This window comes from Ruminococcus albus AD2013, from assembly GCF_000526775.1.
Lineage (GTDB): Bacteria > Bacillota > Clostridia > Oscillospirales > Ruminococcaceae > Hominimerdicola > Hominimerdicola alba_A.
This window is the reverse complement of sequence record NZ_JAGS01000001.1, coordinates 346,029-461,371: the sequence shown is the minus strand read 5'-3', so window position 1 is coordinate 461,371 and position 115,343 is coordinate 346,029. Positions and strand designations below refer to the sequence as shown.

At 41.5% G+C, this 115,343-nt stretch carries 92 protein-coding genes, 2 tRNA genes and 1 pseudogene (2 of these 95 cut by a window edge); 38 read left to right on the top strand and 57 right to left on the bottom strand.

Translation table 11 applies throughout. The annotated features are described in order from the left end of the window. Window positions 1-785, top strand: partial view of a LysR family transcriptional regulator gene (locus N773_RS0101975; RefSeq protein ID WP_024856196.1) — the 3' portion only. The gene continues 106 nt to the left of window position 1, outside the view; 785 of the gene's 891 nt are visible here — the last part of the coding sequence; the start codon falls outside the window, past its left edge; the stop codon is at window positions 783-785. A gap of 99 nt (window positions 786-884) precedes the next feature. Here N773_RS0101975 and N773_RS0101970 read toward each other — a convergent pair whose 3' ends face one another. From N773_RS0101970 to N773_RS0101940, 7 genes and pseudogenes are all read right to left on the bottom strand, one after another. Continuing rightward, window positions 885-1,349 (bottom strand): flavodoxin, encoded by a 465-nt coding sequence (locus N773_RS0101970; protein WP_024856195.1) that lies wholly within the window; start codon window positions 1,347-1,349, stop codon window positions 885-887. 13 nt (window positions 1,350-1,362) lie between these two features. Next, on the bottom strand, window positions 1,363-1,896 hold the full coding sequence (locus tag N773_RS0101965) for a flavodoxin family protein (RefSeq protein ID WP_024856194.1): 534 nt from the start codon (window positions 1,894-1,896) through the stop codon (window positions 1,363-1,365). Then, complete coding sequence (locus N773_RS0101960; protein WP_024856193.1) at window positions 1,865-2,557, bottom strand: DUF4405 domain-containing protein; 693 nt, start codon at window positions 2,555-2,557, stop codon at window positions 1,865-1,867. The genes N773_RS0101965 and N773_RS0101960 overlap by 32 nt, the downstream gene beginning before the upstream one ends. 16 nt (window positions 2,558-2,573) lie before the next feature. After that, window positions 2,574-3,257: a flavodoxin gene (locus N773_RS0101955; RefSeq protein WP_024856192.1), complete on the bottom strand. Its 684-nt coding sequence runs from the start codon at window positions 3,255-3,257 to the stop codon at window positions 2,574-2,576. Between the two features lie 12 nt (window positions 3,258-3,269). Then, a pseudogene (locus N773_RS19605) lies at window positions 3,270-4,205 on the bottom strand (aldo/keto reductase). Between the two features lie 13 nt (window positions 4,206-4,218). After that, window positions 4,219-5,256 carry an aldo/keto reductase gene (locus tag N773_RS0101945; protein WP_024856191.1) on the bottom strand — a complete coding sequence of 346 codons (1,038 nt, stop codon included), beginning with the start codon at window positions 5,254-5,256 and terminating at the stop codon, window positions 4,219-4,221. Beyond that, complete coding sequence (locus N773_RS0101940) at window positions 5,253-5,873, bottom strand: TetR family transcriptional regulator (protein ID WP_024856190.1); 621 nt, start codon at window positions 5,871-5,873, stop codon at window positions 5,253-5,255. The genes N773_RS0101945 and N773_RS0101940 overlap by 4 nt, the downstream gene beginning before the upstream one ends. 356 nt (window positions 5,874-6,229) lie before the next feature. On the opposite strand from N773_RS0101940, the gene N773_RS0101935 reads away from it, so the two are divergent. The 8 genes from N773_RS0101935 (at window position 6,230) to N773_RS0101900 (ending at window position 16,498) form a co-directional block, all read left to right on the top strand. Beyond that, complete coding sequence (locus N773_RS0101935; protein ID WP_024856189.1) at window positions 6,230-7,225, top strand: serine hydrolase domain-containing protein; 996 nt, start codon at window positions 6,230-6,232, stop codon at window positions 7,223-7,225. Window positions 7,226-7,629: 404 nt separating this feature from the next. Next, a complete protein-coding gene (locus N773_RS22485; protein WP_196231592.1) occupies window positions 7,630-7,767 on the top strand; it encodes a hypothetical protein in 138 nt (45 codons plus the stop codon). Between the two features lie 346 nt (window positions 7,768-8,113). Beyond that, window positions 8,114-10,729 (top strand): cation-translocating P-type ATPase, encoded by a 2,616-nt coding sequence (locus N773_RS0101925; protein ID WP_024856188.1) that lies wholly within the window; start codon window positions 8,114-8,116, stop codon window positions 10,727-10,729. A gap of 170 nt (window positions 10,730-10,899) precedes the next feature. After that, the gene (locus tag N773_RS0101920; RefSeq protein ID WP_080678375.1) at window positions 10,900-11,433 is read left to right on the top strand and encodes a hypothetical protein; all 534 of its coding nucleotides are present in this window, start codon (window positions 10,900-10,902) and stop codon (window positions 11,431-11,433) included. 435 nt (window positions 11,434-11,868) lie between these two features. Continuing rightward, window positions 11,869-12,054, top strand: coding sequence for a hypothetical protein (locus tag N773_RS0101915; protein ID WP_155250849.1), 186 nt, complete (start codon window positions 11,869-11,871; stop codon window positions 12,052-12,054). Beyond that, window positions 12,044-13,021 carry a helix-turn-helix domain-containing protein gene (locus tag N773_RS0101910; RefSeq protein ID WP_051454245.1) on the top strand — a complete coding sequence of 326 codons (978 nt, stop codon included), beginning with the start codon at window positions 12,044-12,046 and terminating at the stop codon, window positions 13,019-13,021. Before N773_RS0101915 ends, N773_RS0101910 begins: the two co-directional genes overlap by 11 nt. Further along, window positions 13,021-14,772, top strand: a complete 1,752-nt coding sequence (locus N773_RS0101905; protein WP_024856184.1) for an ABC transporter ATP-binding protein — start codon at window positions 13,021-13,023, stop codon at window positions 14,770-14,772. Before N773_RS0101910 ends, N773_RS0101905 begins: the two co-directional genes overlap by 1 nt. Then, on the top strand, window positions 14,765-16,498 hold the full coding sequence (locus N773_RS0101900) for an ABC transporter ATP-binding protein (protein ID WP_024856183.1): 1,734 nt from the start codon (window positions 14,765-14,767) through the stop codon (window positions 16,496-16,498). Before N773_RS0101905 ends, N773_RS0101900 begins: the two co-directional genes overlap by 8 nt. A 374-nt stretch (window positions 16,499-16,872) precedes the next feature. Here N773_RS0101900 and N773_RS0101895 read toward each other — a convergent pair whose 3' ends face one another. From N773_RS0101895 to N773_RS0101885, 3 genes are all read right to left on the bottom strand, one after another. Then, entirely contained in the window at window positions 16,873-17,517 is a 645-nt protein-coding gene (locus N773_RS0101895; protein WP_024856182.1) for a class I SAM-dependent methyltransferase, read from the bottom strand. A 191-nt stretch (window positions 17,518-17,708) separates the two neighbouring features. Next, entirely contained in the window at window positions 17,709-18,305 is a 597-nt protein-coding gene (locus tag N773_RS0101890) for a class I SAM-dependent methyltransferase (RefSeq protein ID WP_024856181.1), read from the bottom strand. Window positions 18,306-18,605: 300 nt separating this feature from the next. Next, the gene (locus N773_RS0101885; RefSeq protein WP_024856180.1) at window positions 18,606-19,403 is read right to left on the bottom strand and encodes a class I SAM-dependent methyltransferase; all 798 of its coding nucleotides are present in this window, start codon (window positions 19,401-19,403) and stop codon (window positions 18,606-18,608) included. A 509-nt stretch (window positions 19,404-19,912) separates the two neighbouring features. Here N773_RS0101885 and N773_RS0101880 point away from each other — a divergent pair. Both N773_RS0101880 and N773_RS0101875 read left to right on the top strand, forming a co-directional pair. Continuing rightward, entirely contained in the window at window positions 19,913-20,974 is a 1,062-nt protein-coding gene (locus N773_RS0101880) for an alpha/beta fold hydrolase (RefSeq protein ID WP_024856179.1), read from the top strand. Window positions 20,975-20,983: 9 nt separating this feature from the next. Beyond that, on the top strand, window positions 20,984-21,424 hold the full coding sequence (locus tag N773_RS0101875) for a helix-turn-helix domain-containing protein (RefSeq protein ID WP_043537732.1): 441 nt from the start codon (window positions 20,984-20,986) through the stop codon (window positions 21,422-21,424). A gap of 199 nt (window positions 21,425-21,623) precedes the next feature. Here the strand turns inward: N773_RS0101875 and N773_RS0101870 are convergent, their stop codons facing one another. The 8 genes from N773_RS0101870 to N773_RS0101825 all read right to left on the bottom strand — a co-directional run bounded on the left by N773_RS0101870 (window position 21,624) and on the right by N773_RS0101825 (window position 34,853). Further along, entirely contained in the window at window positions 21,624-22,442 is an 819-nt protein-coding gene (locus tag N773_RS0101870) for an MBL fold metallo-hydrolase (RefSeq protein ID WP_024856177.1), read from the bottom strand. A gap of 451 nt (window positions 22,443-22,893) precedes the next feature. Then, window positions 22,894-23,079 carry a hypothetical protein gene (locus tag N773_RS0101865; RefSeq protein WP_155250848.1) on the bottom strand — a complete coding sequence of 62 codons (186 nt, stop codon included), beginning with the start codon at window positions 23,077-23,079 and terminating at the stop codon, window positions 22,894-22,896. A 464-nt stretch (window positions 23,080-23,543) separates the two neighbouring features. Further along, window positions 23,544-25,280 carry an ABC transporter ATP-binding protein gene (locus N773_RS0101860; RefSeq protein ID WP_024856175.1) on the bottom strand — a complete coding sequence of 579 codons (1,737 nt, stop codon included), beginning with the start codon at window positions 25,278-25,280 and terminating at the stop codon, window positions 23,544-23,546. Next, on the bottom strand, window positions 25,277-27,019 hold the full coding sequence (locus N773_RS0101855) for an ABC transporter ATP-binding protein (RefSeq protein WP_024856174.1): 1,743 nt from the start codon (window positions 27,017-27,019) through the stop codon (window positions 25,277-25,279). The genes N773_RS0101860 and N773_RS0101855 overlap by 4 nt, the downstream gene beginning before the upstream one ends. Next, window positions 27,012-27,647 carry a TetR/AcrR family transcriptional regulator gene (locus tag N773_RS0101850; RefSeq protein ID WP_024856173.1) on the bottom strand — a complete coding sequence of 212 codons (636 nt, stop codon included), beginning with the start codon at window positions 27,645-27,647 and terminating at the stop codon, window positions 27,012-27,014. The genes N773_RS0101855 and N773_RS0101850 overlap by 8 nt, the downstream gene beginning before the upstream one ends. Before the next feature lie 473 nt (window positions 27,648-28,120). After that, window positions 28,121-30,148 carry a BspA family leucine-rich repeat surface protein gene (locus N773_RS21000; RefSeq protein WP_024856172.1) on the bottom strand — a complete coding sequence of 676 codons (2,028 nt, stop codon included), beginning with the start codon at window positions 30,146-30,148 and terminating at the stop codon, window positions 28,121-28,123. 1,035 nt (window positions 30,149-31,183) lie between these two features. Then, window positions 31,184-33,229 carry a leucine-rich repeat domain-containing protein gene (locus N773_RS20995; RefSeq protein ID WP_024856171.1) on the bottom strand — a complete coding sequence of 682 codons (2,046 nt, stop codon included), beginning with the start codon at window positions 33,227-33,229 and terminating at the stop codon, window positions 31,184-31,186. A 385-nt stretch (window positions 33,230-33,614) separates the two neighbouring features. Next, the gene (locus tag N773_RS0101825; protein WP_024856170.1) at window positions 33,615-34,853 is read right to left on the bottom strand and encodes a DUF3810 family protein; all 1,239 of its coding nucleotides are present in this window, start codon (window positions 34,851-34,853) and stop codon (window positions 33,615-33,617) included. 377 nt (window positions 34,854-35,230) lie between these two features. Here N773_RS0101825 and N773_RS20990 point away from each other — a divergent pair, with 377 nt between their 5' ends. Then, entirely contained in the window at window positions 35,231-37,339 is a 2,109-nt protein-coding gene (locus N773_RS20990) for a BspA family leucine-rich repeat surface protein (RefSeq protein ID WP_051454244.1), read from the top strand. 321 nt (window positions 37,340-37,660) lie between these two features. On the opposite strand, the gene N773_RS0101810 is transcribed toward N773_RS20990, so the two are convergent. From N773_RS0101810 to N773_RS20980, 7 genes are all read right to left on the bottom strand, one after another. Beyond that, window positions 37,661-40,663 carry a glycoside hydrolase family 9 protein gene (locus N773_RS0101810; protein ID WP_024856169.1) on the bottom strand — a complete coding sequence of 1,001 codons (3,003 nt, stop codon included), beginning with the start codon at window positions 40,661-40,663 and terminating at the stop codon, window positions 37,661-37,663. A gap of 231 nt (window positions 40,664-40,894) precedes the next feature. Beyond that, entirely contained in the window at window positions 40,895-41,770 is an 876-nt protein-coding gene (locus tag N773_RS0101805) for an IS1595 family transposase (RefSeq protein ID WP_013483548.1), read from the bottom strand. A gap of 343 nt (window positions 41,771-42,113) precedes the next feature. Continuing rightward, complete coding sequence (locus tag N773_RS0101795; protein WP_024856167.1) at window positions 42,114-43,163, bottom strand: aldo/keto reductase; 1,050 nt, start codon at window positions 43,161-43,163, stop codon at window positions 42,114-42,116. Beyond that, on the bottom strand, window positions 43,160-46,231 hold the full coding sequence (locus N773_RS0101790; RefSeq protein WP_024856166.1) for a leucine-rich repeat domain-containing protein: 3,072 nt from the start codon (window positions 46,229-46,231) through the stop codon (window positions 43,160-43,162). Before N773_RS0101790 ends, N773_RS0101795 begins: the two co-directional genes overlap by 4 nt. A 3-nt stretch (window positions 46,232-46,234) precedes the next feature. Next, window positions 46,235-47,206: a tRNA dihydrouridine synthase gene (locus tag N773_RS0101785; RefSeq protein ID WP_043537729.1), complete on the bottom strand. Its 972-nt coding sequence runs from the start codon at window positions 47,204-47,206 to the stop codon at window positions 46,235-46,237. A gap of 9 nt (window positions 47,207-47,215) precedes the next feature. After that, complete coding sequence (locus N773_RS20985) at window positions 47,216-47,650, bottom strand: DUF1893 domain-containing protein (protein ID WP_024856164.1); 435 nt, start codon at window positions 47,648-47,650, stop codon at window positions 47,216-47,218. Continuing rightward, window positions 47,643-48,227 (bottom strand): ECF transporter S component, encoded by a 585-nt coding sequence (locus N773_RS20980; protein WP_024856163.1) that lies wholly within the window; start codon window positions 48,225-48,227, stop codon window positions 47,643-47,645. Before N773_RS20980 ends, N773_RS20985 begins: the two co-directional genes overlap by 8 nt. 91 nt (window positions 48,228-48,318) lie before the next feature. On the opposite strand from N773_RS20980, the gene N773_RS0101770 reads away from it, so the two are divergent. Both N773_RS0101770 and N773_RS0101765 read left to right on the top strand, forming a co-directional pair. Further along, window positions 48,319-48,642, top strand: coding sequence for an MATE family efflux transporter (locus tag N773_RS0101770; RefSeq protein ID WP_155250847.1), 324 nt, complete (start codon window positions 48,319-48,321; stop codon window positions 48,640-48,642). Further along, window positions 48,636-48,908, top strand: a complete 273-nt coding sequence (locus tag N773_RS0101765) for a hypothetical protein (RefSeq protein WP_024856161.1) — start codon at window positions 48,636-48,638, stop codon at window positions 48,906-48,908. The genes N773_RS0101770 and N773_RS0101765 overlap by 7 nt, the downstream gene beginning before the upstream one ends. 133 nt (window positions 48,909-49,041) lie before the next feature. Here N773_RS0101765 and N773_RS0101760 read toward each other — a convergent pair whose 3' ends face one another. The 9 genes from N773_RS0101760 to N773_RS0101720 form a co-directional block, all read right to left on the bottom strand. Continuing rightward, a complete protein-coding gene (locus tag N773_RS0101760) occupies window positions 49,042-49,953 on the bottom strand; it encodes a hypothetical protein (protein ID WP_024856160.1) in 912 nt (303 codons plus the stop codon). 80 nt (window positions 49,954-50,033) lie between these two features. After that, window positions 50,034-51,464, bottom strand: a complete 1,431-nt coding sequence (locus N773_RS0101755; RefSeq protein WP_024856159.1) for an SMI1/KNR4 family protein — start codon at window positions 51,462-51,464, stop codon at window positions 50,034-50,036. A 91-nt stretch (window positions 51,465-51,555) separates the two neighbouring features. Beyond that, complete coding sequence (locus N773_RS0101750) at window positions 51,556-52,023, bottom strand: hypothetical protein (protein ID WP_024856158.1); 468 nt, start codon at window positions 52,021-52,023, stop codon at window positions 51,556-51,558. A gap of 515 nt (window positions 52,024-52,538) precedes the next feature. Further along, window positions 52,539-53,537, bottom strand: coding sequence for a Gfo/Idh/MocA family protein (locus N773_RS0101745; RefSeq protein ID WP_024856157.1), 999 nt, complete (start codon window positions 53,535-53,537; stop codon window positions 52,539-52,541). A 281-nt stretch (window positions 53,538-53,818) separates the two neighbouring features. After that, a complete protein-coding gene (locus N773_RS19570; protein ID WP_051454243.1) occupies window positions 53,819-54,148 on the bottom strand; it encodes a hypothetical protein in 330 nt (109 codons plus the stop codon). A 153-nt stretch (window positions 54,149-54,301) separates the two neighbouring features. After that, complete coding sequence (locus N773_RS0101735; RefSeq protein ID WP_024856156.1) at window positions 54,302-55,159, bottom strand: alpha/beta fold hydrolase; 858 nt, start codon at window positions 55,157-55,159, stop codon at window positions 54,302-54,304. Window positions 55,160-55,911: 752 nt separating this feature from the next. Next, window positions 55,912-56,841 carry a hypothetical protein gene (locus tag N773_RS0101730; RefSeq protein WP_196231591.1) on the bottom strand — a complete coding sequence of 310 codons (930 nt, stop codon included), beginning with the start codon at window positions 56,839-56,841 and terminating at the stop codon, window positions 55,912-55,914. Window positions 56,842-56,872: 31 nt separating this feature from the next. Beyond that, window positions 56,873-57,310 carry a DUF4869 domain-containing protein gene (locus tag N773_RS0101725; protein ID WP_024856154.1) on the bottom strand — a complete coding sequence of 146 codons (438 nt, stop codon included), beginning with the start codon at window positions 57,308-57,310 and terminating at the stop codon, window positions 56,873-56,875. Window positions 57,311-57,457: 147 nt separating this feature from the next. Beyond that, window positions 57,458-59,041, bottom strand: coding sequence for an AAA family ATPase (locus N773_RS0101720; protein WP_024856153.1), 1,584 nt, complete (start codon window positions 59,039-59,041; stop codon window positions 57,458-57,460). 342 nt (window positions 59,042-59,383) lie between these two features. On the opposite strand from N773_RS0101720, the gene N773_RS0101715 reads away from it, so the two are divergent. Then, a complete protein-coding gene (locus N773_RS0101715) occupies window positions 59,384-61,261 on the top strand; it encodes a hypothetical protein (RefSeq protein WP_024856152.1) in 1,878 nt (625 codons plus the stop codon). Window positions 61,262-61,514: 253 nt separating this feature from the next. Here the strand turns inward: N773_RS0101715 and N773_RS20975 are convergent, their stop codons facing one another. Together N773_RS20975 and N773_RS22125 are read right to left on the bottom strand one after the other, a co-directional pair. After that, on the bottom strand, window positions 61,515-63,437 hold the full coding sequence (locus N773_RS20975) for a BspA family leucine-rich repeat surface protein (protein ID WP_024856151.1): 1,923 nt from the start codon (window positions 63,435-63,437) through the stop codon (window positions 61,515-61,517). A gap of 324 nt (window positions 63,438-63,761) precedes the next feature. Beyond that, window positions 63,762-63,911 carry a hypothetical protein gene (locus N773_RS22125; RefSeq protein ID WP_155250845.1) on the bottom strand — a complete coding sequence of 50 codons (150 nt, stop codon included), beginning with the start codon at window positions 63,909-63,911 and terminating at the stop codon, window positions 63,762-63,764. A gap of 279 nt (window positions 63,912-64,190) precedes the next feature. Here N773_RS22125 and N773_RS0101700 point away from each other — a divergent pair, with 279 nt between their 5' ends. The 3 genes from N773_RS0101700 (at window position 64,191) to N773_RS0101685 (ending at window position 66,368) form a co-directional block, all read left to right on the top strand. Continuing rightward, on the top strand, window positions 64,191-64,394 hold the full coding sequence (locus tag N773_RS0101700) for an excisionase family DNA-binding protein (protein WP_024856150.1): 204 nt from the start codon (window positions 64,191-64,193) through the stop codon (window positions 64,392-64,394). Window positions 64,395-64,461: 67 nt separating this feature from the next. Further along, window positions 64,462-65,646, top strand: a complete 1,185-nt coding sequence (locus N773_RS0101695; protein WP_024856149.1) for a site-specific integrase — start codon at window positions 64,462-64,464, stop codon at window positions 65,644-65,646. A gap of 314 nt (window positions 65,647-65,960) precedes the next feature. Further along, a complete protein-coding gene (locus N773_RS0101685; protein WP_024856148.1) occupies window positions 65,961-66,368 on the top strand; it encodes a hypothetical protein in 408 nt (135 codons plus the stop codon). A gap of 411 nt (window positions 66,369-66,779) precedes the next feature. Here the strand turns inward: N773_RS0101685 and N773_RS0101680 are convergent, their stop codons facing one another. The 4 genes from N773_RS0101680 to N773_RS0101665 form a co-directional block, all read right to left on the bottom strand. Then, on the bottom strand, window positions 66,780-67,091 hold the full coding sequence (locus tag N773_RS0101680) for a type II toxin-antitoxin system RelE/ParE family toxin (RefSeq protein WP_024856147.1): 312 nt from the start codon (window positions 67,089-67,091) through the stop codon (window positions 66,780-66,782). Further along, a complete protein-coding gene (locus N773_RS0101675; RefSeq protein ID WP_024856146.1) occupies window positions 67,088-67,393 on the bottom strand; it encodes a type II toxin-antitoxin system RelB/DinJ family antitoxin in 306 nt (101 codons plus the stop codon). Before N773_RS0101675 ends, N773_RS0101680 begins: the two co-directional genes overlap by 4 nt. 744 nt (window positions 67,394-68,137) lie before the next feature. Beyond that, window positions 68,138-70,393, bottom strand: a complete 2,256-nt coding sequence (locus tag N773_RS0101670) for a class B sortase (RefSeq protein ID WP_024856145.1) — start codon at window positions 70,391-70,393, stop codon at window positions 68,138-68,140. Then, complete coding sequence (locus N773_RS0101665; protein ID WP_024856144.1) at window positions 70,390-70,932, bottom strand: RNA polymerase sigma factor; 543 nt, start codon at window positions 70,930-70,932, stop codon at window positions 70,390-70,392. Before N773_RS0101665 ends, N773_RS0101670 begins: the two co-directional genes overlap by 4 nt. 243 nt (window positions 70,933-71,175) lie before the next feature. Between N773_RS0101665 and N773_RS19560 the strand changes: the two genes are divergently transcribed. Both N773_RS19560 and N773_RS23380 read left to right on the top strand, forming a co-directional pair. Beyond that, entirely contained in the window at window positions 71,176-71,631 is a 456-nt protein-coding gene (locus N773_RS19560; RefSeq protein ID WP_024856143.1) for a GNAT family N-acetyltransferase, read from the top strand. Window positions 71,632-71,687: 56 nt separating this feature from the next. After that, a complete protein-coding gene (locus tag N773_RS23380) occupies window positions 71,688-72,653 on the top strand; it encodes a low molecular weight protein-tyrosine-phosphatase (RefSeq protein ID WP_024856142.1) in 966 nt (321 codons plus the stop codon). A gap of 28 nt (window positions 72,654-72,681) precedes the next feature. Here N773_RS23380 and N773_RS0101650 read toward each other — a convergent pair whose 3' ends face one another. The 3 genes from N773_RS0101650 to N773_RS0101640 form a co-directional block, all read right to left on the bottom strand. Beyond that, window positions 72,682-74,154, bottom strand: coding sequence for a DUF2828 family protein (locus tag N773_RS0101650; protein WP_024856141.1), 1,473 nt, complete (start codon window positions 74,152-74,154; stop codon window positions 72,682-72,684). A gap of 421 nt (window positions 74,155-74,575) precedes the next feature. Then, window positions 74,576-75,043 (bottom strand): hypothetical protein, encoded by a 468-nt coding sequence (locus tag N773_RS0101645; protein WP_024856140.1) that lies wholly within the window; start codon window positions 75,041-75,043, stop codon window positions 74,576-74,578. 15 nt (window positions 75,044-75,058) lie between these two features. Continuing rightward, on the bottom strand, window positions 75,059-76,294 hold the full coding sequence (locus N773_RS0101640) for an RtcB family protein (protein ID WP_024856139.1): 1,236 nt from the start codon (window positions 76,292-76,294) through the stop codon (window positions 75,059-75,061). 182 nt (window positions 76,295-76,476) lie between these two features. Here N773_RS0101640 and N773_RS0101635 point away from each other — a divergent pair, with 182 nt between their 5' ends. Together N773_RS0101635 and N773_RS0101630 are read left to right on the top strand one after the other, a co-directional pair. Continuing rightward, complete coding sequence (locus tag N773_RS0101635; RefSeq protein WP_024856138.1) at window positions 76,477-77,751, top strand: WYL domain-containing protein; 1,275 nt, start codon at window positions 76,477-76,479, stop codon at window positions 77,749-77,751. Further along, window positions 77,735-78,739 (top strand): WYL domain-containing protein, encoded by a 1,005-nt coding sequence (locus N773_RS0101630; RefSeq protein ID WP_024856137.1) that lies wholly within the window; start codon window positions 77,735-77,737, stop codon window positions 78,737-78,739. Before N773_RS0101635 ends, N773_RS0101630 begins: the two co-directional genes overlap by 17 nt. 624 nt (window positions 78,740-79,363) lie before the next feature. Here N773_RS0101630 and N773_RS22480 read toward each other — a convergent pair. The 3 genes from N773_RS22480 to N773_RS21720 form a co-directional block, all read right to left on the bottom strand. Then, window positions 79,364-79,516 carry a hypothetical protein gene (locus N773_RS22480; protein WP_196231590.1) on the bottom strand — a complete coding sequence of 51 codons (153 nt, stop codon included), beginning with the start codon at window positions 79,514-79,516 and terminating at the stop codon, window positions 79,364-79,366. Between the two features lie 167 nt (window positions 79,517-79,683). Next, window positions 79,684-82,920 carry a calcium-binding protein gene (locus N773_RS20970; protein ID WP_024856136.1) on the bottom strand — a complete coding sequence of 1,079 codons (3,237 nt, stop codon included), beginning with the start codon at window positions 82,918-82,920 and terminating at the stop codon, window positions 79,684-79,686. A 259-nt stretch (window positions 82,921-83,179) separates the two neighbouring features. Beyond that, window positions 83,180-83,356 carry a helix-turn-helix domain-containing protein gene (locus tag N773_RS21720; protein WP_242840339.1) on the bottom strand — a complete coding sequence of 59 codons (177 nt, stop codon included), beginning with the start codon at window positions 83,354-83,356 and terminating at the stop codon, window positions 83,180-83,182. A gap of 326 nt (window positions 83,357-83,682) precedes the next feature. Between N773_RS21720 and N773_RS0101615 the strand changes: the two genes are divergently transcribed. The 4 genes from N773_RS0101615 (at window position 83,683) to N773_RS0101600 (ending at window position 87,399) form a co-directional block, all read left to right on the top strand. Beyond that, window positions 83,683-84,207, top strand: coding sequence for an RNA polymerase sigma factor (locus N773_RS0101615; RefSeq protein ID WP_024856134.1), 525 nt, complete (start codon window positions 83,683-83,685; stop codon window positions 84,205-84,207). Continuing rightward, complete coding sequence (locus tag N773_RS0101610; protein ID WP_024856133.1) at window positions 84,207-85,955, top strand: hypothetical protein; 1,749 nt, start codon at window positions 84,207-84,209, stop codon at window positions 85,953-85,955. The genes N773_RS0101615 and N773_RS0101610 overlap by 1 nt, the downstream gene beginning before the upstream one ends. 747 nt (window positions 85,956-86,702) lie before the next feature. After that, window positions 86,703-86,972, top strand: a complete 270-nt coding sequence (locus N773_RS0101605) for a DUF6809 family protein (protein ID WP_024856132.1) — start codon at window positions 86,703-86,705, stop codon at window positions 86,970-86,972. A 10-nt stretch (window positions 86,973-86,982) separates the two neighbouring features. Continuing rightward, window positions 86,983-87,399 (top strand): hypothetical protein, encoded by a 417-nt coding sequence (locus tag N773_RS0101600; protein ID WP_024856131.1) that lies wholly within the window; start codon window positions 86,983-86,985, stop codon window positions 87,397-87,399. Between the two features lie 43 nt (window positions 87,400-87,442). Here the strand turns inward: N773_RS0101600 and N773_RS0101595 are convergent, their stop codons facing one another. The 7 genes from N773_RS0101595 to N773_RS20965 form a co-directional block, all read right to left on the bottom strand. Then, entirely contained in the window at window positions 87,443-90,100 is a 2,658-nt protein-coding gene (locus tag N773_RS0101595) for a TrlF family AAA-like ATPase (RefSeq protein WP_024856130.1), read from the bottom strand. A 17-nt stretch (window positions 90,101-90,117) separates the two neighbouring features. Further along, window positions 90,118-91,353, bottom strand: coding sequence for an McrC family protein (locus N773_RS0101590; protein ID WP_196231589.1), 1,236 nt, complete (start codon window positions 91,351-91,353; stop codon window positions 90,118-90,120). Further along, window positions 91,353-92,612, bottom strand: coding sequence for an McrB family protein (locus N773_RS0101585; protein ID WP_024856128.1), 1,260 nt, complete (start codon window positions 92,610-92,612; stop codon window positions 91,353-91,355). Before N773_RS0101585 ends, N773_RS0101590 begins: the two co-directional genes overlap by 1 nt. Window positions 92,613-92,618: 6 nt before the next feature. Next, entirely contained in the window at window positions 92,619-93,368 is a 750-nt protein-coding gene (locus N773_RS0101580; protein WP_024856127.1) for a hypothetical protein, read from the bottom strand. 62 nt (window positions 93,369-93,430) lie between these two features. Continuing rightward, window positions 93,431-94,495 carry a DNA cytosine methyltransferase gene (locus tag N773_RS0101575; protein WP_024856126.1) on the bottom strand — a complete coding sequence of 355 codons (1,065 nt, stop codon included), beginning with the start codon at window positions 94,493-94,495 and terminating at the stop codon, window positions 93,431-93,433. Next, window positions 94,482-95,222, bottom strand: a complete 741-nt coding sequence (locus N773_RS19540; protein WP_024856125.1) for a DNA-methyltransferase — start codon at window positions 95,220-95,222, stop codon at window positions 94,482-94,484. Before N773_RS19540 ends, N773_RS0101575 begins: the two co-directional genes overlap by 14 nt. 202 nt (window positions 95,223-95,424) lie before the next feature. After that, window positions 95,425-96,132 (bottom strand): helix-turn-helix domain-containing protein, encoded by a 708-nt coding sequence (locus N773_RS20965; protein WP_024856124.1) that lies wholly within the window; start codon window positions 96,130-96,132, stop codon window positions 95,425-95,427. Window positions 96,133-96,325: 193 nt separating this feature from the next. Between N773_RS20965 and N773_RS0101560 the strand changes: the two genes are divergently transcribed. The 5 genes from N773_RS0101560 (at window position 96,326) to N773_RS0101535 (ending at window position 101,907) form a co-directional block, all read left to right on the top strand. Beyond that, window positions 96,326-97,771: a YfjI family protein gene (locus tag N773_RS0101560; protein WP_024856123.1), complete on the top strand. Its 1,446-nt coding sequence runs from the start codon at window positions 96,326-96,328 to the stop codon at window positions 97,769-97,771. Window positions 97,772-98,021: 250 nt separating this feature from the next. After that, entirely contained in the window at window positions 98,022-98,204 is a 183-nt protein-coding gene (locus N773_RS0101555) for a hypothetical protein (RefSeq protein WP_024856122.1), read from the top strand. A 505-nt stretch (window positions 98,205-98,709) separates the two neighbouring features. Then, entirely contained in the window at window positions 98,710-100,149 is a 1,440-nt protein-coding gene (locus N773_RS0101545) for a plasmid recombination protein (protein WP_024856121.1), read from the top strand. Window positions 100,150-100,200: 51 nt separating this feature from the next. After that, complete coding sequence (locus tag N773_RS0101540; RefSeq protein ID WP_024856120.1) at window positions 100,201-100,494, top strand: helix-turn-helix domain-containing protein; 294 nt, start codon at window positions 100,201-100,203, stop codon at window positions 100,492-100,494. A 204-nt stretch (window positions 100,495-100,698) separates the two neighbouring features. Next, complete coding sequence (locus tag N773_RS0101535; protein WP_024856119.1) at window positions 100,699-101,907, top strand: tyrosine-type recombinase/integrase; 1,209 nt, start codon at window positions 100,699-100,701, stop codon at window positions 101,905-101,907. Between the two features lie 84 nt (window positions 101,908-101,991). Here N773_RS0101535 and N773_RS0101530 read toward each other — a convergent pair. Both N773_RS0101530 and N773_RS0101525 read right to left on the bottom strand, forming a co-directional pair. After that, window positions 101,992-102,066, bottom strand: a tRNA-Glu gene (locus tag N773_RS0101530). A gap of 20 nt (window positions 102,067-102,086) precedes the next feature. After that, window positions 102,087-102,163 (bottom strand) — tRNA-Met (locus tag N773_RS0101525). Between the two features lie 652 nt (window positions 102,164-102,815). On the opposite strand from N773_RS0101525, the gene N773_RS0101520 reads away from it, so the two are divergent. The 3 genes from N773_RS0101520 to guaA all read left to right on the top strand — a co-directional run bounded on the left by N773_RS0101520 (window position 102,816) and on the right by guaA (window position 106,414). Continuing rightward, window positions 102,816-103,298 carry an RNA polymerase sigma factor gene (locus N773_RS0101520; RefSeq protein WP_024856118.1) on the top strand — a complete coding sequence of 161 codons (483 nt, stop codon included), beginning with the start codon at window positions 102,816-102,818 and terminating at the stop codon, window positions 103,296-103,298. A gap of 4 nt (window positions 103,299-103,302) precedes the next feature. Next, window positions 103,303-104,745, top strand: a complete 1,443-nt coding sequence (locus N773_RS0101515; protein WP_024856117.1) for a PASTA domain-containing protein — start codon at window positions 103,303-103,305, stop codon at window positions 104,743-104,745. A 127-nt stretch (window positions 104,746-104,872) separates the two neighbouring features. After that, window positions 104,873-106,414 (top strand): glutamine-hydrolyzing GMP synthase, encoded by a 1,542-nt coding sequence (gene guaA / locus N773_RS0101510; RefSeq protein WP_024856116.1) that lies wholly within the window; start codon window positions 104,873-104,875, stop codon window positions 106,412-106,414. 459 nt (window positions 106,415-106,873) lie between these two features. Here guaA and N773_RS0101505 read toward each other — a convergent pair whose 3' ends face one another. Beyond that, window positions 106,874-108,193 (bottom strand): RNA-guided endonuclease TnpB family protein, encoded by a 1,320-nt coding sequence (locus N773_RS0101505; RefSeq protein ID WP_024856115.1) that lies wholly within the window; start codon window positions 108,191-108,193, stop codon window positions 106,874-106,876. 75 nt (window positions 108,194-108,268) lie between these two features. After that, window positions 108,269-110,389, bottom strand: coding sequence for a metallophosphoesterase (locus N773_RS0101500; protein WP_024856114.1), 2,121 nt, complete (start codon window positions 110,387-110,389; stop codon window positions 108,269-108,271). A 536-nt stretch (window positions 110,390-110,925) separates the two neighbouring features. Here N773_RS0101500 and N773_RS0101485 point away from each other — a divergent pair. The 4 genes in view from N773_RS0101485 to N773_RS0101470 are tightly spaced (at most 36 nt apart) and all read left to right on the top strand, a layout consistent with a single transcriptional unit that may run on beyond the window. Beyond that, complete coding sequence (locus N773_RS0101485) at window positions 110,926-113,196, top strand: ABC transporter ATP-binding protein (RefSeq protein ID WP_024856113.1); 2,271 nt, start codon at window positions 110,926-110,928, stop codon at window positions 113,194-113,196. Between the two features lie 11 nt (window positions 113,197-113,207). Then, window positions 113,208-113,738 carry a DUF1854 domain-containing protein gene (locus tag N773_RS0101480; protein WP_024856112.1) on the top strand — a complete coding sequence of 177 codons (531 nt, stop codon included), beginning with the start codon at window positions 113,208-113,210 and terminating at the stop codon, window positions 113,736-113,738. Between the two features lie 17 nt (window positions 113,739-113,755). After that, on the top strand, window positions 113,756-114,163 hold the full coding sequence (locus tag N773_RS0101475) for a hypothetical protein (protein ID WP_024856111.1): 408 nt from the start codon (window positions 113,756-113,758) through the stop codon (window positions 114,161-114,163). A 36-nt stretch (window positions 114,164-114,199) separates the two neighbouring features. Continuing rightward, window positions 114,200-115,343 carry the 5' portion of an ABC transporter ATP-binding protein gene (locus tag N773_RS0101470; RefSeq protein WP_242840338.1) on the top strand. Its footprint extends 1,025 nt past the window's final position, so the window shows 1,144 of its 2,169 coding nt (coding positions 1-1,144); it begins with the start codon at window positions 114,200-114,202; the stop codon falls past the right edge of the window.

The window sequence follows — 115,343 nt, the reverse complement described above, 5'->3', positions numbered from 1 at the left end:
TCAAAAAGCTCGAAGAAGAATTAGGACATGAGCTGTTTATACGCACTAATAAAAATATGCTGCTGAACGACGAGGGTATGCTCCTGCGCAAACGTGCAGAGGATATTATCGCCATGGTCGATAAAACTGCCGAAGAGTTCAGCCAGCTTGACAACATCATCGGCGGAGAGATACGCATAGGCTGTGCCGAGAGCTATCTCATAAAATACCTTGCACGAAGTATCAAAACATTCAAAGAGCAGTACCCTAATTTCATTTATCACATATTCAGCGGAGATACCGAGCCTGTTGCGGAACGTCTTGACAAAGGTATCCTTGATCTGGCAGTTATCGTTGAACCGCCTAACCTGTCAAAGTATAATTATCTTTCTATCCCCGAAAGCGACAAATGGGGACTTGTAATGCTTAGTGACAGTCCCCTTGCCGAAAAGGAATATGTTACCCTCAACGATTTATATGGTTTGCCGCTTTTCTGTTCCGAGCAGTCTATCCGCGTAGATTTCCCACGCTGGTGCGGTGAAAACATGGATAAGCTGAATTTCGCCGGAACTGTCAATCTTGCCTACAACGGCTCTGTATTCGTAAAAGAGGGGCTGGGATATCTTCTTACATTTGAACATCTCATCGACACAAGCGAGAAAAGCGGACTTTGTTTCAGACCGATCAAACCAACGCTTGAAACGAATATGTATATCATCTGGAAAAAGTATCAGGTGTTTTCTCCAATAGCAGAGCTGTTCCTGAAAAGGCTAAAAGAAGATTATCACAACAAAACAAGCTGCTGATAAATTACAATAACCCTACACCAAAATCCGCTGTGGACAAAATAGTGCGGTATGAACGTACTAACGGCTCAACATAAGATATTATATCATCCTGAAATTTTATACCATTGCCGATAGTTTTTCGATATCCTTAGCAGACGGATTGACCCTGCCCTCAATGATCTCGGCATCGGGTGCACTGCTTTTCAGGTTCTGTACTGCTTTTCCAAACCCGCTGCCGCCAGATGTAGCAAACAGTATGATCTTCTTACCCGAAAAATCATAGCTTTCAAGGAAAGAATTTATGATGGTCGGTGCAATATACCACCATACAGGGAATCCCACATAGATCGTGTCATACGCTGCAATATCAGCGCTTTTGTCAGCAAGTTCAGGTCGCGAGCTGTGATCGCTCATTTCAACACTGCTGCGTGACTGCTTGTTCTGCCAGTTGAGATCAGCACTTGTGTATGGAACGGCAGGACGTATCTCATAAAGGTCTGCTTCTGCCGCTTTCGCCAGATCCTTTGCAAGCCTTGCAGTGTTTCCGCTTGCTGAAAAATATGCTACTAATTTTTTACTCATAAGATTACCTCCATTATAATGATCTTCCTAATTTGTATGCTTGTTCAGGATATTTGCTCGACCTTGTCATGGACGGACTGCCGCATCCATAGCCCAGCACCATACCCTTGTCCTCAAAATTGATGTAACGCACCAGCGTTTTATAGTGAGCTGTCAGAGCATCAAATGTCCATCCATCGGCATTCCACGCAACTGTCAGGAGTGCTGATCTCAGATGTCTGCGGTTCAGACTGCTGTTATATGCACAGAAACGGTCAACCACTGTTTTGAGCTGTGCGCTCATTCCGTAGTAATAAAGCGGAGTTGCGAACACCACCATATCACAGCTAAGCAGCGCCTTGCGGATATGCTCGTTGTCGTCATGCTGAACGCATTCCCCCTCGTAACCGCAGGCAACACAGCCAGTGCACGGACGAACATCTGCATGACAGACATCTATCACTTTGACATCGTGACCGCTTTTCTCTGCACCTTTTTTGAAATTCTCGGCAAGAATGCTCGTCGAGCCATTTCGGTTAGGACTTCCCATAAGTATTACTATTTTCATTTTGCACCTCACTTTTCTTCAATCGTGTGATCTCAGACAGCACAAACCCTATAAGTGCAAAGAATATAAGCATTGCAAGATTTTGCATTATTATCAGCCATTTTGCAGTTTGATAATCGAGAAAAGCAAAATGCATTCTGAACGTGATATAGTTCATAATGCCGCTTTTCATAAACAGCCACAATCCCACGACTGAAATTCCTGTCATTACCGCCTTGAATACTATTTTGAGCTTTCCTTGCATTTTTTCGGTCATAGCTTTCATGTGCATACCGACATGGATACCCATAAGGATAAACGACCAATAGCTGAATGCCAGATGCCACTTTCGTGCAGTCATTACGCTGATAAATCCGTACATAAAAGGTACAGCGTGCCCGCTCATGGACATTCCGCTCAGTGCAGTCAAAGCAATAGCTGCCAGCATAAGAGTGTTCACTGCTGTCACAGCTATCCGATAGAACGTAAACTTTCCCTTGAACACAGATTTGTACCATTTGCGGTTCAGGATATGGTGCAGTATCAGCGTTACCGTCATACCGATACCCAGCCATTCATGCAGTATATCACCTGTCACCTGAAAAGCCATAAGAAACAGCAAAAGGACTGTCAGCACCAAATCAACTATCCTTTTGATGATATTTGAAGTCTTAGCCTGCATAACAGTCCCTCCTTGTTTAATTCATGTTATTAATCCAGTCCTTTATCTCGCTTTCGGATATTCCTGCATCAAGTCTGTCACCGTCAAGCCAGTTTCCGCTTCCAGCCTGCGAAGCAAGGTTACTCCCGCTCCTGCCGATACCGCTTCCGCCCGATGTGCAGAACGGGATAACTGTCTTATCGACAAAATCATGAGCCTCAACAAATGTGCTCATGATCCTCGGAGCATCACCCCACCAGATCGGATATCCGATGTATACAGTGGTGTAGCTGTTCAGATCGACGGTATCATTTGCAATAGCAGGACGTACATCAGGATCGTTCATCTCGATAGTGGTACGACTGTTATTATCGTTCCAGTCAAGGTCTGCATCACTGTATGGTTCTTCAGGTATAATTTCGAAAATATCCGCATCCGTTACATTTGCGATACGCTCAGCCACACCCTTTGTGGTGCCTGTAGCTGAGAAATATACAACTATCGTATCAGAAGCACTTTCTGTTTTATCCGTATCATCAGACTTTGCATCAATTTGTTCATTTGTAGACTTATCAGCCGTATCAGACTTTTTCGACTTCTGTGCCGCTTCTGTCTGAGAAGTAGTTCCCTTAGGTGCAGAACTGCTTTTGTCTGCATTACCGCAGGAGGTAAAACCAAACACACAGAACGCCGCTAACATTGATAACATCAATTTTTTCATATGATCACCTGCTTATTTCATTTCTTTTTCCCAGAAACGGATCACATTAAGTCCGAGACCGTCCGCAACGCTCTCAAGCTCTGCAACTTCCTCAGCCGTGAGTGTGATATTTGCCGCCTTTACAGCATCTTCAATGTGGCTGACCTTTGTTACACCGATGATAGGCAGCGTACCCTTTGCTATCGCCTACGCAACAGGTATCTGTGCGATGCCGACACCGTATTTTACGGCGATCCTTCCGAGCGCTTCGTTCATTACCTCCAGCTTATCAAGCACAGGATTATATGCAGCTGCTCTGCCCGAACCTTCCGGCATCGGGTGGGCGGTATCATATTTACCTGACAATGCACCCTGTTCAAGCACCATATAGGAGAAGAATATAAGACCATTTTCCTTGCAATAGTCCAGTATTCCTGAATCCTCTGAGGATCGGTTGATCAGGCTGTAGTGATTCTGAACAGCACTGAGCTTCAGACCGTGGGCTTTCAGTATCTCTGAAGCTTCCTTTATCTCCGCAAGGTTGTGATTTGAAACACCGATCATCGGCACATTTTCCTTGCCTTCAAAATACTCTGCAAGAGCCTTTATCCAGTTAGGTGCGTTCACAACATTGTGTATCCAGTAAATGTCAAAGCGATCAAGTTCCATAAGGGCAAGCTGCATCTCGATCATTTTTTTCATTCCATCGGGAGAATTGCTGCCAACGCACTGAGGAGTGAATTTATCCGATACGAAATAGCTGTCTCTCGGAATCCCTTTGAGAAAACCTGCAAGCACCTTTTCAGAGGTTCCCATTCCGTAGGCATAAGCTGTGTCCCAAAGGTTCAAACCGTTCTCCATAGCCTTGTCAAATATCGGACGAAGTATTTCCGGTGTAAGATCTCCACCGAATGTTCCGTCATTGCCCCATGCCCATGCACCGAAAGCGATCTTTGGTAAGTTTTTCATAAATGACTCCTCCTTAAATTTTCTGTGAGCCTGTAGACCATACATGCTTTTCATTTTTGTTTGCGGGCTTGTTCTGCGCCATTACACCTGCAAGTGCGTGAGGAACATACGGTTCTTCAAGATAAAACATTTCATCATCGGACAAGTCGAGCTCAACTGCTTTTGCTGCACCCTCGATATGGTGAAGTTTTGTTGCTCCCACAATGGGAGATGTTACTTTTGCAAGCAGCCACGCAAGTGATATCTCTGTCATTGAAACGCCGTGTTTTTCAGCAAGTTCAGCCACTCGTCTGATAATGACCTCATCCTGTTCTTTCGTGGCATCATACTTTAATTTTGCATAGGTATCTTCTTCGGCACGCTTTGAAGTCTCGCCGGGAAGTCGGCTGAGTCTGCCGCTTGCCAGGGCACTGTATGGGGTCATAGCGATATTATCCTCATTGCAGAGCATAGCCATTTCTCTCTCTTCCTCACGGAAGATAAGATTGTAATGACCCTGTATGGAAACAAATTTCGCAAAGCCCTCTTTTTCGGCAAGAGCATTCGCCTTCGCAAGCTGCCATGCATAGAAGTTTGAAATGCCGATATACCTCGCCTTGCCTGCCTTGACAACACGGTTCAGACCTTCCAGGATATCATATATCGGCGTATTCCAGTCCCACATATGATAGATGTACAGGTCAACATACTCCATTCCCAGGTTTTCAAGGCTTTTGTTTATCATACGTTCGATATGCTGCTGACCGCTGATACCCGCGTCAATATCCGCAGGTGTTCTCGGCAGGAATTTCGTTGCAACTACTACCTCATCGCGCTTTGCAAAATCTTTGAGCGCTTTTCCAACATATCGTTCGCTCGTTCCCGACTGATATGCGATAGCAGTATCGTAGAAATTCACTCCCAGTTCTAGTCCTCGTTTGATTATCTCACGAGAATGCTCTTCATCTATAGTCCACGAGTGCTGACCGTTCTGCGCATCACCGAAACCCATGCAGCCCATACATATACGTGATACATTAAGATCTGAATTGCCAAGTTTTGTGTATTTCATTTTGTACCTCCCAGAAGCTGCATTACGCAGGAATGTATTATCTCATAAATGCTGTGCATCTTAAAATCCATTTTTGCATCACGCATCGCATCAAGCTGTTTTTTCGTAGCTACTGAATACGGATATACCCCGAAAAGGAACGGGAAGAAAACAAATATAAAACGCTCGCAGTCGATATCCGGAAAGAATTTTCTTATGCATACTCTCACCGCATCAAGTGAATCGCCATATGCGATCTTGAACTCCGTCAGCCGTTCTGGACGCGAGTTTTCTTCCATATCGTAGTGGTTCATCGCCAGCAGTTTCAAAAGCTGTTCGTGACTTTCAAGAGAGTGAGCGATCGCATCAGCAAAACTATCAGCAGTCATGCTTTTGTTTGCGCTCGCAAGTCCGCTCATTTCCTCCGCCCAATGCTCATATTCACGCTGCATAAGTGCGAGAAATATCTCCTCTTTCGTCTGAAAATAGTTATAGATAGAGGTTCTTGTAAACGAGGTCACATTGCCTATGTCCTTTATGGTTATCTCCTTGAAGCTCATGGTCTTATAGAGTTTTTCACAGGCGTTCACGATCTCTTCTTTTCGTGAAGCCGTCAGTTCAGGGGAACCCTTTGGCATTATTCATCCTCCTTTTTGAAAGTGCAGATAGTGTTTATCAACGCAAAAACTTTATATTATTCCGACCGAACATCATTCTGACATCGTGTCACTATAGTTAGTATAAGACTATTCTGACACGATGTCAATATATTTCAAGCAATTATTTTTAATTTGTTGTATTACACAAATACAAAACAGTACAATTATGAAAAACAACCAAGTATCTCTATTTCAATTTACAGCATTGTTTTTTCGTATTGTATCACAGACCCAATTTTGAAATGAGTGTTGACATTAAAAATTTGATTTGATACAATATAGATACTGTATGAAACTTCGATCAAATTTACAGAACTTATTTTCGGAGGTATGTTATGACAAGAAACGAGCTTCATAATTATGTAGATGAAAGTAAAGGCAGCGAGAGCAATATCTGTCAGATATGCGCTGTCAGAAACGGCGAAGTGGTATATAACGACAACTGGAGAGGTTTCAAAACTGACAGTGCAATGAACGTCAATTCTGTAACAAAAGGCGTAATGGCTCTGCTTGCAGGTATTGCCGTAGATAAAGGTTTGATCAAGGGCACAGATCAGAAAGTAATGGATTTCTTTCCCGATTACACCGTTAAGCGTGGAGAAAAAACGATCTATGATGTAACGATCGAGCACCTTCTTACCATGACTGCACCGTATAAGTATCGCTCTGAACCATGGACTAAAGTATGTACTTCACAGGACTGGACGAAGGCGGCACTTGACCTGCTGGGCGGAAAGTCGGGAATAACAGGTGAATTCAAGTATGCAACACTGGGTATACAGATACTTGCGGGTATCATCGAAAACGCATCGGGGATGAAATGCATAGACTTTGCAAACAGGTATCTTTTTGCACCTCTCGACATACCCGAACACAAGATACACGGCGACAGCAGTAAGGAAGATCAGTTTGATTTCCTGATGAATAAGAACCCTCGTGGGAACGAATGGTACTCTGATCCGCAGGATACTGTAACCGCTGGCTTGGGGCTTACACTTGCGGCATATGATATGGCGAAGATCGGAGATATGCTCATAAACAACGGTGTTTACCATGACAAGTATATCATATCCAAAGAATGGATAGGTCAGATGACTTCACCTAAGCTGCAGCTTGATGAGAAATTCGGCAATATGCAGTACGGCTACCTGTGGTACAGACCGCACAAGGATAAGCCTGTATTCGCTGCCATAGGCGACTGCGGCAATATCATATATGCCGACCCCGAAAAAAGAATATCGGTAGGCATTACAGGCACATTCAAACCAAGGATATTTGACCGTGTAGAATTCATAGAAAAGATCGTTATACCGATCATCGACAGGCTATGAACATTCAAAACGATACTTTATTGATCTCACAAGGGGATATTGCACCATGACCCGTCCCCTTTTTTTCATTGTACGTTTTTAGGTTCGGTGTATAAGGGGCTGTTGCAGCCACGTCTATTCCAAAATAATCGATCCTTCAGATCTTTCGGAGGCATATAGATTATCATCATATGCGGAATATAAAGGCTATAAAACTTTTATTGCCCGTGAGATTGGAGATGAGTATGAATTATGGGTTCCGGACTACGCGGTTGCACAGGAACTCGGTTTTGACAGATGTGATAAGTTAGCCTACAACAAGATAGTCAAAAAAAGTGATGTAAAAATTATAACTGAAAAAACTCCGCTTAAGATCTAAGTAAAAAAACAAACAAGCACATAGTCGAACTTGATCTCGGCAGCGTTTGATAAATCAGCTAAAGCGGCTTGAAGAAAATGAACACACCTATAATGCGCTTGCTTTCGGATATGCCAACACCGAGTACGGGCTGCCTGTCAGAGTTCACATTGAAAAAGCAGTTCACAAGGTCACAAACATATAAGATGCAGGATCAAACAAAAAAATCAGCATTGATCTCACAACACACCCTTAAAGCGTTTACAAACGTTTTGAGGGTGTGCTTTTTGTTTTCAGCTCCGCAGCATCTGACTGCTGCGAAAGGAAAAGCTTTATTAAATGGTATGCAAACGCACCTTCTTCAACGATAAAGCCTAATGCCGTGACATCACGGGACTAGCGGATAATATCGACTTTTAGATATACCCCTTTGAGCATTGTACGCTTTGCCATATGCCATTTTTCGGCGTTGACAAAGAATGAACAAAATGTTATAATAGTAATCACGAGTTTTATAATGCATCATCTGATGAAAAGGAGTAAAAACCGCTATGAGTAAATTCACAGGGCTTTCACAGGCTGAAGCCGAAAAACGTCTGCTTGAAAACGGACGAAACTGCCTGAAAGAAGAGAAGCAAAAAACAGTATTGCAGATGTTCCTCGCACAGATACTCAACTTCACCAATGCGATACTGGGTGCGGCTATCATCATATCCATAATACTGCATGACTACGGCGAAGCGATAATCATGCTTGTTATCGTCATTGCCAATGCGGTGATAGGCGTAGTGCAGGAGGGCAAGGCACAGAAGGCACTTGATGCACTGAAGAAAATGTCAGTGCTGAGAGCCACTGTTATACGTGACGGCGAGACTAAGGAAATATCCTCGGAGGAACTTGTTGTAGGCGATATAGTTGTGCTTGAAGCTGGAAAGCAAGTACCTGCCGACCTGAAACTGCTTGAAACTGCACGCCTGATGATGGACGAAAAGGCACTGACAGGTGAATCTGTACCCGTGGAGAAGGACGAGAACTTCACTGCTGATGAAAAGACAGGTATAGGCGACCGTCTTGACCTTGCTTATATGACCACTGTCGTTACCTACGGAAGAGGTATAGGCGAGGTAGTACATACCGGTATGGATACGCAGATAGGCAAGATAGCCGATATGGTGGGACAGGAGAAGGAAAAGCCCTCACCCCTCCAGAAGGGCATGAACGAACTCAGCCGTACCCTCGGCATAGCAGTTATCGTAATATGCGCCATAGTGTTCCTTATAGGCATCATACAGGGCAGAGAGGTGCTTGAACTCCTCATGACAGCCGTTTCACTTGCAGTTGCGGCTATCCCCGAGGGCATACCCACCATCGTTACCATAGTGCTTGCTCTGGGTATGCAGAGAATGGCTAAGATAAACGCCATTGTAAAGAATATGCCCGCCGTTGAGACCCTTGGTGCTGTAAGCTATGTTTGTTCAGATAAGACAGGAACACTTACACAGAACAGGATGACCGTTGTAAAGGCATTCGAGAACGGTGAGTATATCGACCTTGATACCCTTGATAAGGAGAAGCATGATACCCTCATAAAAGGTCTTATGCTTTGCAACGATGCTTCCATCGCTTCCGACGGCACCGAGGTAGGCGACCCAACCGAGACTGCTCTGGTAGCTTTTGCCAAGAGATACGGCATAGATAAGTCAGTTACCGAAAAGACTGTGCCCCGTATCAACGAGAAGGCTTTCGATTCGGAAAGAAAGCTTATGACCACCGTACACACCACCGAGGACGGCAAGATAATATCCTTCACCAAAGGCTCTACCGATGAACTGCTCATGCGCTGTACCCACATCAGGGTAAACGGCACTGTACGTGAGATAACAAATGAGGATATGACACTTATATCAAACGCTATGTCCGAGATGTCCTTTGAAGCCCTGAGAGTGCTTTCACTTGCTGTCCGTGAGGATAACAGGGACGCTGTTGAACAGGGACTCACCTACATCGGCATGATAGGTATGATAGACCCCGAAAGGCCCGAGGTAGTTGAATCTATCAAGACCTTCAAGCGTGCAGGCATAAAGACTGTGATGATAACGGGCGACCACAAGGATACCGCCCTTGCTATCGCCAAAAAGCTGGGCATTGCCGAAAGACCCGATGAATGTGTGATGGGTCACGAGCTTGACGAGATGAGCGATGAAGAACTCCGCAACAGAGTTTCGGGTCTCTCGATATTTGCAAGAGTTTCCCCCGAACATAAGGTAAAGATAGTCAAGGCGATACAGGCTAACAACAATATCGCTTCAATGACAGGTGACGGCGTTAACGATGCACCCTCGCTTAAAGCGGCTGATGTCGGCGTTGCAATGGGTATAACAGGTACCGATGTTGCCAAGGGTGCCGCTGATATCGTGCTTCAGGACGATAAATTCACCACCATAGAAAAGGCTGTCAAGGAAGGCAGAAACATCTATGAGAACGTAAAGAAGTCTATACTCTTTGCCCTTTCATCTAATATCAGCGAGGTAGTTGTGATGTTTGCAGCTATTGCAGCAGGCTTTGCCGCACCGCTGAAAGCTGTACACATACTGTGGGTAAACCTTCTCACCGACTCTCTCCCCTGCTTTGCCCTCGGTGTTGACCCCAACTCGTCATCTGACGTTATGAACAAGAAACCTCGTAAGAACGGCGAATCCATCTTCGCTGACGGCGGATATTTCAAGGTAGGTCTTTACAGCGTCATCATCGCTGTGGTAACTCTCATCGCTTTCCTGTACGCCCCAATCAGGGAACTTTCAGCTTCGGGAACAGCACTCAGTCTTAAAAATATCATTGATAGTTTTTCCGATAAGCAGATACTCATGCAGTCACAGACACTTGCATTCTGCACCCTTGCCGTATCCGAACTTTTCCATGCGATAGGTATGCGTGATACCGAGACTTCACTGTTCAAATTCAATCATCTTGATAACAAGATAATGATACTTGCTTTTGCGGTAGGTCTTCTGGGTCAGCTTGCGGTTACCGAGATACCTTTCTTCAGAAACATATTCAGCACAGTTCAGATGACAACTTCAATGTGGGGACTGGTACTTGTGCTCTCCATAATGCCCCTTGTGGCACACGAGATCGTTGTGCTGGCTAAAAAGGTAAAGAAAGACTGACTGCACCAAATAGTAATGCCCTTTGAAATATAGGTCGGTACTCATATAGAAATATTATGCCATAGTATTTCTGATATCCGGTCAGGAGTACTATGGCGTTTCTATTGACAGACATTCCACACTGTGATATAATCTTTACTATCAAAAATATGGATCCAGAGGAGCATACAATGAAAATAATAGCGATAGGAGCCGTTACAGCAGGCGGAAAAACAACAGTTGTTAATGCAATTAAAGATAGGTTACCAAGGACAACCTCGCTTCATTTTGATGACTACTCATTCGATGGAGAACCCGATGATTTTACCAAATGGGTATCGAAAGCTGAAGAATTCTATAATGTATGGGACTTATCACCATTAAAAGCAGATGTTGAAAGGATTATCAACAGCAAAAAGTATGATTATCTGCTGTTGGATTATCCGTTTGCATATCAGAATAAAATGATGAAAGATTATCTGGACTGCTGTATATTTATTGATACGCCGTTAGATATTGCAATGGCTCGAAGAGTGCTCAGAGATATGAAAGAGGCTTCTGCTGATGATATTCGTAATGAAATGGATACATACTTGAATGCTGCAAGAGTTTGTTATGTCCAGATGCTGACAGATATTTTACCGAATTCTGATTATGTGATTGATGGCGCAAACGATCTTGAGACAATTATCAATGAAACTATGGAGATAATTTTAAGGTGCTGAATTCTGATCTATCTCAGCACCCGAATAAAAACTGCCCCAAATCACGATAAAGTGCTTCGGGGCAAAACTTTTATATGGGTACCCGTTTTATCTCACGGGGCTTTTTCTTTGTCCTGAGCAGAAAATTTCTGAAATCACCATACCCAAATCACGCACAGCAGACAGATATCAAAGAGAGGCGTAAATTAAATAAAATTATTTTCAGGTCCGGCGAATCCGATCGTCATAGGACGGAGCCTATTTCTGAAAACATTACTGGCGTAATATGAATTATAATTATTGATCACTGCTTATAATTAATATCAGTTTGGAGTATCATGATTAAAATGGAGTTGCAGTATCTTTTTGTTTGTGTTATAATAGTCAATGGTCTTGGATCACAAGACCAAATATTTTGAATGCAAGTTAGCATTCGCTAACCTTTTAAAGGCAACTATGAAAGGAAAAATCTCACAAACATTGATAGTTATCGTCATCAAGTTCATTATCGCTATGTTCGGTATGATATGGATCATGAACATCATCATGCGCATTCTTATGTTACTGAAAGGAATGTGCAGGCTGACAGACGGAAAACTGATGAAAAACATTTTGAAAAGGTGGATATCATATGAAGAGTGACATTTTTGATGCACTTGACAAAGCAGGCTTTGGTTCAAATGTTCACGAGATCGCAGCTGATGGGGAATGCCGCGTTCTGCGCATCGACGATGAATCCGGTGAGGGCTTTATGACGTTGTACCGTGTGTTTGACGGTATATATCTGATGTATAACGATTTTCATATGAATCACTGTGTATCGGAATATCATAATGCGGATACTGTGCTTTGCATAGACCACTGCCGTGAGGGACGGATCGAGCATGAAAGTTCCCTAGGAGAGCGCTATTATATGGAGGCGGGCGATCTGCGTATAGATCATCGTTTGCATCATGAGGGTTTAGTTGAACTGCCGCTTTCGCATTATCACGGTATAACGATCGGTTTCCTGCAAGAAATAGCTCAGATTTCGATCAGACGGGAGATGCCGTTTCTTTCAATTGATCTGAATATGCTTGGCGATAAGTTCTGCTCTGAAAAAAAGGAGTATCTGCTTCGTACAAATGAAACTTTGAATACGTTTTTTTCTCAGTTATATCATGTACCTAAGGCTATGCGGATCGATTATTTCAGAGTGAAGATCGCAGAATTGCTTCTCTTGCTTACAGACATAGATACAGCGGCATATTCAGAACAACGGCTGTATTTTCCGGCAAGCCAGATCGCTAAGATAAAAGAAATACATTCACTTATTACAAGCAGACCTGATAAGATCTTCACGGTCAAAGAGCTTTCCGAGATATCGGGTATACCGCCTGCTTCACTGCGAAAGATGTTTAAAGCGGTTTACGGCACACCTGTGTATCAGTACATCAAGAGTTATAAGATGAAGGCAGCGGCGGAAATACTTATTTCTGACCGAAGAATGTATATCGCTGACATAGCACAGCGGCTCGGATATGACAATGCTTCAAAATTCTCGGCAGCGTTCCGTGATGTCATGGGCGTGTCACCGCAGAATTATCGTAACAGACAGGAGGATATTTAATGAAAAAGGATCAAAACGGCTCATTCGTCTGGCTTCTCAGGCAGTCGGGTGAAAGAAAAGGAAAATTTGTCACAAGCGTTATACTTGCGGCGATCAGTATGCTATGCGGGATCGTTCCGTATTATTTTATTGCGCGTATAGTAAAAGATCTGCTTGCAGGCAGAACCGATAAAAGCGCATACATCATCAATTGTGCAGTGATACTCGCGCTGTGGCTGGGCCACTCGCTGTTTCATGCGTTGTCAACTGCAAATTCGCACCTTGCAACATTTCACACACTTGCGGTTATACGCAAAAGGACGCTTGATAAGCTGGCAAAAATGCCACTCGGCAATGTCATAAGTCAGCCGTCAGGCGCTCTGAAAAGTACGATAGTAGAACGCATCGACAGTATTGAAACAACGCTCGCACATATACTTCCTGAGTTCACAACAGGCATCGGTGCTCCGATTATCATACTGATCTACGCCTTTGTTATCAATTGGAAGCTTGGACTTGCAGCTCTGATCACAGTGCCGTTAGGGGTTATCTGCTATATGCTCATGATGCTCGGATATGAGGAAAATTACAGCAGGACTGTACGTGCCACAAAGGCACTGAACGCTGTAACAACGGAATATATAGGCGGTATCGAAGTTATCAAAGTGTTCGGCAAGGCGCAGTCCAGCTATGAGAAATTTGCTGCCGCCGCCAAGGAAAGTGCCGCAAGTTTTGTTGACTGGATGCGCAAATGCAACGTGTATATGACCTTTGCAATGTGTATCATGCCTGCGACAATGCTTTCAGTGCTGCCGATCGGCGGTATCATGGCGATACACGGTACGATCAGTACTGCTGATTTTATCACTATCATTATCCTGACAATCGGTCTCATCGAACCACTGCTTGGTATAATGTCATATTCCGATGATATCGCACAGATGGATACTATCGTTACTGAAGTAAGAAATATCATAGACGCACCCGAAATGGTGCGCCCCGAAAAGCTGACCAAAACTATAATGAACGGCGATATTGTGCTGGATAATATCCACTTCGGCTACAACGATAAGGAGATCATCCACGGCATTTCCATGACAGTACACAAGGGAGAATTTATCGCACTTGTCGGTCCTTCCGGCAGCGGAAAATCTACCGTAGCCAGACTGATCGCAAGCCTGTGGGACGTCAGCGGCGGAAATATATCTTTCGGCGGTGTGGATATCAGGGACATTCCCCTTGATGATTACAATGACAAGATCGCCTATGTTTCGCAGGATAATTATCTTTTCGATCTTTCTGTACGTGAAAATATCCGTCTTGGAAATCAGTCCGCGACAGATCAGGATGTGGAAGACGCAGCAAGAAAATGCGGCTGTCATGACTTCATTATGAGCCTTGAAAATGGTTATGATACGTTAGTTGGTTCTTCGGGCGGACATCTTTCCGGCGGTGAACGTCAGCGTATATCAATTGCAAGAGCCATGCTCAAAAATGCGGAGATCATAATTCTCGATGAAGCGACCGCCTACACCGATTCCGAAAATGAAGCTGTTATCCAGAAAAGTGTAGCGAAACTTGTTGAGGGCAGAACGCTTATTGTTATCGCACACAGGCTCTCGACAGTGAAGAACGCTGACAGGCTATATGTTATCGGGGAAGGAATTATCGAAGAACAAGGCACACACGAAGAACTGCTTGCACATGATGGTCTGTACAGTAAAATGTGGGCGGCACATATTTCAGCAAAGGACGGTGAGGACAATGTTTAAGATACTGAAAAACTTCTTTGATTTCTGCAATACGGAGGACAGAAAACGCTTTTACGTTTCTATAGTCCTGAGCCTGCTTCAGGCAATGTTTGAAGCGCTGAAAATACCTGCTATCGCTTGTATGTTGAAGGCTCTTCTTGATGATAACGTGACTTCAAAAACCTGTATCACTTGTCTTTGCATCATGCTTATCAGCATAATCGGCGCCGGTATTGCAAAAAGCAAAGCGACAATGCTCCAGACCGAGGGCGGTTACAATACCTGTGCAAACAAGCGTATGCAGCTCGCGGAGCATCTGCGTTATCTGCCCATGGGCTATTACAACGAAAACAGTCTCGGACATATCATGTCGGTAACAACAAATACAATGCAGAATCTCGAAAATGTCGCCACAAGAGTGGTCATGCTCGTTTGCTCGGGACTGCTTTCAACTGCGGTAATTACAGTTATGCTGCTTTGCTTCGACTGGCATATCGGGCTTATCCTCTGTGGCGGACTTGCAGTATTCTTTGTGATAAACAGCGGAATGATGAAGGAATCTGCAAATATGGCTAAACAGAAAGTCGAAAAGGATTCAGCGCTCGTTGCTAAGGTCATTGAGTATATTCAAGGTATTTTTGAGGTCAGAACATTCAGGCTGACAGGCAAACGAAACAAAGATCTCAACATTGCAATAGACGAGAACGAAAACGCAAATTCGGCTATGGAGCTGAAGCTTATTCCATATATGACACTGCAGAGCTTCTGGCTGAAAGCACTCGGAACTATCATCGTACTGGCATCGATCATGCTGCATATCGGCGGAAATATGGACTTGTTCACAACAATTATTATGATAATCAGTTCATATCTCATCTATGCACAGCTCGATAATGCCGGCAAGTATTCCGCGCTGTTGCGTACAGTTGACGTTTCTGTCAAGCAGGCGCAGGCGATCCTTGCTACACCGCAGATGGATATTTCGGGTGAAGAGATCCAGCCTGAGCATTTTGATATTTCGGCTGAAAAAATCGGATTTGCTTACGAGAAAAAGAAGATCATCGACGGTGTTACACTTAATATCCCCGAGCATACTACAACAGCGATAGTCGGACCTTCGGGCGGCGGTAAAACAACTCTCACCTCGCTGCTCTCACGTTTCTGGGACGTTGACGAGGGCAAAGTCACTCTTAACGGCAGGGATGTGCGTGAATACAGTATGGATGCTCTGATGAGAAATTACAGTTTTGTGTTCCAGCGAGTGTATCTGTTTGCAGATACCATTGCCAACAATATACGTTTCGGACAACCCGAAGCGCCTATGGAAAAAGTCATAGATGCAGCAAAAAAGGCTTGCTGTCATGATTTTATCATGCAGCTGCCGGACGGATATGATACTGTCATCGGCGAAGGCGGTGCAAGTCTTTCAGGCGGAGAAAAGCAGCGTATTTCAATCGCTCGTGCGATCATGAAAGATTCCCCGATAATAGTTCTCGACGAAGCGACCGCAAATGTTGACCCCGAGAACGAAGCCGATCTGATGAAAGCTATCGACGCACTTACCAAAGAAAAGACCATTATCATGATCGCACACAGGCTTAAAACTGTCAGAAACGCAGATCAGATCATTGTCATAGACGGAGGACATATTGCCCAGCAGGGCACACACAATGAGCTTATGCAAACAGACGGCATATACCGCAGATTCGTTGAAAGCAGGCGCGATGCTGCCTCATGGAGATTGTGACTTTTTACTGCGATATTTATGCTTTACGGTGCGGGATATAACCTTGCCGATCGTAACACTTGATAAGAAACTGTTCGGCGATACTGTTCTCACACCCTGCATAGTGATAACGAAAAGAGTATATCAATACACTAAAGAAAAAGGGGCTTGTTCGTATGAAACGAAACAAACTCCTTTTTCACTATCTGTTAACGGATAAAATGACGAAATAAATGTATCGTTTACAGTAGGGAACGATACGAAAAGTCATATTTTTGATCTATCCCCTTCTGCGAAAACGAACACTGTTACGATACCAAGCAGACTAATTATCTGAAGTATCTGCCGGGCATAGAAATACGCTTCATCATTCAGTTAATATATACTCGATTTAATTACCGCTTTTTTCTTACAACACAATGCAAGCGGCAGAAGCCTCGTTTTTCAAATGATTCCATGTGCAGTCCTGCATTTTTACATAATTTTCTGATTTCCTCTCTGCCGTATATGCGAACATCGCCCTTGCCTGCAAGGTTTACCAGCGGCAATTCGAGGGTATTGAATAACCAGCGTACTGCCGCTGAATCCATCGTCATGTCACGCAGTATCAGCCTGCCGTTCGGGCGAAGCACACGATACACACTATTAAAAAAGTCCTGCGGATTCGGATAATGATGAAAACTTTCACAGCAGATCACTGCATCAAAAGCATTTTCGGCAAAGGGAAGATTCTCACAGTCGCCTACTACCAGTTCTACACCCTTCATCTTCTTTCGTTTGGCAACCTCGATCATTTTCGGCGTCAGATCTATACCGGTATAGTGCTTTTCAGGATACTTTTTATGCAGCAGAGTAAGCATGGGGCCTGTTCCGCAGCCGCAATCCAGAAGATCGTTAAACGGCTCTTTTTCAAGTTCTGCCAGTACATCGGGATAGTCCTTTTTACACATATTGTACACACCTGCATTGTCCGATTCATAGATCTCGGCAGCTTTGGTAAACTCTTTTACGGATAATTCTTTGTATTTTTTGCTTGTCATAATGATATCCTTTCAGTTTTTCACGGAATAAAGTGAGCGAAAAATAAGCACTGATTTATATGTTATCCTTACTTTTTTACGCGGACATTTTTGCGAGAAACGTATCGTTGATATATAACTGACATATTCCGCACATCAATCCGTCTATATTAAATGTTGCTTTATATTGTATCTGCTTTAAGTTTATCGGATCATCTTTTATACCCCATTACTAAAAACAGATTTTCCTTTTTGCTGATCGATATATCAGCAAATCCTGCTGTTTTAAACATTTCAGCGATTTGCTCTGCCGTATATCTTGTCATACATGGAACTTTCTTCTCCCAATCTATATTCGGATCGCCATAATTATTGATGACTGCAAAACAGCCTCCTTTTACAAGTGAACGGCAGATCTCCACGAAAGCTCTTTCTGTTTTCTTCCAGAAGATAACAGTTTCAAATGCGGTGATGAGGTCTATACTGTTATCCTCGAGCGGCAGCTTTTCAGCACTGCATTTGATTATCTTTACACGTTTGCCAAGTTCTTCTTTATTGACCTTCTGTGCCTTTTTCACACTTTCTTCTGATATATCCAGCCCGATAAAATTTGCTTTTGTACTCATATCAAGCATACGTTTGATATTATAACCACCGCAGCAGCCCAGATCTGCGACCGTTCCGTTGTCAGGTATCCTGATCTGCTTCAACGCCCACTGAGCCATCGGCAGATGCTCTCTGTCCATACTGACAAGCATCATTCGTCCGAGAAGTTCTTTCGGATTTCCGAAATTATCTGTAAAACTCATGATTTTGCTCCTTAAGATCAATGTGATTTGAACAGCATTTAGTGATAAATTAATTCATCACAACACCAAAATTGCGATCATAATAACAACAGAGACTGACCATATTTTCCGTTTTCTGCATTTTCCCATTTTGAAGATAATGTAAAAAAGGGTTAATTTCCTTTTGTATCCATTATGAAAATGCACCGATCAGTGAAAAGATCCGGCCGATCTTTTCATCTGATAATGAGTGCATCTTCTTTATTGATATTCCTTCCTGCTATTTAAACTGACTATTAATATGCGCAGCTTCCTGATAAATTACCACCTGAACGTCGCCCAACGATCATTCACTTTCGGCAGCAGCAAGGCAAACAGCTTTGCTCGGATACTATATTTTTTCATTTCTTCATTGAAACTGTGTTCCTCCACAAGCTGTATCCCATCCGTCAGGTCGGCTATCTCCTGCCCCGAATCAGTACCGGAACAGAAATGCGCGTTTGTGTTTTTGACAGTATCATGGTGCTTTTCACTCTTCTGCATAAATTTGCAGTTCTGCTCGGCGATCAGGGTACCTCCGCTTGGAAAACTAATTTTCAGCACTTCAAGAAAGGTGCGTATCTGATCGAGCGTCAGGTACATAAACAGACCTTCGGCTATAAAAACAGGCTTTGATTTTCTGCCGGCAAGCGCTTTTTTCACGGGATCACACCATTTGCTGTCAAGCGCATTTCCAGCGATCATGGTCACACGGTCACGTTCGGTGAACGCCTTCTTTCTTGCTGCGATCAAATCGGGCAGATCAAGATCAAACCAAAGGATCTTTCCGTTATCAACTCTTGAAAACCGATCATCAAAGCCTGCACCGACATTGACGATCACGGTATCAGGGGCATTTCGTATAATTGCTTTCAGCTGACGGTCGAGCATGATCGTTCGCGCAACAACACCCTCGTGTGACATAAATTTGTCGTAGGGCTTTGTGTCAACTTTTAATGCTTTTATGATCTCGACAGCTTTCTGATCTCTGATCCTTGCATTTTTCCGTTTTGTCTCATTTGCCTTGACCGCAAGCGGGATCAGAGCAGTGGTCTGTACGTCGCCTAATTTCAGTTCCATAATTCGTTATCCTCCTTAATTAGGTTAGTTGTCGCTAACTGATATCTATATTATAGCATATCCTGACTCAGATTTCAAGATACTTTCAAAATAAAGCCATCCAATCATAAAAGGTTTTGAAAGTCTTTTTTGTGCAAAGTGCCGTTGCCACTTGAAACTGCTGTTTGGTGAGCAAAAGAAGTTTTTCTCGGATTCCATGTTCAGCGATCCGAACTTTCAGGACAGTGATACTGCAAAGAATTCTGTAGCATCGGGATTAAAAACAGCATTAAGGTGCACACCATAATGACAGCATACCATCTTGGAATTAAATTCAAATTGAAGCTATAGTATCTGCTTGCACAAGCATTTTTCGGATATATGGTTATTGACATCACATTGCAGATAGGATATAATGGTAATGCAACTAAACTTGGCATAAAACAAATTTTTTTGACAAGTTTGATTGGTGGAAGTTTTGCAAATGCCGTGTTATACTTTTCATAGAAACCGTATAAAGGAGGATCTCTATGAAAAAAGCACTGAAAATCATGGCAATAGTTATCATTTCACTTATAGTTGTTTTGTTAGTCGCTTTGGGAGTTTATTGGCATCATAATATGCACTGGTACGACAAATATCAAAAAGCACTTGACAAGGTCGGGGCTGAGGAAAAAAAGTTTACTCTGCCAAACGGAAATATCATAAATTACGGCGAAGTTAAAAACGACAAGCCCGCGCTTCTTCTTATCCACGGACAAATGGGTATATGGGAGGATTATGCACTTGTAATGCCCGAGCTTTGCAAGAACTGGCATATTTATGCAGTCGATGTGTACGGACACGGCGGTTCATCTCATGATGAAAGCCTTTACTATATCGATGTGAACGGCGATGACATTATCACATTCATCAATGAAGTTATCGGTGAGCCGACAGTTGTTGCAGGTCATTCCAACGGTGCATTAACGGCGGCATATATTGCTGCTTACGGCGGAGAGAATATCGCAGGCGCTGTGCTTGAAGATCCTCCTGTATTCAGCACTCAGGGTGAAGGCTGGGAGCAGAGCTTTGCATATCTTGACACCTATAAAAATCTCCATGATTACAATAATTCGGATAAAACCGAGTGCTGGGAAGCATATTATCTTCGTAACTGCTATTGGGGACAGCTTTTCATGAAGGACTCCATGCCAAAGATCGCAGACTATGCGCAGAGTTATCACGAAAAGCACCCCGATGAGCCTGTGAAGATAGGTTTTATGCCGTCCTCGGTATGGTATATTTTCCAATTTGCACAGGAGTATGACTTGGCATACGGTGAGCATTTTTATGACCTGACATGGAATCATGGTCTTACACATGAGCAGATACTTTCCGATATTGACGTACCTTGTGTTTATATCCATGCAAAGGAAAATACTGCTGAAGACGGAACATACCTCTGTGCAGCTTCCCGTGAACAGGCAGAGCGCGCAGTATCGTATATCGGAGACAATTGCCGCCTTATAGAAACAAGCGACAGCGATCATATTATCCATACCGCGCACAAGGACGATTATATCAATGCTGTTGATTCATTACTGAAATGAGGTATTATCATGCTGAAAGAAAATCTTATCATACTCCGCAATATCCACGGCTTTTCACAGGAGGAGATCGCTGAGAAGATCGGCATATCGCGGCAGGCTTACGCAAAATGGGAGAACGGCGCTACCGTTCCCGATATAGAAAAGTGTATGCGTCTCGCCGAAGTCTATGGTGTGTCAATAGATAGGCTTGTGAAAACAACGACACTTGACGGAAAAGAAGTTCTTCCTCCTCCGCCGACAGGTAAAAATATTTATGGATCGGTAACGATAAACGAACGAGGTCAGCTTGTAATACCGAAAGAAGTCAGAGATAAATTCGGATTGACAGGCGGTCAGAAACTGATCGTTCTGACCGATGATAAAGAAGGTATCGCTTTGATACCTTCGGAAATGTTTGAAAAAAAGATGCATCAGGCAATGGAATATGCTGCTTTGAAGCCGGAGAAATAAAATTCAGGGCTTCTAAAACTACAGCCCCAAAAGCCCCTTCCGAAATGCTGTACAAGATATACTTTGATACTGAGGTAATACTTCGGATATACTATAAAAGTGACATAATGCTTGAAAATAAATGTACAGAGTTCGACGAAACTTGCAATAGAAGAAGATCGAATTTCAAAAAACTGCTCCCGGAATTAAAACTATATATTCACTTTCCCTTGATCTCGATCCTGTCAAGTATCCCCTGCACACTTACATTCTGATGTGTAAGGTACATTCTTGCAACATCATGAATAAAGACCTTGTCAGCACCTGTTTTCTGCTGTATCGTTACATCATCACAGCCCTTGTCGATGAGTTTCATTATCTTTTTCACCAGTGCATAAGTGTCCGCATTATCGGACTTTTGCTTCGTCTGCACACCTTTTCCCGTAAGTTTTGCAGTCATCGCATGACCGTAATACACTGTCTTCGGATCAAGTTTCAGAAGCCCGCTCCAGCTTTCCTCTATCTGAGTGCCCTTGTGCATATCAAGCTCGTAAAGCGGATTAAGATCACCTACAAACAGCGCTCTCTCCTTTTCAAGCCAAAGTGAGATACTGTCATCACTGTGCCCGGGAGTATGTATTATTTCACCGCTGATACCCAGTTCTCCCAGAAAACTTCTGCTCTCCGAAACATTTACCAACCTGATTGAACTGTCGTCTATCGGAACAAAGTCCGAATCTTTTTCCTTTTCAAAAATATGGTCACTGCTATGGATATATTCCGCCTGAACATCAGATGCAACTATCGTAACACCGCTGTTTGCAATTTCCTGCGCAATGCCCATATGATCGGGGTGAAAGTGAGAGATCAGCAGATAACTTATATCCTGCAATTTCAGTTTGTTCTCGCCCAGCGCCCGACAAAGCTGAGGGAAAGTTCCCGCCCAGCCTGTATCAAACAGCAGACTCCCCTTCTTGCCCTTGATCAGATAAGTATTGGTGTTTGAATATTTTAATTCGATTATTGGTTTTGAAAACATGGTTTATCACCTTTTTACTCATATTCAGATCATTCATTTCAGCTCTGACATTCTCTATTTTCAATCCTGTTTTTGATCATATGATATGCAGCTGAACTCTTTATTTCTCGTGTTGCACTGCAAGATAAATCATACTTTTCTCTTGAATACATAATAATCCGGTTTCATACCGCCGTAGTGGATTAGTATAACACCCCTAGTCCAGCCCTCAAATATCCAGTAAGGCTCCCCGTTCGGGAGAAAATACAGGATATTATATTCACCGCTTTTACCGTTCAGATCTGTAACCGAAAAACTATTTGTACTGCTTATTCAGCCGATATTTTCCCATTTGCCTATTACACTATCATCATTTACAAATTCCATTCCGTTAGCAATTTTCATTGTGTCTCCCTCTTTGACTGAAAGCATATGATTATAAGCAAGCCGACAACTTACTTATATCCATAAATTATACCACTCCTCCCCGGAAAAAGCAATCCCTTTTCAGAGAAATCCTCCCTACGAAATCGCCAAGTTCTTTTGTCTTATCCATTTTTCCGCTGTCAATATTGGACTGATACTGCATCAGGGTATCATCACGGCAGGAGCAGTCAAAGAGTATTTTCACGCTGTCGCCGAAGAAATACACGACCACCTTATTTTCCGTACCCTTGCGGAAAATGCCGTGTCATTCGCTGCCATCCGAAGATTTTGCACCGTCCACCTCGACCTCATACCACTTGCCGATCTCAGGTTCACCTTGTAAACTCGGTCAGCTCTATTTACCATGCTCTTTGACTATTGATGCATAATAATCTAATTGCAATCAGATCAATCTTTAACACTTGCCTGCGGATATTTTTTCAGCAGGCAACAAGCGTTTCTCTTGTTCCATTTGATTTCTGTTCTCATTCTATTTTCTCATTTTTGAAATAGTTTTGTATCAGCCCCATCACTTACTCCGCAGATATAATAATGTCCAGTTCATCAAGTCTATTGAGCGCAGCTTTTTCATTACTTTGATCTACGGCCAGACAAGCAGTTATTTCAAACAAACCTGCAATATTATTGTAGCATATGCTATCTTAAATTTTCTTCCCATAAAAAACTCCTTCAGATTTAATTTTTCCAACCCGTGCTCACTGCACGTTTTGTAACCATATTATGATAGATTCCACCCATATCCATAAGGCTCTTATGGTCACCAGATTCGGCAATTTCTCCGTCTTTGATGACCATGATATTATCTGCATGAGCGATCGTATTGAGCCTGTGTGCGATGACTAACAGCGTTTTACCCTTGCAAAGCTCCGATATCGCCTGCTGTATGTAGCTCTCATTATCTGCATCAACGCTTGCAGTCGCTTCATCGAGAATGACAATGGGTGAATCTTTCAGAATACACCTTGCGATAGAAAGCCGCTGTGCCTGACCTCCCGAAAGGCTTGCTCCACCTTCACCGATCAACGTATCAAAACCGTCGGGCAGCTCCATAATGAAATCATAGCACCGTGCTTTTTTCGCGGCTTCAATGACTTCCTCACGGCTTGCATCGGGTCTGCCGAGAGCAATATTATTGTACACCGTATCCTGAAACAGATACACCCTCTGGAACACCATACTGATATTATCCATGAGTGCGGCAAGCGGTATCTTCCGTATATCTGTACCTCTCAGAAGTATCTCGCCGCTTTTCACATCCCAGAAACGTGTCAGCAGACTTGCGATCGTAGATTTTCCGCCGCCTGACGGTCCTACCAATGCGGTCATAGTACCCTTGTCTGCTTTGAATGATACGTCTTTGAGTATGTCTTTTTTATCGTATGCAAAGGTCACATTCCGATATTCGATCTCCGGTGCATTACTTTCTGTCAGCGTTTTTGTGCCGTTATCATCAAGCTCTTTCTCAGCAAAGAGCGCTTCGATCCTGTCCATACAAGCACTCATGACCGTGAGTCTTGCTTCCTGATCGTAAAAGGTTTTGATCGGGACGAACAGATCAAACAGACACAGAAGCATACCGAAGAAATACTTCATATCCATTAAGCCCTTTGAATAAAGGAAAGCCGAAAGTGTGAGCATCAGCACCGTGCCGATTCCGTAGATCAGGAACACGCCTCGTTTATAAGGGTGATGCGAGAACTCAAAATCGAGGTTAACACGGCAGTTGGTATCGAAGCTGTCGGTCAGTTCCTTCGACTTGTCGCCAAGCAGATTGTATGTCTTGATGATGCCGATACCTTCGGTGAAGTCAAGTACCGCCTGTGTTTGTATCTCGGATGCTTTCTGCTTTTCGTCCGAATGTACAAGGTCATTCTTCATCATACTCCTGCCGAGAAGTACTATACAACCCGTGACAGCAAGAGAAGCAAGACCCAGCCGCCAGTCGAATACGAACATAAACACGATCATGATAGCCTGAGAGAACAGATAGTTCATCATGTCCGCAAGCACCATCATGCAGTTTTCTTCGATGAACACCATATCCGTTGAGAGCACCGAGCTGATCTTTCCGATGTTGCCCTCGGTAAAATATCCCATCGGCAGACGTCGGAGATGTTCACCCAGCTTCATTCGCATATCGGCGAATATCAGATAACCCGCACCGCTTTGCAGCCTGTCGGCGATGTACTGGAACACCGCCTGCACTATAATACTTGCCACAAGAGCTATCGCGCTGTAAACAGCTGTTTTATTCGTCAGCGTGCCGTCAATGAATGCTGTAACGATGAAATATGTGAGAATTATCGGCATTTTCACGAGCAGACCTTTCAGGAATGAAAAGCCCATAGCACCGTATATCCTGCCCTGATATTTTCCCGAAACGCTGAGTATTCGTTTTATCATTCTGATCATACTTTCACCTCATTCCCGATTTGCCAATTTGCTCTTGCTTCACTGCTGTTCCAGAGCTTTTGATACTCTTCGCAGCTTTCAAGCAGTTTTTCGTGTGTATCGGCGGCGATGATATTTCCGTCCTTCATAACGCATATCTTATCTGCGTTAACTATCGTCTGCAAGCGATGAGCGATGACAAGAACAGTCTTACCTTTGATGATCTCGCCGATCGCAGCATTCATTTTCTCTTCGTTTTCGGGGTCAATAAAAGCTGTTGCTTCGTCAAGGACGATAACGGGAGCATTTTTCAGTATCGCTCTCGCAAGAGAGATACGCTGACGCTCTCCGCCTGAAAGCATTTTACCGCCGTCACCTGCCATTGTATCAATACCCTTCGGCAGACGGGTAAGAAATTCGCCGCACTGAGCTTTTTCGGCTGCCGCCATAACTTTCTCGCGTGTCGCGTCGGGTTTTCCGATGAGGATATTCTCATACAGCGTGGTATTGAACAAAAACTGCTCCTGCGAAACGTAGGAGATATTGTCGTTCAGCGCTTCAATGCTCATATCGGTGATATCCTGTCCCCCGAGAGTTATCTTTCCACCGTTCAGGTCGTAGTAATGCACGAGCAGCTTTGCAAGCGTGGATTTGCCGCTGCCCGATTCTCCAACAAGTGCCGTGAGCGTACCCTCGCCGAGTTCGAGCGATACACCGTGCAGAACTTCCTGTTCCTTGTACGCAAAACGCACATCATTGAATTTAACGATATGCGAATTGCCCGTAAATGAGTTGTCGTTCGTTTTCAACGGCTCATTATCCATAGCCTTTTCGATCTCATCTATCTTGTATCCGAGCTGTGGTATCTTTCCTGCAAAAGCAAGTGCTTTCAGAAGCGGCATTCCTACCGACAGCGACAGGCAGAATACAAGAACCAGATCCGCAAGCGTTGATGTGCCGTTCAGTACAAAGATCGTTCCCACCGGAAGCATCACCAGTGCCACACAAGGAATGATCGCATTGTAAAGTGCCATCCATGGCCAGCAGACCTTGTACCACGCAAGTGTGAAGTCGCGATAGTTTTTGATGTCACTTTCATAACGCTGATAGGATTCGCCATCCCTTCCGAAGACCTTGACCACTTCCATACCGTTTACATACTCAATGATCGTTGCGTTCATCTTTGCAGAAGCAGCGTAGTAAGCGTTCATTCGCTCCATTCCCGCCTTGAACATCATACCCATTGCAAACAGACCCAAAGGCAAAGAACAGAGCGACAACAGGGCTAATTTCCAATCTGCAAAGAACATACAGATGATCGCTATCAGTGCCATAGAAAGATTTGCGACGCCCTCGGGGATAGCGTGTGCAAGCAGTATCTCAACTTGATCTATATCATCGGTGAAAAGCTTTTTTATCTTGCCGTTGCCCATATCCTGAATTGCACCGAGTGGCTGACGCTCCAGTTTTTTCTGTAATGATATACGGATATTTTTCAAAGTGTTGTATGCGGAAATGTGCGAGAATTTAAGTCCCCAAACATATAAGATAGCGCAGACTAACTCGCACACAAAAATAATGGCTATATGCATAGCATAATAGCCTGCGGAAAGTGTTTCTCCGCTTATCAGTGGTTTTATGATACGATACACCATAAAGAACGGCACAGCGGAAGATATCAGACCCGAAAACATCGCTCCAAAAGCCGCATAGGTATACTTAATATAACTGCCCATATAGGGCTTGATCTTGTTAAACAAAGTTCTCATCGCCTTTCTTTAGCATAATAACCTCCTGCCAGTTGAAGAAACGGCAGATTATCCTGCAATGCTCCTCGATCTGCTCCCATGACATTTCATGAACAAATGGTTCGCAGATACATGTCCAGAATGCTGAAAGCAGCACATGGAACTCCTCCCGTGTTACCTCAGCGTGTGCTAAACTGCGCTTTTTCGCTTCTGCGTAGTACTGTTCATATGCATAGCTCATTTTGTTCACAAAGTCGTGATTGAAGCTCTCATACCTTGTACCGGCAGCTTTGTCGATCAGTAGGGCGAAGGTCTGACGATTTTCATAGAGCAAGCGAAACAACGGACACATCGAATCGTAGGTCATCTGCCATGAATCGTATATCTCCTTGTCCGAAAGCGCTGAAAAGTCGATATCCGAGCGTTTCTTTACAAATAAATCAAGATGCTCGGCTATATCGTCAACAACTGAACAGAACAAGTCCTCCTTACTCTTGTAGCGTTTGTAGACTGCACCGGTCGTGATACCGGCATTCTCGCAGATCGTTTTAAGTTCCGCTTTGATGAATCCCTTGTCAAGAAATTCCGCTTTTGCACTTGCAAGCAGGCGCGGGTCGATACTTTTATCGGGGACTGACATAGGTATTCTCCTCTCATTGAAATTTGTATTACCGATAATCCAATTATCATATTAGCATAAACTAACCGATTTGTCAAGTGCTGCGGCCGTACTTTTTGAAAATATGCAGAATAGCTATAATTTGATTTATGGATCTTCAAACTCCCTATGGCTGAGCTGAAAAAGTTTCGCGAGAAGAACTACTTTCCATTTTATGGTATTCACCATTTCCGACATAAAGAAACACCGATAATCATCATATGATCTAGCAACAGTATTGTTCAGGATAGAATTCATTGTTTTCGCTCTTTCTTAAAGTAATTCGGGAGTTTACTACTCCCCTCTTGTTGTAACTGATCATATCCTTATACTCAATACTCAATTTCAGCTTGACCAACAACTGAATATAAAACAGGGGCTGTGAACAGCCGCAAGAGAGTATGATCTCTCACACGGCTGACACAGCCCTTTAAAAATGCATCATGTCAATACTCTTATTTTATTTCGGAACCGCCCCATTCAACTACTGTAAAGCCTCTTCTTTCAAATGTGGAAAGTTCCTGCGGTTCGGTGTCCACTGCCTCTTCAAGAGGTACATAAGTCATGAATACGCGCAGCATACTGTCGGGTGCGGGTGTGATATTCAGCTTAGCGGAATCTGTATATTTTTCACTCTGGAAAGAAATGAGATTATACTTGTTATGCTCCATTTTAGGCAGCCAGTATACGATAAACTCGTTCATCTCATCTTCGGTCAGTCCCATATAGCTGAGCTTTTCTTTGAGGAAACTTTCGGTATCACTGCCTGCTACACAGAATCCCTTGGAAAAATCAAATTCTGTACGGCAGTTTACAGCGTCCCAGAACAGGTATCTGTGATGAGTTCCGTCAGCCTTGTTCACAAGTGATCCGTCAGGTTTAGCTATTACATCCCAGCCGTTGTTATACTTAGGATAGGTAGTGGCAAGATCAGCTTCCGTCAGTTCGACCTCAACATGGACGTCTGTCTCCTTTTCTGGATAGAGATAGATAACAGGCTTGTCTACCGAAGGGAAGAAAACGCTGATCTGCTTTTTTCCATAATCATTCACAAGCTGCACCCAGCCATACTGTCCCTTATATTCTGTAAATACCCAGTTATTGCTATTATTCATAACGCCGAGTTCCGTAAGCATAGTTTGTGCGGGGATCTTTGTAACTTTACCATAGCTTGTATCAGGTCCGCGATACAAAGTGATCTCATTGGCAATAACATATAATCTCGCACCATATATGGTCTCTTTGTCAGGCTTGACATATGAATTATTGCCGCCTATGGTAACAGTTACAGCATTTTTTATTGCGTTTGCAGTGTCCCATTTTCCGTTAACTCTTGCGGCGATAGCTACCTTATATGTCATGCCTGTGGTAAGATTTTTGGGAGAAGTGTAAACTGTATCGGTTATATTCTGCGCCTGAACTCTCCACTTGCCTGCGAGATATACAGCGATTCCGTACCTGTCAGCACCTTCCACTTTATCCCATGTGAATCTAACCTGGCGATATTTTTCGCTGTATTCTACCTTGATGTTTGTGGGATAGGTGGGCTTTGTTTCTTCTTCGATAGGTAAGCGCTTGTAAGTATTTTTGCCGCTGTTTTCGATAATGGCAAATTCTCCATTGCCACTTATAACAGTTTCGGGATCATTAGTGTTTACCCAGCCGTCGCCTTTTATAAGATATGTTTTTTCAGTATTAGTAAATGTTTCACCAAGAGTAAGAGAATTAAGGCTGGTACATCCATTGAACATACCGACTTTATCAGTTACTCTGCCCATATCAAAACTGCTCAGATCAAGGGATTTCAGACCGGAGCAGCGATAAAACATACCGCCCATATATGTTGCTTTGCTTGTGTTAAAACTGCTCAGGTCAAGTTGGGTCAAGTTGAAACAGCCCTCGAACATATAACTGAATGCCATAACATTTCTTGTGTCAAATCCGCTTACATTGAGCGATTTAAGACTGGTACAGTTATCGAACAAACTGCTCATATTGGTAACATTACTTGTATCGAATGCGCTTAGATCAAGTGATGGCAGGTTATAACAGTTAGCGAACATTCCTGCCATATTTGTAACATTACTTGTATTTAATCCACTTAAATTAATAGTGGTCAATTTTTGACAGTCACGAAACATAAGATCCATGATCTTAACTTTACTCGTGTCCGCTTCTGAAATATCGATAGTAGTACAATTACTATAATCACTAAACAACAGACTGCTGTCTTCGGGTAAAACCGTACTTTCTGTGGCTATGATGGTTTTTACGTACTGCTTATAGCAAAAATCTCTTATTGTATCACCATCGATCTCGCCCCTGAGAAAAAGAACACCTGAATATTCATCAAAAGAAAAACAAGCATCAGCAGCGGAAGCCTGTGCAATAATTCCCTGTGAGATAACAGGTGTACCATAGCTGACAACACCCGCTGTCATACAAAGCGACATTATTACTGCTAAAATTTTTTTCATCTTCATAAATTTGACCTCCCATTCAATAATATTGGATATGATAATATATCTATTAAATACAGAATGATTATAACACGCTTGAATGGTATTGTCAATATTTTTGACATATTTACTTAATCATTCGTCAATTATCAATAAGAGAAATTATTATTAATGTATATTTTTTACAGCAAGTGAAAGTATGGACTGATAACAATTCCTTGAGAATCATTGCGCAAAAAAACGAATATCCGTCTGATTGCAGACCGTCTATCCGTTTTTGTTTGTAAAATTATTTTCCGATAGAACTATCACTTTACTGTGACTGTCACAGCTTTGCTGATAACATTTATCGCAGGTAAGATTAATGCCTATGGATTCCTTGGGTCGGATATAATCTGCGAACAATTCATAAATGTTGTTTTCCTGTTCCGCTGTCAAGGCTGTCGCCTTTGTTGATATTATTTTACCCGAAGTACTTGACTTTTTCAATATACAGAATTATAATTATGACAGAAAGTCTTACATTTTTTAATTCTGTAAGAAAAGAGAGCGATACACATGGCACACCGGCAGCAGCCGTCATGTATGCGGTTATATAATCAAGCTGAAACTAAAAACTCTCCGATCGGGGTAAAAACGGTCGGAGAGTATTTTTTTCATGGATAGACCCCTTTCACTTTAGCACGCTAATACAAAAGTTGACAAAGTTGACACAAATTGACACTGTTTTGTCAACTATTAAAAGCCCTATTTTACGGCGTTTAAGCCTTGTTTTTGAGAAAATTGACAATGTTGACAAGGTAAGGGGAAAAATGAAAAAATAGCAGGTGATTTCCAATATATGGTAAATTTACTTTTTAAAGTATCCTTACTACCCTGTCAATTTTGTCAACTTTCATGTTTTTACCTCTGAAAGTCCTATTTTTCTGGGGTTATAAAGTTGACATTTTCGTGTCAACTTTTGTCAATTTTGTCAATTTAGTGGTGGGATTGACTTGTATTCTCGTTTTTGGCTTGCTTCCGGTGCTGTGTTCCACTATTATCCTGATATAGTTCAGGTCATTCTATTGTAACATTGAAAGCTCTCTTGTTTATACTTCCCGTATCCCATTCGCCGTTTACCTTGGCGCAGACTACCATTTTATAAGTGCCTGTTTCTACCTTGGGCGATGTGTAGCTTGTAACATTTCCATTGACCTGAACCTTTACGCGCCATTTGCCAGCCTGATATACGGCTATACCGTACTTTTCCGCATCCGCAGCAGCAGTCCACTTCAACCTGAACTGTCTACCACGAACCTCTGACTTCACAACGGGATATCTGTTGGCGGGTCTGTCAAGGGCTGTGAACTTAAAGCCGTTGTCAAGCGCATACTTTTCGGCGGAAGTGCCTTTATAGCCCTTTATTGTAAAGCCGTCAACCTTTTTATATACACTACCATAATAATTATTATATTCATAATGATACCCAAAAGCATTTTTGCCAATGGTCATAACGCTTTTCGGTACAGAAATGCCTGTAAGGTTTGAGCAGTTAATGAAAGCCGAATCTCCGATGTCTGTAACGCTTTCCGGTATAGTAATGTCTGTAAGGCTTGTGCAGCCGCTGAAAGCCCATTTGCCGATGAATGTCACACTGTTTGGAATGGTAATATCTGTAAGGCTTGAACAGTCATTGAACGCTGAATAACCAATGCTTGTAATGCTCTCCGGGATAGTAATGTCTGTAAGGCTCGAACAGTCGGCAAAAGCATAGTCGCCGATGTTAGTAACGCTGTCAGGTATAGTGATGCTTGCAAGGCTTGAACAGCCTTCGAACTCTGAATAATAAATGCTTGTAATACCCTTCGGCAGCTTTACGTCTGTAAGGCTTGTGCAGCCGCTGAAAACATAACCGCCAATACTTGTAACGCTGTCAGGGACAGTAATACCTGTAAGGCTTGTGCAGTCCTCGAAAGCGCAGGAGCCGATGCTGGTAACGCTGTCAGGGATAGTAAACCCGGCAAGGCTTGAACAGCCACAGAACTCTGAAGTGCCAATTCTTGTAATGCCCTTCGGCAGCTTTATGTCTGCAAGGCTTGTGCAGCTTTGAAAAGCAGAATCACCAATACTTGTAACAGTATCCGGTATAGTAATGCTTTTAAGGTTATGGCATCTTTCAAAGGCGTTTTCGCCGATGCTTGTAATGCCGTCAGGTATAGTATAGCTTTCAAGGCTTTTGCAGTCGCCGAACATATAATTTCCAAGTTTTGTCAAGCCGTCAGGGAGTTTTACGTCTGTAAGGCTTGTGCAGCCGTAAAAAACAGCATCGCCAAAGCTTGTAACGCTGTCAGGAATAGTAAAGCTTTTAATATTTGAACACTCGGAAAAAGCACGTTTGCCAATGCTTGTTACGCTTTCCGGGATAGTAATGTCATCAAAGCTTGTGCAACAGCAGAAAGCATAATCATCGATGCTTGTAACGCTGTCAGGTATAGTTACATTTTCGAGATCGTAGCATCTGTTGAAAGTACCCGCGCTAATGCTTGTGATATTATCCGGTAAATTTATGCCTGAAAGAGCATAGCAGCCGCTGAAAGCATATCTGCCGATATACGACACACCGTCCGAGAGAATTACCTTTTCAAGGTTTTGGCAGTCTCGGAAAGCATTGTTGCCGATGTGCGTTTTGTTGCCGGGGATGGTAATGCTTTTAATGCCTGTGCATTTGTAGAAAGCGTATTTGTCGATGCTTTCTACTGTATTCGGGATAGTTACGCTTTCAACTTCGCTTTCATAGAAAGCGAAATCGCCGATGCGTGTCACGCCGTCGGAGATAATTACGCTTTTAAGTCCGGGGCACGAATAGAAAGCATATGAGCCAATGCTTGTAACAGCTTTTCCGTCGATTTCAGAAGGAACAGTAACTTTTTCGGCAGTACCATAGTACTGGAGAATCTCTATACAGTCGTCGTCATGTACAAAATAAGAGAAATCCGCATACTTTCCGGAGGATTCCGCGTTAGCCCTCAGAGAAAAGCCTTCAAAAGTCCCCGCAGGCAGCGTCCACGCACCCGAAATTACAACAGCCAATGCAGCCAGTCCGCTTATTAAACGTTTATTCATGATAATTGCCCCCTGAAATATAATCATATAATATTTAATTATAACATATATTATTATATTTTCCTATTACAAAAGCACACAATTATCGCACTTTATTTTTGTATACTAATACGTGAAATATCATTGACAAACCTTATGTATGCGAATACATTATTCCGGGCTGCTGAAAGTATCAAACCCGTACCAAAGCAACATCACCGGCAGGTTCCAAGTCTTCTTCGCCTTTATTTTTCAGAACTTTACCTTCAGACCTTATCATGTCATTGCACTCGATATCAGCACTCTTGAGCTTGATCGACATAAGAAGATCCGGTTATCCCGCTGGCACAGAAATACTTCCATGTTTTTGAGACATATGATACGAAAAACTCGGTTATTCTTACTTTCAGTACAGTTTACCGTCATAGTACTGCAAAAGCAGCAGCACAGCACCGTCATAGCAATTTTCTTCCAGGATATCCTCCTGTATATCCCAGCCCACGTCGGCAGTTGCAGTTATAGCATCGTTTACTGCGGGCATTTCGTCGATGATGTGCTCATCCTCATCGAATATCTCATTTTCGATATCGTTCGATGCATCAAATATCATCTGTGCCCGTTCACTGATCTGCGGTTCGTTCTTATAATACTTATCGTACAGAAAATGCATAGCTTCTTCCGCTCGCTCAGATTCCTCAATTGACTCAGTTGGAAGATGAACGTCAAGCTCGCCGCTTTCAATCATGCTGTCAAACTCTTTCCTCATTTCCACGTCGATATTCTCATAATAGCTGTCACATATCCACCAATAAAGTGCATCGAAACCTGCAATACGCAGATAAGGATCCGGGCTTTGGGTAAGTGCGACTATGCTCAGCATTTCAGCCTCGTTTTCAAGGAAATAGCCCTTGTGGTGTGCAAGTTCATGTGCATCGATAACGATGCGGTCGAGCGGTGACTGATATTTACTGCGGGTAGGTTCCATCGTAAACGGATAGTTGTACCCTCCTATACCCATTCGGTCAAGTATATCCGAACAGAGCGCGGTTTTCACAGGCGGATAGTAACCATTCAAGCGGGGAAATTCTTCTCCCATCGACCGCATGGCATCTGCGATAAGGTACCGAGTATCTTCCTCAGTCGGGAAAATCACTGTACCATCGGAGAATATCTCTATTTCATCAGCGGCAGAATTGATCCCGTCTACCGAATATCTTACAAGCTTTTCGATCTCATCAGGATTGAATTCTGTTCGGGCGTCTGTTTCACCCTTTCCGAGAACCGTCCCGCAGAAGGGTATGTACCAGGTCGGCATATAGATAAATACCGTACAGACGATCGCCATCAGCAGCGTTTTGAAATACACTGCACAGAACCTGCGGTACCTATCTTTTTTACGTAAGAAAATAAGTAGCAGCAGAAATATCACTGCCAATACCGTCCCTGCGATGCCGATATACATAATTATCTCGCCTATCGCAAACGGAACAAGCCCCGTAGCGCGGCTCACACCGTTGCAAATATTATAGAAAATACTGTCCGTGTATCTGTCGCACAGGTTTGGAAAGAACCAAGCGAGCCCCATTACTGCAGAGCATATCAACAGAATGATCAGCACTCGCCAATATGCAGATAGTTTCTTCAAAATGTCATCTCCTGTTATACAAAATTCACTGACATTTATTATATCAGACGACATGATAAAAGTCAACAGAACGGTTTTTTAGACCTGCTCGATATGCAGTAACGTTACTGACATACTTTATCAGATATATCTTATGTATCCACACAGCACCCGTAGGAAAGACATAAATTGTAAAGTGTCACATCGGTAACAGTCGCTCAAATATAAACTCACTGCTGTGAAGAATATACATTAATATGTTTATCTATTATGGATAAGCAACAATTGATCAAGAAAATATATCGAAGTTATTGACATGAATAATTATCTGTGCTATCATATTTTTGTAATATTGATCTATTGCCATTTTGGGCACTAGAATTCGGGAGGACAAATCAATGAATATGAAAAAAGTTTTAGCAGTAGTTATGTCACTTTGTATGACAGCAGGTGTTGTAAGCTATGGTGCGCCTGTTATCACACAGACTATCACAGCACAAGCAGAAGCTGTTGTCGAAGCAGAGTGTTATTCTTTTGATGAAGCGACAGGCGTTCTGACGCTAAGAGGAATGGTAGATCGTGATACATTAAATGAATTTAGCAAAGAATACTGGTATTTAGTCACATCCATTGTCGCTGAAAAGGGAACAGTTTTTCCTGAAAATAGCAGTGCGCTGTTTAATCGCTTTAGTGAATGTACTTCTATGGATCTTTCAAATGCGGATACCAGCAATGTTACAGATATGTCTTGCATGTTTTTTTACTGTAGAAGCTTGAAAACTATTGATCTTAGCAATTTTAACACAGGCAATGTTAAAAATATGGATAGCATGTTCTACAACTGTAACAGCCTGACTTCGCTTGACCTGAGCAGTTTTTATACAAGAAAAGTTACAGATATGAGCGGGGTGTTCTGCGGTTGTTCTAGCTTGACCTCACTTGATATAAGCAGTTTTATTACAAGTAACGTCAGATATATGGATAACATGTTCAAAGAATGTACCAGCCTGACAACTCTTGACCTGAGCAACTTTGATACAAGGAATGTTAAATATATTTACAGAATGTTTTACGGTTGTTCAGGCTTGACCTCACTTGATGTAAGCAGTTTTGATACAAAAAATATTAGTGATTTAGAATCCCTGTTTGAAAACTGTTCAAGTTTGACATCGATCGATCTAAGCGGCTTTGACACAAGCAATATCACATATATCCGCAGGATGTTCGATAATTGTACCGAGCTAAAAACCATTTCTCTAGGTGAAAATTTCAAGAACATAAAAGCTGATGCAAAGCTTCCTAACGGTGAAGGCTGGATAAACACAAATGATCCCACAACTGTTATAAGCGGTGACAGTGATTTTGCAGAGATTGAAAACAGCGGTAAGAACATCTACAAGCGCTTACCTATCGAAGAAGAAACCTATCCCACAAACATCAAAGTAGAATACAGTGAAAAATATCACCAGGTAAGGTTCAAATGGGATGAGGTGGAAGGTGCTGACAGGTACGGAATCGCTGTATATCTCGCAGGCAAGTGGAGAGTTCAGGCACAGAATATAACCAACACTGTTTACACTTCTCCCAAGAATCTCACACCCGGCATGACTTATAAAGTAGCTATCGCAGCAAGAGTAAACGGCAAATGGGATACTGCAAACGCTATCAAAAATGCTGTGACCTGTAGCAATGATTTCTCTGTCAAACCTGAAAGAAATCTCAGATATGGTGCAGATCTGTATGTTATCGCCGATGAGATCACTTTGTATCTCGGACCCGATACAAGCTACGGTAAAGTTACAACTATCCCACAAAAAACTTACCTTCAGGAACTCGGTGATATGAAAAATAACAATAACTGGGCATATACAAATTATAAGGGACATTACGGCTGGGTACAGATCGTGAATGAATCGGGTGATAAACAGATCAAAATTTATAATTCATATGCTATAGTTGCTAAACCGGTTATTTACCTCTATCCCGAAAAGGAGACAGACGTCCATGTTGAGGTCGAGCTGACCGAAGCTGATCTTGCCACTACCTATCCTAAGTACAACAACGGCTGGGATGTAGTCGCAAAGCCTGACGGATCACTTGTGAACAAGGCTGACGGAACTCATCACAGATATCTGTTCTGGGACGCTGTAAACTGCCGTACAGAATTTGATTTTTCCAAGGGATTCTGCGTAGCAGGCAGTGATACCGAGAGTTTCCTCAAAGAAAAGCTCAGCTATATGGGACTGACCGAAGATGAGATGAATGAGTTTATCGTATACTGGCTGCCCTTAATGGAGCATAACAAGTATAATCTCATTTCTTTCCAGAGTGAAAAATATACAGATTCCGCTAAGCTGAACATCACACCCGCACCCGACAGTATGCTGCGCGTATTCATGACCTATTCACCTCTTGAAAAGGCTGTGGATATCGAACCGCAGGAGTTTGCCACATTTGAAAGAAACGGCTTCACAGTCGTTGAATGGGGCGGTTCCGAAATAAAATAATAATGTTGATATGATACAATTTTAAAGGGCTGTGTCAGCCGTGTGAGAGATCATACCCTCATGCGGCTGTTCACAGCCCCTTTTTTATTCTGTTACTTCGTGAGCGATATATACAGATTTTGATCCCTTGCAGAGTATTAATTTTAGATGTGCGGGATATTATACGATGCTTACTATTGAATGAAGATACATTTTCTTTATTTGTTAAACAATAAAAAAAGGCAAGTTTCTTATCAATAAAGCATCAATAAAAACGGATAGTCGTCTGCTTAGGACGATTATCCGTTTTGCTTTTTATTAAAATTTGATTTATGAAGTCTATCACTTTATAGTAACAGTACCGGCATATTTGATAGCAGTTGCTGTATCCCATATGCCGTTCACTCTAGCGGCAATCGCTACCTTATAAGTTACGCCGGGAGTCAGATTTTTGGGAGAAGTGTAGGTAGTGCCTGTGATATCCTGCTTCTGAACTCTCCACTTGCCTGCCAGATAAACTGCTATGCCGTATCTGTCAGCGTTTTCCACCTTATCCCAGGTAAATCTTACCTGATGATACTTCTCACTGTAATCGACCTTAATGTTGGTAGGATAAGGAACAGGGACTGGTTTCGGACCGCCGAACTGATCGTTCATGAATGATGACATCCAGACCAGAGAAGCGTTCAAGCAGACGGAAACCTCATTTACAGTCCACGCTTCAGCACTGTCAGCATAGTACTTCTGATTAGCTAAAGTGCCTCTTTTATAGCCGAGACCACGAAGGTAATTATCATGATACATATCTGAGCAGGGACCGCCTGCAAGAACACCTGAGGGTGCCTTCGGGAAGTCCGGATCGATACTGTTTGCCCAGTATCTGTGGTATGGCGATTTCATTGCCTTATCGCCGTAGCCTGATACATATGAGAAGCCCAGACCGTTGCGTCCGAAGAGGTAATCAAGTGCTTCGGCAGCACCGTTACGATAAATATATTTGCTGTTATCAGTATCATAAGCATAGGCAAGGACCATAGCGTTGTTGATAACGAAGGAGTTGGAGCCGTATTCATAACCTGTGAATGCTGGTTTATCGCTACCGATATAGTCCTCGGTAGTCATACTCTTGTAAGGTATGCCCATGCCTTCTTTACTCATCTGAATAAGGTATTGATCAGCAATATTTTGGATAGAATTGACAATAGTCTTCCTGTCAGCAGAAGATGTCTTGTCGCTCAAGTAGAGTGAAAGGGTGCCCAGACCCGCAGTATTGCCCCAATTGAAGGAACCGAACGATCGATCGTTCTCGCCGCCCCTCAAGCAGGAAGTCAAGCTGAATGCCTTATCATAACCTGACTGATCAATATCCTTTAAGAAATCATAGTAAGCTGCGTCCCCTGTTGTTGCATAAAGCTCACAAGCTGCCCAGTAAGCATCGTCAACTACATAGTTGTCACCGAAAACGTTGTTTACGCCGAATTCAGAAGGAGCAAAGTAGGGATCAGAATAGTATTTGCCCCTGTTAACGTTCCAGTTAGATTGCTTAGCCATGATAGCCTTCCAGCTGTTCTGTGCATTTTGCAGACACTCTTTTGCGAAGTCATCATCTATGCCCTTCCACAGACGTGAAGCCTGTGCAGCACAAGCGATCATGTTGAATGTGGCAGCATACGTAGGAGGTCTGACGATACGGTAAGGATAATTGTCCTCCATTGGGGGGTCCGTACAGTATATGGACCCGAACGTGAGCGGAAAATCTGCCAACGTATGGTCCTGCACTGAATGATATACAAAGCCGTCCTCATTTATCATTTTGAACATCCACTCCAGCTCTACCCTTGCTTCATCAAGTATATCGGGAGCATTATCCTTATTTTCGGGGACAGCTATCGTGCCGTCAGTCCACTTGCGAGTATTGCCTCTCCTCTTGGAGAACTCATAAGCGTTCTGAAGTGTCCATACGGAGAAACCGCCTTCGACAACGTACTTACCGTGGTCGTTTGCAGCGTACCATCCGCCTGTAACGTCGATCTTCTTATCCTTCTCGCCATCAGTGAAATCGCTGTCATAAGACTTTACCCACTTGCTCTGTACATAAGCCATATCTGGGTTATGACCATATCTAAGGTGTGACAGTGCGGACTTATCACCTGATGTGATGTACTCAGACTTTATCGGTACTCCTGAGCGGTTCTGATAGAAGTAGTTCATGGAATCCCTCAGCAGCTGATCATCATAGATCTGTCTGTCTATCCTGAATGGACTGCTCTCGTTCATCGTATAAGTTTTCAGAGTTACGGGATTTGTCCATAAAAGCTTATCACCGCTTAGCCTTGTATCGTTTGCACACTTGTTAAGCAGAACCTGAGTGCCGCTTACGCCGACTGTATCCTTAACGAATATCGTGTACTCGCCCTCAGTTCTGAAATCAGAGAAATCAATGATATGTACATTAGAACCGCTGTCCTTGAGTCTGGTAACGATCTGACTACCTATGTTAACAGTAGTAGTCTTGCCTGTACCTGAATCAGGATCGCTGCCGAATACCTTTGTTGTGCCCGTGTACTTAACGTTGCCGTTCTTATCTCTGATCTCAAACTGCAAAGGTGAAGAAGCATCGGTAACATAAGAGGCTTTCTTTTCCAGCTGAGGATAGTAACCGATCTGATTCAGACGAACGTTGCTTTCGGGTCTTACAACGCCCCACTCGTTAACATCTCCATCGATAAATACGCCACCGGTAGTGTCGATCAGAGACAGATCATCGAATTTGAGGACCGTACCGTTTGGGAAGCAGTCTACCGGCTGATACTGACCCTTACCGCCGTAGTGGAATGCCCAGTCAGCAAGCTCAAGATCATATTCAGCTGTAAACTCAGCATCGAAGGTGTTGTCGCCTTTAGCGATCTTTACGCATTCCCACGTCTGATTGAAATCATCATTGCCGCAGTTGTTGTGCCAAACTTCAACAGTTCCGCCGTAGTTACCGATCTTGGTGTACAGCTCACCCTCATTGGAAGAATTGACCTTCCAGTGTACCTTGTAAGTATGACCTTTGTGTATAATTATATTTCTGCAACGGAACTGAAGATCCCATCTTGACTCGGGACCATCGTTATTCTGTATCGTTATATTGTAAGTGCCGTCTGAAATATCGAAGTCCTGCCGTGCCGGTGCATTCTCTAATGTGCGCCAGGGAAGACCTATGCCTGCTTCGAAGTCAGACTGGATAAGTATCTGTTCGTCTTCTGCAAACACACTCATAGGTGCAGATGCGGCTGCTGCCGATAAAGCGCCGGTAATTGCCACAAGCCCTGCGGCGATACGTTTCATTGTCTTGTGCATAATCTCTTGACCCTCCTTTTGAAAATAAAAGAACTTAAATCTGATACGGCTGTAACTTACAGTAAGCGAAATATATACCTGAAACAGCCATAGCCACATTATAACTGGGATGGACATTTCACAGTCATTACGCTGTTATGTCCGATAGACATTATACCACATTGCTTTTCAAATTGCAATGATTTCAATATTTTTAATTATGGTTATCCCATTAACACACCACAAGTAAGATCACTGAACCAAAGCAGCCAAAAGCCTTAAATACGCACTGTTTCCCAGCTTACGACGGTTGAATTTGTAACAGTATTCGGCAGCATATAACGCTGTGTGGATCTTTTCGTTTCCGTGGTAAGTTCCCATGATCATTGCTTTGAAGTTTGATATAACTTTATGCATCCAATTCAGCTGACCGCTTGTCGGATCATATGTCTCAAAAACATGGAAGTATTTCTGTGCCAGCGGTTTCTTGTAACTTCGAGCATTATCACTCTCGATCTTCGAGCCTGCGCGGATATTATCCCTGGCAAATCTACCCACAGTTATGCCCTTTAAATTCGGCACATCGCTCATTTTTACGTACTCGGGATTTCCTGCTGCGTTCTTCGATAAAGCTACGATCATCTTGACTTTTTCAGTACCTCTGCCGCGCTTTTTACCGTGAGTCGGAGCACCGAGATACGTGTCATCAAGTTCAACGATCCCGTCGAGCAAATAGCGTTCTTCACGGCATTTCATAGCTTTTCTGATGCGATGAAGGATGTACCAGGCTGTCTTGTAAGTCACTCCCAAAGACCTCATCAGCGTAACAGCAGAAACGCTGCATTTGTTGCTCATAATGAGGAATGCAGTGACTATCCACAGTCTGAGCGGAATATGTGTTCTGTGCATAAAAGTTCCGTTTGTGGCGGATATATCTGCTTTACAGAACTTGCAACGCAGCAGATGACGTGACCTTATCCTGCGGTACTCAGAGCCACCGCAAAACGGGCAGGCAAAGCCCTTTTCAAAGCGGATATCAAGTAGAAAATCCTTGCAAAAGCTTTCATCTGCGAACTTTGAGTATATCCCATCAAGTGTGATCTCAGGTTTCGGAAATCTTTTTGACATAGCGACAGCTCCTTTCGGTTTCTGTCACTATTATACTATATTTTCCGGTTTTTGAGGTCTGTTTATTTGGACAGCATTGTAAATTATCTGTGGTGTGTTAAAGGGATAACCATGTTTTTAATTCCAAACCTCTGCCGCATCAGATTTCCGCAGTATATAAAAAAACAATTCGCAGATGCATATGGTATGAAACTTAAAAATGTTCTTCTTGATGCCCACGATAATCAGCTTATCAAGATATTCTGTCAACGCACCATAGTAGCGTTTTTCTTTTAAATGTAGATTACAAGTTGAAGTAACATCTGACGGCATTAACATCTTTAAAGGGTAAATCTCCGAAAAATCAGCGTGTCATTTCATATATCGTTTCGATCAATTCGGGTATTCTGAGTTTCTTCGGACAATCTTTCATGCACGGTCTGTCTGTACATTTTCTGCAATTTTCGTACACCTCATCTATATTAAGTCTGAGTTTTTTCATTGCCCAGTACTTTTTTCCGAGATGAAAATAATTGTATTGTCTCAGCATAATATGTATCTCATACCCGTGGGGACATACACATCTCTGACAACGTGTACACTTTATTGGAGTGAATAATTCGGATATTTTTTCTGTCACTTGCTCAAAGGGATAATATTTCTGTGTGAACTCTTCTTTCATTGCAGCGTCTGCCTGCGGTATCGTTCCTATACCTATCAGTGCACATGAGAACGGCCAATGAAGTATACCGCTTATAAGTTCTGACGGTGTGAATACATTGAGAAGACATCCTGCGGCATATACCTTGTTGAGTATAAGTCCTTTTTCTCTGAATATTTCTTTTTCAGCAATACGGTCAATGATACCTCGTTCAAGTATGTTTCCGCTTGTCTGTATGACATCTACCCTGTCATCATAAGCAGCACGCTCGGCAACACTGTAATAGTGGGTAGCAACACCTGTATATTTTATTATGCCCGCTTTTTTCAGGTCACAAAGAGCATCGATAGCCCCATATCTGCTGAAGGTTTCTTCCTCGTTCTTTTCATCTACCTGATGTACAAAGTAAATATCAGGAGTAGTACCCAGTGTTTCTACTGACCTCATTACTTCACGGAACATATCATTACCGTCCATGAAACGTGCTTTATCAGATATTATTATATTGTCCCGTCCGACTTTTTCAGCAAATACTCCAAGTTTATATTCTGCATCTCCGTATTCTTCGGGGATAGCCGTATCATAAAGATTGCACCCCAATCTGTAAGCGTGCATCATTATATCAACGGCTTCATCAACGTCAGGACTGTAATAATCAGGGAGAACAGGAACATTTCCACTCAGTACCGGTATTGTTCCAAAACCTATCTCCGAGACCATAAGTCCTGTTTTTCCAAGTTCTCTGTATCTCATAGCTTATCACACCACGCAAAAGCATCATCAGCGATCTTTACATTGTCAGGATCAGCAAAAATCACCTCTTCAAGCTCGGTACAGAATGCAAATGCCTGAGGCCCTATTTCCTTTACGGAATCAGGGATAACAACCTTTTTCAGACTTTTGCATCTGAAAAAAGCTTTCTCGGGAATAACTGTCAGCTTATCTGAAATATGTATTTCTTTAAGTTCACAGCAGTGTTCAAATGCTCTTTTGCCAAGAAATTCAAGTTTGTCAGAAATATCTATAGTTTCAAGGCTCCTGCAACCGCTGAACGCATGGGCATCTATTCTGACTACACTGCCTGCATTTTTAACACTTCTCAGCCATTTGCTGTTTTTGAATGAGGACTTTCCGATTTTTTCGGTATCATCCGAAAAGACGATAGTTTCAAGAAGATTGCAATCCATGTATACCTGATCTGCAATTTCTTTTATACCTTCGGGGAACACAAGTTCCTTTATATTTCCCGTGCTTTCTTCAAGAACGCCCCTGTCATTCAGCTTAAAACAGTTTATGCACTCGGAAAAAATACGTCTCACAAGTTCGGGATACTCTTTTTCGGTAACATCGCTGAATTTTTCCAGAGTGTATTTTCTCCCGTCGGAATAATGTATTGTTTTAAGATTGATACAATTTCTGAATGCAAATGCATCGACTGCAATGCGGTCGTTTTTCATTATCAGTTCTTTCAGATGGGTATTTCCCGCAAAAGCCCAGCTGCATATCCTGCGGATATTTTCGGGTATCTCGGCTGTTTCTCCGCAGCAGGCTGCATCGATAAGAATATCGTTCACTATATTGTATCTTACTTCCTTACGTCTTTTTTCAAGCCAGCCTGTTCCCGAAAAGGTCAGCTTTCCGCTGTAACCGAAACCATCCGGGAAGATGATATCCACGACACGCAAATGGTCGCGGAATGCTTCATCTTCTGCTGATATGATATCATCAGGGATGCGTACTTTTGCTGCATCACCACGGTACTTTACTATACCATGACTCCTGTTTATCTCAAAGCATGAATATATGCTGCCGATGATTTCCTGAACTATTATCGGAAGTTTATTGTCTGCTGTATTTCTGCTTTGCGAAAAACATGAAAAAGAATAGCGATGTCCGTCAAGTACAACAGTATCCGCACAGGTACACCCCATGAAAGCACCGCTTTGCAGTTTTGTACCACTATCAAGGATCATTTTCCGCAAATTTGAACAGTCTGCAAAAGCATGATATCCAACATCCGTATTATTTAAAGTTATCTCTTTGAGACTGTCACAGCGTTCAAATGCCCGCTCACCTATGATTCTTATTTTTTCAAGATCAAAGCTGTCTAATGATGTACATTCGTCAAAACATCTCCTGCCTATTTCCGAAACTTCATCGGATAGCTTTACTTCCCTTATTAATGAACACCCCGCAAAGACTTCATCCTCAAGTACAGAAACACCGCTTATCTCAACTTTTTCAAGATTACGGCAGAAAGAAAATGCTCCCTTTTCTATTTTGGCTGCGGTCACTTTTATACTGCGAAGTGAACTGCATTTTTCAAAAGCGTATTTTTCAACGATACATTCGGGGGCATTTATGACCACGCTTTCAAGACTCGGGCAGGCTGAAAATGCGTATTTCCCTATAATCGCAGTTTTTTCAAGAACGAGCTGTGTTATTTTTTCATCGTCACAGTGACTGTATGCGGCAATATCATTTTCCCCATATTCACGCTCTTTTATAGGTCCAGCCAATGGTGTACCCTTTTCAAATCCGGATAGTTCAAGGCTCTGACATCCTCTGAATGCAAAAGTTTCTACTTTTTCAAGTGCAGCAGGGATGTTGAAACGGATAAGTTTCAGGCAGTTTTCAAAAGCATTTCTGCATATGCTGTGAAGACCTTCTGACATTACTATGGTCTGCATACATACACAGTTTCGGAAAGCATTTTCATGTATCTCGCGCACAGTATCGCTCAATATAACACGATTCACCTTATCGTTTCCTTCAAAACAGCTTTCGCCTATTACTTCGATCCCGTCAGGGATAGTGATGCGTTCCTCATTGCCTGTATATGACATGAGTACCTTTCCGCTTATGTAAAAATCACTCATTACCTGATCGCTGATACGTCTTATTATATACGGAGTATCATCCGCGTAGCTGATACTGCCGAGATCGTATACCTGACTGCCGATTATTATTTTTTTGAGATTGCTGCATCCTCTGAAGGCATCTTCATCTATAATTATATCTTCATTTTTTAATTTGATCTGTTCCAGGTTGATACAGTTTCCGAAAGCATTGCTCATTATACGTTCAAGGCTTTCGGGGAATGAAATGGAAACGATACCCTTTTTATCAAAAAAGCAGCTTTTTTCAATACATTTTATACCCTCGGGCAGTTCAAATGATTTAAGATTTACGTGCAGCTTATACAGTACTCCGTTCTCTATTTCCAGTGACTGATAAATACTTTCTGCAATTGAACGCACTACGGGATCGACAGTTTTATTGTCCATCAACAGTGATACAAGATCATCTGCATGATAAGAATAACCGTTTGAAAGATGGATATTTTTTATGCTGATACAGCCTGTGAATACATCTTTCTTAAAATTTGAGCAGTCGATCTCACTGTTCAGGGATATATCTGTAAGCTGTGTATCATTTGCAAAGGTCTGCATTTCAAGTTTTTTTACACCGAATGCCTGTATGCTTTTTAAACTGTCACAAAAAAGGAAGGTGCCTTTTTCAAGAGTTTTCACAGAATCGGGAAGTACAACAGAACCAAGAGAATGACACCTGTGAAAGGCGAGTTCTCCGATTTTTTCCACACTGTCGGGAATTTTGATCCGTTCAAGTTTTTTACATCCCTTGAATGCATTATCACCGATCTCTTTCAATCCATCAGGGAGGAAAATGTCAGTTATCCACGCCATTCCCTTGAATACTTCTTTACCGATCACTTTTACTCCTTCGGGAACAATTACATTGTGCTGTTCTCCGCTGAAGCTGAGAAGTACTCCGTTTTCGACCTTAAAAACTTCCTGCATTTTTTATTTCTCCGTTTCTCCGAAAATCTTGATGAGTGTTTTTTTGAGTTCCTTCATACTGCCGCAGTTGTACATTTCCTGTTTGTATACCTTGGTACCGGGAAGCTTTTTCATGAAATATGAAGCTGTTTTTTTGATATGTTCCATAGCCGAAAGTTCATCAAAGCATGATATTGCAATATCAGCCTGTTCCAGAACAAGTGACAGTTTTGTTTCATTTGTATCCTTACCTGTCAGTCTTGCAAAAATAAGAGGATCTTCCAGTCCGTAGCGTCCTATCATCACACCGTCTGCCCCTGTTCTGTCCATCATTCTCACTGCATCTTCATCAGAATGGATACCGCCGTTTGCGATTACAGGTATATTCACAACATTTTTCGCCGCCTCGATATATCCATACACAGGTTCACCTTCGTACATCATATCTCTTGTCCTGCCATGTACCGTTATCATATCCGCTCCCGAATCCTCGCACATTTTTGCAAACTCGGATACAACTATTTTCTTGCGGTTGAATCCCGGTCTGAATTTTACAGTCACGACTTTGCCGCTTCTTTTGCAGGCTTCGATTATTTTTGATGCCAGCGGCATATTGCTTATCAATGCACAGCCCTCTCCGCTTTTTATCACATTCGGTACAGGACAGCCCATGTTTATATCGACAATATCGAACCCTGCTGTATACTCACCTTTGCACGCATATTCAAAAGCTGACGGTACAGAACCGAGAAGCTGAACTGCTTTCAGCGTTTCGGCATCACTTGTACAGAGAAGTTTTGCTGTGGCTTTATCGTTGTATTTCAGTCCGTTTGCACTGACCATTTCTGTAAAAGCAAGTCCTGCACCAAGCTTTCTGCATATCATCCTGAAAGGGTAGCTTGTATATCCTGCAAGAGGTGCCATAAACACATTTGACTCGGTAGTTATGTTTCCTATATGGAGTTTTTTCAGACAGGATCCACTGAATGTTTTCATTTTATTTCCTCATTCCAAGTTTGAAAGCTGAGCTTTTTTCAGTTCTTCCACCCTTTTTTTCAGTACATTATGACCTACATCAGCTTCTTCGATATCTGCAACAGCCTTTTCCATAGGGCATATATCTGTTCCCTGACGATTTATTATGCGTTCTGTCAATATATCATAAGTACATGGGATACCGTGCTTTTCTAAGAAGATCTTTCCGCTTTCGGACATAACTTTTCCGTGAACACATACTATCCCAGCCTTGACAAAAAGCATCGCTGCCGCTTTGCCCACGATCACATCAGCAGCAGAGTGTCCGCGTAGATCAATGCCCCCTGAAATTAAACGCAGCATCGGAGATATTCCTCTTCCATCATTTGTAAAGAATTTTCCATTTCGGCAAAGACATATTGAATGTCCGTCAAGATTTGCAATTGCGATTTCAATATCAGTCATTCTGATCTTCCTTTATCAGTAATTTTCTTGTTACGATAATGATAACAGGTGCGAGAACTGCCTGTAAAGCAAGTCCGGTAAAACCTGTCTGTATCTGTCCCCATATCATTTTAGCTGTAAATGGAGTAAAGCTTTCTGTTAGTGCTGCTGCACCGAGAAATATTCCTCTTCCGCAGATCTGTGCCAGTATTACCGCTGCAAACGCCCACGTTCCGTTTTCAGATATCTTCTTTGTAAAAAGTCCAGATACCATGGCAAATACAGCAAGTTCGAGCATCATAAAAGGGAGTCTTGCTGCCATAGGCATGGGGTTTCCCATAGCTGAAGTGATAAAAAAGCTAACAAGCGGAGACAGCACTCCGATGACTGAACCCAATTTTACACCCATGAGGCATCCACCGATAAGTACAGGCAGATACATAGGAAGCCACTTAACACCTCCGGGCTGACCCAGCGCCATATGTACAACTTGCGGCAAAGCAACGGCAAGCGCAATTAAAAAAGTCGATACAAAAGCTTTCAGTGTTATCTTTTTACCGTACGATACATTTCTTATAGTTAAGGCATTTTCAAACATATTCTTTTTTCTCCTAAGGTCAACCGTGATCAAAAATGATGCTCGTAATTTGCTCAATAGCACCTTTGAATTTATAATAGTATATCATATAATGGGAAAAAAATCAACAGATGTTGCAGTCAGCCTGTCAATGGTTATCCGGATGCCCAGCAGCGGTATCAATCAGGGCGCACAGGCACTTTTGAGCTACAAATACGGCAGCAAAAACTATGACCGGGTGATGCAGACCGATAAAACTCTGCTCAGGTTTCAGTTTTTGTTTTTCGCGCCGATGACCACGCTTCTTGAACTGTTCCCAGAAGTGTTCCTGCGCATTTTCACCTCAGACCCTGCGGTCATCAAAGAGGCAACAACATTTATTCTGACGATATCAAAGTTTTACGGAAAGAGTTGGAGAGCCTTTGCCATATGTTGAGCACATTTTGTGTCCACGGTATGGTGAAAAAAAGTCTGAGGAACATACTAAACTCCGGCAAGACCGACGAGCGAGTATTGACAAGCGCTCCGAATTGCATGACCGAGCCCGATTTGGCCTATACACAGGTGAAGGCAGTTATCAGCAATTCGAGAAAAGCAGAACAGCAGACAATGACGTATCTTGTATTAAAATCTTTACAGTCATATGTTCAGAGAGAATTAAGGCTGGCTGCGGTGCGTGAAGTAAGCGTAAGTTCCAAATAAGCCCCATCGGAATTCCGGGGCACAAAGAAAAGCCCGGAAGCAGCGTATCTGCGCTGTTTCCGAGCGTATGGTCTGTCAGTCAAAGACTAAAAAGATGACACCTTAGTCTTTGTCAGGAGAATAATGCATTTTTTCAGAAAAGATCCAGCATACTGTCGAGATAGATCTCTTCACGGACAGCAATCCGATATTCGGGCTTTGTGAGATAATAAAGCAGAAATTCCAGAATGACAGCACTTCCCAGCCCTCTGCCCTCTATTTTGAAATTGGAAAAACCGAGGGGCAGATATGTGTTTATGATGTCATCTGTGCTGATAAATGCGGGATTTTTCATTGCCTTTGAAAAACGGTATCCCTCTTCGGCACCGGGGGCTTTACAGATGTGTTCTTCACAGCTTTCTCCTAGATTTTTACGGCTGACATTTTCGTAGCACGCTTTTCTGTCCTTACAGTAAAATGAACAGCATTCATTGCACAGAAATTCGACCTTGTCCTTCAGCACCTGCGGGAGCGCAGCAAGCTTATCATACTGCTTATTGAGCCTGAAATCGGGAACGATATATTTAAACTCACTCCGCTTCGTTTCACATAAAAACTCATCGAAATCGGTCTGCACCTTTGTGGTCGATGAAACGAAATAAAGGTCGGGATAATTATTTTTGATATGTTCAAGCAGAAGCTCGGAGTGTATTATCACACCGTTCGGTATGCCTTTGCTTTGAGAAAAAAGCTCACACAGCGCATTGCATTTCCTGTCGGTCAGATGTTCGGGTCTTAAAAGCGAATTGCTGAAAGTGAGCCTTGAAGAAATGCCATATTCATTCATAAGTGCGAGTACGTCTTCCGCTTTACATTCACCTGCCCCGACACGTCCTCCGCCCCAGATACAGTCCGCAGGAGCACCATAGACAGATGCTATCTCAAACCGGTCGTAGAAATATACCCTATGCTCACAGTACAGCGGTAGAAACACGCTGTACAGATCATAGAACTCAAACAGCCCGGGAAGATGAAAATAAGCTATATTTTTTTCAGTGTTTTTCATATGTTATCATACCTCTGAACGATGTCTGAAACGTCAGGGCAGGTCGAATACGACCTTTGCAGGCACACAGAGCGAAGCGATCATGTACGCATAGTCAGGACCGTATGAGGCCTCCATTCGTGACGCACTGAAAGTACCGTTGCGTACGGCACCTTTTTGAATGACTGCAAACCGACAGTATCAGCACCGGGGAAATAAATATCTGTTATGCCGCTGCCCGAATTCCATACATCGCCTCCGAATGCATGGTCAAACACATACCTGATCGTATCATCAAAGTAAAGCCGCATCGGCGGGTCATGTTTGACATAGCGGTAAAGCAGAGAGTTGTTCCTGCCAAAGCAAAGCATTTCCGCATAGGGACGAAACAGCTGCGAATCAGCCCATTTATTCATCCAGAATGAGCCATGACCCAGTGATCTCAGCTCACCATCACAGCGAAAGCCTACCATTGCAGGAGTATTGTAGAATGCATAATCACCGATGTTCCTGATACCTGCACCGATAGATGCTGTCCGCAGAGAGATCGCATCTGCACAGAACAGACTTCCGATGGATATACAGTTATCTCCGATGGCAAGGGTCTCCAGTCCCGATGCACCACGAAAGGCTTCATTTCCGATGCTTTCCAGCCCCGCAGGCATTTTTATATGTCTCAGGTAAATACAGCGCTTGAAAAAGAAGCTTCCGATATGACGTATCGAATCGGGCATAATGAGAGTTTCGATGACTCTGCACAGGGAAACAGGATCGTTTGCAAAGGCGTTATCACCTATCGAGACTACAGGCTTTCCGTTGAGTTCGGAGGGAACAGTGACCTCTTTCAGCGAATTATTGTTGACGCAGCGGTCGATCACACAGCTGTCCCACTGCTCTGTTATATCCCAATGACAGCCGTTGGCCTGAACGACAGAACGAACAGGCTCGGGAGGGCGCATATCTACAGAGTCGTTGAGCATATCGATGAATTCTTCTATGCTGTCGGCGATCAGTATCTTATCTTCGATTTCTTCACAGGAACCATAGTATACCTGCTGTGTCTTGCTGCTCCAGAAGAAATGATTGCCGTCTTTATCCTCTGCAAGAGGGAACCAGTCATCGGGGATATACCTGCACAACGGTTCGGTGCGGTATATGCAGTCAACAAGCTGTTCAAAACCACCGACTTCATCTTCCAATGTGACCAGATCATAGACTTCAAAGTCATGATCTATTTCAATGTAACAGCTTCTCATTCCCGAACAATCTGTTCTGGAATAAAGATCCTTTAATATTTCAGGGAAAACTATCCCGTATTTCTGTTCGAGGTAAGCTATCCGAGCTTCGCTTTTCTCCCTGTTGTCTGCCTCACCATTCAGGAATAACCTGTACTTTGAAGTGCCTTTGTTTTTCTCGGCTTCAAGGGGCATATTTACTGCATTTCCAAAATAGTAAAAATCATCATGCATTGCATTCCAGCTTGTCAGCACTTCATGGCGGATACCCTTGTCATCAGTGTATATCAGCTGCATCTGCGATACATCACCCTGTGCTGTCCATGTGCGGTAAAGCAGGTGTTTATCTTCATATTCTGTAAAGACTTCCTGTCCGCCGCCGAATTCTTCAAAAAAAACGTTCAGCTGTTACTGTTTCGGGTATCACTTTATATAGCCGATCCAGCGGGATAGTTTTCAGCACCGTTACGGATATGATCGCGGAAAAATCATCCAGACAGAGTACCTCTTCACAGCGGCAAAGTACAGCACAGGCCTTGCCAATATCCTCGGGACTTTCAGCACTGTCCCAGCCATTCAGAAACATCTGCCACGGCTCAAAGACCGTAGTGAATGTATCGCCTATTTCCTCGTCAAAAGGTGCAGTGACTTTTAATATGCGCCTTTCTCCGACGATCGGTACCTGATCTGTGTGGACCCACTCCCTTTTATCGGGGGGAAGACACAATTCTTCCTTTGCGCATTCCATCCATGCAAGATGATATCCTATGTTATGGATACCTGCACCCTCGATCATATAACGTTTCTGCTTATCATTCGTTATACGGCTTTTGCAGCAAGAGCATAAAAAGTTCACTAAATCATCTCCTCTTCGGTCATATCAGTAATGGAGTCTATACTTAATATACCATAAATGCGCCTTAAAATCAATAGAAACATCGCATTAAAAATCACTCCTCGTGCATTACACACAGAAAGAAATCAATAAACAGAACATGAGACCACAGCGATACATCTTAGCTTTTAAACGCGATAGTGATATGATAAAAGTGCAGAAATATGCCAACGGTCTCCGAAAGGAGGAAGCCTGATGATCCTAAGATTACATTCTATAAGACAATAAAAGAAAAACAAGTCCGTCTTGCTGACAGGATTCCGGAATAACACTTTTATCTTGACAATCAAATGATCATGTTTTAATAAACAGATAAGACCGACTGCTTTCACAATCGGTCTCATCATACACTTTTTTATTGCACTATTTTGCATTTACACAGAATTTGGGATTGACTCATGAAAGAGTCCGCTGTAACTTACGGAAGACTATTCAATACAATAATAAACATAATATTATGAATAGCCGCCGATGTTTCAAGCATTGTATCCCGATGCATCAAGTATGCTGTCAAGCAGCTGCATATTCTTTAATGAGAAATCCTCTGTTATGTGAGGTTCGGTGCCGTTTCTTATGCACTCATTCATGTTTTCAAGCTCCATAGCATAGTTTGAGCCCGCTTTGACAGCCTCGGTACGTGTAAGTCTTTCGCCATTTTCTTTTTTAACAGTAACTGTGAGCGAAAGAACTCCCGAACCGTTATATTCAGCATCGGAACGGATATAGCCATTTGAGCCGTGTATAAATAAACGGTCATACCTGTCGCAGGTATCGGTACCAAGTACCATACCCGCATTGAAGGTCGCTCTTGCACCGTTTTCAAAGCCGATCATCGCCGAAGCCAGATGATCCACGCCCGATACATCAAGCTCCGCATCAGCTTTTACATACTTTACAGGCGAATCTATCAGCGACAATATCATCGAAGTGCAATAACAGCCCACATCATAGATACCTCCTCCGCCTTGTTCCTTATGCAAACGGAAATCCTCGGAATATCCTTGGGTAACAAAGGCGGTATCGATATAATCAACTTTGCCTATCTCTCCGCTTTCAACTATGCTTCTGAGTTTGGTTATGAACGGGCTGTGGAGGTACGCAAAAGCTTCCATAAGTATAACCCCGTTTTCCTTTGCGGCAGCAAACATCTTACGAAGTTCTTCTTCGTTCATTGCGATGGGCTTTTCACAGAGAACGTGCTTGTGCGCATTCAGAGCCTTTATCACCCATTCACAGTGGATGTCGTTTGGCAGAGGGATGTACACCGCATCAACTTCGGGGTCTGCAAGCAAAGCTTCATAACCCGAATATGCCTTTTCAAATCCGAAACGTTCCTTGAACGTGAGAGCCTTATCATAACTTCTGCCTGCTATCGCGTAAAGCTCGCAGCTTTCTGTCCCGATCATGCCGGGTATGGTACATCCTGCGGCAATACCTGCCGTTCCGAGTACTCCCCATTTAACTTTTTTGTCCATAGTTTTCTCCTTTCGGTCTGTACGCACCTAACATAGTAACTATACCATATCCTGTAAGATATCAATATAAAACAACAATATAAAAGTTGTAAAAATCTATTCAGTTACAAAACTGTCATTTACGGCATCCTCAAAATGAAAAAGAATTATCAAATATAATATTATAATATAAATAAGACAGCCCCTGTTCAAAAAGCTGAACAGGAGCCATCAGTGGAGATAATAGAAGTTATTTGCCGAATATCGGATCATTCAATACGTCAGTATACATCTCGATGTACTTATCGGGATTGGAAATCTGTTCCACCTACCGCGGGATTATAGATGAATTCATCTCTGCCCGCAAGGGTAAGATCAATGGTAGCAGTGAACATCTCGGATTCCTTTGCATGGGGCTCGGTGAACTTGCGTCCCGCATAATAGTGTACTTCCCAGAAATCACGGGAGGGTCCCATTATGCTGCTGCCGCCCCAGAACACATTGTACATATCCTTTCCGCCAAGATTGGAAGAAGCGATATAGATCTGGTTCTGAATTACCTGCGCTTCAAGTGTGGTGCTTCCCACAGCAGGTCCGTGACACTCGGCAAGTGCGGTACAGTTTATGTACAAACGAGACTATATTAGTTGACGTTTACCTTCTTGCCATGAAAAATCAGTCTCCTGTGATATTATTTCTATTTTATCACGGTTAGCTGATTTTTTACAGACTGTTTTTCAGCGGCTCAGGAATATCAATGCTGAACGATTTATTATTGAGCAATATTAAAAATCACTGAAAACAGATTCTACTATCTTGCAGAACTTTTTTGGCTGTTCTTTAACCGACCAATGTTTACACCCCTTGAAAACCTTAACCTTACTACCAGGATTTTCGTGTGCTGCTTTATAAATATCATCAAGCGGAACAAGTGGATCCTTTTCACCGATTATATAAATGACCGGCATATTCAGATCTTTTAATCTGTTAAAATAATATGGTTTTGCCTGATATTTATCTGCTGAACTTCGCTGATAGTTAAGCATCGATTTTCCGGCCATATCTCCGACACAGGACTGCATCACTTCATCCACCATGGAATCTGATATCCTTTTCTTATTCCCAATCAATGCATATGATATTGACCATCTTGCCAAAAGCCTGTATTTTGCGAATAACCTGTATTGTGCCAATGTCAGATCTGTACGGTTCACATACCAATAACTGAAACGATGAAACGGCATTTTTTCTGATATACCCCATGTATCGATAGGTATCAGTGCTTTTATATTCTCCGGATAGTCCAAGGCAAAGCCGATTGCAACAGCGCCTCCCATTGATAATCCGGCTAAAACAAAATCGGAAAGCCCGAAATGTTCAACAACTTTTTTCACACACGCAATGTGCGTATCATAGAATTTTTCTCCGACAAGGTTATTCGCTTTATCGCTGCATCCATAACCCAGAAAATCAAATGCATATACCGAAAATTCATCCGTAAACGTATGGAATACTTCTTTCCAGGACAACTTTGTGCTATCACAGCCTGCACCGTGTAACAGCAAGACCTTTTTTGCACCGTTTTCCTTTTTATAGACGGCAATATTTCCGTATTGCGTTTTTATGAGTTCTTTACCGATCATTCCGATTCTCTCCATGTGTAATGTAGTATCGTATAATCAATATTCTTATTAAATAAATTGGCGATTCAGTTAAGAAAGCTGTATCGATTTATTACCTAGCCTTATTATATCAATCAGTATTAAAAAAGTCAAGATTACTTATGATGCTAAATAAAATACGATTTCTTGAATTTGACGGTTATTCGGCAGTTACTGTCTTTACTCTTAGGAAGTCAACATAATCACAGCTTCGTTCAGATTTTTCTGTGATTATATTTTAGTATCTTTTTCAGTTTAGCGGAAGGGCTGGGAATGGTTGGCGGTCACGGACAAAGGACAGCCCGAAGCTGTATAAAGGACAGAAGTCGTATCATGGTAAAAGAAAAAACTCTCAAATGGCGTAATATCGTCATTTGAGAGCCTTGTGTTTGGTGACCCGTACGGAAATTGAAATATTTAGTACACTTTTTTCGTTCTCTTCCGCACTACGAAAATCCCTATTTTACGCGGTTTTATGACATTTGACTTTTTCTGTTCTAAAGCTATTTTCAGTGGTTTTTAGCATCAATAAGAGGTAAATAAGAGGTACGATTTTGATGTAGTTTTAGTCCAAAATGAACTTTACCTCTACCAATAAGAGGTATATTCCCGTTCATAATTTTTTGCATGAATTTGTATCTGCTAACACGTCGTTCCGTATAATATTGTCACGATATTTCTTCCATGCCGGTATACCTATTTCAAAGTTTACCATCATTCCTGCGACCAAATCATTACTTTACATAGATCTCATTTATGATTTTATTTGAGTTAACTGGGTTCAGATATACCGAATTGATTTCATGCTTGGCATACTGAAAAGGTGTATCAACAGTGATCCCGATCAGATATTTTTCAAAGAAATTTTCCCAGCTGAAATATTCAGCACTTTCTATGTAATCCGATGGATCATCAAGCATCTCCATATCCGTTGTATTTATGATACCTGATTTTAGGATAAGCCATTCAAATGATTCCGGTAAACATAAACGGATATTTGAAAAAGAACGGATTTTCATTATTCTGTCGATTTCTGAGCCGAAAGCAGCTCCGTCAGCGATAACAAATACTTTTCTATCTTCATGTTCTTTTAGCCATTTAAATATAGCAGAATTCGATCCTGATGTAAAGCATGCGATATCACTGTTTTCAAAATAATGCTGATAAAACTGATATCCTGATCTGGAATCTTCTGTCAGCAAAGTATCATATTTCAGCTTTGTTGGAGCTTTTTCTTTGTAGTAAAAGTGTTTTGAGTTATGCTTGAACATCTTTTTGAAACTGTGGTATTTACCGCTTGCTTTGATCTCATAAATCTCCTCAACACTGTAAGGCAGATCATGCAGGCTTTCTCGATTGAATATAACATAGTAGTTATCCGTGTTTTTTACAGCACCTGCAAAATCTTTAGTTTTAAGGAAATCTGCACCCTCATCAATAAAGATGATACTGTCATTTATGCCTTTTAATTGATTTCTCCAGTCTATATCTGTCAGCGCAACACAGGGCTTATCGCAAGTAACATTGACGCCGCTGGCTTCTTTGAGTCGGGTATAATCTGCGATCATTTCATAAAGTGTTGTTTTTCCTGTTCCGCTGTCACCTCTGACGATAGTTATATTTCTGTACAGATCAAATTTAAATACAGCATCTCTGTTTTTCACTTCAACATGATGGATTCCTGTCATATTTACCTCACACAAATTCTCCTGCTTCGTCAACAAGGTCGCCCATATTTTTTACTATTTTACCTGTATTTAAGACCTTTATCTTAAATTCGCCCTTGCCAAAATCCATAAGATGCCTTAGATTGATGACAACTTTCTTATCTTGCGCAATTTTAAGTAACCATTCAGCACAGTTATCACCACAAGTTGATGCATTAAAGATTTTAGAGCTATCATAAGCTATCAACAAAAGCGTTTTCACTCCTCCGGACAGCTTTTTGGGACTCATATTACCGAAAACGGGGCTGATAATTGTTCGTTCATCGATCACTTCAGATTTATCGACCGCCTTGATGATCTCTTTTGACAAAGGCTTTGTAATCCAACTGTCTTTATAGGTGTTGTTAAAATATATATTTGTGTTATATATTGCATCAGGCGTATCACCAAAAATAACATTCAACATGGGCTATCACCTCACTTTTAAGTATTAGCATATTTTTCTTAATTATTCCGGAATCAAGTAGACAAAGAACAACTCATTTCATTTTTTTGTAGTCATAGGTTGACACCAAAAACATTCTGTACAAAATTCAGTACAACAGTTTGCAATTTATAGTCTAACCTTTTCTATAATGCAGCTATGACCCTTGCCGTTATCGTAGCTTATGCCAACAAGAATGATCTCATCGGTATATCCTGCAAGCGCTCCCGTGTAGCGCTTTTCTTTTATCTGTCTGATCGCAGTATCGGCTGATTTATCATGCTTTAATTCTATCACCATTGCAGGCTTATCTGACTTCTGATAAGGCAGAAGAACGATATCTGCAAAGCCCTTCCCTGCTGGCAGCTCTCGGATTATCTTGTAATACTTTCTTGCAGAATAAAATGCCAATGAGATAACACAGCTGAGCGAATTTTCATTATTATATTGCAGTATCGAGGTGTTATCCTCATGACATATCTCAACGCCTTTAGCGACTTTATCAGCTTCACCATCGATAATATCCTGTATCAGATTATCGGAAGCACGTATAGCCTTCATAACAGGCTCCCATCCCTTGTCCTCGATGCAGTTGATGAATTCCTGCTGAACTTCTGCATTGGGGATCCACACAAGACCTCTGCCTAAAGCATTTTTTCCGAAAGCTTCGAAAGTCAGATAACCAAGATGTACCAGAAGCGTTAGGATATCATCAGCCGAAGCGAATGTGGTCATATCGTTCTGGAATTTCGCCGTGTTGACCTCTATCTTCTCTCCCGCTATCATTCGAGTGACCTTGTCGTGTAAACCGTCAAAATCCGCCTGAACGTAAACTTTCAGAGCCTCATAGGTCTCAGTGGAAGTCCAGTAATTGCTGAACTTGTTATTACGTAGGCACTCAATGACAGAAAGTGGATTATAAATCGATATACCTTTAACTGAATATCCTTTATACAAACGCTTTATGTCCTCGAAAGATGTGCTGTATTCCTTACATAATGCACGGACCTCATCATCTGTAATGCCTGTAAACTCGGCATATCTGCCCGCACTTATCATTGAAATCTCTGAGAACATATTCAAAGAGGAATTAAAACCATTCTTCTTGATAGGAAGTATTCCTGTCATGTAAGCAAGTGCAACATAGCTCTTGTCCTTCAGCAGATTTCTCAGAAAATTCAGATACTCGTTCTGGTCATCAGCCGAATACTTTTTTATCCTTAAAACACAGTCCCATTCATCAATAATAAAAATGAACTGCTTTCCTGTTTCAGCAAAAACATCACCAAGAACAGTAACAAGATCATCCTGGTCAAAGCAGTCAGCTTCTTCATTTTCATTTTTGATTTGATATATAAGCGATCTTGAAAGATAATCAAGGTTCTCTGCTATACTATCACCATTATTTAGAAAATCTATCATGTTGATATGGATAACATTATACTTGTTCAGGTGCTTTTCAAAGCTGTCATCTGATGATATTATAAGTGGCGCAAACATATCCCTTGAATCGCACCCCCTGCTGTAATAAGCAGTCAGCATATTCGCCGCCATTGTTTTTCCGAAACGTCTTGGACGGCTGACACAGACATATTTCTGTAGTGTTCTAACAACACTGTTTGTCAATGCTATAAGACTCGACTTATCAACATATATCTCTGAATTCAGAGCGTACTGAAAACCTATGTTATCTGGATTGAGATAATTGCCCATGTTACTGTCTCCTTATAAAGACCATAACAAATATATTATAGCACAGATAGCCTGAATTGTAAAGGGGCTAATGAAAAGGCAACAAACCATTTTACACTACACGGTATCATAAAATAATGTCTTGAAGACTGCGGTATTAACCTATTAACTTTTTACAAAACCATGCTTTGCGTTTTCCTGCGATATCGAGTTCTTAGAACCATGGTATCTTTGACATATTCGGTCATATATGTTATAATTATAATATTATTATGTGGTATTATCCCTAGTTAAACCGCGTTTATCAGGTGTGTGCTAAAGGACTGTCCATATATAGATCATTCAAAAGGACGATAAACGGAAATGAAAAACAAAATGCTGAAAAAATGGAAAAAACAAGTTGATTTTTATTATCAATTAGATACGTATGAGCCTGAAAACGATTATTTCAATGATGTTGATATTGAAAAACTATGCAACTTTATAGATAAACAACTCTTTGCGCTTGATTTGGGAATTAGCCCTTATTATAATAAAAACGATGAATGGACTGAGCTGTTTAATTTATTTTCCAGAATAAAAAACAGATATCTCAAATCCAAATTATTAAACATCTCACATACTGATGCTGAAATATTATATGAACTGTCTTCTGCTTCTTCAATAGTTATAGAATTACTGAAATCTGATTTAAAAGAGACTGCTGAGCCGTATAAATACCATATTCAAGCAATACTTGATACCTGCAAATTTATAAATAATAAGGTAAAAGGCTTTCATCATGAAATATGTGCATGCTTAAAAAAACAGGTAATAAGAGGCGAGGAAGTATATGCTTTTATAGACAGCTATGATCCATCTGTTATGGAATCTCCCTATTTCTCACCGTTTATAAATGCTGTCGATAACGCAGAAGAGCTTGTTGATCATCTTTATTGTTCCATTATCACCACAAAAATGATAGAATATGATAACCTTATGTTTGACATACTAAGGGAATCTGAAGACAGCGGCGAAATTTTTTACAGACCATATTACTCAGGATTTGTGATTCACGTAGACAAATACGGAAGAGCCGTCGGCAAATTGGGAGATGACGAGGCTTTTGAAGCTCTAAGATCAGAACTAATAGCTAACCAGAACAGACAAGTGTGGTTCAAGGCGTATTTTATCAATGATGGTTCCCGATATGAAGGTGAAGGAGAACCATATGTGAAAGGCGATCTTCTGTTTGCTGCCAGCGCTATGACAGAATCAAATGGTAAACTTGTATTAAAAAAACTATATCCTGATGACAATAAGGTCACAGATGATTATAAAAATCTGCTAAATTCATATATATACAATGATGTGGCTATTCATGATCTGATATACAATAACATCGGCAATGTCAAAAGATCACGAATCTATAACATCGGTCACGGTAACTTTATTACTTTTGAAGACAGCAGGGGCACAACCAAGATCATTTATGATATCGGACTTTCTTATCGTAAATCGTATGCCGCTGTGGAAAATGAATACAAACGTACTTATAAAAAGATAAAAAACATAAGTTCGGAACTGGTGATAATATCTCACTGGGATGAAGATCATTACGCAGGTGCTTATATCAACGAAAAAAACATTTTCAATATACCGTGGATAGTTACAGCATGTAAAGCTGAAAAAGGAAAAACAAATGCTAAAAGGATAATGCTTTATTTAGACAGCATCAAAAAGCTTTATATGATAAAGAGAGCGATAGACGATAGTTCTGTTTCGGGAAAACAGCTTGTTGCAGCCACGAATAATAATGGAAGATATTTCGGGTTATACAGAGGTGAAGGAACATCTTCCGGAATAACCGAGGACAATCGCTATGGATTAGCCTTAAATATCAAATATATATATACTAATACACTGATGTGTGCAGATGTTCCATACAGATGTTTGCCTGATTCTATTATCGATAATAAATATTACGATTATGTTGTTATACCGCATCACGCATCGGATATGGTAAAATCTTCTTATAAAAAACTAGAAACAATGTCAGGTATCGAATATTCATTTATTTGCGTTAAAGATACTGAAACTCTAGGAAAGACAGGTGTCTTGGTCAAAGACGGAGACCACTTTAAAAGCATTGATAAAATGACAAATAAAGAAGTATACTTTACCGATGATGATAAACATAGTGTCTTTGCATATTCCTGCGATCTCAGCAAAAATGATCCGCCGATAATAATTCCCAAATAATACTGATCTTGCAGGGCATCTTACTGCATTGGACAACGGTATATACACCTTTAGTGCCGTCCTGCGATAGTATCCATCAAACCTGCCTAGTATACGAAACTTAGGCACTGCGGAATATTGATTTTGGCGGTGTCTTAATTATAAGGTATGCGAGTATTTAACGGTTGAATTTGTTTGAGCACACAAAATAAAACGGATAGCCGCCATATAAAGACGTCCTATCCGTTTTTCGTTTATCAAATCAATGTGCTTGTTACCTTATAGTAACAGTACCCGAATGTTTGATAGCATTCTTGGTATCCCATCTGCCGTTTACTCTTGCTGCGATAGCGACTCTGTAGGACTTGCCGGGAGTAAGGTTCTTGGGTGAAGTATAGGTAGTGTCCGTGAGAGTCTGTGTCTGCACTCTCCACTTGCCTGCCAGATAAACTGCTATGCCGTATCTGTCAGCACCCTCTACTTTATCCCAAGTAAATCTAACCTGGTGGTATTCTTGGCTGTATTCAACTTTGATGTTGGTGGGGTAAGTAATCTTTGTTTCTTCTTCGAGAGGTAAACGCTTGTAGGTGTTCTTGCCGTTGTTTTCAATAACAGCAAATTCATCACTGCCGCTGATAACAGTTGAAGTGTCTTTTGCATTTACCCAGCCCTCACCATTAGGGAGTTTTGCAGCTTCTTTTATGTTTTTGAAATTCTCACCGATTTTAAGGGTTTTCAGATTATTGCAATCACCGAACATAGCACTCATATTTATTACCTTGCTTGTATCGAAGTTGCTGATATCAAGTGTGGTCAGGTTGGTACAACCACTGAACATAGATGCCGTATCTGTAACCTTACTTGTATTGAAACCGCTAACATCCAGTTTAGTCAGGCTGGAACAATTATTGAATAGCCCAAGCATCGATATGACATTTCTTGTATCGAATCCACTTACATCAAGTTCAGTCAAATCGTAACAATGGAAAAACATATCGACCATTTTTGTGACCTTGCTTGTATCAAAGCTGCTTACATCAAGGGTTTTCAAACCTGAACAGCAATAAAACATATTGGTCATATCTGTAACATTGCTTGTGTCAAAGCTGCTTAGATCTAGTTTGGATAGACCGGAACAATAATTGAACATACTAGCCATGTTTGTAACCTTGCTTGTATCAAAGCTATTTAAATCAAGTTCAGTAAAACCGGTACTGTTCCAGAACATTCCCAGCATATTCGTAACATTGCTTGTATCAAAGTGTGTCAAATCAAGCGATGTAACATTTGGAATGCTTTCAAACATATGACTCATATCTGTGACTTTGCTTGTATCAAAACCGCTTACATCAAGTTCGGATAACTTTATACAACCCACAAACATATAACTCATATTTGTGACCTTGCTTGTATCAAAGCCGCTTACATCAAGCTTGGTCAAAGCATAACAGCCATAGAACAATGACGACATATCCGTAACACTACTTGTATCAAATTTGCTTACATCAAGTCCACTCAGATTATTACAGGACCAGAACATAGATGACATATCTGTAACATGGCTTGTATCAAAGCTGCTTACATCAAGTGTGGTCAGATTGCGACAGTAATTAAACATTTTGCACATATTTGTTACTTTGCTTGTATCAAACTGGCTCAGATCGAGGGATTTCAAACTTTGACAGCTGGAGAACATACTGCTCATATCTGTGACCATGCTTGTATCTAATCCGCTTACATCAAGCGTAGACAAACTTGAACATCCTGTGAACATCCCGCTCATATTTGTGACCTTATTTGTATCAAATCCGCTCAGGTCAAGTGTGGTAATACTGAAACAATTTTCAAACATTCCGCTCATATTTGTGACCTTGCTTATATCAGCATCTGACAGTTCAAAAGTAGTACAATATCCAAAACCTGCAAACAGATTGCTGCTGTCTTCCGGTAAAATTGCTCCCTCAACAGCTAAGATGAATTTTACATTCTTCTTATAAGGAAAAGCTCTTATTGCATCGCGATCGACCTCACCCCTGATAGACAGCACGCCTGTTGTTTCATCGAATGAATAACAGCTGCCATTAACTGAATCAGCCTGTGCTATAATTTCCTGTGTAATAAAAGGTGTTCCATAGCTGACAACACCTGCTGTCATACACAGCGACATCAATACTGCTAAAACTTTTTTCATCTGCATTTTTATGACCTCCTAAATTCTCGTGTTAAATATGGCAATATATATCAATATTACCCAAAATATGATAGCATACATCAATATCAATGTCAATAATTTCGATACATTTTCTTAATCATTCGTTGCATATTCATATTAGAAGATCATATTAATGTATATTTTGGTCAAAGGATTCATTCGGATATTTCAATTCAAATTTTCAAACATTCAAATCTTTAATCATCCGGAAAAATTACTTGCATATATATTATCTCCCAACACCACATTCTTTTTTATTAAGCATAAATAATGAGCCGCCGTTAGAAACAGCAGCTCAATTTTAAATTATTACGGCTTTGGGTTTGCTGATGCTATCGTGCCACCCTTGCCTGTTTTCAGTCGCGCCTTACATTTAGGATTCTTGCAGATATAGCTTGTATTTTCGCTCTTGGTTTCTACAGTACCGCAGAAAGGACACTGAACCGGGAACATTGCCATTTTTTTCACCACCTTAATCATACATAGTTTTTGTATAATATGCGGACAATATGAAACTGAAGGTTCTATGTTTTACTAAATTTTTCAGTAAAACAATAATAGCTCATAATACATTTTTTGATATAAATACTATATCATTTATATCAACTATTCTATGCCAAAGCTCCGTAAATCGTCAATCCTAATCCGACTGCCAATACTATACCAGCTATCTGACTTATACATCATTAAGTTGTATAATAGTACAGATCAGCAGTTAATTTTGAAGGAGGTGAAACAATGGAAAACAACACAAGAAACCCGCAGGGATCCAAGATTGTCATGCTGACTATCAAGGAGGCTGCTGAACTGGTAGACGGACTTACTGAGTACAGAGTACGTCAGATGTGTATCAACAAGCAGATACCCTGCATCATGGCGGGTAAGAAGTACCTTATCAACAAGGACATCTTCCTTAATTATCTGGGTTGTCCGAACGCCTAACTACTTACGGCGCATATCCCGAGCATGAAGCACAGGGTATGCGCCTTTATTTTGAGGAGGAATAATTATGGCATCAATTAAAAAACTGAAAAGCGGAGCTTACGAGATAAAAGTCTCCTGCGGATACGGAGTAGACGGAAAGCAGCGAAGCCAGTACAAAACCTGGCGACCTTCACCGGGAATGTCCCAGAAGCAGATCGACAAAGAAGTCCAGCGAGTCGCTGTACTGTTTGAGGAGGACTGCAAACGCGGACAGATCACAGCTTCGATAAAGTTTGAGACCTTCGCTGAACAGTGGTTTGAAGAGTACGCTAAAGTAAATCTTCGTCCCACATCGTACACCAGAATGAGGCAGCTCACCAAAAGGGTCTACCCTGTTCTAGGTCATAAGAAGATGGACAAGATCACCAGCCGTGATATACAGGCATTCACAACTGATATGCAAGTGAACGGCAAAAACTACAACAGCGGAAAGCCGCTCTCGCGAAAAACGGCAGTTCATCATCTGAGCTTTATTTCGGATGTCTTCAATTACGCCATACGTATGGGAATGCTCAGCGACAACCCATGCAGACGTGTATTTATCCCCAAGAGTGAAAATGAAGAGAAGGAGATCTACACTTTAGACGAGGTGAAAACGCTGTTCGGAAGTCTCAAAGGGGAACCGATGAAATATCAGGTATATCTAATGCTGGCGATATACAGCGGGTTCCGTCGCAGTGAGATGCTGGGGCTTGAATGGAAGGATATCGACTTTGATAACGAGATCATCCACGTCAGGCGGACATCCCAGTACACCAAGGAGAAAGGTATCTACACAGACACAACGAAAACCAAGAAGTCCAAGCGCGTGTCGAAATTTCCACCGATTATAATGGATCTGCTGAAGCGCTTTAAGGAAGAACAGGACGAATACGCCAATCAGCTCGGCTCCAAGTGGGAGGAACATGACAGGCTTTTCACCAAATGGAACGGCGAACCCATGAATCCCCAGACTCCTTTTGAGTGGCTGAAAGGCTATTGCGAGCGAGTAGGCGTACCATTCCGTAACATTCATTCCCTGCGTCATCTTCACGCTAGTCTTCTGATTTACGAAGGCGTAGACGTTGTAGCAGTTTCAGCCGATATGGGGCACAGCGTCGTAGGAACGACTTTGAACTTATATTCCCATATGTTCCAGGAGGCTCGTGCAAGAAACTGCGATGCTATCACAAATGCGCTGGATTTCAGCAAAAAAGATGATAAAGCATAAGGTTCTTTACAACAGAGTACACAGAGAAGCCGCAGGTAGCACTGCGGCTTTAATTGTCGGTAATAGATAATTCTGCTACGAAATTTTCGTTGAACATTTGGAGCTGTAAAATGCTGTTGTCCAAAAAAAGTTACCACAAATCAGAAATTTTGAGATATAATATATGCAAGATAAACGAACAGTCAGAGGTTATCGAAAGGGGTGAATGTGATATGTTCAGCTGAATATCTGCGAACGACAAAACACAGACCGGGACAACCCAGAAAATACGATAATTAATAAAACGACCGCAGATTTGAGAAAGGTGTGGTATTATGGTTGTAATTAACAAAAAAGGTGAGGTAATCATCGCTCACAACGGACGCAAGGAACTTCGTCTGACATTCGGCAAAGAAGGGGTCAGGGCACGTTCGGAACACGGCTGGAAGGCTTTTTATCTGACCAACAAGGATATGTACATCCGCCCGACCCCCGAAGGATATGCCAGTGAAAACTTGCAGTTCTCCTCTATAAGGCTTGAGGGTTTTCTCAATAAAGCCATGAAGGAACTCGGCTTCGAGTTTACTGACAATGGAACGAGAGACGAAGCAGCAAAGGCGGCAGAATATCTTATGAAAGGCGTAAAAGACGACATGAGGTCAAAGCCCTTTATGGTAAGATACAGCGACTTTAATAAAAAAGCTGCCGCTATGGGCGGTATGAGGGTATTACTGAACGTGTGACTGATGCCATCATGGACACAGAGGTAATCATTAACTGATATCATGTAACAGAAAAGAGCTGCGGTGGTGCAGCTCTTTTTTGGTGCTATATTAGAACACGATATCAACTCTTTCTATACTTAGCAACCATAATATTATCCTGATTCCCCATACTTAGAATAATTATACCATATATTTTTGAAATTGAGGGGATTTTTTTGGACTTATAGTTCTAAATCCGGCTTTCAGCTACCAAACTTTTTATCCAAAAATTATGCATATTTTACATTATATACCCTTCAAATCAATATTGTGTATTCGTTTTGTTGATTTAAGAATGCTTTATTTCTCAGAAAACTGTTTTTCTGTTCATTTTCTCATAAAAAAGAGCACCGACTTTATATCGATGCTCCCTGTATAACATATATTGTATTACATCTGATTTGGAATATCCATGCCTCCATAAAACACTCGGTTTATAGTCACGACCTGTCTATCCTCGTTTGGCGTATACAGGACAACATAATTGCCTACCGGCATAATATGCATACTTTTTGAGCGCCAAGGTTCAACTTCATACTCTCTGAACTTAAATGGCATTTCATCAAGGCTACTGATACTAATTTCAAGTCTGTCCATTAAGTCAGCAGCTATTTCCGGCTCTTTGAGATGGTAAGCGATATATTCGTAGATATTATCCATATCATTTACAGCTGTTTCGGTGATCACTATACGATAACTCATATTCCGTGCTTCTTTCTAAGCTGTGAAAATGCATCCTTACTTTCTATGACACGGCCTTCGACCATATCCTCATAGCCTTTACTTATCTCAGCATCCAGCTCGTCCTTTGTCAGTTTGCTCATATTAACGATCTGTGGTGGGAGCTTAACATCAAAAGGAAGTCCTCTGTGCAGGATTATCTGCTTATAGAACATGGTTATTGCACTGGACGCAGGTATACCGAGTTCTTCAAGAATGGACTCTGCCTGATTCTTCACATCAGGTTCTATTCGTGCATAAAGATTAGCTGTTTTTGTTGCCATAGATATCACTCCTGTCCTTGTGGATCATATTGTTCTTTTTTCTATATTATACTATTTTGTGCGCACAAAAGCAATACAAACAGCACAAGTTTACAAACAATTCACAAATATAGTGTAAACCACTATATTATCGTACAGATATACAGCGGAGCAGTCATCCACTTCACACTATCGAGTCATCTTTTGAAATAGAGTTTTAGCGCCATGTGAGGGAATCCGAATACACAAAAAAACAATCGTCTGATTGAAAGAATACTAAAAACATCTTCAGAGATGAGTTCTGTCTGTTCCAGCAGATTGTTAAAGAATGAAAACATCATTATAGGAAAGAGCTCAATATGTACACTGCTTAAAAAAACGCCTCTGATCGTAGATAAATCAAAGGTGTATCGAGTCTGTATTGATGACTTTGCTTTAACACACCATCACAAAGTGTTATATAACAATGGATTTTTACGTTGATGTTATCCTTCCCTCCGACGCAGGCGGGGGGGGAAGGATAACCGCCAAGTATTTCAAGTTCCGCTGATACACCAATTAATCTGGTGTATCAGCGGGATAACCAGATTTATAAAAAAGCCTTTATTTTTTATGACAAATTCGATGCAATATGCAGATAAGACCGACTGCTTTCACATTCGGTCTCATCATACACTTTTCTATTGCACTATTTTGCGTTTACACAGAATTTGGGAGTAACTCGAGGACTTTTTACATATGTGAGAAATTTTATTGATCCAGCTGTCACTCATAGAAGTTTACGCTGTCGATCCTGTCTTCGGTGACTATTTCATTTGTTTTTATGATACGACGTACTGAGAATTTTCCTGTCTGTTCATTGAAAGATGCACTGAGCAATACTTCATATTCAGGATCGATAAGTTCTTTTTCGATGGACTTTAACTCTGTAACATTATCACCGTCTATCTCATACAAAGTGAATATCAGCTTATTATCATCGGTGCTGTATACAGTGACAACATATCTGCCCGATTCGGATATTAACGAATAATTATGTAATCCGTCTTCCGAACCTGCAAGGTCATATTCGATCATTGAATAGTCAGCGTTACCGCCCCTTATGTCTCCGTTATCATCAGGTTTTATTATCATAAGCTCATTATAGCGCCCTAAAGAACAGTTGATGGTGCTGTCTTTTACATTATATTCCGGTAAAGTACCATCGTCGTTGACAAAAATATCATATGCTGCCGTATCTTCTTTACTGTCGGTGTACAGGCTGTACAGATCCGGCGTTCTTTTAAATTCAGGGGTCATGTGGTAAACAAGCAGCAGATCGTTTGAAACTGCAAAACTAATGACATAATTCAAGCCTTTATAATCTGCGATATCAACAGGATGTTCCTGATCTTCATATTTGAAAATAACAAAATGATCTACTATGTCCAGTTTTTTATCATCTTGGTGGAACTGTATATCCCAGTAAACCAGTTTTTTACCGTCGGGAGAAATATGCATTTGAGAATCATTTTCCACTCCTTCAGAAATACCTGCTTCCTTAGTATCTATCTCATACGTATACAGAATGTTTCCGCTTTCATCGAATATTGTTACATTAAGAAATGCGTACTTATCATCCCCTGATGGAACGAACTTGTATGTTCCGAATTTGTCTTCAAATACATCTATGATCTTTTCATTGTCTTTAAGGGTGAATATCACTGAATCCGAGGACACATCATAGATCATTACTTTTGATGTTTCCGAACCCATATCGGAAATGATATATCTGTCATCATTCATTCTGCGTATCGAATTATTTGGATAAGCTTCCTCTAATTTGGCATGGATATCCGGTTTTACTCTATCCTTCAGGCTGACCGCTTTATCAGGTTTTTCTACAGACCTGTTTTCTTTTGTGCTTTCTTTCAGGCTGTCTTCCTTTTGTGATGTTTCCTCTTCGGCAGTTGTTTCGGAAACTTTTTTCGCTACTATGGCAAATCTGCCGTCTTCACCGTTTGCGCTGTCTTTTGTAACAAGGGTAAGGTAGTCATCGTCTTCACTGCATTCAATATCTGATTTATTTATTGCTCTATTTTTCACAATACTTATCCACTCATCGAAACTCATCTCATCGTCAAAATTTCTGGGTCTGAATGAATAATCTGTTTTATCTTCCCCGACAGCATCGTAGTTGAAACAGGATATCACCTGATATTCTGTTTCGGGGTCATCGAATATTGTGGAGAATTCGATAGTATTATGCTGTTCAAAATACTTGCTGTCCTTATACTTCAAAATGGGTGATGATAAAATGGCATCGGTGTCATCAGTATAATATCCGAAGAGGACTATATTTGACGGCTGACACTTTTCATTTATCGGGTCATTATAATCAGCGAAAACAGTGCCTGTTTCATTTTCTTTCTTGTCAAATCCGTGGTGGAGATAAAACACGTTATCTTCGCCCTGGACAACGGGACTTTCAAAATCACCATTGTCTGCCAGATCTTTGAGTTTCAGGAAACCCACAGTGTCTGTATTTTGTTCAAGATAAGACTTAGCCCAGTCCTGAACAGTGCGTGTTGTGCTGATGGTTTTATCTTCCGAGTCTGCTGTATCGGTTTCTTTTTCTGAGGAATGATCTTTGTCTTTGGTCACAGATCTATCTATTTCATTGACCATAGATGAATCTCTGTCAGTAGTCGGTACAGTGTTTTGCATATTGTTCCTCAGCGAAAACATTACTCCGCCCACCACAAGCAAAGCTATACAAGCCGCGATGGCTCCGCCGCGCTTTATCTGGATCTTTTTGTTCGTTTCAATAGTTTTTTGTGGTACTGTTTCATTTATATTTCTTTTATTTTTTATCACAGTGTCCATACCGTTTCCTGCCTTTCGCATGACAGAAGAAAGAATGCGCTGCTGTTGTTCGTCAGAGATCTCAGCATCTTTTTCAATATCATCGAACAGTTCTTCAAATCCCGCCATATCTTTTTCGTTCAGATGATCGGGAAGTTCGTTAATATTTATCTTCATTCTTCTGCCTCCTTCATTAGTATCTCTTTCAGTTTTTTAAGACCCCTGGAGATCTTTTTATCAACTGTGTTTGGCTTAAGACCGAGATCTGCGGCTATGTCCTTGCTTTTCTGCCCGAAAAAATACTTTCTCATAAATATGGAACTGTCAGGCTCCCCAAGGCTTTTTATCGCCATTGCAAGAGCACTGTTTGTATCTTCTTTGATGATACTTTCATCTGCTACGAATTCTATCACTTCATCAAGGGGGATATCCTTTTCTCTTTTTACTCTGCTTCGGAAAACATCAACACAATGTCTACCGGCTATAAGTGAAAGGCTCCCTCTTACAGATTCAAATGCAAATCCGCTTTTTTTGCCTGTGTTGAAGAATTTCAGGAAAATATCACTGACAGCTTCTTCCATATCCTCGGTGGTACAAATGCTGCCCAGCTTTATGTATGCTATTTTCATTACATAAGCCGAATACTGCATCACCACATTTTTAAGTCCGTTATCGGGATCTTTTCGCAGCAATTCGAGCAATTCTCTATCTGTCATAACAAGACCTCGCTCCTTTGAAACGTTTCACTATATATATCGAATAAAAGAAATAAAATCTGACACGTCATGAAATAAAATATACCACAAAAATGAAAATATATTATTAACCATCGACGAAATCAAAACTAAATATCTTTCAGCCCATCTGAAATTATATTTTGATGCTCCTGACTTGATGAAACCGAATGATTATGTTATAATGATATGGAACGAAAAAATACATCCGAAAGGTGAAACGAAATGATAGAAACAAACAGATTAAAAATATATGCCGCATCTCAGGAGAATATGGAAGCTTTCATCGAAGCGCAGACCGTAGAAATCCTAAAATCGGCTTACACCGAAATGCTGAATGGCTGTCTGGCTAACCCGTATCAATGGGACTGGTATGCGATATGGATGATCGAATTGAAAGATGGCACTCATATCGGAGAACTCTGCTTCAAGGGGCTTTCTGCGGACGGTATTGCAGAGATCGGATACGGTATCTCCGAAGAATATCAGAATAAGGGTTATGCTACCGAAGCAGTCAAAGGGGTACTGGAATGGGCGTTTTCACGTCCTGAAGTCACCGCTGTTGAAGCGGAGACCGATCCCGATAATACCGCTTCAAAAAAAGTGCTTGAAAAATGCGGATTTGCTATCAATGGAGTTATCGGAGAAGAAGGTCCGAGATGGGCTGTTTCAAAGCACTGAAATTATCCGTTTTCGTACCGATATACTGAGTAAAGCAGATCAGAGAGGAGAAAAGTATGATAAAAATAATGTTCGTTTGCCACGGCAATATCTGCAGATCGCCAATGGCTGAATTTATAATGAAAAAAATAGTATCCGATGCAGGATACAGCGATGATTTTTATATCGTATCATGTGCAACAAGCATCGAAGAATTGGGAAATCCTGTATATCCCCCGGCAAGATCGGAACTTGCCAAACACGGTGTCGGCTTTGCGGGCAAAACTGCGGTTCAGCTGCAAAAGACGGACTATGATAAATACGACTACCTCATCGGCATGGATGCCGCAAATATACGCAATATGAACCGTATCTTCGGCGGTGATAAAGACGGAAAGATATGTAAGCTCCTTACATTCGCAGATCGTGGTGACGATGTTTTCGATCCTTGGTATAGCCGTGATTTCAGCAAAGCCTATTCCGATATAGAGGAAGGCTGCAATGGGCTTTTCGCAAAGCTGGTGGATAAATTTGAATTAAAATCTGATGTGCGCACTTTTCGCGTAGCATCACCTATATGCATAGTGCTCTATGGGCATCCGAGTAAAGAAGATAATATTAATCCCAATCTGAAAGCTATTACGGATATTTTTGGAATATACATTGATAATGTTTATACTGAAAAGTTAGAAAACTTCTTTTTGGAACAGAATTCAGGCGAAGGTGACATCTGGGTGATCGGGGATCACAAAAGCAACTGCCTGGTGTTCAATCTTTACAGGGAACCTTGTGACCAGATGGATGTTATTTCTTTCGGTGTGATATGCAAAAACGAGCACAGAGATCGTATCTATGCTCTGATGAAAGCTATGAAAGAGGAAACGCAGAGAAAGCTTTGTTTTTCTTTTTACGATATGACAGAAAGAAAAGTTTGGTTATCAGCTGTGATAGCCGGTGAAGATAAATGTTCCATGGGTAATATTACACAGAAGATCAGATATGTAGGATCATTTGATGATTTTTGCAAGCAGAACAATATTTGAAAAAGGGGCTGTTGCAGCCCCTTTGCTATTATGCTGCCCTGACGGCAGAATATCTTTCAGAAGAAAGTATCTTGTTCATCACGGCTTCGGGCGAACATTCTCCGCCTATGACCATATCGAACACTGCAGGCGAATAACCTGATACCAGTGCCGCACCTGTCTCGGAGCGGGTCACGGGTACTGCGTCACATCTGGATTTTACATTCCAGAATATCACCTCGGGCAGTTCATAGCCATGCTTGCGATAGAGTTTTCTCATTTCGCGGAACATAGGCTCGCTGTTGCCGCCTATGATACAGCTGTCAAACTGCATATCCGATATGATATAGAGCTTTGAGGGCATATCAGCCTGCTTCACCTTGTTATTAACAGCGGTGCGCAGTATCAGCGTGAACACAGCTTCAAGGTTGGTATTTGCAACCTCGTTGAAGGTGCTGCAATACTTCACCTTATCCACGATATCCTTACCCTCTATCTTCACAAGACGGGGTTTATGCGAAAAGGTTATGAAATGGTCTGCGAATGCACCCTTGTTGTGTTCGGCAAAGTATATGCCCAGCGACAGCGCGGCATCGATGGGGCGTATACCACCCATGCCCCATGTCATGGAGCCTGAACCGTCGATGACTGCAAGAGCGTTTTCACCCTTTGCCGCAGTCAGGTCGGGCAGAGATTTCCATGATGTATCCAGAGACAGTCTTTCTTCTGCGGAGACACCGCCATTCAGTACAGCACGTACTATGTCATAAGGGTAAAGTCTGCCTGCATTGAGTTTTGCTTCGCCATTATTTACCTTGTTCAGGTACTCGGTATAGCGCTCGCCGTCATTGCGGATGAACGCACTTCTGTACTTGAACATCGCACATGAGGGCTGTACCTCATAATTGAAAGTATAGTCACGTTCACGCAGACGATTTTCCAGTATATCTGTGTACTTTCTCAGTGCGGACAGAGTTTTTCTGTACATAGGCTCGCTCATACCCAGCAGTGATGCCATGCGTCTGCCCTTATTCCTGGTATCCTTTGAGGACGCATTTACCGAAGGCAGCCACTTTGCCAGCAGTGATGCAGGCTGATTTTCCTGCATAGCTTTGATATCTTTTTGGAGCTGCATTATGATAACACCTGCTGCATCTTTTTCCAGTTCTGTACCCAGCAGTATGCACAGGTCGTCGTATCTGCCATATTCTGCGAAGAGAGGAATGTTCTTTCTTACAGACTCGGGTGCGAAGTCAGCCAGTGCTGAAATTGCACAGCGGAAAAATCGTCTTTCGCCCAGACCTCCCCTTGCATCTCTTGCAAAAAATACGGTCTTCATGGTCTTGTCGGGGTTCTCGGTGTACGCTCTAATGACGGTCTGCGCTATCTCTTCCTCGGAAGAATTGCGCATCGCGCCCGCCTTGAAAAACATATCAAGGCAAAAAGATTCGCTTGAACTGAATGCTGTACCACCGTTTTCGGTAAGTGTCATGTTTGCTTCTTTCTTCAAAAAATTCAACATAGTTATTTCTCCTTTCAAGTCAGCATTTTACCACACGCTTTCGTGCAGGGCAGGATTCGGACCTGCGTTATACCGCTTATAAATGCTGTTGCTGACTTATCACTTTTGACCTCGGCACATTTTTTTACTCAGCCCTTGTCGTTTTGCGATGGTGTCTGAGCCCCTAAGATAATGCTGTTAATGCCGATACTTTTTCTTTTATACTCAAGACGCTTTTATGTTTTGGAATAACATGAATTTTTGCTGTCTGCGTCTTATTCACTCGGCTCGTCTTTTATGGCGGCGCTGTCGGTGCAGCACCTCCGCCGTGGACAAAATAATGCTGTGAGAGCCGAAAAATTCTACTTTAGTTCTGCAAGGCACTTTCAATCATTGAAATAAGAATGACAACTGCTGTTTGTGCCTTATTTTTTTCGCATCGTCAGTTCTGACAATTTTGGAGCACCTGTAAAATATCAGAATTTTTTATGTAGTAAGGGATATTGTTGTTATCACACCATTTAATGATAGCGCTATATCTGTAACTATCTTCAAACCTGTGATAAGCGCGGAAGTTTTCACCGCCATCATCAAACACTCCCCAGAAAACTATACCGAAATCTTCTTCCGGGAGATGTTTGAATATATTTGTTATGCGCTTATTATTGATACTGTCAACATATGCGTGCATAGCTTCATGCTGTTTCACTATGGGAAAAGGTATGGTATCCGTAAGATATCCAGCTTCATCACTGTCCTTAACGAATAAAAGGTAAGTATCTGTATCGAAGAGATATGCAGTCGGCATATATATTACTTTCATTCCGAGGGGATATTTTTCATTGACATCAAGCTGTGGCGTATAACCGAAGGTGTACTTTAAAAGCTCTTTTGTGATCTCCAGCTGCATGATATTAACTCCTTATTATCCTTTTATAACACCTACCGTGAACAGCCGCTTAACAGGTTCGGTGAGTTCCTGCTGATTTGCCATGACATCATTGATATCCTTGTATGCAAATCGTGACTCTTCAGGGACATCAGACTTCTTGTTTTTCGCAAGCACTACGTTCTGTTTTTTGAGGTCAACCATGACCGATTCGACCGAGAATTTTTCCATAGCCGCAGTACGTGAATATGCTCTTCCCGCACCGTGTGATGATGACATAAAGCTTTCTTCACAACCCTTTCCGCGGACTATATAGCTGTATGAACCCATTGCTCCGGGAATTATGCCCATTTCTCCTTCGCGTGCACGTATAGCACCCTTGCGGTGTACCCATACGTTCTTTCCGAAATGGCTTTCAAGCGCCGCGTAGTTGTGGTGGCAGTTTATCTCATCAGAGAAAATGGGAGTTATACCTGTGTGATTTTCGATATGTTTGGTAAAAATCTCCTTGACCTTGCCGAGCATTATTGCACGGTTCTCATATGCGAAATCCATGCACAGCTGCATCCAGGCAAGGTATCTTTTTCCCTCATCGGTTTCCACAGGAAGAAAAGGAAGATCCCACTCGGAAGGTACAAATGAGAACCATCTGTCGTTGAGTTCATGTGCTATTTTATTGAAATACTGACCAACGATATTTCCGAAATGGCGGCTGCCCGAATGGAGCATTATGCCGCACATACCCTCATCGTCCTGCTGAATCTCTATGAAATGGTTTCCTCCGCCGAGGGTGCCTGCCTGAAAATATCCTTCCTCTATCTGAGGGATAAGTTCTTTGTCTGCTTCATATTTACCCATCTCGGCCTTGGCACGGTCAAGCACTTCGGAAGCTTGCGGGGTCTTGTAATGGTTATAGCCTGTGGGGATATTTCTGAGGATATCTCCGCAGATTGTCTTTACCAGATCGCCACTGCCTGTCATTGTCTCACGGAGAAGCGACACGGGAATATCAGTCTGTACGTAAGCCATTCCGCAGCCGATATCAACGCCGACCGCATTGGGTATCACAGCGTTTTCACAGGCGATGACGCCGCCGATCGGCATACCTTTTCCCGCATGGGTATCGGGCATCAGAGCTATCCACTTTTTCGCAAATGGCAATTTAGCCAGATGCTCAGCCTGAGTCAAGCACTTTTCACCGATCGCCTCGATATCGCTCTGCCATATTTTTATGGGGAGCATTCCATCGTCTTTATTAAAATGTACGAACATATCCTTCACTTCTTTCAATACTCTTTGTTCTCGTTTGTTCTCTTTAGCTTGATCATAGTATAGCACAGTGTACCAAAATAATCATATAATTTTTTCTGCAACCCTAGCCATAGCTGTGATACTGTGCTTTACATTTGGTATGAGATATGCTATTATATAAATGTAAGAAAGGAGAGTGTAACATGGCAGGTTTTTCAGAGCTTATCAAAAATTTCGGCAAGACCCGAGATTATATCCGTGATTTTTTCATATATGGCTGCAAAGTCAGGAGTGACTTTGACCGCAAGAGTTTGCGTACCTACAGTGACGAAAAGCGGCGTGTTGAAAGCTGGATGGGTGATTATATGCGATATGATGACTCGGTACACGGCAGGAGCGTATCCATATCCGTTGACAGCGGTCACATACCAGAAAACCCACTTTACAACGCTTTTTATTCTAAGAGTTTCACAGACAATGATATGCTTCTGCATTTTCTGCTGACGGATATACTTTCCGATGGAGAATACAGGGCGCTGAAAGATATAGTCGATGAACTCAACAGCGAGTACTCGATGCTTTTCGATGAACAGACAGTCCGCAACAAGCTGAAAGAGTATACACAGGAGGGGCTTGTTTTATCCGAAAAGCGTGGGAAGACACTTTACTATTCCCTCTGCGGTGACAGGGCTGACGAATACATAAGCCACTTTGAGGTGCTTGATGATGCACTGAAATATTTCTCAGAGGTACAGCATTTTGGTGTTATCGGAAACAGTATTCTCAAAACAGCAGGTATGGATAACGACCTGTTTTTCATAAAACACAATTATATAATACATACTCTGGAAGATATACTGATACCCGAGATACTTTCCGGAATGGAGGAAAAAAGGTATATCACCCTTCAAACTTTTTCGGCAAAGAAGCGCAGTGACAGTGATGATAACGGGCGTGAAGCTCAGGTCGTACCGATGCAGATACTTGTTTCTGTACAGACAGGGCGGCAGTATCTTGCGGCATATATACCTGCGGTCAAAAGATTTTCATCATTTAGGCTCGACTATATAAAGACCATAAAAAAGAGCACAGTATGTGAAAACTACGATGAACTGAAAGCCAAATATGAAAAGAACATATCCCGCTGTTTCGGTGTATCCTTTGGCACACGTCGGGAGACAGGTACGGTAACACCTATGAAGATCACATTCTGTGTTGATGAGGATAAAGAGCCCTACATAATAGAACGTCTTAATAGAGAAAAACGCTGTTGCACCCTCGAAAAAATCGAAGAGAACCTTTATACCCTGACAGCTGATGTTTTCGATCCTAACGAGATCATGCATTGGGCAAAGACATTCATCGGCAGGATAGTTAATATCGAAGGCGGAACAAGTGATATAATTCAGCGTTTTTATAATGATATCATACGTATGGAAGAAATGTATGGCGGTGATAGCGATGAACATATTCAGTGAGATATACGGTACATATTTCAGGATAACTGCAAAACTGCTTGAAAAGGAACTGACCGATGAAAAAACTGTCAGAGAAACTGTGATGCGTGAGGGGTTCAAGGATACTCTGCTTTTTCTTCCGCAGAAGCTTATCCCGGGCAGTGAAAGTACTGGACTTTTTAAGCGCACCGAAGACGGTAAACTTCAGCGGATAACCAAAAATGCGCCTGTAAAACTTCTTACAGGCATACAGAAAAGCTGGCTAAAAGCAAAGCTTGCCGACCCTAGGATAAGGCTTTTTATGGACGAAGATGTTATCTCGGCGCTGAATGAAAAACTCGGGAATATTCCTCCGCTTTACAGAGAAGAGCAGTTTCGGTATACCGACCGATTTGCCGACAGTGACGATTATCACGACGAGGAATACATAAGTCATTTCCGTACTGCACTGAAAGCGGTAAAACGCAGGAGTATAGTGTATATCGACTTCATTTCGGGACACGGAAATCACATGAGGGGAATATTCGTGCTGCTGAAGCTTGAATACTCTCCCAAAAATGATAAATTCAGAGCCTACTGCTATCTTCTCAGGAACGGCAGGATAAAGAGCAGCGGCATAATCAATATCGGGCGTATAACCGAAATAACCGATACAGGCAGGGTATTCAGGACGCCTGTATCCATTGATGAATACTTTCAAAGCCGAAAATGCAGTGAACCGGCTGTCATTAGAGTTACAACGGAGCGCAGCGGTGTGGAACGCTTCATGATGGAATTCGCAGCCTACGAAAAGCACACTGTCAGAGATACACAGACGGGTGAATATACAGTCGAACTGTGGTATGATGAGCAGGACGAAACAGAGGTTCTGATACGTCTGCTGAGTTTTGGTCCCGTTATAGAGATAATGGGTCCCGCTCACCTCAGAGAGCAGGCACGACAGCGCATAAGGAAACAGTATGAGTATATCAAAAATAGTGATATGAACAGTACACTTGAAGAGAGTTAGTTATCATTTTTCTGATATGTATTTATCTTATAAAGAGGCTGTTGCAACCGCAGCACCCTCTAACCATATCCGAACATCAGAGTAAAAAAACATATTTAATGGTGAAATAAGCTGTTTCAGTGCACACACCCCCAAGCCTTCTTCAAAAAAGAGGACTCGGGGGTGTTATGTTCTGCTGGTTTTTATGCCGTTTTCAGTTCAAAAACGGTCGGGGAGTATATTTTTCGCCCGAAACGAAATAGGTATATACGGTCATCAGGTATTTTTTTCATGGATAGACCCATTTCACTTTAGCACGCTAAACATTTTACTGATTTTTCTGAATTTTACTGAATCCGATTTTCAGTAAAATAAACCCCCGAAAAAGCTGCGTTTCAGCACCGTTTTTTATTTTACTGAATTTACTGAACAGGTAGAGGTGAAAATGTGAAATATGGGTATAATTACCATTATATGGTAAATTTAATTTTTAAAGTGTCCGTATTACCCTATCAGTAAATTCAAAAAAATGTATTACCCCGCCAGTAAATTCAGTAAAATGTTTTTTTGCTCTCAAACGCCGTAAAATAGGGATTTTATTTTACTGAAAAGAGATTTCAGTAAATTCCAGTAAATTCAGTAAAATCAATTATATATGTTTGGATTTATGTAAATAGTTACTTTGGGTCTGCCTTTTTGTCCACTGCGCTGTTCAATTGTCCTGATATAGTTCAGGCTTTCAAGAAGCGACAACGGATCACTAAGCTCCCCTGCTGATAGTCTGGTGATCTCGTCCACTTTGTGGTACAATCCTTTCGTTGGTTTAATGGTTTTGCAATTATATTATACCACAAAAAGAAGAGCTTGGCACTACCTTTCAGGTCTTTTCAGGTCTGTGCCAGGCTCTTTTTCTTTGTTTGGAGCTGCAACAGCCCCTTGTTTTGTCTGTTATTTTGTACACTTGATCACTTTACAGTGACTTTGAATGCTCTTGCATTAAGGTTTGAAGTGTCCCACTTGCCGTTAACCTTAGCACATATCACCATTTCGTATGTGCTGCCCGCTTTCAGCTTGGGAGATGTAAATGTTGTGGTATTGGCATCGGTATATGCGTATACTTTCCACTTGCCTGCGATCTTAACAGCGACACCGTACTGGGATGCGCCATTTACCTTTGTCCAGCTGAGTCTGAACTGGTGATACTGCTCGTTGTAATTGATATTTTCAACTGCAGGATATTTAGCTGTAACTTCTTCCAAAGTTGTTACAGTTATCGCTTTGTAACTATCCATCTTCCACTCGCCGTTAACCATAACAGCAACTGCTATCTTATAGTTAGTTCCGGTCTTCAGGTTTTTCAGAACGTAGGAAGTTCCATTACCTTGAGCGATCATTTGCCACTTGCCGCTTACATAGCCGCATACAGCGTACTTTTCAGCGCCCACTGCTTCTGTCCATGTGATCTTTACAGCATTTGTGCCCTTCTCGAAAGTTACATCAGGGGACTTATAAGCCGAGGGTGAATACTTGTATGTGTCGGTATACTCTTTGCCCGCAACAGCCGCTTTGGCGGTATATACCTTAACACCGTCATCGCCTTCTTCGCACTCTACTTCTGCTGCATAGCTTACTTTTGCACCGCAGTCGGAGCATACGAACACGAATTTTGCAGAGTAATTGCCTTCATTATTTGTCCATACACATTCAGGTGTTTCGGAGTAGTGATGATCGGCTGCCTTTGCGAAGATCTCGCTCTCATCCAGTTTTGTTCCGTCCACGAAAGTAAAGAGCTCGATCTCGCCCTTTGTAATGGTGACGGAATCTTCGGTATTGGGTATGGACATAACTGCTTCATTTCCGTCAACCTTTACACACAGCATATCGGATGTTATTCCCTTGCCGAAGCGTATCTCATCGTAAGAACGTCCCCACACGGTGTAATCCCTGACAATATCATGTCCGTCACCGAGGTTATAGATATACACGTCATCAAATTCCTTGCCGCGTATCTTATCATTGCCCTTGCCACAATAAATAGCAGGAGTTTCGTCAACTACTATGAAATCATCATCACCGTCAGTACCCTCTACACATGCCATTTTCAGCATTTCAAGGAATGTCCACTCGACGCCGTCAGCGAACTTAGCCTTCTCGATAGGGTGAAGAGGACCGGATAATCCCGACTGATATATACCGGGCAGTTCAACTGCATCATCGGAGTCGTTGACCTTTATGGTAATTTTATTGCCAAACCGGGTCACATGAACTTCATCGGAATTGATATCTGCAAAGAAAACAGTGTCTTCTCCGCTGGCAGGATATGAACCACCGTTAGATTCATCAAATATATCATGTCCGTCACCGCGGTTGAATACAAAGGTATCGGTACCGCCGCCTGCATTTACGTAATCGTTGCCCTTGCCGGGAACAATATAATCATCACCGTTTGCAGTATAGTAAGTATCATCGTCATCTGTTCCTGTTATAATATATCCAAAGGAATCCTTGCCAATGAAGTAGGTAGTATCCTCTACATATCTGGTCTGTTCGAGGTAATCGTGTAGATTCCATACAGTACCGTCCTTGAATGCCACGTACTCGATAGGCTCCCTGTACTTTGAAGCACCGTTCTGATAAGTACCGGGTATATTTACAGAACCCTTCTTATCGCCCTTTACATAGAAAGTAAAGCCGTTCTCTCTGCGAACATATACATCATCGGGAGTAAGGTCTGCAAAATAGATAACATCTGTTCCTCCGTTTGACCATGCGTTCACACTATCTGTTATCTTGTCATCGCCGTCACCATAGTAATATACGAATACATCGTCACCGAAACCGCTGTTTATGATATCATTGCCCTCGCCTGCAACAACTATATTATTGCCGTCAAGATTTATGGTATCATCACCTTTACCGCTGATTATAACGTTATATCCGGGATTTTCCGAAGTAAACAGCCTGTTCCTTTCACGCGATATAGTAATGTAATCGTTTCCATTTTCAGAAATAATAATGTCATTGCCGTTAGAAGCAGTAATAGTGTTATCACCGCTGCCTGCGTGGATATAGTATTCATCGCCGCCATCGGCTGTAATGGTATCATTTCCTTCTTCGCCCCAGATAACGGTAGACTCTTTATAGCCAGTCAGCTCATCATCCTCAGCTGTGCCCTTAATTTTGTTTACCAGCTTGATTACGTCCTTATATTCAAGAGTGATATCAGAACTGAATTGTATATTCTCTACCCTACTCAGCGAGTTTTCAAAGTAGTCATCAACAAATACGAGAGTTTCGTTTTCAACATCAAGTATATACAGATCACCACCGTCACGGTAAAGGGCAAAGTGAGTATCCGATGTGTCATAGTCGAATATTATCGTATCCTCGTCACCCGAATTGCGCTCACAGTAATCGCCGATATATACATAACCGCTGCCTTTCTGTATCTTGTATGTATCGCTGCCCGAACCTGCATTGTAGGGGGTGATGTACTCGCCATTAGAAGGCTTTATAACTATTTCATCTTCCACAATGTTCCAGTAGCCGTGCTCTGTCATGAAATCCTCTATCTGCTGAAGGGCTTCATTTCGTGTATTTACTGCCATAAATATTTTGTCCATACGCTTGAGTATCTCACACGCCTGAGCGACAGTTATTTCCACAAATATATCTCCCTGGAGAGCATCAGGTCTGTTTTCAAGACCATATACAAGTCCGTCACGGTAAATCACAGCTTCTCCATTGATGAAATGAAGCTCGTATTTTTCAGGATTTGCAGTAAGATCCTCATAGTCCTCCTTTGTCATAACTATGGAAGCCTGCTCATCAAAATTCTCGCTTACATACTCTCTGCTGATACTTACATATCCTGTTTCCTTGTATTCTTCATATTTGTCGTAATACTCTTTAAAACCAGCTATATATTTCAGTATATCAAATGGATCTTTAAGTGCGTCGTACACACCGTCTATAAAACCTGCGTACTCATTAGCCTGATCTGTGATAGTAGGATCATCGGCAAATTTTTGGCCCGCAGCCAAAGGATCAACTATACCTTTAACTATCGCCACCGCACCTTCAATATCTGTTTTTGCATCATAATCTTCATAGGGATCTGTTGCCGCAAAAGCAGGTACTGCACAGCCCATCGTCAGCGTCAGCGCTAACACGGATGCAATTATTCTTTTTGTCTTTTTCATGTTGAAAAACCTCCTTAACTTGATGTTTCAGTAACACCCAACCAATTTTTTTCATATAAAGACGGTTTCATTATACTACACGAAAAATAATTAGTCAATAGTTTTACATTATAAATATATCATATATCTTAATATTTTACAGAATGAATAGTTATTTTCTATGTTATTTATTGCATATCATCAAAGAACCATGATAAATACCGAAAAAAATATCATTTCGGGTTTGTACTGTTATCTGCTTATCTTTTCTTTCAGGTTTTTAAAAAGTTACATCAAAGAAATTCGCAAGGGCGGGAAGCTGAGATATATCCGGGGTCGTTCTGTCGCACTCCCACTGGCTCACCGCCCTTGATGTTATGCCAAGTGCTTCGGCTAACTGTTCTTGTGTGATATCCTGCTCCTGTCTGAGTTGCCTGATAGTTGAACCTATTGTCATGTACTGATACAAAAGCGCTTTTGCTGATATCATTATAGCTTATTTATGTATATTTGGCAAGGAAGTATCTGTGGAGTTTACGTACAGCAGTGCTTTGATACTTTTAATCTTTACAACTATGGACATTTAGTGTATAATTGAAAGGCTGAAAAAATATGCCTGATCTCGGGTATATTATGATCTGTTATACCACACTTATCAGCGCGTTTGAATGCGTTCATAAATTATTTACAATATTTTTTGCAAATAATTTTATGCCTATGTGATTTTTTGCTTATATCAATTGACTGTATATAGTGAAACGTTTCAATAAGCGAGGTTTTCATATGAATGATAAAGAACTGCTGCAATTGCTGAAAAGCAATACGCAACAAGGACTTGCACAGACTGTAATGCAGTATAGTGCTTATGTACATAAGATAGCTTATACACGGCTTTGTGATGTATGCACCAGAGAGGACATCGAAGAAGCTGTAAGTGATATCTTTCTTATTTTTTACGAACTGGGTAAGAAAAACGGCTTTGATATGCGCTCGGTGCGTGCGATGCTTATGGTGATAGCAAAACGTCACTGTATAAATGTATTTCACCGACAGTGCAAACAGGAAGAAATGCTTGACTATGATGATCTGGAAAATACTATCGCAGAAGACAACAGCGAAAATTCCGACCTTATAGATGCCATAAAACAGCTGGGCGAACCTGATGAACAGATATTTATACGCAAATACTATCTTGGCGAGAAAAACAAAGACATCGCCAAAGACCTTGGCATGAATATCAGCACACTGAATATGAAACTATCTCGCGGACTGAAAAAACTAAAGAAAATATTAGAGGAGGGTGTGTAATGAAAGATAAACTGAACGCATTGACAGAAAGCGTATCTCTGTCAGATGCAGAAAAGCTTGCTGATGAGTTTGCTTCCTTCGATGATGACAAGCTCACCGATGAGGAACAGCAGCGCATACTCTCTTCTGTTATGAGAAAGGCAGGATTTGAGATGAACAATACAAATAGTGTGATAACAGCAAAAAGAAATATTACATCAAGACCGAACGGTACAAATGAAGAACAGTCCACAGGAAGGATACAGCTGAGGCGCGGCGGTGCGGTCGCAGCTTGCTTAGCTATACTTCTTGCAGGCGGAGTTGTATTCTCACTGAACAGGAATATGCACAATACTGTACCTAACAATGACAGAGATTCGTCTATGTACAAAGAGACTGTCACCACAGACATTGAAGATGATGAGGACAACAGCTATATCGACAGCGAAACAGATTCAGAGGATATCACAGACGAAAGCTCGTCTGACAATACTGACAGCAAAACTGACAGCAAGAACGACAGTAAGACAGACAGTAAGAACGACAGCAAGAAAGATAACAAGAATAATAACAAGACTGATTCAAAGACCGAAAGCAAAAAAGACAATACAACGAACATCAATAACGGTAACAACCAGACCGTCGTAGTTGACACCAACAAAGAAAACAGCAAAGAGAATAAAAAGGAGAATAAAAGCGAAAACAAGACGGAGAATACAAATAGTCTGAAAGACAGGATCCGTGAAGACATCGATGCAAAGTTGGAAAACGCTTATCCTTATCATGGAATTTACAGAATAAATGATAACAGGTATCTTGTATATAGTTGGAGCGAAAATGCAACAGATTATATGATATATGATGTACCTTCTGATTCTATTATCGCTACTGTTCCCATGGACAAAAACTTCAGTGGTACACTTGATGATAAATTTGCAACATCATATTATCCTGACGATGCCCCTGTGGAATACTCCATATATGACACAAACGGAAACTTGGTTTACGATTATAATATCGATATTAAAAAAGCAGGTATATTCGACAACGAAAAACAGGGTTATGTAGTATATTCTACCCCCAACGGTAAAAAACTGATCTTTGATATCTGGAATGATGATGCCTCCAAAACAGTTTACTACTGCTTCGACTATGAAAATCAGAAAAATGCAGTTAAGATCGCTGAACTTGATAGTAAAGATTATAGATACACCCAGAAAACTGTAGTTTCAAATGATCTGCTTGTCATAGAATGCATATACAAAGATGGCAGCCACGGAATTGATCTTTACACCCTTGACACCACCAGCAGCAATAAAAATGCAGCACACAATGTTATGAAAGCAACCAATGACCCTCCGAATCCCATAACACACAAAGTAAAAGATAATGACGTTATTTATCTTGCTTTTGAAGATGATAACCGTGTTTCAACAATAAGACCCGATGCTAACGGCAATGTTAAAGTCGGCGACAAAAATTTTACTGTAACTGAATATGATCTTAATACAAACGGCAATAATGGTCATGTCTGCTTGTCACAAAGCGGTAAATATGCTGTATCGGTAAATACAAATAATGGCAAGATGAAGTTCACTTTGTATGAGACTGCTGATGGTAATCTAAATGAGTTAAAAACCATAGAAAAAAGTATTTCGGATATCGGTTCTGATGAGATTTCAAATGAAAATTTCAATGAAAATACAGGTGATTTTAAATTCTTGTCCATGGAAGACGGCAAAAATCATATCATAAACTTTTTCAAATAATAACATCCAAAGCTCTCTGCCAGTTAACGGGCGGAGAGCTTTTTTACAGTATATGTATAGTTATTCTCTTGTGTCCTAAGGATACCCATATAAGATATTATTCCAGACCTTTCAGGACACCAACCATAAGATCTCAGAAAACCGAATTGGAATTTCTATTTTTAAACTGAAAACGGCATAAAAACCAGCAGAACATAACACCCCCGAGTCCTCTTTTTTGAAGAGGGCTTGGGGATGTGCGCACTGAAACAGCATATTTCACCAGTTAATATGTTTTTTACTCTGATGTTCGGATATGGTTAGAGGGTGCTGCGGTTGCAACAGCCTCTTTAATTTTACATATTCTAATAATATGTATCCAAACCAGATATGCTGTTTAACTCTTTGATTCAAGACCAATGTGTTCTTACAAAATCGTATTCTTGCAATAAGAGGTAAATAAGAGGTTTTTGACTTATAAGCAAAAAAAGAAAAGCTTCAAAACAACGTATCTGCGCTGTTTTGAAGCTTTCTGTTGATATGACCCGTACGGGAATTGAATTAAATTTTTCACATTTTCTAACCTGCCGTGATATGGGAAATAGCCCATATTTACGGCATTTTTCAACCTTAACTCGTTTTATTATGCTGTCCTTTATTCTATCTTTTTGAAACGTGTAAAGGACAAACAAAGGACAACGTTATGGTCATACTCCTGTTATTTTCTTTTGAGAAGAACAACAACCAAATAATATGGAGGACACGAAAATGAAAAATATTCTCGATGAACTTTACGACTATGACCTGTTCCACCTGACCGAAATTGAGGATATGGACGGTTCATACAAGGCAGCCCTCGACAGACTTGTCAAGGCAGAAGCCGAACTGAAAAAAGCCTATCCCGATAATGACGAAATCCTCGATGAATACCAGTCAGCGGACATTGAACTGCACAACCTCTCCAACCGCAATGAGTTCCGCAAGGGCTTCAAGGTCGGCGCACAGCTTGTCCTTGAAATGATAAAGCCTATTAAGTGAGGTGGACGGTATGAGCAGATACAAAAGCGAACAGACCGCATACAACTCCCTGAAAAAGAAATACGTTCCGCTGTGGCGACTGGACACCAACACCGTGACTGTCACCCATTTCAATGCTGACACTCAGACCGAGGAGAGCAAAACCTACCACACTGACTTCATCAGGTATCATCTTCATTTCTCTGACAGTCATTGCCCCGACAGGCTTCGCAGGCTTGTCAATAATGGTAGGATAATTCAGTACCTCGATGATATGGAACGAAAAGTCAGTGAAGCTATCTCCCGTCAGGTAGAGCTTTGGAAGAAAACTGATAATTATTATCAAACTGCTTTACTTGCAGGCGATAAGAAGGAGATAATAGGACTTGAAAATTGTTTTGAAAACATGGCTAGAGAAATTATTTTTGAATGCATGGTTTATATTTAATTGAGAGTGCCTGCTGTGCCATAAAGACACAGCAGGTATCATTTTAATAGGTATGATATTTTTCTTCTCTCTTTTTGAAAGCTGCTTCTCCACCTTCCATTATTTCACATATACCTGTGCGAATCAGCTTTTCTTCAATACATCCAGCCTTCTTCCTTCCTCTAAAATCGACTTTTCCCTTTTTGTTTCTTTCTAATATGATGATACCTTCTGCATCACCCAAAACAGGTATGTTAGGATTATGAGTAACAATTATGATTTGTCTTCTATTTTTCATTTCCCTGATTGATTTTACAACAAGATTATAAATCAAACTGTTGTCCAAATCGTCTTCAGGTTGGTCGATTATCAGAGGATTATCACCTATATTCAAAATAAGAGTTAATAAAGCTGCACATTTCTGTCCAGGAGAACCAGCATTAATATCAATTTCCTCAGTATCTTGTATGATTTTGATTTCAATCTTATCCTCTGGAATAACATTGACTAGGGAGGATAATGTTCCGTTTAGTGCCTTATCTTTCCATAGTGTGACAAATCTCGGTTGTAAGCTCAACTCTGCGCTTATATTGTTAATTATATTTTCTTCTGATGTTAGAATCGACAAAAGAAACGCCTTGTAGTTTTCATAGTTGTTTTCTTTGCAAAGGATATACTCCGATATTTTCATGAAATCTTCTTCAAATGTGGTTCTTCCGAATTCCTTTTGTAAGCAATTCTTCCATTTAACAATATTAGAAATAGGCATTATTGATATCTTAATGCCTTCTGTTTTGATTTCATCGATAGCGTCTTTACGTTTTTGAGTGAGTTCAAATAATTTTGAAACAAATTGATCAATCTGAGTTTTTAACTGTTCAAGGAGTATTTTACTTTGCTCCTGTAAAGCTTCTAGTTCAGTTTTACGCTGACGGTTTTCTTGTAGTCTATTCTGAATAGTTTGAATATTTTCTACTCCGGTTACTTTTACAGTATTAACTAACTCTAAGTATTCACTCTCTAACTCCAGTTTTTTATCATGAATATTGGCAGATTCAAATGTGTTAATTTGAGTATCAATTGTCTGTTGCTCGGTTAGTAATGTATCTATAATTGTATCACATGATTTTAGCAAACTATCGATTAAAATTATAGCATCTGCATTAAGCTTTTTATCATCTGATAGGCGTGCAAGTGTCAGCCCATATTCGTTGCTTTTTTGACGAAAAGAATCAATAATGGTTTGTAAGTATTGTTTGTAATTCAAAGCGTTTTTTCTTGTAAGCTTTATGCCTTGATCAATACATTCATATCTCTTTCTTTTTTCTTCTAGCCCACTTGCTTTAAATCGACTAAGTAATGACTCGTCTTTAGTTATTTCGGTTTTAATCGATGCTAAATCCTTGGTTTTCTTTACTATATCAAGATATTCAGAAGATAGTCTTAATAATTCAGATACCGCTTTGGATATTTCGTCTGTGGTTGAATAAAGCTTTGACTGAATAATCTCATCGATCATTTTAAGTAACGGACTTTTATCTGTAGAATCACTTTTTTCTTGATCAATTAGATTATAAATATCTTTCTGACCGTAAAAATCTATTTTAAACTCGGGAGGATTATCAACTTCTCCTGTCTCGTTTTCATATGTAAAACTCTTGTTTTTCTTCGATCTTATACACTTTACTCCGTATTTTTCGGTTGAACCAAAATCAAAGAACGTTTCAATTGTTCCACCCTCTTGTAGAGTATTGTCGATAAGGGCGCATTCTGACAAAAGTTTTGACGAATCAAGACCACATCTTATAGATTCAACTAATGTAGACTTTCCTGTTCCACGTCCTCCAACAATACAATTAAGATAAGGTGAGAATCTCATTTTAATATCTTCTATATGAGAGAATCCTGACAAATTTATTCCTTCCACATAATTATGGGTTATTGTATTAGGGTCATATTCAATCCCCATCTCCTGCAATTGTAAATAATTAATGCAACGGTGTTCGTAATCAAGAAACACTTGACGTAACCCTTCAAATGTGAGTTCAGACATTTTAACCCATGTAAAAGCCTTACCAAATCCTTCTATTGAATGAACACTGGCGTTTTTATCTGACGGATTATCCGATCCGGTAATCAATGCAGCTGGCAAAATAGCATCGTTTCTGACTTTATTATTATACTCACGAACGTCTTCGCTTGTACGCACTTCGATTGCTGGAAATGTAACAAATTCTTTATATTTTTTAATCTCGTTAATATTACTTTGTCCAAGTCCTTTTTCAGAAGCAAAGTGAGCTGGAATAACAAATATTTGTCCTCGTAATTCATTACATAGGCTTTTTAATTGGTCTTCCGTTATGCTTTTAGTGGTATCAGCCCAATCATCACGTTTTAATCCTAATGATATAACTGTATCTTCTATTCGTGTAACGCTTAATTTATCATCAAAAATAATGATCATATGGGTGAAATCTGCCGAAACGCACAATTCTATACCATAAAATACTTTTATGTCAACTTTAGAATCATCACTTTTTTGTATTTCGTCTATCTTGGAAATAAATCCCACCGAATTATGATCGGTTATAACAACAGCATCCAAGCCCGCATCTTTGGCTGCAGTAAGCCATTGAATAGGCGTAACACTTTTATCACCAAAACAATTGCTGGCAGGTGTATGAGTGTGAAAATCTATTTTATACCATTTGGCTAATGCCATAACAGTCACTTCCTGTCTTATAAGATATATTGGGGAAACTCATTCAAAAAAGTTCTCCATTCCAAACATTTCATTAAATCAATGGTTCTTATTTTGAGTGGTCTCTTAATGCCATTGCTATCAATGAAGTGGTAATCATCAATCATTCTCTTGTTATAAACTAAGGGATATAGCAATATTATCTCTCTCACTTTATCAATGCTTGTCGAGTAAGAGTTCATTTGATAAACGTCCGACTCTTTTGAAAAAGTTTTAGGAATCTTCCACTTTGTATCTATGACAGAATAACTATCATTATCAACTTTGATTGTTATATCCGGACGTAAAGCAATATGCTTTTTCCCATCTGAATCACGTTCCAACAAATAGTTGCCCCGCATTTGATATGATACTCGATTTTTATACACTATTCGTGTCACTCTGAAAATAAACAACTCGAATAAGGCATTCATATCAAAGAGCATCATGTTAATAGGCGTATTTCCTGCGTTAAGAGTGCTGAAAATGCTTTTGAGGAACAGCTTGCCGTAGGTATATGATTCCTCGGCGTTCTGATTAGTAGAGTTGAAAGTTATATCCTTTAGCAACGCTTTTTCTTTGTTTATTGTTGTAAAATCGGAAAATGTAGGGAGCAGATATTTAATACGACGTTTATTACATGGATCATTACTGACAATATTCATAGTGTTTAGACATAGCTTAAAAAACTGATTGATTTCATTGTCGGCAGTGAACATGGAATATCGGCACCAGAATTTTGCAGGCTTTAGGAGATTCCTACTAAACTGCTTGTTGAATACTATTGTACCCTTTACTCGGTTGATATTCTTTTCAATCTTTTTATATGAATGCCGTAATCCTTCTTGAACATATTTTTCAAGAGAGGATAAAAACGTATCTATCAATATCTCGATCAAAGAGTTTTTATCCAGTTTTGTTGAGCCAGGTATTTCTCTTGCTGATGGTTTTTGATGTGATACCAATATCATTCTTGTGAGAACTGTTCTTAACTGCTCTTCTGAAACAGAACCATATAGCTTGGGTAAGATTTCTATATTCAAATCACCTAAAGAGATTGTACCTACCCAATGCTGAGCGATCAGTTTTTTGAATCCCCATTTAAAGACAGGTTCTTCATCCATAATGATACTTTGAAGCGATATGGCATCTTCTTTTGAGATAGCATTCTTGGTTATATCTCTTTTATCTTTGATGTGGAGTTCATCATATTCTTTAATAACAATAGTATCCATCATTCATAAATATGCTTAATAATATCAGCGGTTATTGTTTCCTTTACATGGTAGTGCTTCTTATCATCAATCATATAATCGCCCATATAGGAGAAGAACGAATCTGCTTCAAGCGTTATATGTTCATAAATTGCATCATCACGCAACTCACCTGTATCGTCAAGATCATTAAACACAAGCTGTATTTTTTGAATGTCATCAAAGAAGTATTCCTCTAGCAATGGAATAACAGAATTTCTTAAAGCATTGGCTATATCTTCTGCGTTTGTAACGCCAATAAACAGAGCGTGTCCGAGAAGATGCTGAGAATCAAGGAGTAACTCGATTCTGTTGTTGAGTGTGTTGAATAGCTTGATCAAATCAACGCCTTCTATATTACTTGCATCTATGCCCCTTAATTCAAGTTCGCTTGCTATAATATCCGCATCTGGAAGCATCGGCTCAAATTTAAACCTTCTTCTTAATGCTATATCAATTTGATCAATTGACCTGTCTGCGGTATTCATAGTTCCATAAATACTGATGTTTGATGGAACAGTGAAAACAGTTTTGGAATAAGGCAGAACAGCCGATAACGCTCCTGTTTCTCCTGCACGTTTATCAAGTTCAATCAAGCTGATAAGCTCTCCAAAAATCTCCGATATGTTTCCACGATTGATTTCATCAATAAAGAAAGCATATTCCTTTTCAGGATGCTGTTCAGCTTCCTCACACATTAACTTAAACACGCCGGGCTTTGGAGAATAATCAATAGAATTTGTCGCTTTTACATACTCAGGGCGTATTCCTTCAATAAAGTCTTCATAAGAATATGATTGATGAAATGTAACAAAGTTGTATCGCTTTGAAATTTTGGCACTATCAATGAATGTTTTTACAAAATCAGGACGAGCCTGCTGAACTCTGAAAAAGTCCACATACCATTCATTGGTGTTCATGTTCTTAAAAATTCTTGGTTGTTCTCTAAGGTCAGGAATGGGAGCAGGCAAAGTATTATGTTTTTCAAGTACAGAAGCTGCATTTACAGATACGCCAAGCTTTAATGAGTCAATCTTATGCTGAATTTCAGAAGTTTTCATTCTTCCATTGTTCTGTAAAAGAACCAATGTAACTAAAATCCAATCTTTTGAATCCTTATGATATGCGTCAGCAATCTGCTTATCATCAATTATATAGTCTATATATTTATTCATCAAAGACTGCAATCTGTATGTTTTCCCCGTTCCAGGAGGACCGTACAATATGATATTCTTAGCCATTTTCTTTTACCTCGATAAATACTTCAATCCAGATAGAAATGAACTTCCGTCTGCAACATTAGCTGATCCATATTTTGACATATAAACAGATTTCATATGTTCAATCTTAGCAGGAGAAATATAACCTATTCCTCTCATATAATCCTCAACATTTTTTATTCTTAGCTGGGGTTTTCTTGGGTTGCCGCCTTCTAAACGATCTCTGGCTGTGTTATAATTACATAGTAATCCATAGCTTTTGAACACATCAAATAAAAAACTACCTATATCATCGTTAGGACAATCCAGAGCAAGGTATCGAATAAGCCCCTTTTGAATACTTATATCAGGAGTACCTCTTCCATCAATAACTCCAAGAATAAATGCTTTCTTAATATCATCATCAGAAGATAATAATGCTGTTTTGAAATTAGGAATTTCAGTACAAAGGTCGGTTAATCCTGTTGATTCAAAGAAAGTGCTAAATCCAGGCAGACGGTTTTTTCCAGAATCAAAAGGTGTACCCTTAATATTATCTTTCATAACAGTATATCCGCCTACTTTGCTACCGATCACACAGACATGATCATAGTGTTCCGTTGTCTGTGTTTGTGTTGAATACTGCGGATTATATCTGACAGGAGCTGCCCAGTATAGCCTTCCGTTAGAAGATACGCTTTCATTGGCAGCATAGATACCACCAAGAAAGTAGGCAAGCTCTTTGGTAAGATATTTAGTGCTTGTTTTAATTCCTGCATTATAGATCTGTAAAGCCATAGATTTCTTCCTTTCTGGAATCAAAATAAGGCAGAGTTGTTATCTACCTTATTTGTAATCCTTTAATTTTTCATATCCGAAATAATTGCTTTTGCAATAGCCTGAGCTAATAAAGGCGGAACGGCATTCCCTACTTGTTTCATTTGAGAAGTCTTAGTACCATAAAATATAAAAGTATCAGGAAAAGACTGTATTCTTGCTGCTTCTCTCACAGTAATAGCCCTATTAAGATATGGGTGCATAAACTTTCCTGATGCAGGAGTGTCAAATCTTGTTGTAATAGTTACTGATATATCCTCAGCGTCCATACGTTCCCAAGTACCGCTATAAATCGACTTAGTAATATGTTCCGCAGGCAAATATTCTTTTCCACCTTTCGGAGGTATCATAGCCATACGTTCTAATGCTACTTTAGCGTGATTTGTTGCAACATGATTATATAACGATGTTGATCCTTTTCGCAGTAGTTTCTGATAATCCGATTCAGGTGTAAATCTATATTCTGATATTTCAGTTCCTTCGCCTGAATTGAGATAATTTAGATCGCTGATAGCATCCCATATTGTTGTTTTTATTTCTGACGCTTTTGGCATCGCAACAGGAGATGCCCCTGCTTTCTTTCCGATAATAACAGCTCTATGTCGGCTTTGTGGCACACCAAAATCAGCTGCACATAATACCTGAGCATTGATAATATAACCTAACTCGGTAAACATTGCTGTGAGTTCATTCTGAAAGTAACCATTTTCGGCAGTTAAAAGGTTAGGAACATTTTCCATGACGAAATAACGAGGAGATACTTCTTTGACTACCTCAACAAAATATTTGAATAAAAAATTTCGAGGATCATTAATAGTTTTTCTTTGCCCTTTTTGTGAGTAACCTTGACAAGGTGGGCCGCCTACACATAAATCAACAGTCCCTTTGAATTGCTTGAAAGTATCGTGAATAGGCAACTTTGTAATATCTTCGATAATCATATTAGGATTGTTACGATTTTTGATATATGCCTGAGCAATAGACTTATCATATTCATTTGCAAGAACAACATCAAACCCCATTTGTTCAAAACCAAGAGATAGCCCACCAACTCCGGCAAATAAATCTATCATTTTATATGTTCCCATGATATAACACCTGCGCTATTCTCTCTTTTGTTATTCTGCAATATTCTTCATTGATTTCTGAACCTATAAAATTTCTGCCGTTTTGTAGAGCAGCTACACCTGAACTGCCACTTCCGCAGAAAGGATCAAAAACGGTATCATTTTCGTTTGTAAGGATTTTTACAAACGTATCTAAAAGCTGAACAGGCTTCTGTGTCGGATGCTTTCCGCACTTTTTTTCTCCAGAAGGGGTAACTGATGTTTCAAAGAAATCGTGGATTGCTTTTCCGTCGTTGTTAAATGTTCCTGTATGCTTTTTGTATGTAAAATAAATCCAGGCTTCCGTTGAATTTATAAAATGCAAGTTCATATTACGGGGCATAGGATTTTTTTTATGCCATATACCTGTGGTTTTATAATAAAAGCCGTGCTTTTCAGCAAGTCGAATTATTGTTTCAACTTTAATAATAGACATAAACATTATTACTGAGCTACTCTCTTTAACTACTCGTGACAACTCAGCGAAAAATAAATCCATTTCCTTTTCCCAATCCGCAAACTCCAAATCATCCCAGCCAGCAGCACCAAAAAAGTTTTCACGCATTGCTTTTAGGTTTGTGGCTCTGTTCTGCATAAACAACCCTAAATTATAAGGCGGATCAGTAAGAACCAAATCAACTGATTTTGACTCCATATCTCGCATTGCATCAAGGCAGCTTTTATTGTAAAGCACAAAACGGCTATTCATTGTGTTCCTCCACTGTATATGCTTAAATATCTTTATTTCTCTTACATAACTTTAATACTTTATTATACCATTTTTCGGGTTGATTGTCAAGATTTCGAGAACAGTTTTGGTAACCTTCGTAGTTAACTTTGAACCCACTGGAATCAAAGTCCCTCTCAAAAAGAAAAGAGCCAAGTAGCAAATGCTCCTCAGCTCCATAGCCTTATTCAATCCCCGTAAACATAACCTGATAACTAAGCCCCGTAAACTCCCTGAGAAAGTCCATATCCGAGAAGTTCAGTCCGTAGTTATGCGTCTTGCCACTATCCTTACCCGTGTAGAGATACTCCATCTTCTCCTGATCGAGATGCTCGGTGCGGAGAGCTTCACGGTCAAATCCTTTTTCTTTCAGGTGATATAGCACGATGCGTGAAAGCTGCACCTGCACGATGCGATAGCTCTCGGTGTCGGCACAGTGGTCTAGAATGCCCAGAATATCGAATATCGTTTCGGTATCTTTCAGGTGGTCGGTATCGTACTCGGCTTCGGGAAGATACTCGATATACTTATCATTGTTCAGGAACTGCACCGTACAATTCACATAAGGAATGATCTTGAGCTGCATTTCCAGGCTGATCTCACTTCCACGTCGCAGGCTCACCCACCGCTGAGACAGGGAGCTTACCGACTTGAATACACTTCTTTTCTTGTTTGCCTGCGGAATGATCGGCGTATCGTCCTCGTTTATCAGGTAATCTATCGGAACATCGAAGTATTCTGCTATTCTCGTTATCATGTCGAGGTTCGGCATACCGTCATTCACCCATTTGGTGACGGTCGCAGCCGAAATGCCCAGCTCGGTGGCTAACGCTCTCGGCTTCAAACCGTGTTCATCACATAATTCATTATATTTTCTCCAAAAGATGGTCATTTTGTGTCCCTCCAATTTGTGCAAAAAGCAGAACTTAACTCATTCTGATTATTTTTACTTGACAAATGCTACTTAGGTAGCATATAATATGATTTAGAGATTGAAACGTGTTATTTCATTTCATATTATAGCACATCAAATGCAATCTGTCAAGATAAATAAAGAAAAAATAACAGACAAAGGAAAAGACAACATGAATACTATTCAATGGGGAGAACCCCGACCGTTTCGGCAGAGTGCGGACGATATCCCTTTTCCGCTCGATGCGTTGCCGAGTGTTCTACGAAATATGGCGCAGGCGATCTCGGTCACGACTTCCACCGACGTGGGAATGGCAGGGACAGCGATGCTCTCAGCCGTGGGCTACTGTTTCACAGGTCTGTATCGGCTTGCGGGCAAGGCAGACCATACCGAACCGCCTGTGCTGTATTCGATCATCATAGCACAGCCTTCTGAAAGAAAAAGTCCTGTGATGCACTTCATCAAAGCTCCGTTCGACAGCTTTGAGAGCAAGTACAACAAAGACCACCGTGAGGAAATGTACAAGGCACAGCAGGACGTTAAGGCTCTGGAAGCCCGTGTGAAGGCTATGGAGAAAGAGGACAAGCCTGACACCGCCGCAATTGCAAAGCTCCGTGTGCAGGCGGATAATATTCGCAACACAAATCCTATCCGTATCGCCGTTGACGATATAACCCCCGAATCCCTTGTGATTGAGCTGAGTGAGAATGATTCTCTGCTGATGATCTCAGACGAAGCAGGAATGCTCAGTAACTTCAACGGCAAGTACAACGGCGGTATTCCGAACCTTGACCTGCTTCTGAAATCGTGGAATGGTGAGAAGTACATCTGCAACAGAGTTATCCGAGGGCGAACGGAAATTCCCCGTCCTTATCTTTCTGTTGCACTCGCAGGTCAGCCATATATCTGGGACAACATGATGAACGATACCGCTTTCAGGTCAAGTGGACTTATCGCACGTTTCGTTCCCTGCTTTGCAAAAAGCGATGTAGGAAAACGGCGATATGATACCGCACCTATATCAAAAGAGGTCAGGGAGCAATATCACGATTTCATTCATCAGCTCCTGAAAGGAAAGAAAGATCATAATGGTGAGGAAACGATACTGCACCTGTCCCGTCATGCTTCCGAGGAGTATATCAAATACTGCAATAACTATATCGAAAAAGAGATCAAGGAATCCATGTGCTGCTGTCAGGACTGGGGTGGAAAGTTTCACGGACTGATACTTCGGATAGCCTGTATTCTTCATTGTGCCGACTGCTGTTCCAGAGGTGTTGAGCCGTCCGATGAAAGCGTGAATCATGATACGCTTGTGAGGTCGTTCAGCATAGCCCACTACTACCGCTATCAGGCGATTTACGGTTTCAGCGTGAATGCTCCCGACGGGAACATTGTCAAGGCTGAGAAGATCATCCAGATTATCAAGACAAAGAACATCAAACAGGGCTTGAAGTCCGACCTCTATCACGCCTGCCGATGCAATCTTTTCCCAACGGCAAAGGATTTCTATTCGGCTCTTGATACCCTCGCTGAATACGGCTATGTCGCCTACGAAGATGTGACCGCCGCCAACAACAAAAAGGCTCAGATGGTCTATGTTAATCCCCATATCTGATTTCACCGGATTTTGTGGATTTTGGGAGCTTGACTTTTGAAATAGCGATATAGCTTTCTTTTCAGGCGACAGAGGTAAATGTTGCTTGCTGTTGGTTGATGTTCTTTGAACTCAATCTGTACATCTTTGAAGGAAAGGTTATAGACATTTTTGTCCGCAACTCCAGCTATGAGTGCTGAAATCCTATTGGACTTTTTGTCCATTAGGGCATCGGTAATATCAACATTTTTATGGAAAGGTGGTGAGGAATATGGTCGATATGGAAAAGGTTGAAACGCTGACTTCTCTGCTTGAAGAAAGAAGCGGTCTTGATATTCGTGAAGCTGTTGCTCGCAACATTCACTATCTCAACGGTTATGAGAGCTTTCTCTATAAAAACGAGATAGAGTATCTGCTCGAAACTCTCGGTGTCGAGGAGGAGCTTCCGTTCTAAAATCGGGACTGGCAATTATTCATTTTTGAATAATAGTTTGTAAGAAAAATCAGCATTGGCTTTCGCTCATTTTCGAGATTTAGGTTTTGAAAAAATCATCATTTTTGAAATGTCGATTTTCAAAAAATGTAATGCGGATTTTTGAATAAATGCGCCCACATTTTCGGCTGCTCCGACAGCCATTCTTCTCCCGTAAGGGATAGCCCCGCAGGGCGGAGTAGTTCTTGTGGCGGTCTAATGCTGCCGCAAGTACTACGGAGTTACAAGCGGCGCACTCGCCCTTTGTAAGAGGTGCTTCGCACCCTTTTGCTTGCCGATATACTTATCGTTGCAAGCTCTCTCATAAGCCCATCAGGGGCGTTCATCATATCACAGGTGGTGAGCCTCGTGATATGATTCTTCTTCCGCATCAGCGGTCAATTTGAAAGGTGGTGATGCCTATGTTTTGATGATTGGATTTCGTAGATAGAGAGAAGTAAATCCAATGAAAAAAGAAAGGCGAACTATGAAAGAAAAGAGAATATCTTTCGGTCAGGGACACGGTTCTCTGGCTCACAATAACAGGGAGTTTATGGCGGCGAATGTTGACCCTCTCCGCACTCCCAACAATATCACTTTCGTGTGTCAGCCGATAGCCGAAGCATACGATCAGCTTTTCAAGGAATCCACCGTGCGTTATAATGCCCGGCAGAAAAGAAATGATCGCAAGATCGGTGACTACTATGAACACCTTTTCGGCTGCAAGCCCTGCAACACGGTCAAGGTAAATGCTCTCGACCAAAAGAGCTTTTATGAAGTGGTGGTGCAGATAGGCAAGCGTGAGGATTCGGGCATTGGAACAGAGGACGAACATCTCGTTGCAGATTGCCTGAAAGAGTACATGGAAGGATTCCAGAAACGCAATCCCAACTTCTACATTTTTAACGCCGTCCTGCACATGGACGAAGCGACTCCGCACCTGCACTATGACTACATTCCTGTCGGGCATTATAAGCGAGGTCAGGACGTTCAGAATGGCATTGCCCAGGCTCTCAAAGAGATGGGCTACGGCACAGGAAAGCAGGCTATTGCCCGTTGGAGAGCTGCCGAAATTGAGGTGCTGAATAAGATATGTCTTGAACACGGTATCAAGCCCCTTGCCCCCGAAAAGGCAAGAGGTACACTTGAAGTCGAGGAGTACAAGGAACAGCGCCGACAGGCTGACGAGCTGGCACTTCAAAATGTCCAGGTCGAAGCTCAGATTGCTGTGAAAAAAGCGGTGCTTTCAACGACTGAAACTCAGCTCGAAGAACAGCAGAAGCTCCTCGGTGATACGCAGGAGCAAGTCCGTGAAGCGACTGCCGACCTTATGGAACAGACACGGAAAATTGAGGACGGCGAAACGGAGCTGTCCGAAATGATCGATAAGGTCGAAAAGAAGAAGCAGGAGTATCAGAGGATAGAGAAGAACGCTAACGATATTCTCAACCTTATCCCCAGTTATGAGAAGGACGATCAGGCGGAGCGTGACTTTGAGCTAATTCAAACTACGCTCGGTGGTCTTACTCGCAATGCTATGGCTGCAATGAAGAACAGGGACGAGATCAATGTTCAGGTCGGGGAGCTTTGCAAGATACTGAAAAAAGCCCTGAACAAAGTCCACAAGTACAGCATAACGATAGGCGAACAGCGGCAGCTTCTTCATAAGATCGAAAAGCTCAATGATGAGCTTACTGATAAGAACAAGAGCCTGTACTCTCGCAACCGTGAATTATCTGCTGATAACAACACACTGAAAAAGAAATATGATACAGTGATAGCTGTATATCGTAAGGTCGAGAGCATTGCTCCCGAAGCTATTACACAGGCGAAGATGCTTGTTGAAGCCGAAAGGCAGAGGGAACAGGAACTGCAACAGTTAGAAGCTCAGTCCCGCAAAAAGAAAAAATCGTGGGGCTTAGAATAAACATATACAACAAGATAGAAAGCAGGGGAAGTACCTGCTATGGAGGTCACTATGACAACAAACAGAAAAAACGAGCTTATCGCTCAGCTCGTAAATATCCTGAGCGAACTTATCGAATCCAATGATTCCGAACAGGTGGCTGAGGTCAAGTCCGATGCCGTGGAGATGCTGACCGTCAAGGAATGTACCGAAGCGGTTAGAGGACTGTCTGAACACACCGTCCGCAAGCTGATAAAGCAGGGAAAACTGCCGTATCTGAGGACGGGCGATGGCGTGAACGGCAAGATGCTTATCAACAAGGCTGATCTGCTCGCCTACTTCAACGGACAGACAACAAACAGATAAGTCTGTACGCTGAGAACGGCGATTTTACGCAGTTTGAACGTCAACAGACAGAAAATCCACAAACACCATAGAACAAAGGACATAGATTTGGGCATACTCCTTAAAAAGATAGAAAAAACTCTTGACAAAAGCCCGATAGTGCGCTAACATTAGAGTAACAGGAGTATGCCATAAAATCTATGTTGACAGAAAGGGAATCAACTTATGGCTACGATAAGAAAAAGAGGAAACTCCTATCAGATCAGAGTTTCCTGCGGATATGATACATCAGGTAATCAGGTGGTTCAGACTATGACCTGGAAGCCTGCGGACGGTATGAACAAGAAGCAGATCGAGAAAGAGCTTCAGAAGCAGGCGATACTGTTTGAGGACAAGTGCATGAAAGGTCAGGTCACTGCGAACATCAAGTTTCAGGACTTCGCTGAACAGTGGTTTGAGGAATATGCGAAACTCAACCTCAGAAATACGTCCTATGAGCGTATGAAACAGCTCACGGTGAGGGTGTATCCTGCGATCGGACACCTCCGACTTGACAAGATCACCAGCCGTCATATCCAGCAGTTTATCAACGATCTGGCACTTAACGGCAAGAGCCTGAAAAACGGCAGACCGCTGTCGAGAAAGACAGCCGTTCATCACCTTAGTTTCATCAGCGATGTGTTCGCTTACGCTGTAAAGATGGAAATGCTCACCGACAACCCCTGCAAGCGTGTTACCGTTCCGAAGGGTGAGAAGAAGGAGAAGGACATCTACACTTTGGAAGAAGTCGCACAGCTCTTTCAGCTCCTTGAAACCGCACCTCTGAAATACCGCACTTTCTTTACTTTGGCGATATACAGCGGATTCCGCCGTGGAGAAATGCTCGGACTTGAATGGAAGGACATCGACTGGGAGCATAATGTTATCAGCGTCCGCAGGACAAGCAATTACACCGCTTCTAAAGGCATTTACACCGATACCACCAAAACAAAGAAGTCTCAGCGTTCGCTGAAATTTCCTCAGAGCGTCATGGACTTGCTCCGTGAGTATAAAGCGGAACAGGACGAGGAGCGTATAAAGCTCGGCACGAAATGGCAGGACTATGACCGCCTGTTCGTGAAGTGGGACGGCAGACCGATGAACAACAATACACCGTATTTCTGGCTCAAAGAATTCTGTGAAGATAACAATTTCCGTTTCTGTGATATACACTCCTTGCGACACTTCTATGCCTCGGCTCTCATCAATGAGGGCGTGGACGCAGCTACCGTGTCGGGAGCGTTAGGTCACTCAACGATAACTACCACGACTTCTATCTACTGTCATGTGTTCAATCAGGCTCAGGCGAGAGCAGGAGATGCTATCGCATCGGTGCTTGACTTCAAGAAGCACGACACGGACAACGGCTCCAAAGGACAGCCTAAAGCTGTATAAAGGACAAGTAAAGGACAGAAGCCGTCACGGGATAAAAAAAGAACTCAGAAATGGCGATTTAACGTCATTCCTGAGCCTTGTGTGTGGTGACCCGTACGGGAATTGAACCCATGATTACGCCGTGAAAGGGCGTCGTCTTAACCTCTTGACCAACGGGCCATATTTTTACGGGAGATAAGTGGTGGCGGTAACTGGATTTGAACCGGTGACACCCTGGGTATGAACCAAGTGCTCTAGCCAACTGAGCTATACCGCCGTTTTTGTTATCTCCCGTAACGACTTGTTTATTATACACCAAATACACGCAGTTGTCAATAGTTTTTCAAGAAAAAATTCAGCTTTGTATACTTATACTATTTTACTACACTTTTTTTATTATTTTTGTGTTTTAAATTCAAAAGTATACAAGTTCAGACGATAATTTGCCTTTGAAGTACTGTTTCCTGAGTATTTTTTCTCCATATATCTGCTTTGAGCATCATTATTATTGAAAATAATTCTTTAAAGATGATCTATTTCCTGATAAATAGGTCTTCTTTTTTCTTTTATATAGTAATAGAATAATCATCAAACGATGACTGCGCTGTTTTGTTCATAAAATTTCAGCCAATACAATCGATAATGTTTTTCTTGATAATAGTATCATGATGTGATATAATTAATGCCGGTACACCTTGCAGACATAGTATGAGGATTTACTGATCTGTCATTTAAATTATCTGTCTGATTAGATTTGACTTTCAGATGTAATTTGTATTGTATCGGCTGATGTTTTGGAATTCTGAAAATCCCCTGCCGAATGATGCTGTGAGGTGCTTCAAAAAAATTTTCAAATAACGCAATCAGAAACCAATGACATTCGTTTTATAAGTGAAAGCTTTCGTAATTACCCGCGGGGAGGTGAGGATATGACGATGAGCATTGACGAAGTGGTGGATAATTTTGCAGACCATATCTACCGTGCAGCCTATGCATATCTCGGTGATGCGCATGAGGCTGAAGACGTTGTCAGCGATGTGCTGATGAAATACTTTTCGGTTTGTGAGTCACTTGATATCAATTCGGCGGAACATCTTAAAGCTTGGCTGCTTCGCACGGCGATAAACCGATGCAAGGATATAAGAAAGTCGTTCAGGTGGAAGCGGACAACCGCTCTTGAAGATGTACATAAAACGGATTTCGGCTGGACGGAAGCCGAACTGGATGTGAAACGGGCGGTAGATAAGCTTCCCGACAAATACAAAGCCATCGTTTATCTTTACTATTATGAGGAGTACAAAACAGAGGAGATAGCACGTATACTCAGCCTGCCGAAAGGAACTGTTGTATCGCGGCTGAAAAGGGCGCGTGACAGGCTGAAAGATGTGCTTTCGGATTACGGAGAGGAGTGAGCCTATGAGCGCGATAAAGGATTTGTACGGCAAGACAAAGCTTTCCGATGAAAAAAAAGCCGAGCTTAAGACTGCGCTCGGTCAGCAATTCCCTCAGTACGCAAGTATAGCGGATAAAACGGAGGTCATTGGAATGAACGATAATACTATAAAAGAAAACAGCGGGCGCATAAAGATTCGCAGCAAGCTGAGAACAAGCGCAGTAATCGCGGCGGCGGCTGTTGTGGCTGTGATAGGCGGAATGAAACTGGCGAGAGATCAGTACATCGAAAGATCACTGATACAGCCCGCAGGTCAGGAAGAGGATAATTATACAACAGACAGAGAAGATTCTGTAAAAGAAGATTATTCACCTCAAGAGGGCTATATCGCAGATGCTGATAAGACAATTCGCGGAAATACAAAAACTATATTCAACTCAGCGTGTGAAGCATATGCTGATCTTATCGATAGTACAGGCGATGAACTTGTTCTCGGCGAAGAAAAGATGATAACTCCAGAAATGGTCAGAAAGTCACGTGAGACGAAGATAGTACACGAAAATGGAAAATGCTCAGCTCTCGAATTTGCAGCCGCTATGGACAAGAATATATATGGATCGTTGGATGAAGATTTAACACAATATGATTTTGCGGTGGACTTCATGTATGATGAAAGCGGCACAAAAGTCGTAGGTATAAACTATGTATACATCTACCTTGACCCAGAACACAAAAGCTTTACCACATACCCGCCATACGGTGCAAATGGCGGTATAACAGAAAATGGCATCACAAGAAGATTCAGCTATGATAGTTCATGTGCAAAGAAGCTGTATGAAGAAACCGAAGCGGCTATCAAGCACTACAACGAAAACGGCGAATACTTTACGATAGACAGTATAAACATGACTGCCGCTTCAAATGAATACGGTTATCTGACTGATGATTACGTGAGAAATGACATAGTAGAAGACGATGAAATGAGATTTTCACGTGCTCTTCTTAACGAGGACAGCATGACTATGCAGCTGCGCAAAGACGGAAATAATTTCGTTATTAAATTCACACATGACAGCAGCGGTAATGTAAACGGTGTGGATAGAGTATTTGTTCAGGTATTCAAAGATGGAGCTGATGAAAACGGTAAACAAAAGAGCAAGCGCTATGTTTATCCCGATGAAAACAACACCGCCAGATCACAAGACGATCAGCTGATGCCAAATGTTACGGGAATGAATTTATACGATGCCTTAGACGTTTTGAACGGGTACGATTTTGATTATTCTTATAAATATGTATATGATCCAGATCAACCCGAAGAAACAGTAATATCAACTACCCCAAAAGCAGGAACAGATATTTCTGACTTAAAGCATATCGAGCTCGAATTTACTACAAGGTACAAAGTTGCAGATGATCCTCGATCAGAACTTGAAACCGAGCAAAAGAGCAAAACAGAACAATAAAACGTCATATACAGATACCGCTATCACCTGTGAACCCCATTTTAAAAAATTAACATTATACCACTTGCAAACAGGCAGGCTATGTGATATAATTAAAATATATTTTTTAAGGAAAGAGGTTTGCGCTATGACCAATGAATATGTTCTCATACTTGACTTCGGCGGACAGTACAACCAGCTCATCGCAAGACGTGTGCGTGAATGTAACGTTTACTGCGAAGTCAAGCCGTATAACAAGATCGGCATAGATGAAATAAAAAAGCTCTCCCCAAAGGGCATTATCTTCACGGGCGGCCCTCAGAGCGTTTACGGTGAAGATGCACCCAGCGTTCCGAAGGAGATATTTGAACTTGGCATACCCGTACTGGGCATATGCTACGGTTCTCAGCTGATGGCTCATGTACTGGGCGGCAAGGTCGAGACCTGTAAGGTATCAGAATACGGAAAAACAGAAACTATCTATGATAAGTCCTGTACCCTTTTCGCCGATGCTGAGATACCCGGCAGTGCAATAAGCTGGATGAGCCACACTGATTTCATATCAGAAGTTCCCGAGGGATTCAAGATCGCGGCGCACACTTCTAACTGCCCCTGTGCCGCTATGTACAACGAGGATAAGAAGCTGTATGCAGTACAGTTCCACCCCGAGGTAAATCATACTCAGTTCGGCGTTAAGATGCTCAACAGCTTCCTCAAAGATGTATGCTGCTGCACTGGCGACTGGACTATGGAGAACTATGCTGAAAAGTCTATTAAGGAGATACGCGAGAAAGTCGGCAGCGGCAAGGTACTGCTGGCACTTTCGGGCGGCGTTGACAGTTCTGTACTGGCAGCACTGCTTTCAAAGGCTATCGGCAGACAGCTCACCTGTATATTCGTCGATCACGGCTTTATGAGAAAGAACGAGGGCGACGAGGTCGAAGCTGCGTTCAAGGACTGGGATATCAATTTCGTCCGCGTAAATGCCAAAGAGCAGTTCATGGGCAAGCTGAGAGGTGTTTCAGACCCCGAAACAAAGCGCAAGACCATCGGCGAAGAATTCATAAGAGTATTTGAAGCCGAAGCTAAGAAGATAGGCAAAGTAGATTTCCTTGCACAGGGCACCATTTATCCCGATGTTATCGAGAGCGGTGCGGGCGATGCGGCAGTCATCAAGAGCCATCACAATGTCGGCGGACTTCCCGATCACGTTGATTTCAAGGAGATCATCGAACCTCTGAGAATGCTGTTCAAGGACGAGACAAGAAAGCTTGGTCAGGAACTGGGTCTCAGCGAGACACTGGTATGGAGACAGCCTTTCCCCGGTCCCGGTCTTGCAATTAGAATAATAGGCGAGATAACTGACGAAAAGCTGGAGATACTCCAGGACGCTGACTGGATATTCCGCGAGGAGATCGCAAATGCAGGTCTTGACAGGAGCATAAATCAGTACTTCGCAGTGCTTACCAACAACCGTTCGGTAGGCGTTATGGGCGATTTCCGTACCTACGATTACACACTGGCGCTCAGGGCTGTTGAGACCACCGATTTCATGACAGCCGAATTCAGCCGTATCCCCTATGAGGTACTCGAAGTTGCTTCCCGCAGGATAGTTAATGAGGTAAAAAATATCAACAGAGTATGCTATGATATTACTACAAAGCCGCCTGCTACTATTGAGTGGGAATAATCATGTAACAATAAATACTAAAGAGCTGATCAGAAATGGTCAGCTCTTTTTGATAAATATATGGTTGATAAATCGCAGTATGCCTGAGCATACAGATTGCAACACCCGCCAAAGCCGCCATTGCAAAGCGCAATGAGCTCGCAGTATGCCTGAGCATACAGATTGCAACAACGCAAGGCAGAGAGCATAAAGGCTTATCTGGACTCGCAGTATGCCTGAGCATACAGATTGCAACCAGGCAGTAAGCCGTCTACAAGGTCAGCCACGGACTCGCAGTATGCCTGAGCATACAGATTGCAACTGCAAAAATACACAAGCATAACTGAATACATGGATTGAATATGTATTGTTTTAACCTTATCGAGTGTATCTGATGCTGAATAAGATTCAGACTTACTCATACTTTCTCGATTTACGGACGCCGAGCCGCCCGAAAAAGTGCGAATTATCAAGAATTTATCAGTTCACATCAGTTTCGCACTTCGATGACAGATCACTTTCGATGATCTTGTCAATATCCTTAATGCCTATATTCTGGCTGGCATTATAATCGGCATTTTCCTCAAATCCGCATTTCAAGCATACAAAAGATGATTGTGTTTTCCGGTTTTCTTTATCGATATGACCGCATTTGCTGCACCTTTGGCTCGAGTACTTCGGATCGATATAAACTATTTTTATGCCTTTTTCTTTTGCTTTATATTCAATTTTAGTTTGAAGATCATAATATGACCAGTTCTTCAAAAAGCGATCTGATTCAGCCGTAATCCCGGACAGATCTTCCATTTGGATCGTTCCGCATTCTTTTTTTACAGCATAATCGATAAGCGCACGACTGTATTTGTGATTTACCGTATCACGGAATCTTGCAATTCTATCCTCTATTGAATATACAGGCTTATTTCTTGTTTTGACCCCGTGACCTATACGTCCATCTCCACAATTTTTGCCTTGTTTTAGCAGAGAAAGTTTTCTTGATTCTACTCGACGGCGAAACTCTTCTATTTCTCCGCCATGTATCGTAAATCTTTGCAGATCGCCGTAGACCGACGCACATATCGGATAATGTATGCCAAGATCAACACCAAGTATTCTATTGGGATCAAGATTATTTGCATTATCAGGTTCAAAAGCATAGACCAAATTCAAAAACCATTGCTTCTTTTTCTTATTATAAATAAGTTTGCTTGCACTTATTCCGTAAATCTGATCAACACATCGTTCCAAAATAGTACGAGTAGACTTATCACGCACAATTACCTTGAAACATATCTCGGTATTCTTGTAGCCCAACCGCTTAAATGCATGACGGTTAAGCAATTTAAGGAAAACAAAAAAATCATTATCTTTGTATTCCACACGAATTGACTTGTTATGAAGATCAAGTGGCTGATTAGATTTATAATTTATAATTGATTTTGTTCCTTTTAAAAATTCGCTTTTTGAATTTTTGAACTCAGCACACACCGTCTGTGTCGTAGTAGAACAGTTTGCAGAATACAGATCGTTTCCGACTTTAAATTTATCATTGACAAATCCACCGAGAGTATAATTCAATACATCTTTTTCCTTTGGATATTCGTGATTTTCTTTATAATAATCACTCGAAAAATTACTGTATTCCCAACAATACTGAATGGTTTTATTTTTGATTTCTCTTGTTTGCGCCTGCAGCTGCCAAAGAAGTTTGTAAACATCTGAATAATCCACAGGATTGCCATCTTTATCAAAGTGTTCGCAGATCAATGCTAATCTAACGACCTTATTCATTGGTTTCATCACCCCGCCTTCTATATCATTTAACTTATCATATATATTATATCACAGGAATTTGAATATGTCAATCAGACTATACTAAGTTATAGACTCCAGCGGTATCTGTTCCAGATCCCAGGAGCTGTCGGAGTGAATTGTTATCAGTTCAGCACCGCGCTGTTTAGTCTCTTTGGCTATGCCCGGCATCGCAAGATAGTCGATACTCATGCCGTATGTCAGGCGAATACCCTTGTATTCAAGTGATGCGTTGTTGTAGTGGTCGTGACCGCAGAACATTCCCGTTGTGCTTCCAAGTTCCACTGCTGTATCGAACAGCTTGCTGGGATATTCGGAACAGCACACAAGGTCATTGGTGACACCGCCGTGATCGCCGGGATTGTCGCCGAAGAAGTGTTTCACCTCGTCACTGCCTTCAAGATAAAGCTCCGTTGCGGTCTTGTATTCCTGTAACGGGATATGGAAAAATAACAGCGAATCAACGGTATGTCCCGCTTCAGCGTTCATGCGCTCGACTTCCTCAGCATACCATCTCACCTGATCGTCATGGATAAAATCGTATTCATTTAAACCATCGGCCGTGTATGCGTTGGAGTCTATCAGAAACAGACCTGTGTTCAGGGAACCATCGGAGTTGCGAAGCTCGATAAGCTGATTGTTCCTGCCCATGATATCAGGCTGAACATATGGATAAAGGAGATTTGCGGAAGTTTTATAGGATAATGACTTGTATACCTCGTTTAGTTCTTTTTTGTTAAGCGTTGACGTACTCTCTGTATCATGGTTGCCGTAGGTAAACGCCCACGGGATACCTGTATTACGCATAAAAGCCGCAAACTGGTGAACAGGGGCTGAGTTGTTAAGCGACATGGACATTATGCCCATAGGGAAACACATATCCCCCGTGACTATCACAAGATCCGGATGTGTATGTTCGATCTCGGCATAACAAGCGCGGAGAGCTTTCAGATCTTCGGGGTATGAGTACAGACTTCCGCCGATATGGATATCCGTCAGGTGAAGAATTTTGAAATCATCGGTGGTCTTGGTTATAGTATAGATACCTGTATCTTCATCATAGCTGATCTTATGAGTGTTATGCTGTACCACGGGCACTGAATTGATATAGGTCTGAGTGTACCACCTGTCGCGCTTTAAAAATGTAAATCCTACGACTGCGATAACGGCAGATGTGGCCAAAGATATCCTCAGCTTGTTCACCACGATGTTCTCATAAGTGATCTTTTTTCTCAAGGTCAGATCATATATGAGTATGGATATCCCGAACAGAACACCGGCAACAGGTAAAATATTCAAAGGATATATGACCTTGTCAGCGACCATTATCGTGAAAACTGTTGCGCTTATCCAGTATACGGCAGAGAAAATCGCTATTCCTCTGGTGTGATTTTCGTACTGCTTATGGTCGGGCATTTTGATGCGCCTTCTGAATATCCTCAGACAGAGGTTATTTTTAAAAACGAGGAACACCGGTATCTCTACAGCTATACTGTTTTTGAATGCAGTTTCATTTAACTCGGTGGGTTTTGAATTGCTGTAAGTATAGAAAAAGATCTCTGAAAGAAGTATTATAAATATCATCGCATACATCAGAGCGATACTGTTCAGCAGACGCTTTAAATACTTATCACTTCGGCTTCGCAGGAATTTATAGGCATCGGTGTCATACTTATTTCCATCAGCCGATCTCTCAGTTCTGAGAAAATGTTTGAATGGTATAAACGCGCACAAAAGCCAGAATGAGATAAATCCGATATCCCCTACAACATAACGGCGTCGCACTGCAAGGTCATGTATCAGCCAGAAGATCATCAAAAGCGCTCCCGACAGGAATGCCGCTACAAGATATGACCTTATGCGCTGTTTACGTATCTCTCTTTTTATCGTCGGGAGAGCGAGCGCTTCACCCTCTTTTCGCCATTTATCAGCACTGTCAGCAGGATATCCTGCAAGTTCTGCCATCTGCGAAAGTTTTCCGAATTTTCCAAGCAGTTCTTCAAGTGCTTCGTCCTCGTGCTTGTCAGCTTTTATCTTATCAAATTCAGTATTGAGTGCTATTTCTATCTTAAGCTGAGCTTCATTGACTTCATCTGAATACGAGATATCATCGAACATCATATCGACAACAGCCTTGATCTTGCGGTTGAGCTGAGTATCAACAGAGTTTTTTTTCTTGCCCATAGGCGGACTTCCTTTCATTTTATGCGGATAACAGAATTTCAGATAATTATTTTATTCATATAATATATACATAAAATTCTTTGCTTATACATATATTATATCAACATATTTGCTGCGTGTCAAGCGGCTGATATATTATTATTATGCCAACAATTTTGTACACATGATATTACTCATAATATCTCACGGCTATCTCTTTAACACTCCGCCACAAAGTACTATATAACAATTAATCTGGTGTGCCTGCGGGATAACCAGAAAATATTTTCCAAAAGCCCTTGACAAAGATAAATTTTTCGTATATAATTAATGACATGATTTTACAGATCTGAAATTTAAAGAAAGGAGTGTTTTTGATAATGAATAAGAAAATAAACAACAATGTTTTCAAAAGAAATTTGGTCACAGCAAAACGCTCCGCGGAGACAGATTTATAATGTTTCACTGTCTTATATACGGCGTTTATGCCCCTGACCAGCTTTTGGTCGGGGGATTTTTTGTGCCATTTTTTGAAAAAGAGAAAGGAGTGAACTGAAATGGAATACTTTGATGTGATGCCGGATCCTGTAAAAAATGAACTCGTCAAGCGCGGAGTATTTACCGATAAGCTGCTGTACTGCGTTAAATCAGATCTAGATGCAGAGGGTAATTATATCGATGTATACCTGACATTCACCACAGAAACACTGTCTGCCATTTCGGGGTATGAAGAATTCGGGAAACTGAAGCGGGGAGAAAAACGTCCCGTGCTGATGGATTTCAAGACCTGCGGATATGAAGAATATCCTCTCGCCGATATAAAAAAGATCTATGTTGACAGATATGCAAATGCAGCCAGACTGATGCTTGTTCCTGCCAATGGTGAGGAATTCCCCATAGCGAGATTTTCTCTGGGATTTTCAGACAAGTTTGAAAAATTTTCCGAAAGAGTTAACAAGACCATCACCAACGAACCCATAGACGATTCTCTGCTTGAAGGTAAACATACTCACTGTCCCATATGCGGAGAACCTTACCCCGATCCTAACAAACCAGTCTGTCCGAATTGTGTTGACAGGCGCTCGACTTTCCGACGACTTTTAAAACTTTTCGGGGAGTTCAAGGGTTCTGTTGCGCTGATACTTCTGACGATACTGCTAAGCAATGTAATGGCAGTTCTGACCCCTGTATTCGGTACAAAAATGCTTTACGACGACATACTGAAAGAAGACGGAAAGCATTACGGTCAGCTTGGTCTGATGGTAGGTATCGTACTTTCCATAGATATACTATCCCTTATCATGAGGGTGGTATCGGGTGTGATTACTTCAAGGACTGTACCCAAGGTGGCGCACAGACTTCGTATAAGGATATTCAGTTCGATGGAAAAACTCTCCCTTGATTTTTTCACAGGCAAGCAAACGGGTTCACTGATGTCCAGAGTTGACCGTGACAGCATGAACATATACTGGTTCTTTACGGATATAGTACCTTTCGGTCTGACCAACGTAGTAAAACTGCTGGGCATAACCGTTATCATGCTGACTTTATCACCTGTGCTTTCCATAGGGCTTATACTGGCTATACTATTTATAATTATAGTGCAGTCGAGGTTTTATAGATCACAGAGAAAGCTGTACCGCAAATTCGATGTGGCAACACGCTCGGCAAACTCGGTACTTTCAGATGCGATGAACGGTCAGCGCGTGGTAAAAGCTTTTGCAAACGAAAGTCTCGAAGCGGAACGATATTCAAAAAAGAACAGCGCGGCTTTCATGATAAACAGCAATATCAATTCCCGCATTGCGGGTACTATTCCGCTGATATGGACATTCTACCGCATATTCAGCAAGCTTTTCTTCTACATAGGAGCAGTGATGGTCATAAGGGGACATCTTCTTTTAGGTTCGCTGACTGCACTTGTTTCCTACACGGAGCTTGCTTATGAGCCTATAAATTTCTTCACATGGATAGGCGACCGCTGGGCAAGGTGCATGGATGCGGCATCCCGAATGTTTGAGATAACCGATGCTCTGCCCTCAGTAAAAGAAGCCGATGACCCTGTCCGTATGGAAAAAATGAGGGGAGATATCGAGCTTAAAAACGTAACATTTGAGTACGAAGCAGGACATCCGATAATAAAGGACATCAGCCTGAAAGTCGAATCGGGAAAGATGTACGGCATCGTCGGAAAGACCGGTGCGGGAAAATCCACCATAATAAATCTTATGGCAAGGCTTTACGATGTTACGGGCGGCGAGATACTTATAGACGGTGTTAATGTGCGGAATATCGCTTTTGAAGACCTGCGGCGCTGCATAGGGATAGTTTCGCAGGAAACTTATCTTTTCATGGGTTCTATTGCGGACAATATCAGATATTCCGACCCGAATGTCCCGATGGAGGAGGTCATCTCCGCAGCAAAGGCTGCCAACGCTCACGACTTCATAATGAAACTTCCCGATGGTTACGATACTAAAGTCGGAGAGGGCGGAGTATCCCTTTCGGGGGGAGAAAAACAGCGTATCTCCATAGCAAGGGCTATAATACAGCGCCCCGATATACTTATACTGGACGAAGCGACTGCTTCAATGGATACCCGAACCGAACGCAGGATACAGGCGGCAATAGATAACCTGAAAGCGGGCAGAACGATAATCTCCATAGCCCACAGGCTGTCTACTCTCCGTGATGCGGATATGCTGTGCGTGATAGAGAACGGTGAATTGAAAGAAAAAGGAACACATGATGAACTCATCGCAAAGAAAGGCAAGTATTTTGAGCTGTACAAAATGCAGTTTGAAGCTCTGGGATTCATCAACAACTAAGGAGGCAAAACATGACTAACAGCGAAGAGTTATACAAGGTCGATGAGCTGAACCTCCTCGACTGTAAAAAGATACATTTCACACACGAAAAAAGCGGATTTCTGACCCTTGAATATGATGGAAAGACCTACCGAAAGACCGACCCCACAAGGCTTATACCTTTCTTTTCAAAGACAACATACATAAGCCTTTCATATGAAAATGAGGAGAAGGAATTCAGGGAGATAGGTGTTATCAAGGATATGGCTGACCTCAGTGAGGAACAATACGGTATACTCGACAGTTATCTGAAATACAAATACTTCATGCCCGAGATAGTCAAAATCTACAATATCCGCGATAATATGCAGGGGTCAATATTCGTGAAGTCGCTGACGACTTCGGGAGAAAAGACCATATGCGTGAAAGACTGGTATCAGAATTTCCGTATGCTTTCGGATAACTATCTGTATGTAAATGATGCAGACGGCAACAAATATTTCTGCGAGGATATACAAAAGCTTGACAAAAAAAGTCTTTCAATACTGGAGATGTTTACGTAACATAAGAGGAGAAAAAAATGGAACTTGACCAGGACAAGATAAACGATATAGTAAAGGGCAATAACAGATTCCTATCCGCTTATTCAGATCCCGAACCCTACTTCATGTACAGCTTTAAGAAAAAGATACCCGATAGAGAGTTGACAGAGTATTACTACGACAAGCTAAGATACGCTGTACAGAATTCAGAAGATCTTATAAAGGGTATGTTCCGCGATGAATTCTACGACTTTTACGGTGTTAAAAAGACTGCTGTACACAGCCCCGAAGAAATGCGCGACGGACTGATATTTGAATCGTTCACGGTGGATATGGATGACAGATCGGTAGCGGTATACTTTTCAAATCCGGAGTTCATGTTCGGACATTTTATCGAGGTACACTGGGACAAGGACTGGAATTTAGTATTTTATTGGATAGACTGAAACTATATTACTCCACAGCAAAGGAGGCTGATGAACATGAAGCTTATCTTGAAGCTGCCCCCGGACGATGACAGCGGGATAGTATATTCTCTGCCATTCGGATTCACGGGAAGCGGCGATAAATGTGACGGCATATTCTCCGTTACTGAAGAAGATATAAGGATATACATTGACGGCAAGGCGGAAGAAGTGTATAAGATATCCTGCTTTACAGAATTTTTTGTCCGACGGGGAGTCGGAACTTCGATGATACAGGGAAAGACCACAGGGGGTGAGATCATCGGACTTTGCGGATTTACGCAGGAGCTTTTTCCCCGTTACGGCGAAGTTGCAAAGCTGCTTAGTCACTACATCCGTACTAATGAACTTATCCAAAACACAGGTGATGATGAACCTGTATGTCCGAAATGCGGTATGCCGCTGGAAGGAAGCAGTGAATGTGTTTTCTGCAAAAGCAAAACATCTACCATGCTAAGACTGGTAAAAATGATACTCCCCTACCGCAAGAGTTTTATAATAGCTCTTGTATGCACAGTGCTGTCACAGGCGATATGGGTATCCTATCCTTATCTGGACAGGCTGCTCATAGATAAATATATCACCCCGAAAAACGAGCATATTGCAGGCATAGTACTGATAGGCATATCAATGATGGTGCTGAAGCTTATTGAGGGCGTATTCAACTATTTCAACATGAAGCACAGCTTTAAAGTATCGCTTAACATCGGCAGGAATATACGCGAATCGGTGTTCAGAAAATCGCAGCAGCTTTCAATGAATTCAATATCCCGCCGCACGGCAGGAGAACTTATAAACCGAATATCCAACGATGCAGCTAAACTGGAGGACTTCATAACCGCAAACGGCAAGGACGCTATCGTAGATATATTCTCGGTGATAATAATAAGCATACTGCTTTTCACCATGAACCCGAAACTCGCGCTTATGGCAGTTGTACCGATACCGCTGGTACTGATGATATCCAAAAAGCTCAACGAGATAATGGCAGTAAACTACACAAGGGTATGGAAATACAGCACTCATCACGGAGAACTTCTGCACGATATACTCAACGGTATACGAGTAGTTAAGACCTACGGCAGTGAAAAGCGTGAGGCGGAACGTTACAAAGAATGTTCGGAAAAACTGGCAAGAATGAATATCCGCGCCGAGACTATAT

Excerpts from the sequence above, each read along its gene's own strand:
- N773_RS0101970 (WP_024856195.1), bottom strand. The coding sequence starts at position 1,349 with ATGAGTAAAAAATTAGTAGCATATTTTTCAGCAAGCGGAAACACTGCA.
- N773_RS0101965 (WP_024856194.1), bottom strand. The coding sequence starts at position 1,896 with ATGAAAATAGTAATACTTATGGGAAGTCCTAACCGAAATGGCTCGACG.
- N773_RS0101960 (WP_024856193.1), bottom strand. The coding sequence starts at position 2,557 with ATGCAGGCTAAGACTTCAAATATCATCAAAAGGATAGTTGATTTGGTG.
- N773_RS0101955 (WP_024856192.1), bottom strand. The coding sequence starts at position 3,257 with ATGAAAAAATTGATGTTATCAATGTTAGCGGCGTTCTGTGTGTTTGGT.
- N773_RS0101945 (WP_024856191.1), bottom strand. The coding sequence starts at position 5,256 with ATGAAATACACAAAACTTGGCAATTCAGATCTTAATGTATCACGTATA.
- N773_RS0101940 (WP_024856190.1), bottom strand. The coding sequence starts at position 5,873 with ATGCCAAAGGGTTCCCCTGAACTGACGGCTTCACGAAAAGAAGAGATC.
- N773_RS0101935 (WP_024856189.1), top strand. The coding sequence starts at position 6,230 with ATGACAAGAAACGAGCTTCATAATTATGTAGATGAAAGTAAAGGCAGC.
- N773_RS0101925 (WP_024856188.1), top strand. The coding sequence starts at position 8,114 with ATGAGTAAATTCACAGGGCTTTCACAGGCTGAAGCCGAAAAACGTCTG.
- N773_RS0101920 (WP_080678375.1), top strand. The coding sequence starts at position 10,900 with ATGAAAATAATAGCGATAGGAGCCGTTACAGCAGGCGGAAAAACAACA.
- N773_RS0101915 (WP_155250849.1), top strand. The coding sequence starts at position 11,869 with ATGAAAGGAAAAATCTCACAAACATTGATAGTTATCGTCATCAAGTTC.
- N773_RS0101910 (WP_051454245.1), top strand. The coding sequence starts at position 12,044 with ATGAAGAGTGACATTTTTGATGCACTTGACAAAGCAGGCTTTGGTTCA.
- N773_RS0101905 (WP_024856184.1), top strand. The coding sequence starts at position 13,021 with ATGAAAAAGGATCAAAACGGCTCATTCGTCTGGCTTCTCAGGCAGTCG.
- N773_RS0101900 (WP_024856183.1), top strand. The coding sequence starts at position 14,765 with ATGTTTAAGATACTGAAAAACTTCTTTGATTTCTGCAATACGGAGGAC.
- N773_RS0101895 (WP_024856182.1), bottom strand. The coding sequence starts at position 17,517 with ATGACAAGCAAAAAATACAAAGAATTATCCGTAAAAGAGTTTACCAAA.
- N773_RS0101890 (WP_024856181.1), bottom strand. The coding sequence starts at position 18,305 with ATGAGTTTTACAGATAATTTCGGAAATCCGAAAGAACTTCTCGGACGA.
- N773_RS0101885 (WP_024856180.1), bottom strand. The coding sequence starts at position 19,403 with ATGGAACTGAAATTAGGCGACGTACAGACCACTGCTCTGATCCCGCTT.
- N773_RS0101880 (WP_024856179.1), top strand. The coding sequence starts at position 19,913 with ATGAAAAAAGCACTGAAAATCATGGCAATAGTTATCATTTCACTTATA.
- N773_RS0101875 (WP_043537732.1), top strand. The coding sequence starts at position 20,984 with ATGCTGAAAGAAAATCTTATCATACTCCGCAATATCCACGGCTTTTCA.
- N773_RS0101870 (WP_024856177.1), bottom strand. The coding sequence starts at position 22,442 with ATGTTTTCAAAACCAATAATCGAATTAAAATATTCAAACACCAATACT.
- N773_RS0101860 (WP_024856175.1), bottom strand. The coding sequence starts at position 25,280 with ATGATCAGAATGATAAAACGAATACTCAGCGTTTCGGGAAAATATCAG.
- N773_RS0101850 (WP_024856173.1), bottom strand. The coding sequence starts at position 27,647 with ATGTCAGTCCCCGATAAAAGTATCGACCCGCGCCTGCTTGCAAGTGCA.
- N773_RS21000 (WP_024856172.1), bottom strand. The coding sequence starts at position 30,148 with ATGAAGATGAAAAAAATTTTAGCAGTAATAATGTCGCTTTGTATGACA.
- N773_RS20995 (WP_024856171.1), bottom strand. The coding sequence starts at position 33,229 with ATGAATAAACGTTTAATAAGCGGACTGGCTGCATTGGCTGTTGTAATT.
- N773_RS20990 (WP_051454244.1), top strand. The coding sequence starts at position 35,231 with ATGAATATGAAAAAAGTTTTAGCAGTAGTTATGTCACTTTGTATGACA.
- N773_RS0101810 (WP_024856169.1), bottom strand. The coding sequence starts at position 40,663 with ATGCACAAGACAATGAAACGTATCGCCGCAGGGCTTGTGGCAATTACC.
- N773_RS0101805 (WP_013483548.1), bottom strand. The coding sequence starts at position 41,770 with ATGTCAAAAAGATTTCCGAAACCTGAGATCACACTTGATGGGATATAC.
- N773_RS0101795 (WP_024856167.1), bottom strand. The coding sequence starts at position 43,163 with ATGAGATACAGAGAACTTGGAAAAACAGGACTTATGGTCTCGGAGATA.
- N773_RS0101790 (WP_024856166.1), bottom strand. The coding sequence starts at position 46,231 with ATGCAGGAAGTTTTTAAGGTCGAAAACGGAGTACTTCTCAGCTTCAGC.
- N773_RS0101785 (WP_043537729.1), bottom strand. The coding sequence starts at position 47,206 with ATGAAAACATTCAGTGGATCCTGTCTGAAAAAACTCCATATAGGAAAC.
- N773_RS20985 (WP_024856164.1), bottom strand. The coding sequence starts at position 47,650 with ATGACTGATATTGAAATCGCAATTGCAAATCTTGACGGACATTCAATA.
- N773_RS20980 (WP_024856163.1), bottom strand. The coding sequence starts at position 48,227 with ATGTTTGAAAATGCCTTAACTATAAGAAATGTATCGTACGGTAAAAAG.
- N773_RS0101770 (WP_155250847.1), top strand. The coding sequence starts at position 48,319 with ATGGGAAAAAAATCAACAGATGTTGCAGTCAGCCTGTCAATGGTTATC.
- N773_RS0101765 (WP_024856161.1), top strand. The coding sequence starts at position 48,636 with ATGTTGAGCACATTTTGTGTCCACGGTATGGTGAAAAAAAGTCTGAGG.
- N773_RS0101760 (WP_024856160.1), bottom strand. The coding sequence starts at position 49,953 with ATGAAAAACACTGAAAAAAATATAGCTTATTTTCATCTTCCCGGGCTG.
- N773_RS0101755 (WP_024856159.1), bottom strand. The coding sequence starts at position 51,464 with ATGCAGCTGATATACACTGATGACAAGGGTATCCGCCATGAAGTGCTG.
- N773_RS0101745 (WP_024856157.1), bottom strand. The coding sequence starts at position 53,537 with ATGGACAAAAAAGTTAAATGGGGAGTACTCGGAACGGCAGGTATTGCC.
- N773_RS0101735 (WP_024856156.1), bottom strand. The coding sequence starts at position 55,159 with ATGATCGGTAAAGAACTCATAAAAACGCAATACGGAAATATTGCCGTC.
- N773_RS0101725 (WP_024856154.1), bottom strand. The coding sequence starts at position 57,310 with ATGTTGAATGTTATTTTTGGTGATACGCCTGATGCAATATATAACACA.
- N773_RS0101720 (WP_024856153.1), bottom strand. The coding sequence starts at position 59,041 with ATGGGCAATTATCTCAATCCAGATAACATAGGTTTTCAGTACGCTCTG.
- N773_RS0101715 (WP_024856152.1), top strand. The coding sequence starts at position 59,384 with ATGAAAAACAAAATGCTGAAAAAATGGAAAAAACAAGTTGATTTTTAT.
- N773_RS20975 (WP_024856151.1), bottom strand. The coding sequence starts at position 63,437 with ATGCAGATGAAAAAAGTTTTAGCAGTATTGATGTCGCTGTGTATGACA.
- N773_RS22125 (WP_155250845.1), bottom strand. The coding sequence starts at position 63,911 with ATGGCAATGTTCCCGGTTCAGTGTCCTTTCTGCGGTACTGTAGAAACC.
- N773_RS0101700 (WP_024856150.1), top strand. The coding sequence starts at position 64,191 with ATGGAAAACAACACAAGAAACCCGCAGGGATCCAAGATTGTCATGCTG.
- N773_RS0101695 (WP_024856149.1), top strand. The coding sequence starts at position 64,462 with ATGGCATCAATTAAAAAACTGAAAAGCGGAGCTTACGAGATAAAAGTC.
- N773_RS0101685 (WP_024856148.1), top strand. The coding sequence starts at position 65,961 with ATGGTTGTAATTAACAAAAAAGGTGAGGTAATCATCGCTCACAACGGA.
- N773_RS0101680 (WP_024856147.1), bottom strand. The coding sequence starts at position 67,091 with ATGAGTTATCGTATAGTGATCACCGAAACAGCTGTAAATGATATGGAT.
- N773_RS0101675 (WP_024856146.1), bottom strand. The coding sequence starts at position 67,393 with ATGGCAACAAAAACAGCTAATCTTTATGCACGAATAGAACCTGATGTG.
- N773_RS0101670 (WP_024856145.1), bottom strand. The coding sequence starts at position 70,393 with ATGAAGATAAATATTAACGAACTTCCCGATCATCTGAACGAAAAAGAT.
- N773_RS0101665 (WP_024856144.1), bottom strand. The coding sequence starts at position 70,932 with ATGACAGATAGAGAATTGCTCGAATTGCTGCGAAAAGATCCCGATAAC.
- N773_RS19560 (WP_024856143.1), top strand. The coding sequence starts at position 71,176 with ATGATAGAAACAAACAGATTAAAAATATATGCCGCATCTCAGGAGAAT.
- N773_RS23380 (WP_024856142.1), top strand. The coding sequence starts at position 71,688 with ATGATAAAAATAATGTTCGTTTGCCACGGCAATATCTGCAGATCGCCA.
- N773_RS0101650 (WP_024856141.1), bottom strand. The coding sequence starts at position 74,154 with ATGTTGAATTTTTTGAAGAAAGAAGCAAACATGACACTTACCGAAAAC.
- N773_RS0101645 (WP_024856140.1), bottom strand. The coding sequence starts at position 75,043 with ATGCAGCTGGAGATCACAAAAGAGCTTTTAAAGTACACCTTCGGTTAT.
- N773_RS0101640 (WP_024856139.1), bottom strand. The coding sequence starts at position 76,294 with ATGTTCGTACATTTTAATAAAGACGATGGAATGCTCCCCATAAAAATA.
- N773_RS0101635 (WP_024856138.1), top strand. The coding sequence starts at position 76,477 with ATGGCAGGTTTTTCAGAGCTTATCAAAAATTTCGGCAAGACCCGAGAT.
- N773_RS0101630 (WP_024856137.1), top strand. The coding sequence starts at position 77,735 with ATGAACATATTCAGTGAGATATACGGTACATATTTCAGGATAACTGCA.
- N773_RS20970 (WP_024856136.1), bottom strand. The coding sequence starts at position 82,920 with ATGAAAAAGACAAAAAGAATAATTGCATCCGTGTTAGCGCTGACGCTG.
- N773_RS21720 (WP_242840339.1), bottom strand. The coding sequence starts at position 83,356 with ATGACAATAGGTTCAACTATCAGGCAACTCAGACAGGAGCAGGATATC.
- N773_RS0101615 (WP_024856134.1), top strand. The coding sequence starts at position 83,683 with ATGAATGATAAAGAACTGCTGCAATTGCTGAAAAGCAATACGCAACAA.
- N773_RS0101610 (WP_024856133.1), top strand. The coding sequence starts at position 84,207 with ATGAAAGATAAACTGAACGCATTGACAGAAAGCGTATCTCTGTCAGAT.
- N773_RS0101605 (WP_024856132.1), top strand. The coding sequence starts at position 86,703 with ATGAAAAATATTCTCGATGAACTTTACGACTATGACCTGTTCCACCTG.
- N773_RS0101600 (WP_024856131.1), top strand. The coding sequence starts at position 86,983 with ATGAGCAGATACAAAAGCGAACAGACCGCATACAACTCCCTGAAAAAG.
- N773_RS0101595 (WP_024856130.1), bottom strand. The coding sequence starts at position 90,100 with ATGGCATTAGCCAAATGGTATAAAATAGATTTTCACACTCATACACCT.
- N773_RS0101590 (WP_196231589.1), bottom strand. The coding sequence starts at position 91,353 with ATGGATACTATTGTTATTAAAGAATATGATGAACTCCACATCAAAGAT.
- N773_RS0101585 (WP_024856128.1), bottom strand. The coding sequence starts at position 92,612 with ATGGCTAAGAATATCATATTGTACGGTCCTCCTGGAACGGGGAAAACA.
- N773_RS0101580 (WP_024856127.1), bottom strand. The coding sequence starts at position 93,368 with ATGGCTTTACAGATCTATAATGCAGGAATTAAAACAAGCACTAAATAT.
- N773_RS0101575 (WP_024856126.1), bottom strand. The coding sequence starts at position 94,495 with ATGGGAACATATAAAATGATAGATTTATTTGCCGGAGTTGGTGGGCTA.
- N773_RS19540 (WP_024856125.1), bottom strand. The coding sequence starts at position 95,222 with ATGAATAGCCGTTTTGTGCTTTACAATAAAAGCTGCCTTGATGCAATG.
- N773_RS20965 (WP_024856124.1), bottom strand. The coding sequence starts at position 96,132 with ATGACCATCTTTTGGAGAAAATATAATGAATTATGTGATGAACACGGT.
- N773_RS0101560 (WP_024856123.1), top strand. The coding sequence starts at position 96,326 with ATGAATACTATTCAATGGGGAGAACCCCGACCGTTTCGGCAGAGTGCG.
- N773_RS0101555 (WP_024856122.1), top strand. The coding sequence starts at position 98,022 with ATGGTCGATATGGAAAAGGTTGAAACGCTGACTTCTCTGCTTGAAGAA.
- N773_RS0101545 (WP_024856121.1), top strand. The coding sequence starts at position 98,710 with ATGAAAGAAAAGAGAATATCTTTCGGTCAGGGACACGGTTCTCTGGCT.
- N773_RS0101540 (WP_024856120.1), top strand. The coding sequence starts at position 100,201 with ATGACAACAAACAGAAAAAACGAGCTTATCGCTCAGCTCGTAAATATC.
- N773_RS0101535 (WP_024856119.1), top strand. The coding sequence starts at position 100,699 with ATGGCTACGATAAGAAAAAGAGGAAACTCCTATCAGATCAGAGTTTCC.
- N773_RS0101520 (WP_024856118.1), top strand. The coding sequence starts at position 102,816 with ATGACGATGAGCATTGACGAAGTGGTGGATAATTTTGCAGACCATATC.
- N773_RS0101515 (WP_024856117.1), top strand. The coding sequence starts at position 103,303 with ATGAGCGCGATAAAGGATTTGTACGGCAAGACAAAGCTTTCCGATGAA.
- guaA (WP_024856116.1), top strand. The coding sequence starts at position 104,873 with ATGACCAATGAATATGTTCTCATACTTGACTTCGGCGGACAGTACAAC.
- N773_RS0101505 (WP_024856115.1), bottom strand. The coding sequence starts at position 108,193 with ATGAAACCAATGAATAAGGTCGTTAGATTAGCATTGATCTGCGAACAC.
- N773_RS0101500 (WP_024856114.1), bottom strand. The coding sequence starts at position 110,389 with ATGGGCAAGAAAAAAAACTCTGTTGATACTCAGCTCAACCGCAAGATC.
- N773_RS0101485 (WP_024856113.1), top strand. The coding sequence starts at position 110,926 with ATGGAATACTTTGATGTGATGCCGGATCCTGTAAAAAATGAACTCGTC.
- N773_RS0101480 (WP_024856112.1), top strand. The coding sequence starts at position 113,208 with ATGACTAACAGCGAAGAGTTATACAAGGTCGATGAGCTGAACCTCCTC.
- N773_RS0101475 (WP_024856111.1), top strand. The coding sequence starts at position 113,756 with ATGGAACTTGACCAGGACAAGATAAACGATATAGTAAAGGGCAATAAC.